The following is a 110,135-nucleotide window of genomic DNA, read 5'->3' as shown; positions in this document are numbered from 1 at the left end:
TGCGCCACCACCTGGATGGCGACGAGATGTTCCTCGCCAACTACGCCGACGTGCTCACCGACGCCCCGCTGCCGGAGATGATCGACCGGTTCGCCCGGCGTGACGCCGGGGCGTCGATGATGGTGGTGCCGCCGCAGTCGTCGTTCCACTGCGTGGATTTGGGCGAGGACGGTCTGGTGGGGGGCATCACCCCGGTGAGCGAACTGCCGCTGTGGGAGAACGGCGGCTACTTCGTGCTCCGCCAGGAGGTCTTCGACCACATACCGGAGAACGGCGACCTGGTCGCCGACGGATGCGCCCAACTGGCCAAGCGGGGGCGGCTGGTGGCGCATCAGCACCGCGGCTTCTGGAAGCCGACCGACACCGTGAAGGAGCGGGCCTCGCTGGACGACGCGTACGCGCGGGGCGACCGGCCGTGGGCCGTGTGGGAGCGGGCCGGCGCCGGAGTGGGGGCGTGATCCGGCTCGGGGCCGGGCGCCTGGACCGGCTCGTCGCGGTGGGGGCGCACTGCGACGACATCGCCATCGGCGCCGGCGGCACGCTGCTGACCCTGTGCCGTGCGCGGCCGGGTGTCCGGATCGACGCGCTGGTGCTCACCGGCGGCGGCACCGAGCGGGAGGCGGAGGAGCAGGCCGCGCTCGCCGCCTTCTGCCCGGGCGCCGACCTGCGGCTGACCGTCCTCAAGCTGCCGGACGGCCGGATGCCTGTGCACTGGGACGAGGCCAAGGCCGCGGTCGAGGAGTTGCGCGCGCAGACCGAACCGGATCTGATCCTGGCCCCGCGTACCGACGACGCGCACCAGGATCACCGCGGCCTGGCGAAGCTGATACCCACCGCCTTCCGCGACCACCTCGTGCTCGGCTACGAGATCGTCAAGTGGGACGGCGATCTCGGCCGTCCCACGGCGTACCAGCCGCTGTCGCCGGAGACCGCCGAACAGAAGGTGCGGCTGCTGCAGGAGCACTATCCCTCGCAGCGGCACCGGCCCTGGTACGACCGGGAGGCCTTCGTCGGCCTCGCACGGATCCGCGGCATCGAATGCCACGAGCGATACGCCGAGGCGTTCGCCGTCACCAAACTCACGCTCAACCTGGGGGGTTGAACCTTGCGCGTACTACTGACCGGACACCAGGGCTACCTGGGCACCGTGATGGCCCCGGTCCTCACGGCCGCCGGGCACGAGGTCGTCGGGCTCGACTCCGGCCTGTTCGCCGACTGCGTCCTGGGCCCGGCGCCCACGGATCCGCGGGGGCACCGGGTGGACCTGCGCGATGTCACGGCCGACCACGTGGCCGGGGTGGACGCCGTGATCCACCTGGCCGCGCTCTCCAACGACCCGCTGGGATCGCTGGCGCCGGAGCTCACCTACGACATCAACCACCACGCCTCCGTACGCCTTGCCCGGCTGGCCCGCGACGCCGGAGCGCGGCGCTTCCTGTACGCGTCGACCTGCTCGGTCTACGGCGCCGCCGGCGGTGACGGCCTGGTGGGCGAGGACGCCCCGCTGCGCCCGGTGACGCCGTACGCGGAGTCCAAGGTGCGGGTGGAGGACGACCTGCACGCGCTGGCCGACGGCGACTTCAGCCCGGTGTTCATGCGCAACGCCACCGCCTTCGGACACTCGCCCCGGCTCCGCGCCGACATCGTGCTGAACAACCTGGTGGGCCACGCGCTCCTGTCGGGCGAGGTACTGGTGCTCTCCGACGGCACCCCCTGGCGCCCGCTGGTGCACGCCGCCGACATCGCACGGGCCTTCACGGCCGCGCTGACCGCGCCACGGGAAGCCGTGCACGACCGGGCGTTCAACATCGGCGGCGAAAGCAACAACGTCACGGTCGCCGAGATCGCCGAGCAGGTCGCCGAGGCGGTGTCCGGCGCGAAGGTGGTGATCACCGGAGAGACCGGTGCCGATCCGCGGTCGTACCGCGTGGACTTCTCCCGGTTCCGCGCCGCGGTACCCGGCTTCGACTGCGAGTGGACGGTGAAGCAGGGCGCTCTCGAACTCGCCGACGCCTACCGGACGTTCGGGCTCACCCGGGAGGACTTCGAGCGGCGCTTCACCCGGCTTGCCGTGCTGCGCGCGGCGTCCGACGCCGGCGCGGTCGACGACACCCTGCGGTGGCGCCGGTGACCGCGGCCGGCTTCGGCGAGGAGATGTACGCGCTGGTGGAGCGGTTGTACCCGCTGTGCCGGAGCATCACCGGGGACGGTGTGCGCGCCACCCTGGACATCGTCGGCGAGTACCTCCCGCTCCAGGTGCACGAGGTGCCGACCGGGACGCAGGTGCTCGACTGGACGGTGCCGCAGGAGTGGAACATCCGGGACGCGTACGTCGCCGACAGCACCGGCCGGCGGGTCGTCGACTTCGCCGCGTCCAGCCTGCACGTGCTCGGCTACAGCGTGCCGGTGTCGCGGACCATGCCGCTGTCCGAGCTCCGCGCCCACCTGCACACCCTGCCGGAGCAGCCGGCATTGGTGCCGTACCGCACCAGCTACTACACGCCGGAATGGGGGTTCTGCCTGGCCCAGGAGACCCTGGACGCGCTGCCGGACGGCGAGTACGAGGTGGTCGTCGACTCCACACTCGCGGACGGCCATCTCACCTACGCCGAGCATGTGGTCCCCGGGCAGGTCCCGGACGAGGTGATCGTCTCCTGCCATGTCTGCCACCCGTCGCTGGCCAACGACAACCTGGCCGGGGTCGCGGTGGCGACGTTCCTGGCCAGGGCGCTGGCACAGCAGACGCCGTACTACACCTACCGGTTCCTCTTCGCGCCCGGCACCATCGGGGCGATCACCTGGCTGGCCCGTAACGCGGAGCGGATCGAGCGGGTCAAGCACGGCCTGGTGCTGGCCTGCGCCGGCGACTCGGGCCGGCTGACGTACAAGCGGAGCAGGCGCGGCGACGCGGAGATCGACCGGGTGTTGCGGCACGTGCTCGCCGCCTCCGGACGCCCGCACCGCGTCGTCGAGTTCACTCCGTACGGCTACGACGAGCGGCAGTTCTGCTCGCCCGGGTTCGATCTCGGCGTGGGCTCGCTCAGCCGGACCCCGTACGCCGGCTACCCCGAGTACCACACCTCGGCCGACAACCTGGACTTCGTCTCCCCGGAGGCGATGGCGGACACGCTGGCCGTCTGCCGCGAGGCGTTCGCCGTCCTCGACCGCAACCGGCTGTACGTCAACCTCAGCCCGTACGGCGAGCCACAGCTGGGCCGGCGCGGGCTGTACGACTCGCTCGGCGGCCGCAGCGACGCGAAGCAGGCCCAGATGGCCATGCTCTGGGTGCTCAGCCTCTCCGACGGGGAGCACAGTCTGCTGGACGTGGCCGAGCGGTCCGGGCTGCCGTTCGACACCGTCGCCGGCGCGGCAGGCGCCCTGCACGGCGCCGGGCTGATCAAGGAATGACGCCGATGGCCACCGAGGGGGCGAGGACAAGGCCGAAGGCGGCGACCGCCAGGCGGGCCGTCGTCGGCCGGCTGTCCTGGGGCCTGGCCGACCAGGCGGCCTCCAGCATGACCAACTTCGCGGTGGGCATCTTCGTGGCACGCTCGCTGGGGCCGGCCGCGTTCGGCGTGTTCAGCCTGGCCTGGCTGACCTACGGTGTGGTGCTCAACGTCGCCCGAGGGCTGGCCACCGACCCGCTCGTGGTGCGCTTCAGCGGCGTGCCGGACACATCCTGGCGCGCGGCGGCGGCCCGGGCGTCGGGTACGGCCCTCGGCGTCGGCGCCACCGTCGGCGCGGTGTGTGTGCTGGTCGGGCTCGGCCTCGGCGGCCGGCTGGGGCCCGCGTTCGCCTGCCTCGGCGTCGCACTCCCGGCGCTGCTGCTCCAGGACGCCTGGCGGTTCGCGTTCTTCGCCGCCGGCACCGGGCGGAAGGCGTTCGTCAACGACGTCGTGTGGGGGGTCGCCCTCGTCCCGGCCATGGTGGTGGCGGCCCGCGTGGGCAGCGTGGCCGCGTATCTGCTCGCCTGGGGCGCGGCCGCCGCGGTGGCCGCGATGTACGGCTGCTTCCAGTCCGGCATCCTGCCCCGGCCGGCCGGAGCGCGGACATGGCTTCGCGACCACCGCGACCTCGGCCACCGGTACCTGATCGAGAACGTCAGCCTCAGCGGCGCGAGCCAGCTGCGGGCGTACGGGCTGGGCGCGCTCGTCGGGGTCGGCGCGGTGGGTGCGGTCCGGGGCGCGGAGCTCCTGCTCGGCCCGTTCCTCGCCGTGCTGATGGGGCTGTCGCTGGTCACCGTCGCGGAGGCGGCGCGTGTGCTGCGGCAGGCCCCGCACCGGCTTGCCAGGTTCTGCCTCCTGCTGGGCGGCGGGCAGGCCGTCGCCGCGCTGCTCTGGGGCGCGGCGCTGCTGCTGGTGCCGGACCGGGCCGGCGAGATGGTGCTCGGCGGCGTCTGGGCTTCCGCCTCGGAGCTCATCGTGCCGGCCACGCTCGGCGTCGCGGGCGCCGGCCTCGGCACCGGCGCGGCGGCTGGACTGCGCGCTCTCGGCGCGGCCCGGCGCAGTCTGCGCAGCCAGCTGTTCGCCTCCACCTGTTACGTCACCGGCGGGCTCGGCGGGGCGGCCGCGGCCGGCGCGGTCGGCTCGGCCTGGGGCGTCGCCGCCGCGACGTCGGTCAGCTCGGCCGTGTGGTGGCTGCAGCTGCGGTCCGCCCTGGGCGAGCGCCGACAGAACCCCATCTCCGAAGTGAGGACCTCATGACCGCGCATCCCAGGCTGAGCATCGGCCTGCCCGTGTACAACGGCGAGGAGTACCTCGCCGAGTCGCTCGACGCCCTGCTCGGCCAGACCTACGAGGACTTCGAGCTGGTCGTCTCCGACAACGCCTCGACCGACGGGACCCGGGACATCTGCCGCCGGTACGCGGCTCGGGACTCCCGGATCCGGTACCTCCGGCTGCCCAGGAACATCGGCGCCGCGCCGAACCACAACCACGTGTTCACCGAGTGCCGCGGCGAGCTGTTCAAGTGGGCCTCGCACGACGACCTGTACGCCCGAAGTCTGCTGGAGCGCTGTGTGGAGGCGCTGGACGAGCGGCCGGAGGTGATTCTCGCGCACAGCGGGCAGGCGGTCATCGACGGCGACGGCCAGGTGAAGGTCCCGTACGAGTACGGGCTCGCCACCGACTCGCCGCACCCGCCGGAACGCTTCCGCAGTCTGCTGTTCGAGCCCGGTGGCGACGACTTCTACGGGGTGATGCGGGCCGACGTGCTGCGCCGGGTGAAGCCGCACGACAGCTACCACCACGCGGACCGCACGTTCGTCGCCGAGATCACCCTGCACGGGCCCTTCCACCAGGTGCCGGAGCTGCTGTACTTCCGCCGCGACCACCCCACCCGCGCCGAGCGGGCGAACCCTTCCAAGCGCTCCCGCTGCGTCAACCTGGACCCGCGCCGGGCGGGCCCGCTGCACCCGACGCCCCGGCTGCTCGCCGAGTACGTCTGGGGTTTCGCCTCGGCGGTGCGGCGGGCGCCGCTGTCCGCGGCCGACCGGCGCGCGTGCCACCGCCACCTGGTCGCGTGGCTGGCCGGCCGGATCCGGCCGGGCGCCGGCGAGCGCGTCGAGGACCGCGCCCCGGTCGGCCCGGACCGGCTCGCCGTGTCCGTCGACGCGCTCGTCGCCGGCCGTGATGGGCGGCAGGCGTGACGCGGGTGCGGGTGGGGGTGTTCGGCCTGCTCGGCTCCGGCAACCTCGGCAACGACGGGTCGCTGGAGGCCGTGCTCGGCCACCTCCGCGCCGAGCACCCGGAGGCGGTCGTGGACGCGCTGTGCGCAGGACCCGAGGCCGTCACGGCCCGGTACGGGATCCCCGCGACGCGGCTGCACTGGTACCGCGGTGAATACCGGACGGCGTCGCGGGCGGGCGCGATCGCGGCGAAGGGTCTGGGCAAACTCGTGGACGCCGTCCGTACCGCTGCCTGGGTGCGCCGGCACGATGTGGTGATCGTGCCGGGCATGGGGGTGCTGGAGGCCACGCTGCCGCTGCGGCCGTGGGGCTTCCCGTACGCGCTGTTCCTGCTCTGCGCGACCGGCCGGCTGTTCGGTACCCGGGTCGCGCTGGTCGGCGTCGGCGCCGGCCCGATCGGCGACCGGCCGACCCGGGCCCTGGTGCGCTGGTCGGCGCGGCTCGCCGCGTACCGGTCGTACCGGGACGCCCTGTCCCGCGACGCGATGCGGGCGATGGGCGTGGACACCGCGCGCGACGAGGTGTATCCGGACCTCGCGTTCGCCCTGCCGACGCCGCAGGCGAGTGCGCCGACAGGCGGCAGGGTCTGCGTGGGCGTCATGGACTTCCACGGCGGCAACGACGACCGGGCGCGGGCCGAGGAGATCCACCGGCGCTATCTCGACGGGACGATCCGGTTCGTCCGCGCGCTGGCCGAGGACGGCAGGCCGGTGCGGCTGCTCACCGGCGACGAGTGCGACGCGCCGGTGGTCGCCGCCATCCTCGACGCGGTGGACTCAGCCCTGGTCACCGCCGCCCAAGTGCCCTCGCTGACCGGTCTGATGAAGGAGATGGCAGCTGCCGACACCGTGGTGGCGACCCGGTACCACAACCTGATCTGCGCCCTGAAGGCCGGCACGCCGACGCTCGCGCTCAGCTATGCGGCGAAGAGCGACGCGCTCATGGACCGGATGGGTCTGGGCGCGTACTGCCACCCGGCTCGCGAGGTCGACGCCGACGCGCTGCTCGAACAGTTCCGGCAGCTGGAGAAGCGATCGGCGGAGCTGCGGCGGACCCTCGCCGAGCGGAACGAGATCGCCACACGGCGTCTTGAAGACCAATTCACCGCCCTGACCAAGGTGCTGATTCCGGCAACCGTCCACGCCCCGCGGGAGGCTCCATGAAAGCGACCGAAGTCCCGGCGATCGCCGGCGCGTACCTGTTCGAGCCGACGCCGTACGCCGACGAGCGTGGCTTCTTCTGCCGCACCTTCGACGCCGACGTGGTCCGCTCGGTGGGGCTCGACCCGGACGCCTTCGTCCAGGACAGCGTGTCCCGCTCGGTCCGGGGCGTGCTGCGCGGCCTGCACCTGCGCTCCGGTGCCGGCGAGGCCAAGCTCGTGCGGTGCTCGTACGGGAAGGTCTTCGACGCCGTCGTGGACCTGCGGCCCGGCTCGCCGACCTACCTGGGCCAGGCCTTCTTCGACCTGTCCGGCGAGACGCAAGCGACCCTGTACGTCCCGGCGGGGTGCGCGCACGGCTTCCAGGCGCTGACCGGAACCGCCGACGTCTCGTACCGGATCGACCGCCCGCACGATCCGGCCGAGGACGTGACGATCGCCTTCGACGACCCGGAACTCGCCATCCCCTGGCCGCTGCCGGTCGTGTCGATGTCCCGGCGGGACCGGGAGGCACCGAGCCTCGCCGAGGTCCTGAAGCAGAAGGAGAGCTGAAGTCAGCGTGGATGCCGAAGAGTTCAACCTGCCCCGGTCGCGGACGGCGAACGAGCGGCTGCACGCCCTGATCCCCGGGGGCGCGCACACCTACGCCAAGGGTGACGACCAGTACCCCGAGAACCTGGCCCCGGTCATCAGCCACGGCCACGGGGCCCACGTGTGGGACGTCGACGGCAACCGCTACATCGAGTACGGCTCCGGCCTGCGGTCGGTCAGCCTCGGCCACGCCCACCCACGCGTGCTCGAGGCGGTGCGGCGGGAACTCGACCGCGGCGGCAACTTCGTCCGGCCGTCCGTCGTGGAGGCCGACGCCGCGGAACGCTTCCTGGCCACGGTGCCGACCGCCGAGATGGTGAAGTTCGCGAAGAACGGATCCGATGTCACCACCGCCGCGGTGCGCCTCGCCCGCGCCGTCACGGGGCGCCCGCGGGTGGCCATCTGCGGCGATCACCCGTTCTTCTCCGTCGACGACTGGTTCATCGGCACCACGCCGATGTCCGCCGGTGTTCCGGCGGCGACCACCGAGCTCACCGTGGCGTTCCCCTACGGGGACCTGGCCGCCACCGAGGAGCTGCTCGCCCGGTACCAGGACGAGGTTGCCTGCCTGATCCTCGAACCCGCCGGCCATGCCGAGCCGCCGCCCGGGTACCTCGCCGGCCTGCGTGAGCTGGCCGACCGGCACGGCTGCGTACTGATCTTCGACGAGATGATCACCGGCTTCCGCTGGTCCGAGGCGGGCGCCCAGGGCCTGTACGGCGTCGTCCCCGACCTCTCCACCTTCGGCAAGGCGCTGGGCAACGGCTTCGCCGTCTCCGCGCTGGCCGGGCGCCGCGACCTGATGGAGCGGGGCGGGCTGCGGCACTCCGGGGACCGGGTGTTCCTGCTGTCCACAACGCACGGTGCGGAGACGCACTCACTGGCCGCCGCGATGGCCGTGCAGACCACCTATGCCGAGGAGGGTGTCACCGCGCGGCTGCACGCCCTCGGCGAGCGGCTGGCCGCCGGTGTCCGCGAGGCCGCGGCCGGCATGGGCGTCGGCGACCACGTCGTCGTCCGGGGCCGGGCCAGCAACCTGGTCTTCGCCACCCTCGACGAGAACCGGCGGCCGTCGCAGGAGTACCGCACCCTGTTCCTGCGCCGGCTCCTCACGGGCGGAGTGCTGGCACCGTCGTTCGTGGTGAGCAGCGCGCTCGACGACGCCGACCTCGACCGTACGGTCGAGGTGGTGGCACAGGCATGTGCGGTGTACCGGAAGGCACTGGACGCCACCGACCCCACCCCCTGGCTGGGCGGGCGGCCGGTGAAGCCCGTGTTCCGCCGCCTCGCATGACGAGACGTCAGCGGCAGTCCCGGCGACCGGCGTCGGCCGTACGGTCGACCAGCCAGGCGGTCGCCGGTACCACCGCCAGCGCGGTGCACCAGCCGCCGAGGGCGTCGGTCGGGTAGTGCGCGCCCAGGGCGACCTGCGCCCAGCCCATGGCGGCGCCCGCGACCAGCGCGGCGGCGAGCACGAGGAGCGTGCCGGCCGTCCTGCCGAGGCCACACCGGCCGGTCACGAGCAGCGCCAGCACGAGGGCGAGCGCGGTGAGGAAGGCGGTGTGCCCGCTCGGGTAGGACAGGTACCCGCCGTTGATGGTGCGCCCCACCAGGGGCTTGAGCAGCGTCGTGGTTCCCACGGTCAGGCCGGTGCCGGCAACGACGAGCACCGCCGCGCGCGGACGCCGAAGCAGCAGGCAGCCCGTCACGGCGGCCACCACCAGCGTCGTCGCTCCGGCGGGCTCCCCCAAGAAGTCCGTGACGAGGGCGGTTTGCCGCCACGGCGGCGGGCGCACACCGTCCACCACGGCCCCGATCCACGCGTCCACCGTGCCGGGCCTGCTGTCATCGGCGTGCAGGACCCCGAGGACGACGACCGCCGACGCGGCGAGGGCCGCGATCATTCCGAACCACACGCGCAGCGTCGGGGCCAGCACCGGGGGCGCCGGCCGGCCGGCTTCCCGATCCGCTGCGGCCAGGCGATCCACGCCTGTCACCCTAACCATCGATCCGGTCGCGGCACACCCCCGCCCGTACCCGGGCCGCACGCCGGCGGGGCCGGAGACCCGGCCCCGCCGGCGTGCCCGTACGACGGCTCAGGGCACGATCTCGAACTCGGGTGGTTCGAGGCTCTTCAGGCATTCGGTCTTCGGCTCGTCCGGGGTCTCGAAGAAGGAGACGGCGATCTCCTGGGCGCACTTCGAGGTGGCGAACACGACGTGCGGCTCGTAGGGAACCGTGACGACCTTCGCCTTGCTCAGCGTCCGGGCGACGTACGGCCCGTTGTCCGCCCCGGTCTGGGCGTCGAAGCTGCCCGACAGGGCCAGGGTGGGCATGTCGCCGCGGGTGACGTCGCGGATCGAGCGCGGCGCGGGCGGAACGTCCCAGGCCTCGCAGTCCGGACGGAGGAAGGTGAGCTGCGGGGCCTGTGCCTGTACCGATTCAGGGAACGACGGGAACGCCTCCTGGCCGCCCTTGAGTGCCTGTTCCTGGCTCTCGTAGGGCGTCCACTCGCTGCAGAAGACGCCGTAGACGAGACCGTGCGCCACCCTTCCCATGGCCTGCGGGCTGAGTTTGCCCCCCGCCCACTGCTGGGCGACCCGCTGCGGCTTGCCGTTGGCCAGCTCGTCAAGGGCGGCGGGTACCTGCTCCGCCACGTGGGTGGCCGAGGTCAGCCAGGTCACCAGGGCTCCGCCGTCCAGCACGACCTTCACCGGCTTGTCGTTGCCGGGGAGCTTGACGGTGGTGGTGACCGGCTTGGCTTCGAGGTCGCTGACGAGCTTCTCGAAGGTGGCCTTCAGGTTGGGGTAGCGCTTGTTGCAGGCCGGCTGGTCCGCGCAGGCCTTGAACAGGCCGTCGAAGCCCTGCCGGGCGCTGCTCCAGGTCATGGCCGACCCTCCCCTGGACGGCGGCAGTATCCCGTCGAGGCCCACCGAGCGGAGCCCGTCGGGGTGCAGGCGCATGTAGACCAGGGCCAGGTGGGTGCCGTAGGAGATGGCGTACAGGTTCCACTGCTTGAGGCCCAGCGCGGCGCGCAGGTCCTCGTAGTCGGCGGCGCTCTCGATGTCGTTGTAGGCGCTGAGGTCGATCCCGCGGCCCGCCAGCTGGTCGCGGCAGGCCTTCGTGGCCTCGACGTGCAGGCGCTCGGTGGACGGCGCGTCGTAGACGAGGCCGACCGCGCGGGCGTTGAACTGGTCGATGTTGGGGCAGAGGACGTTCGGGTCGGCCGAGTAGGTGCCGCGCTGGGACATGAGGATGACGTCGCGGTCCCGGTTCAGGTGGCCGTCGATCGCCATCTTCGCTTCCCCGACCGCGTCGTCACCGGGTCCGCCCGCGAGCCACACGATGGGGTCGGGTTTCGGTGTCCCGGCCGCGGCGGGCACGATGGCGACACCGAGTTCGATCGTCCGGCCGTTCGGCTTGGCGCGGTTCTCGGGCACGGTGAGCGTTCCGCAGCGGGCCCCTTCGAGTTCCTTGATCGGTTCCGGTGTCTTCGGGCAGGGGCCGGGTTTGTAGCTGGCCTTGCCTACCGTCCGGGCGGCCGTGCCGATCGGCGCTCCGGTGTCGGTGGGGGTCGGCTGGGCCTGAGCGGGCCCCGCGAGCAGACCGGTGACGAGGAGACCCGTCACCATGCCGGCCGAGGTGGCCCGGAGTCGTCGTACGGTGCTCCGACGACGGAGCGCGTGGTGGACAGTCATCTTGCCCTCCCGGTCATCTCGGAATGATCGTGAACGGTTCGGGCTCGAGGTCGTCCACGCAACTGGTGTCGGGAGCGGTCGGGCGAGCGAAGAACGACGCCAGCACGTCCTGCGCGCAGGGCGACTGCGGGACCACCCAGTGGCCGATTCCGGGGACCACCACGGAGGTCGAGTTGGACAGGTTCTCGGCCACGCCCTTCGCCCAACTCGCGCCGGTCTTCACGTCGAACGTGCCGGACACGACGAGCGCCGGTACGGAACTGACGGTAGCGACCCGCTGGATCTCGGCGCGGTCCGGAACGTTCCAGGTCTCGCACACCGGGTACTGGAAGGGCAGCTGCGGCGGCTGGGCCAGGACCGAGTCCGGCCAGCCGGGGAAGGTCTTCCGGCCCGCCTTCAGCACGTCGGATTCCGAGTACCCCGGCGCCCATTCGCCGCACGCTATCGAGTTCGTCAGGCCGTGCGCGAACGCGCCGACGTTCTGGACCGAGCCGGCCGCGCGGGCCTGGGCGAAGCGCTGCGGGTTGCCCCGGCTGAGTTCATCGAGCGCCGCCGGGAGGTCCTTCGGCCGGGGGGTGAAGGCGACGATGAGGTTGAGCAGCGCGCCCCCGTCGAGCACGGTCTTGACCGGCTTGTCCCCGCCCTGCGGCGTGACGTTCAGCGTCAGGGGCTTCGCCTCCAGCTTGCGCACCTGTTCCGTCAGGAGCCGGGGGAGGTCCGGGTACCGGTCCTTGCAGGCGGGCTGCGCCGCGCACGCCTCGAAGATGTTGCGGATGCCCTCGGCGGTGCTGCCCCAGGTCCACGGCAGGGTCACGAACTGGGACGGCGCGACCGAGTCGATCGCCACCGAGCGGATTCCCTCGGGGTGCAGGCGCAGGTACGTCAGCCCCAGGTTGGTGCCGTAGGAGTAGCCGTAGACGTTCCACTGAGGGATCTTCAGCGCTTTGCGCAGGTCGGCGAAGTCCGCGGCGTTCTCGGTGGTGTTGTAGGCGCTCAGGTCGGCGCCGTCGGCCACGAGGCGGGCCCGGCAGTCCGTCACCGCCTTCAGCATGATCTTCTCCGCCTGCTCCGAGTCGTAGCCCAGGCCCACGGCCTGGGCGTTGAACCGGTCGACCTCGGGGCAGGCGAGGTTCGGTTGGTCGTAGAGGTTGCCGCGCTGGCCCATGACGATCAGATCGCGGTCCTTGTTCAGGCCGGAGTCGACGAGGAACGGGATGTCGTCGAACGTGTCGGCGCCCGGGCCTCCCGCCAGGAACACCACCGGGTCGGGCGCGGGCTTCTTCGCAGCGGCCGGAATGACCGCCACGGCCAGTTTGATCGTGCGGCCGCCGGGGCGGGAACGGTTCTCGGGGACCTCGAGGAAGCCGCACCGTGCGCCGCTCAGCGCTTCGATGGGCTCAGGGGGTTTTGGACAGGGTCCTGGCACGAATCGCGGCGAGCCTGCCGGGCTGGGTTGCCCGGCGGGCTGCGCGGAGGCTGAAGCGGCGCTGCTCGGTACGGGGCCGAACGCTGCCAGGCAGGCCAGAGCCGCCGCGGCAGCCACCGCGTGGATGCTGTGCTTCGGCATGTGATCTCGTTCCTCTGCCGGCGTCGGCGGCGGCCCTGCCGGGCCAGGCCGCAGCGGTTTGGGCGGAACACACCTTTTTGACGCTACCTGGTCGTGCGGACGGGCGCACGCGGGCGGATCAACAGCCAGTGCCGAGAAGTTGAAGCGCACACGACCTCGCCCGCCGCGGCCGGCGGCGGGCGAGGTCGTGTGCTGCAGGGCGGGTGCGGTTCAGATGCGGCCGCCGGTGAGCCGGGAGAGCGGGCCGCGGGAGCGCAGCCCCGCCCGGCGTCCCAGGGCGTACGCGATGACCGCGGCCGAGGCGCCGGCGGCGGTGCCGCCGGCGACCGCCTTACGGTCGCGCACGCTGGTCCACAGCAGTTCGCCGGTGCCGCGGACCGCCTGGGCGGCCGCGAGGGTCTTCTCGGCGAGAGGAGCGGGAAGCGCGGTCAGAGTCCCGGTGGCCGCGTTTCCGGTCTTCTCCGCCGCCTGTACGGGCTTCTTCGCCGCGTCGGAAGCGCGGCTCGTACGGCTTCGCGTTCCGGCGCCGTTGGAGGCCGTACGCGAACTGTTCCGGCGGGTCGGGTTCTCGTTGCTCTTCTCCGATGCACTCATAGTTCTCGTGTAGCCGGACCGTTCCGAACAAAACCCCTTCACAGGAGTTTGCCGAGCGGGCCGAGGTCGATGTTCAGATCCTCCGGCTCCAGACCGAAGCGGTCGCGCAGCAGCCCCATCCGGTCCTCCAGGAGCATGAGGGTGAGGCCGAGCCGCTCCTCCTGCTCCTCGGTGAGATCTCCCGCCTCGACCCTGCGCAGGGCCTGCCCTTCCATCAGCCGGCGCAGCAGCTCGACGACGGTCAGGACCAGACGGGCCAGGTCGCGTTCGACGGTGTCGGGATCGAGCTCCACGCGCCGCGGCCGGGTCGTCATGGTGTCACCTGCTTCCACGGGGAGGGCACGGCGTCGCCGACGGAACTGATGAGGGCCTTCAGGTCGACGCGTACGAGGTCGACGTCGGCGATCCGCAGGGTGATGTCCCCGGCGATGACCACACCGCCGGCCAGGAGCCGGTCGAGCAGGTCGACCAGGGCGATCTCCCGCTGATCGGTCATCGGTCGGTCTCCTCCCCGGGCGCGGTCCGCGTGAACGAGTAGGGCACCCAGGGGCCGGTGAGCACCACGCGCAGGCCGTTGTGGACGTCTTCGCTCGGGGGCAGCGTGTCAAGGAACTTCCGCCGGCTCTCGTCGGGAACGAGGTACGCGGCGTTGAGGACGTTCCGGCCGGGGGCCCGGGACAGGGTCGCCTGCTGGGGCGGGTGGAGGACCGCGTCGGCCGCGGTGCGGGCGAGCGCCTCGTGCAGGTGGCGTGCGGTACGGGCGGCCGCGTCGTCGGCGTCCTGACGGGCCCGCTGCTCCCCCAGCCGGCGGCGCAGATAGTCGCGTCCGGAGCCGCCTTGGGCCGTCCCGCTCCCGGCGTGCTCCGGTACGGGCCTCGCGGCCGGCTCGTCGACGTACAGCTTGACTCCCCACTCATGGGCACCGGTCAGCCGGTCGAGCGCCTCGGAGAGGCTGTGCTCGCCTTCTTCGAGCAGTCGGCGTACGCCCGGCTCACCGCGGCAGACGGTCGCGAGCCGCAGCGGGACGACGGTGGAGTGCCGGCCCGCCTCGGCCACCACGCCGTGGTGGGCGCGGGCCACCCGCGCGAGCCAGTCGAGGTCCTCCAGCCTTGCGCGCAGGGGCGCTTCCTCGAACTCGGCCGCCGGGACCGGTTCGACGAGAGCGGTCAGGCCCCGGTGGTCGACGGCGGCGAGGCCGGTGCCCAGGGTGGCCCCGAAGAGCGGGTCCACGGTGCCGGGGGACCGGACGACGGCGTACACGTACAACAGCGGTTCGTCCTTCATGAGTCCTGCCCTCCTGCGTCACTCCTGCCTCGCCTCCTGGCTCGCCCGTGCCTCACTGCTGTCTCGCCTCAGCGCTCGCCTCAAGCTCGGAGATACGGCGGCGCAGCTCTTCGTTCTCCCGGCCGAGTTCGCCGCGGCGGGCTTTGGAGGACAGGGCGGGGTCCTGCTCCCACCAGTCGATGCCCATCTCCTTGGCGCGCTCGACCGACGCCACGACGAGGCGCAGCTTGATGGTGAGGAGCTCGATGTCGAGGAGGTTGATACGGATGTCCCCGGCGATCACCACACCCTTGTCGAGGACGCGCTCCAGGATGTCGGCGAGGTTGGCGGGCTGTTCGTCGTAGGGACGCGGAAGTCCCGACGGCATCGTCATTCCTTCTTCTCCTCCTCGTCGTCGTCACGCGCCGCGGCCGGTCGCCCGCGCCGCCCGGTGAGGTGGCGCAGGCGCTCGGCGGCGGAGGCGACGGCGGCGTGCAGGGCGCCGCTGGCGTGGCCGGCCCCTCTGGCGGCCGCCAGGGTCAGCGATGCCAGACGCCGGCCGCGCGGCGCGTGTCCACGGCGGGCCGCGCCGGCCGGACGGTGTCCGGTCACAGGCCTCCCCTCGCCTCCAGGCGGGCCAGGAGCTCATCCTCCCGGCGGTCGAACTCCTCCTCGTCGATCTCACCGGCCTCGAACGCCGCGACCAGTGCGGACAGTTCGCGCTGGACGACGCCCGGGTCGTAGTACTCCCGCTCCGCCACCTCGACGACCCGCCGCAGCACCCAGGCGGTGCCCCGCACGGGCGCGGCAGGCAGCAGGAGGACCTCCGTGAGCAGTCCCATGGCTCAGCCCGTCCCGACGAAGCTGTACGGGGGCAGCGGTCCCGTCACCTGCTCCCGGAGGTGCGCGTTCTCCTGCCGCAGGGCGCGCACGGCCTCCAGGAACTCCTCCCGCCGCTCACGCTCCACGAGGAACGACAGATTGGCGAGCCGGCCGGTGTCCTCCGGTCCGCGCACCGCCGCCGCGGCGTACGGTGCGAGGGTCCGCTCGACGAGCGCGGCGTCGGTCCTCTCCTGCTCGGCCACCGCGCGGGCGACCCGCTCACCGAAGGCGATCTTCTCCTCGTGGGTCCCGCCGCCCGCGGCGCGCTGGGCGGCGTGCCGGTCCCTCAGGTCGGGATCTGCGGCGACGACCAGGTGCAGCACGGCCTCTTCGTCGTGGTGCACCTTGACGTTGAACTCGTCCTTGCCTTCCAGCGCCGTCAGCCGTTCCAGGTAGCTGTCATGGTGCTCCGCCAGCATCGCGGCGACGGTCGCGTCGTCGGGGGCGACGCCGCCGAACCTCAAGGGCAGGACCGGGCCGGCCGCGCCCGCCGTGATCACGACGTGCTGGTGCGCGAGCAGGTCGCGGCGCTTGGCCTTGGGTTCCGCGGGCGCGTCGCTGCACAGGGCCACCAGATCGCCGCTGCGTACGGTGCGTACCGGCCGCGGCGGGTCGCCGATGCCCTCGATGGGCTCCGGAAGCGTCCGGTCGGCGGGGGCGATGCCGTAGACGTATGTGCTCATTCCTTCTCCTCCCGACGGGTCGAGGTGCGCCGACGCGTACTGCTGCCGCTCTTCTCCTCCGCCGCCTCGTCGTGTGCCTGGGTGAAGGCGTCGGAGATGGTCTGGGCCGCCCCGCTGAGGGCGCCCTTGGTCTTGGCGCGGGCACCGGACTCGGTCATGTCGCCCACGAGGTCGGGCAGGCCGGGGTTCTTGCGCGGACCGGCTTCCAGGTCCAGGCGGTTGCACGCCTCGGCGAACCGCAGATAGGTGTCGACGCTCGCCACGACGACGCGGACGTCGATCTTCAGGATTTCGATGCCTACCAGGGAGACGCGCACGAACGCGTCGATCACCAGACCTCGGTCCAGCACCAGTTCGAGCACGTCGTACAGACCGCTGGAGCCACCTCCGGAGGCGGCCGGAGCGGTCTGGGCGGGAACGACAGTCATCCTTCTCGGTCTCCCTCTCGTCTTGGGACGGACGGGTACGGAGAGGCGCAGGGCTGTCGCCCGGGGCTCAGCGGCGGTCCGCCCGCCCTCTCTCGTAGCGGCGGGTGCGCCGATAGCCGAGGAGCTGGCCGTCGTGATCGGCATCCACCTCGTACGACGCGAGCAGGCTCATGGTGTCCGGCACGCGCCGCAGTTCAAGGACTTCGACCGACAGACGCCAGTCGCCGTTCTCGATCCGCTCGCAGGAACTGACGGCCTCCGCCGGCTGGTTCAGCAGCTGTGCGAGCTGCTCCGTCGCCGTCCTGATCACCGTGGCGACCGGCACGGGCCGCTCCTGCTCCGCCTGCTCCGCCTGCTCCGCCTGCTCCGCCTTGCTGTCCGACCCGTCTTTCGATGAATGGGCCATAGCTTTCTCCTTTCTCGCGTTGCCGGGTCCCTTCGCCCTAAACCCGTTGGTATGAACCGGCCTTGCCGGGAGCGCCTACCCCTATGAGTCCGCGTTCTTCCTCACGCCGCCCGGGAGGAGCTCGGTCAGCAGCCGGCCGAGAGCGGTGGCGATCTCTTCGTCGCAGTGCTCCTCGGCGGGCCGGGTCCTGACGACGAAGTCACGCACGGGGACCGATGCCATCCTGACGAGACACCGGGCCCGTCCTGAGATGAGCTCGACGTCCGTCGCGTCCTGCCCGTGCGGACGGACGCGCACATCGCCCTCGCCCGAAGGGCGGGTGAGGCCGGTGGCGAGCAGGTCCCGGGCGAACACCCAGGTGGCGACGGGTGGCTCGGACTCGGCCACGAGGAAGTCCAGCCGAACGGCCAGCGGGTCGTGCGGCACGTACCGCAGGCGTACCAGCAGTTCATGCCATTCGCCGATCACCGACCGCAGTGTCGCGTCGATCGTCTTCTCCAGGGGACGGCTCATGTCGGTTCCTCTCGCCACCACGTCGCGCGTCTTACGGGACGGCGGCGAGCCTTCCCCGACACGCGCTCTTGACGCCGGTTGAATCCCGACGACTCCCGAACCGACGGTCCCCGGCGAAGATCAGGGCTAACATGCTGCGCAGTACTGACCTGGTCAACTCGTCCCCAATACAGTTGACTTGACGGACCGTCAGAGAGGCGTCGCGCGTGTATATGAGTGTGCCCTTCGAGAATGGCGAGACCATGGTCGTCGAACTGGGCGAAGGGCAAGGTTCCGGAGTCCTCCGGGCCAGCCGCGGCGAAGGGCTTTTCGAGTCCTCGGCGGACACCTTCGAAGCCGGGATGGCCCGCGTCAGACGCGTCGCCGAGGCACTGCTGGAGCGGCTGACGGACCTGCCGCGGAGCCCCGACCACATCCGGGCCGAGTTCGGCATCCGGGTCACGGCCGAGGCCGGGTTCGTCGTGGCCAAGGGGTCGGGCGACGCGCACATCACGCTGCAACTGGAGTGGAGTCGCCCCGAGGGCGACGGGTGAGCTCGCCGGGCGGGCCGGGCCTGGCGTGGGAGCGCGGGACGGCGCGAGTCCTGCACGAAGGACGGCCGGTCGGCGTCGCGTTCCTGATCCCCGGCCGGCTGCTGCTGACGTGCGCGCACGTCATCTCCTCCCTCGCCGGCCTCCCGGACGACCAGCCGCTGCCCGCCCGCTTCCCCGTGACCGTCGACTTCCCCCTGCTGCCGGGCCACCCCAAGGCGGCGGCCACCGTGCACTTCAGTGTGCCGGTGGCCGCCGACAACAGCGGTGACGTCGCCGTGCTGCGGTTGACCGACGACCTGCCGACGGGCGCCGTGGCGATGCGGATCCTGGAGGCGGACGACCTCGCCGGACACCGCTGGCGCGCCTTCGGCTTCCCGAGGTACCCCGGGGCCGGCGGCAGCAAGGATGCCGGCGTCTGGACCCGCGGCACCGTCGAGGGCCGGGAGGGAACCGGCTGGTGGCAGCTGACCTGCGACGAGCAGGCCGGTTTCCCGCTGGCAGGCGGCTTCAGCGGGGCACCGGTGTGGGACGAGGAGTACCAGGGCGTCATCGGAGTCGTCGTCGCCGTCGAAGGGGACCAGCGGCGCCGGACCGGCTATGCGCTCACCGTGGAGTCGCTCGCCCGGGAGTGGCCGCAGTTACGCTCCCGGCTGCTCGACGACAGTCCGTTCCGTGAGCTTCTGCCCTTCACCGAGCACGACAGCGCGGTGTTCCACGGACGTACCGAAGAAACGCGCCGGCTGCTCGAACTGCTCGGCGAACAACAGGTACCGATCCTGCCGGTCCTCGGCGCCTCCGGCGTCGGCAAGTCCTCGCTGACCGGCGCCGGCCTGCTGGCCCGTGTCGACCAGGACCGCCATCTGATCGCCCGTCTCCCCCACGGGCTGCGGCTGACCGCCGAGGAACTGCTCGCCTGGGCGCTCGCGTCCGCGGGCGACGCGGACACGAGGACGGCCGACTGGCACGACCACTGGTCCGCCCTCGCCCGCCGGCTGGCGGACGAGGAGGGGCTGCGCACCGCAGTCGAGCAGACCTTGGCCCGCCACCACGAACGGTCCAAGCTCCTGCTCGTACTCGACCAGTTCGAAACCCTGCTGGCGGACGCGCCGGAAACCGCGCGCAAGCTCGACGCGATGCTGGGCGTCGTCACCATGCGCCGCACCGACGGCAGCCGGCCGGCCCAGGCGGTGGTCGTCAGCCGCATCGACTTCCTGCCGCAGATCGAGCAGCTCCCCCACCTCCGTGCCGCCTGGGAAGCGACCCATGTGGTGGTGCCGCCGATGACCCGGGACCAGTTGTGCGCCGCCATCACCCGTCCGCTGGCCGGGCACGCCGGCATCCGCTTCGCCGACGGTCTGGTCGAGCGGCTGCTGCACGACACCCCGCACGGTGCGGCCGCGCTGCCCATGCTGGAGTACACCCTCAGCCAGCTGTGGGCACGCCAGGAGCGCGGGGTACTCACGGCCGGCGCCTACCAGGAGCTCGGCGGGGTCGAAGGAGCACTGGTCGGCAACGCGGAACGCACCCTGTGGGAGTGGGCGGACAGTACCGAGCACGAGGCGCTGGAGAGGATCTTCATCCAGCTGGTCCGCCCCGCCGAGCGGCTGGACGTCGGCGAACGCGGCCCCGACACACGCAGGGTCGCCGATCGGTCGGAGTTCTCCGAGCACGACTGGTCGCTGATCCACCGCCTGGCCAGCACGCGGCTGGTCGTCGTGACCCGCCGCCCGACGGGGCTCGACACGGCCGAACTGGCGCACCAGGCACTGGTGGAGAGCTGGCCACGACTGCAGAGCTGGGTCGAGCGCAACCGCGACTTCCGCAGCTGGCAGGAGGAGCTGCGGCGCACCGTGCGGGCCTGGCAGGAACGGGGCCGGCCGCGAGAACTCACCCTCGACCGGCACCGGGCCGACGAGGCGAAGCGGTGGCTCGGCGCGCGTGCGGCCGAGATCTCCGCGGAGGAAGCGGAGTTCGTCGAGGCCAGCATCCAGGTCCAGCGCCGCACCGCCCGCCGGCGCCGCCTCGTCCTGGCCGGCTTCGCCCTCCTGGCCGTCCTCGTCCTCGTCGTGTCCAGTCTGGCTTCCCGCAACGCCCGGACCAGCAGCGAGCAACGGGATCTGGCCGCCGTCGAGCGGTTGACCACACAGAGCCAGCTCCACGCCTTGAGCGATCCCGCCCTGGCGGCTCGCCTCGCGCTGGCCGCACAGCGCATCCACCCCACCGCCGACACCCGCACCCGGCTCCTCACCACGCTCAGCTCACCCTTGCGCGCCACGTTGACCGGCCACAGCCGCTCGGTGAACTCGGTGGCCGTCAGTCCGGACGGCGGCACCCTCGCCACCGGCGGTGTCGATCGGACGGTACGGCTGTGGGACGTGCGGGCACGCCGCCAGATCGCCACGCTCACCGGCCACACTCAGCAGGTGAACTCAGTGGCCTTCAGCCCGGACGGAAGGATCCTGGCGACCGCCGGCGACGGGCGGCAGGCACGGCTGTGGGACGTACGGACCCACCGCGAGCTGGCCACCTTCACCGGCCACACCGATTGGGTGCAGTCGGTGGCCTTCACCCCGGACGGAAACACCCTCGCCACCAGCGCCAGAGACACCACGGCACGGCTGTGGGGCGTACGCACCCACCGTGAGCTCGCCACCCTCACCGGCCACACCGCCACCGTGTTGTCGGCGGCCATCAGCCCGGACGGGCAGACCGTGGCCACCGGCGGCGAAGACCGGACGGTGCGGCTGTGGGACGTACGGACCCACCGGCAGCTGGCCATCCTCACCGGCCACACCGGCACCGTGTGGTGGGTGGACTTCGGCCCGGACGGGAAGACCCTGGCCACCAGCAGCAACGACGCGACGGCGCGGCTGTGGGACACCGACCTGTTCAACGATCTCGGCACCCTCGTCGACAGGGCCTGCGCGGCCGCGGGCCGGTCCATGACCGAGCGGGAATGGCACCGGTACGTACCTGCCGGAGTGACGTACCGCCGGATCTGTCCATGACGTCCCGTCAGCGCAGGACCGAGCGTGGCAGCGTACGGACGGCCTGCAGCGCCGCGTACAACTCCGCCGTGTCGACAGGGTCGGTGACAGTACGTCCGGTAAGCCGGCGGATCCGGCGCAGTCGCTGGCGGACGGTGTTGGCGTGGCAGTGCAGGGATTGCGCGGCATCCTCCATGGAGCCGGCGGCCGCGTACCACGCGGTGAGTGTGCCGATCAGCATCGTGCGCTGCTCGGCCGGGAGATCGAGCAGCGCGCCGAGGACCGAGCGGGCCATCCGGGCGGCGACGTCCGGGGAGTCCACCACGAGACCGGCGAGCGGGCCGTCGTCGAAGCTGGCGACCGGTGGGCCGGCCGGGTCGGCCGTGGCCAGGGCGAGCCGGGCCAGCCGCAGGCCGGTGGCGCAGTCGGCGAGGCCGGCGAAGGCCGGGCTCACCCCGTAGCGGAGGGTGGCCGAACGCTGGAGCACGAGCAGGAGCCGATCCAGGGTGCGGCGGTCGCGGACCGAGACCAGCCCCGCCAGCAGGCCGGCGGTGCGGCTCCAGGCGGAGGCGATGCCGTGGGCGGCGAGCCGGTTGCCGAGCTCGGGCGCCGGTCCGGGCGGCGGATCGGCGACCAGCACCACGAACAGCCCGTCGTACGGCAGGCGCAGGGTGTCCGCCGCCCGCCAGAGCGCCTCTGTGCTGCGGGCGGTGCCGTCGAAGAGGCCGGCCAGGGCCGGGGAGCCCGCCTGGTCGGCGGCGGCCGACGCCGCGTGCTGGTAGGCGGCGGTGATCTCGTTGGCGCCGGTCTCGATCAGACCGAGCAGGCGGGCCGCGCCGTCGGGCAGCGCCTCAAGGCCGCCATGGCCGGCGTTGCGCGCCTCGGCGGTCAGTTCCTCCAGCAGCATCCGCCCGCCCGCGTGATAGGCGGCGATCACGGCGGACTGCGGGACGCCCTGGCCGGCCCGGCGGAGCGCGGTGGCGGTGGCCGGGGCTGCGCTGTGACGGCCCGTCAGGGCGCTGAGCGTGAAGGTGAGATGGGCCTGACAGGAGCCGCGCAGCTCCTCGGTGGGGACCAGGCGGCGGTAGGCGACGGTGCCGGCGGGGGCGAGGATCCGGTCGACGGCGCGTTTGCTCAGTTCGGGCAGCCGCCCGTTCAAGGCGGTGGCCAGTAAGCCGATTCGTCGATCCGTCGGGTGGGTGGTGACGAGGCTGTCGGGCATGGCCGCATCTTAACGAGCCGTACGGCATTGCCGAACGACAGATGTCATTGTCGTTGCTCACATGATCAGGCTTCACATTCTGTCCGACGCTCCATCACTGGATGCTCACATCCGGTCGATCATCGGTGCACAGCCTCGTAACCCTCACTTCCCCAGGGACCCTCATGAGATTCCTGCGCACCGCCGTGCCCACATTCGTCGCGCTGCTGGCCACCCTGATGGCGACCGCCACTCCGGCCACCGCCGTCGAGAGCGGCGACCTCCGCGACGACTTCTACACCCCACCGGCCGGTGAACTCAGCGCCGGGCCCGGCGAGGTGATCCAGTCCCGGGCCGCCGAATTCCGTATCGAGCCCACCGGCCTTGTCGACCAGCGCGTCCGCTCCTGGCAGTTGCTCTACGGTTCCACCGACACCGACGGCCGCCGGATCGCCGTCTCGGGAACCGTCCTCGTCCCCGAGGCCCCGTACGACGGACCGGGCCCCCGCCCCGTGGTCGCACACGCCATCGGCACCCACGGCCTGGGCGACAGGTGCGCCCCCTCGCGGGCGCTGGCCGAGGGCAGCCAGTACGAGAGCATCGTGATCAAGGCGATGCTCGACCGCGGCTGGGCCGTGGTCGCCACCGACTACCAGGGGCTCGGCACCCCCGGCGGGCACAGCTACGTCAACGGGCGCGCCGAGGGCCAGGCCGTACTGGACTCGGTGCGCGCGGCCCAGCGACTGCCCGGGACGGGCATCGTCCCCGACGCCCCGGTCCTCATCGCCGGCTACTCGCAGGGCGGTCAGGCGGCGAGCTGGGCGGCCGAGCTGCAGCCCTCCTACGCACCGGAGCTGAACCTGCGCGGCGCCTCGGTCGGGGCGCCCGCCGCCGATCTTCTGCTGGTCGCGCAGGGGGTGGACGGCAGCCCGGCCTTCGGCTTCGGCCTGACCGCCGCCGTCGGCCTCAAGCACGCCTACCCCGAACTCCCGCTGGAGGAGCTGTTCACCGACCACGGCCGCGAACTGCTGGCCGACATAGCCGACGACTGCACGCTGGAGATCGCCACCAAGTACGGCATGCACAGCTGGGACCGGCTGACCACCGAGGACCCCTTCACGCGGGCCGACTGGCGCGGCCGCCTCACCGAGCAGCAGGCCGGACGCCACCGACCGGCGGTGCCGGTGCAGCTGTACCACTCGCGCCTGGACGACGTGATCCCGTACCGGGCGGGCACCGAGCTCAAGGACCGGCTGTGCGGGCTCGGCGCGTCCGTCGACTGGGACACGTACGTGGTCCCCACCCATATCGCCACCTTCTACGCCGCCGCCCCGTCGACCGTCAGGTGGCTGGCGGACCGCATCGAAGGCCGGCCGGTGGAGAACGACTGCTGACCTCGGAAGTCGGTCCGAGGCCTGCGCCGTGGGGTCACAGCACGCGCCGCGCGACCGCGTCGTGCGGCGCCCGGGGTCCAAGAACTCCAGCACCGCTTGTTCGTACGCCCATGTGTCGGGCGCAGGATTCGAGACCGGCTCGTCAGCCGACACCGGTGACCACCGAGGCCAAGGACAGGAGCAACGCGCCCAGCGCCCCTACGGCGCCGTAATGCCTCAGCTCACGCCGGCCGTCGTGTCGGCGGACGTAGCGCGTGGCGGCCGCGGCGAAGGCCAGACCACCGGCGATGAACCACGGCCCCCACAGGTAGAGGTACCAGCGGGTCAACCCGGCCAGGTCGGGTGCGACGGCGCGCGCCCCGGTCTCGACCAGCACTCCGTGGACGACGAACAGACATCCGTGCCAGACGAGCAGCACGGTCGCGCCGCCGCCGCAGAACACCATGAACCGGCCCGTCCACTTGCCGCGACGGCGGGTCAGGCCGATACCGACCAGAGCCCCGAAGAGCTTCAGGAAACCGGTCACCCACAAGACGGCCAGGAACCACGGCACCCGGTCGTGAGCAAGCTTCATCAGCGCGGGAGCCACCGTCGACCGCGCACCGAAGGTGCCACCCAGCGCCCAGACGAAACTGGGTACCGCGAAGAGGATCCCCCATGCCGCGACGGCGAACCCGGGCCACATGCCCGGACGGAGGCGGAGGGCCAAGGCCGGGGCCGGACGCACGGCGGCGTCCGAAGAATGCTTGATCGTCACAACGCCACCGTCGCCGAACCCGGGCGCCAGGGCGTCGTCCGCGCGGACGATCACGCTCCCCCGCGCGGGGGAGCCACCTGTGATCGCGCCCGGGGCTGGACGGCCTTCAGGCGCCGGCCTTGGGCAGGGTCACCTCGAAACGGCAGCCGGCGGCCACGTTGCGTACGCTGGCGCGGCCCGCGTGGGCCTCGACGATGCCGCGGACGATGGCCAGGCCGAGACCCGCGCCGCCCGGGGGCGTGCGTGACTCGGTGCCGCGCCAGCCGGTGTCGAAGACCCGGGGCAGATCCTGCTCGCGGATCCCGCCGCACTCGTCGGTCACCGAGAGCACCACCGTGTCGTCCTCCCCGGACTCCGCGGCGATGGCGACCGTGCCGTCGGGCGGCGTCCGGTGGAGTGCGTTGCTGAGCAGGTTGCACAGGACGCGTGTCATCTCCCTGCCGTCGACCTCGATGGGGACCGGCGCGACCCGCTCTCCGACGAGCCGGACGCCGCGCTGCCGGGCGAGCGCCTCGACGCCGGCCATCGCGTCGCCGACCAGGTCGTACGTCGAGATGCGCGTCGGCATCAGGGCGAGGGCGCCCGCGTGGATGCGGGAGAGTTCGAAGAGGTCGCCGACCATGGTGTTCAGCCGCTCCGCCTCCGCCCGGATCTGGCGGAAGTACCGCTCGGGGTCGGCGGCCATACCGTCCTCAAGGGCTTCCGCCATGGCCCGCACCCCGGCCAGGGGCGTCCGCAGGTCGTGGGAGATCCATGCGACGAGCTCACGCCGAGAGGCCTCCAGCGCCCGCTCGCGTTCACGCGACTCGTTCAACTTGGCACTGGTGGAGGCCAGTTCGCGGCTCAGCGCGTCCAGTTCCGCGGTCCCGGCCTTCTCCGGCGCGGAGAACGAGCCGCCGTCACCGAAGGACCGCGCCGCCAGGGCCAGCGCCTCGCTGCGGGCGACCACCCATCGGCCCAGTACGAGCGCCAGCGTGAAGGAGACGACGGCCGCCATGGCGACGACCGTGGTGACCACGGTCAGGTCGTGTCGCGACAGGAACATGGCCCAGGCGACGGCGAGCGTCCCGGCGAGCATCGTGGTCACGGAGGCGGCCGCGACGACCGCCAGCGAGACCGCGGCCGACCGGTGCCGTACCGCGCGGAGGACCACGGCCCCGAGCGCACCGGCCGCGGCGGCGCCGCCCAGGGCGTAGCCGGCGATGAGGACGATGTCCTGCTCCCGCATCGTGGTCAGCCCTTCTCCGCGGAGGAGTCGAATCGGTAACCCACGCCCCAGACGGTCTGGATGAGCCGGGGGTTCGCCGGGTCCTCCTCGATCTTGGTTCGCAGCCGTCGCGCGTGGACGGTCACGGTGGACAGATCGCCGAACTCCCAGTCCCATACGTCCCGCAGGAGCTGCTCGCGGCTGACGGCCCGCCCCGGATTGCGCATCAGGTACACGAGCAGATCGAACTCGCGCAGGGTGAGGGCGAGTTCCTTCCCTCCCTGGAGGGCTCGGCGGGCGGCCGGGTCGACGACGAGGTCCGCGGCTCTCAGGAAGGTTCCGCTTCCGGCCTCGACGGCGACGGCCACGGCGTCCCGGCGGCGCAGTACGGACTGCACCCTGAGCACGAGTTCGCGGGGGCTGAAGGGCTTGGTGACGTAGTCGTCGGCGCCGACCTCCAGGCCGAGGATGCGGTCTTCCTCGTCTCCTCGCGCCGTGAGCATGATGACCGCGGGTGCCGGTGTGTGGTGGCGCAGGGCGCGGCACACGTCGATGCCGTCCAGTCCGGGCAGCATCAGGTCGAGGACGACGAGATCGGGATGCCCGCTCGTGGCGCTCGCCAAGGCTTCGTGTCCGTCGGCGGCGGTGTCGACGGTGAAGCCGGCGTTCTTCAGGTAGCCGGTGACTACCTCGGAGACCGTGGGGTCGTCGTCGACGACAAGGATCCGACGGGATGGTTCAGGGCGCATGCCGTCAGCCTCGCACGCCGCTCCGGACCCCGTCACGGCCGGGCCGTGGCCCGCGGTCCCCGGGCCTCAGGTGTTGATCTTCCCGCCGCCGGACCGGATGATCAACAGAATCGGCGACGAGCGGGAGAAGAGTGAAGACCGTACGACAGACCCTGGCAGACATCCTGGACGCGGCGGCGAACGGGCAGTTCCCAGCACCTGACGGCAGCACCACCGTGGTGCCCGCCCCGAGCCGGCGTGACACCGGAGTGATCGCCTTCACCGCGCACTCGGTCGTGTTCACCGACGAGGACCCCGGATGGGTCCGCGCGACTCTCGCCGCGCTGGACTGCGACGAGCTGGCCGCCACCATGAACCCGCGCTTTCTGAACGCGTTCCTCGACCGGACCGGACGCCGCACCGACACGATCGACCTCCTGACCGTCGCGCACTCCCTCCCCGGCCGCACCGCCCTGGACCTGCGGGAGATCACCGACCCGGTCCATCCCCGAGTGGTCCGCGCGCGCTGGCGCCGCGACGGCGTACGGGTATGGGTCGCCGACGGCGGAATCCTTGTCCTCGGCCGCGGGGTGGCAGGCCGCTGGGAAGCGGCGATCGAGGTGGACGAGGACGCGCGCCACCGTGGACTCGGCCGGGAACTGGCCGTCGCCGCCCGCCACCTCGTGCCCCCGGGCGAGCCGGTCTGGTCGCAGCAGGCGGCCGGCAATGCCCGCAGCATCCGCGCCTTCCAGGCGGCGGGGTACCGCCCCGTGGGCGCCGAGGCGCTGCTCCTGCCCGCATAGGTCGTTCAGGCCACCGCCCCCTGCCGGATCAGGGCGGCCCGGTCGACCTTGCCGTTCACGGTGCGGGGGAACGCGGCGAGGACGGTGATCCGCTCGGGGACCATGGGTTCGGGGAGGAGGTCGGTCAGCCGGTCGCGCAGCTCCACCGCATCGGGCTGGTCGGGGCCGGGGACGAGGGCGAAGGCGAGCAGTCCGGTGCTCGCGGAGTTGGGCACGACCACCGCCTCGCGGACGCCGGGGAGCGACGCCAGGTGGGCCTCCACGGCGCCGAGTTCGACCCGGTGCCCGCGGATCTTGACCTGGTGGTCCCGGCGGCCCACGAAGTCCAGCGTGCCCTGCGTGTTCCAGCGGACGAGGTCGCCCGTGCGGTACATCCGCGCGGGCGTGCCGTCGGGTCCGGCGTCGGCGAAGGGGTCGGGGAGGAAGACCCGTTCGGTGGCCTCGGGGCGGCCGTGGTAGCCGCGGGAGACCCCGGCGCCGCCGATGTGGAGCTCGCCGGTGACGCCCACGGGTACGGGCCGCCGCTCCTCGTCGAGGACGTACAGCCGCGTCCCGGGCACCGGGCCGCCGATGGTGACGGGCGCGGGAGCGTCGAAGCGCGCGTAGCTCGCCCAGACGGTGGCCTCGGTCGGGCCGTACTCGTTGAACAGCGTCACGGCGTCGCCGTGGACGGCGAAGTGCCGTTCCATGAGCGGCTCGGGCAGCGGCTCACCGGCGACGGTCACCGTCCTGAGGGTGGCCGTGGCCGCGGGGCCGGTCAGTTCCACGGCGTCGAGCAGGACGGCGTAGAGGGAGGGCACGCACAGCAGATGGGTGACCCCGTGCCGGGTGATCAGCCGGGCCAGCAGGGCCGGGTCGCGTACTTCCTGGGCGGTGGCGACCACGAGGTGGCCGCCCGCGGTGAGGGTGCCCCACAGGCCGGCCACGGAGGAGTCGAAGGCCAGGGGGGAGACCAGCAGGAAGACCGGCTCGCCGGGGTAGACCGTGCGGCGGGCCAGGGTCGAGGCCGCCAGCTCGCCGTGGCCGACGAGGACGCCCTTGGGTTCGCCCGTGCTGCCCGAGGTGTAGATCAGGTACGCGATGTCGTCGCCGCCCACGCCCACGGCCTCGGCCTCCGGGGTGGCGGTCTCGTCCACCAAGAGAGAGGGGTCGGCGCACACGCGGGGCAGTCCGGCGGCGACTGCCCGGGTGTCGGTGGCCGGTGTCACCGTCAGCGCCGCGACGCCCGCGTCGGACAGGACGGTGTCGATCCGCCGGTCGGGGTGGGCGGTGTCCACGGGGACGTACGCGGCACCGCACCGGAGGATGGCGAGGACCGCGGCCACCATCGCCGCGGAGGCTTCCGCCAGCACGCCGACCCGGGATTCCGGTGTGACACCGGCGGCGGTCAGCTCGCCGGCGAGGCGCGCGGCCCATGCGTCGAGCCGGCCGTAGGTGAGGGTGAGGTCGCCGCTGCTGACGGCCGGTCGCTCCGGGTGGGCCCTCATGTGGAGGGCGATCTGCTCATGGACGGGCATCCGCCGCTCGTCGGGCAGGGCTGGGCCACGGCCGAGTTCCAGCACGTCGTCGGTGCCCGGCGTGGCAGGGGCCGCCGAAGCGGGCCGCGCGCGGCGGGATGCGGGGGCGGGTGGAGCGGCGGGCCGGTCGACCGTCGCGTCCAGTTCCACCAGGGCGCTCTCGATGGCCAGCAGGGTCGGCTCGTGGCGCAGCATCTCCCGGTGGGTGACCGGGACGTCGTACGCACGGAAGTCGCGCAGGCCGAGTTCGGGCCAGTCGCGGTCCTCGCCGGTCAGGAGAGCCACGTCCTGCGGGTGGTACCGGTCCTGCGTGGCGAAGAGCCGTACGGGCAGGTCCTGAGGCTCGGGCCGGTGACCGGTCACCGCCGTCCAGAGGGACCCGAACACCTTGAGCCGGGCCTCGAACGAGGCGAGATCTCCTTCGAGGATGTCGACGCCCCGCGACCGCAACGCGTCGAAGACCTGTGCGGTGTCGAGGGTGTCTGGGCACCACGGTCGGCGCCGTCGGGACCTCCGTCACGCTTCTCGTCTATCCGCTGCTCGCGCTTTCCCTGACCGGCTCACCGCTTCTCGCCGGGCTGCTCGCCGCCACCCAGTCGGCGATCGCGGTCGTTCTCGGAATTCCCGCGGGCGCTCTGGCCGACCATGTGAGCAGACGGCGTCTCCTGCTGGTTTCGGAAGCGCTGAGAACGGCGGCGACCGCATGCGTACTCGCGGCCGTGCTGCTGGACCGGATCGACATCGGCGGACTTTTCGCGGCGGCCGTCGTCCTGGGTGTGTCGGGCGCGATCGGGATGCCCGTGCGGCGGCTCGCCCTGCGCTCGATCGTGCCCGACGAGCAGCTCCGGCAGGCGTTGAGCCAGGACGAGATCCGGGTCAACATCGCCATGCTGACCGGCCCTCCCGCGGCCGGTGTGCTGTTCGCATGGGGCCATGCGCACCCCTTCGTGGCCGTCCTGGCGTGCTACTGCGCCTCCATGGCGTCCGCGTTCCTGACCAGGCTTCCGGCGAACGGGCAGGGCAGCGGCCGGCTCTCGGCCCGTGCGCTGGTCGCCGGCTCTGCGGTCGGGCCGCGCGTGCTGTGGAAGGACCCGGTCCTGCGCTCGGTCACCGGTCTCATGGCGCTGGAGAATTTCATCTTCGCCGCGCTCAACATCATTCTGATCAATTACTTCCAGAGCAAGGGTGTCGATGCGAAGACGATCGGCCTCGCCCTTTCCGGGGAAGCGATCGGATATCTGACCGGCGCGGCGCTGGTGACCCGGCAGGAGCATGCCGGGGCGGAAACCCGACGCCGTGCGGGGGCGGGTGATCTCCGGCAGCTTCACCATCCTCGCCGCGGGCGGTCCGCTCGGCAGCGCCGCGGCCGGTGTGCTGCTGGGACACCTGACGCCGCACACCGCCATCGGACTGCTGTGTCTGATCCTCGTCCTGCCGCTCGGCGCGGCGACCGTCTTCCGCAGACTCCGCACCGCCACCTGGCCTGCCTGATCCACCTCCCCCCAAGGACTCACGTGATCACGAACCAGCGTCATGAGCACGCCCCCGCCGACCTCGACCACGGACACCTCCAGGACCTGGTGTGCGCACAGGCCACGGCGGTCCTCGGAGGCCCGGTCGCCGCCTCGGACAACTTCTTCGCCCTGGGGGGCGATTCCCTGAGAGCAGGACGGTTCGTCATGCGGCTCACCCGCGCCCTGGAGGGCCGTGGTGGCATCGAGCTCCAGGACGTGTTCGATGCGGAGGACTTCGCCGCCCTCACCGCCCGGGTGGGGGAACGCCTCGCCGGATCCGGCGACGGGCCGGGCGAGCCGACGGTGCCGGCGCCCCGGACCGCTCCCCCACCCACCCGTGAACCCGCGCCGGGCGACGTACCACTGACGTACGGTCAGCTCCGGCGGCTCCAGCGGGACGCCGAATCCGTAGGGCAGCGGATCCCCCACCATGTCTCCCGCGTCTTCCATCTGACCGGCCTCCTCGACCTGGTGAGCCTGGAGGCCGCGTGCCACGACCTGCTGGCACGTCACGCGTCACTGCGCACGTGCTTCGCGCCGGATCCGGCCGGCGAGGCCCATCGGGCGTTCCGCCTCGACACCGGTGAGCTGAACGTCGACCGGCTGTTCCGCGTCCGTCCCCTGCCCGCCGGTGCGACGGTGGAGGACGAGGCGGAGGCGGAGCAGACAGCCCTCTTCGATCTGGCCACCGAGGCGAAGCTGCGCGTCCTGGTGCTCACCACGGGCGCGGGGACGGCCACCGTCGTCATCACCACGGAACATCTCGTCTGCGACGGCGACTCCTTCACGGTCCTGGTCCGCGACCTGTCCGCGCTGTACAACCGGCGTACCGGCGCGGCGGCCGACGAGGCCGGCCCGCTCCCGGAGATCGAGGCCCGGTGCTGGGCGGAGGAGGAGTCGGGCCGGCAGCACGCGGCCCTTGAGGAGCGCCTGGCCCACTGGCGCACCCGGCTGGATCCGCTGGAGGCGCTGCCCGAGGTGCGGCTGCCCGGGATGCGCGACCCCGCGGTCTGGCCGACGACGGCCGCCCAGTGCCACGGGCACCTGAGCGCGCAGGCCGTGGAGCGGCTGCGCGCCGCCTGCGCGGCCGAGTCGGCGACGCTGTTCTGCGGCTTCGTCGCCGCGCTCGGCCTCGCGGTCCTGGACGACGCCGGGCACACGGTGGCGGGCATGGTGAGTCCGTCGTCCGGCCGTCCGCCCGGGTGGGAGCACCATGTCGACTGGTTCGCCACCTCCGTCATCAACCGGTTCAGGATCAACGCGCAGTTGCCGGTCCGTGAGGTGACCCGTTCCGCGAAGCACTCGGTGGCGACGGGACTCGCGAACGCCGTTCCGCTGCCGCTGCTGCTCGAGCACCTGCAGTACAACCGCGACGTGGAGCAGAGGTGGCGTCCCTGGCTCTACCTGGCGCTCGACACGTACGAGGACACGCCGCTGAAGCTGCACGGCGTGCGCGTCGAGCCCGCGGCCGCGGACGTACAACTCGCGCTGCGGGCCGGGCTGACGCTGCGGATCGAGACACGGCCGGACGCGAGCGCGTCCGTCCTTCTGCAGTACGAGCGGGAGGTGTGGTCCGCGGAGCGGGCCGAGGAGTTCATGGCGACGTTCCTCCGCATGGTGGACCTGGTCTCCGACCATTCCGAGGGCGCCGGTGTGGCCGCCCTGCTCGCCGTGCACCGGGCCTCGGCCGCCGACGGCCCGCGCCCGTAAAAGGGACGCGCGCGCCGACCCCCGCCCCCCACTCCCCACGAATCAGGAACAGCAGCATGGTGCACCCATCCGGACCGCCGACGACCACGACCACGATCCCGTCCCCGGTCGAGCCCACAGGGCAGCCGGTGGTCCTCGTCCTCGACTACCCCGGTCACCGGCCCGAGGAGAAACTGACCGGTCTCCGGCTCGAAGCCGCCGGCTTCGACGTCCGCTACGTACTGACCAGGCCGCTGCCCCGGGACCTGTCCGCCGACGCGTACGCCCGACGCGCGCTGCAGGCAGCCGGTGAGCTGCCGCACGGCGTGCACGCGGTGCTCGCCTACTGCATGTCGGCCTCCCTCGCCCAGCACGTCGCCGTGCTCACCTCGGCGTCGCATCTGCTCCTCCTCGACGCCGAGCGGTCGACGCCCGCCGTGATCGCGAAGGAACTGCTGTCCGTGCTGCGGTCGTTCACGCCGGGCGCCGAGCTGCCCGCGTGGTGGAGCGAGGAGGCCGTCAGTCACCGGCCGGAGGAGGTCATGGAGCGGGTCGAGGGCCATCTCCACTCGGTGATCGCGGCCGCTCTGGCGGAGGACGACTCCGGCGACGATCTCCCGGGCGCTCAGCCCGACCCGGCCGTGCTCCAGGTGGCCCGGACGATGGCCGGCACCTACCTCGACTGGCTGGCACATCTGATGGCCGCTCACCGTGGCGCCCTTCCGGCGTTCGCCGGACGCTCCGCCCACCTCGTGTCGGCGGACCACCGCCTGCCCGGCTCGTGGGACGGGATCGCCACGCTCGACCACCACCGGGTGGCGTGCGCCCGCGAGAGCCTCGCGGTCGACGAGGAGACCCGCCGGATCACCCTGGAACTCCTGGGAGCACAGCCACACTTCAGCAGTCCGTACGGGGGAAACAGTTATGCCGAGTCCGCTTGAGCAAGCACTGCCGGCCGCGCAGCGGAGGTCGGCGACGGTGGCCACGCTCGGGCCCGTGGGCACGGACGCGCACGCCGAGGCGGAGCGGCACTTCGGCCGTGTCCTGCTCGCCGACTCCTTCAACGCCGCCATGGACCTCGGGCTGGCCGAGGGAGTGCTCGTGCTCGTCGCGGCCGGGTTCGTCGAGCGCGACGAGCAGCGGGTGGTGGACAGTTGGGTGGACATGCACTTCCGGAACCTCGACCTGATGCGGCTGGTCGCCACCTGGGAGAGCCCCACCAAACCCATGTGCGTCGCCGTCAACCCGGCGCGGGTGGCGGGGGTCGAGGAGATGCGCTCGGTGGCCATCCATCCGGCGACGGCGGCCTTCGCCCGCAGATACGCGCCGCACGCCGTGCCCACCTACGTCAACGCGAAGCCGATCGCCGTGCGGTGGGCGTCCGAGGGGCGGGTCGACGGATGCATCGGCTCGCTGGACGTCGTGCAGGACAGTGCGGGTCTCGAGGTCCGGCACGTGTGGCAGCCGACGATGGTGTGGTGCCTCTACGAACCGAAGGCCGGCCGCGGCCGGGCCACCGTGCCGTCGGCGCCCGGTTCGTCCACCGGCGGCGCACATACTTGACCCGCCTCATCCCATCGGACAGATCACAGGACCATCCATGAAGATCCTCATCGCCGGCGGCGCCGGCTTCATCGGCAGCACGGTCGCCTCCGCATGTCTCGACGCCGGCATCGAACCCGTCGTACTCGACAATCTGGTCACCGGCCGCAGGGAGTTCACGGCCGGGCGGACCTTCTACGAAGGCGACATCGCCGACGGCCGCCTGATCGACGAGATCTTCGCCGCGCACCCGGACATCGAAGCCGTCATCGACTGCGCCGCGCTGATCGTCGTACCCGAATCGGTGGCGCAGCCGCTGCGCTACTACACGGAGAACGTCGCCAAGGGCATCACCTTCCTGGGCCACCTGGCCCGTAACGGCTGCCGGCGCTTCATCTTCAGCTCGTCGGCGTCCATCTACGCCACCGCCGACGACTTCTCCGTCGACGAGACGTCGGAGCTGGCACCGCTGAGCCCGTACGCCCGCACCAAGGCGCTGTTCGAGACGGCCTTGGAGGACATCAGCTCCACGGGCGAGATCCGTGTCGTCTCGCTGCGCTACTTCAACCCCATCGGCGCGGACCCGAAGATGCGTTCAGGGCTTCAGGTGCGCCGCCCCACGCACGCTCTGGGCAAGATGATCGAGGCCCACCGCCTCGGCGAGACCTTCCAGATCACCGGGGTCGACTGGCCCACCCGGGACGGCTCCGGCATCCGCGACTACGTGCACGTGTGGGACCTCGCCGAGGCCCACGTCCAGGCGCTGCGCCGCTTCGATTCCGTCTTCGAGGCCGAGGCCGGGGCCGGCAGCTCGTACCAGGTCGTCAACCTCGGTACGGGGACGGGCACGACGGTCCGCGAACTGCTCGACGCGTTCGCCAACGTGACCGGCAAGCCCCTGCCGGCCGTGGAGACGGACCGGCGACCCGGTGACAACGCCGGCGCCTACTCCCGCGGGGAACGCGCCGCCTCCCTGCTCGACTGGCGGCCGCGGTACTCCCTCGAAGAGGGGATCCGGGATTCCCTCACCTGGTTCGAAAAGCGCGATTCCATCATCGATACCGACGCATAGGCACAAGGTGACATGAGCCTCGACCACCCACCGCCCCTCGACCTGGCGGCCCTCTCCGGCGGACTGCCGTCGACGGACGGTCCGCAGCCGCTGTTGTCCGCCAAGTATCCGAGCGCCATCGGCGCGTGGGTGGCCGAAATGGCCTACGCCGTGGCCCGGCCGATCCACACCGCTCTGGAACGGGAGATGGGAGCCGGGACCCTCGGCTACAACGACCCCGTCAGCATCGGCCGGGCCCGCGAATCCGTCGTCCGCCGGATGGGCGACACCTACGGCTGGACCGTACGCCCCGAATCCATCGGGTTCGTCAGCGACATAGTGACCGGCTTCGGCGCCGTGCTCCGTCACTTCCTCCCGCAGGCCAGCACGATCGTCGTCCCCACGCCCGCGTACACGCCCTTCCTGACCGTGCCGCGGCTCTTCGGCCACCAGGTGGCGGAGGTTCCCGGGCTGATCGGCGAGACGGGCCACCGCATGGACCTGGCGGGCATCGAGGCGGCCCTGAGCCGGGGCGCGCGGATGGTGGTCCTGTGCAATCCGCACAACCCGACGGGCCGGGTCTTCTCCGCGGAGGAGCTCTCCGACCTGGTCGCGCTCGTGGACGCGTACGGCGCGCGGGTCTTCAGCGACGAGGTCCACGCGCCGCTGACCCTCACCGATGCTCCGCACCTGCCCTACGCGGGGCTCGGTGAGATCGCGGCCGGGCACACCATCACGGCCACCTCCGCCTCCAAGGGGTGGAACACCGCCGGCCTCAAGTGCGCTCAGCTGATCTTCTCGGCCCCGGCGGACCTCCGTCTGTGGCAGGGCATCGCCGACTTCTACCTGCGCTCCGTCTCCCGGCTGGGGGTGGCCGCGCTGTGCGCCGCGTACGACGAGCCGGAATCACAGCAGTGGCTCACGACCGTGCGCGACCGGCTCGCCCGCAACAACGCGCTGGTGGGAGAGACCCTCGCGGAGCGACTGCCGCAGGTCCTCCCCTACCCCGCCGAGGCGACGTACCTGGCCTGGCTGGACTGCCGCCGGCTGGGCGTCGACGAACCCGCCGCCTTCTTCCGCGAGCACGCGGGGCTCGCCATGTCCGACGGGACGGAGTTCTCGGCGCCGGGTCACCTCCGGCTCAACTTCGCCCTCCCCGAGGGGGTGCTGCACCGCGCCCTCTCCGCGCTCGTCCGCGGTGCCGACCTCCTCCAGTCCGGAAAGCGATGACACACATGACCAAGGTCCTGGTGGCCGGCTACGGCGTCATGACCCGCGGCATCCTCCCCCACCTCCTCAAGAGCGGCGAGATGTCGGTCCTCCTCCACAGCCGTCATCTCGACGCCTCTCCGCACCCCGAGGTCCGGCTCGTCGGGGAAGAGGACATCTCGTCGTGCCGGCCCGACGTCGTGATCGGGTGTTTCGAGGACGACGCGCGCAGCCGGGAGTTCTGGACGTCGCCGGGCACGACCGCGGCGCTCACCGGGCGCCGGGCGGTCTGCGTCGAGCTGTCCACGCTCAGTCCCGGGTGGATCGACGCCTGGCATCGTTACGTGGGGAGCCTGGGCGCGGTCTCCGTGGAGTGTCCCGTCACGGGCAGCCGTCCCGGTGCGGGCAGCGGCACGCTGTCGGCGTTCCTCCACAGCAGCGCGGACGACCCCCGGGTGGACCAGGTGCTGGGGTCGTTCACGAGCCGGCGGTACGTCTTCGGACGGCGGGCCATCCCACCCGCTTCAAGCTCGTCTACAACGCCTGGGGCGCGGCGCTGCTGCACTCCCTCACCGCGTTCGTGCCCACCCTCAGGCAGGTGCTCGGCGACGACTTCGACGTGGCGGGCGACATCATCACCGGCGACGGCTGGATGTCCCTCGTCTGCGCCAGCAAGCTCGACCGCATGGTCGAGGAGCGCTTCGACGACCCGGACTTCGCACTACGCCACATGATCAAGGATCTGGGATACGCCCAGGAGGTCCTCGGCCCCTCCCACGAGCTCCTCGACCTGGTCCACCGGTCCTTCGCGCAGGCAGCGTCCGTCTACGGCGGCGACGCCGACTACACGGCCGTGACCGGGGTGGTGCGCCGATGAAGGCATCGGACATCGCGAGCCTGCCGGCGTATCTGGCGGGGGCCTTCGCCGACGTGACCGCGGCCTCCGTGGCGCTCTCGGGTTCCCTCTCGCGCGGGGACGCCCGGATCGCCGGCGGCCGGGTCCTCTCGGACCTCGACCTGATACCCGTCGTCGACTCCGCCGACGACGTCACCCTCGCGCGCAAGCAGCTGGAACCGGTCCTGCGGGACCTGGCCGACCACTACGCCGTCACCTGCACCGCGGCGATCACCCTTCGGGAGAACTTCCTCCGCGCCAGGCACGCCGGCTACGTCACCAGCATGCGCACCCGGCCCTTCCTCTGCGACCCGCTCGGCCTGCAGGAACAGCTGGACTCCCGCGCCGACGTGGCCGGCGGGGGCGACGAGCTCCTGCCGTGGCTGGCCCAGCCGGTGACGTACTACCTCGCCAAGGCGGGCGCGACCCGCCCGGGGGAGAACCTCGCCAAGGCCGCCCTCGCCGCCCGTCGGCTGGTGGGAGCCGCGGCCCCCGGACGGGAGGCCGAGCTGCTCGGGCCCGAGCACGGGGAGCCGCGGGCCGAGGTGTGCCTGCGTGCCCTCCGCGCGGTCGCCGTGACGCACCGGCTGACCCTGCTGCCCTCCTCGCGGGAGTTCCTCGCCCGGAGGTCCGGGACCCACGACCCCGAAGAAACGTTTCACGCGGTTCGTGACCGCGCGTTCCTCGAAAACCAGGGCCTGCCTTTCGCACAGTCCGCGATGGCGGCACGGCCCTCCGCCTGAGAGATCCCGAGAAGAGCCCCCCATGACCCTTCGCCTGCCCAACTCCTTTTCCTGTACGTCCCGTACGGCCGTCCTCGAGAGCGAGGACCCCATCGACTTCCGGCCCCTGGCTCAGCCCGGGCTGCCGGAGCGGATCGCCGCCCGGCTCGTGACGCGACGCTTCCTGGTGACGCGCTCCCACGTCCGTTCCACGGTGTCCGGGGACCACACCATCGACTTCAGCGAGACCCTGGTGAAGATCCCCGTCAGGGTGGGAGAGCGCAGCCATCTCTTCCCCGTGGTCACCTACGTCGACCACGAGTACTCCCTGATCCGCGGGTACCTGCTCGGCTTCCACAAGCTGCTGGCCCCACCGGCCGGTGACGGCGACCGGTGGACGACGCGGATGCCCGGCTTCGACGTCGACCTGCGGGCCGAAGGCGACCTGCCGGGTGGTGAGGCCGATCTGCCGCCCGAGCAGTCCCACCCCTTCCTGCTGTGGACGGACTACGCGGTGGGCGAGGCTCACTCGCACGGTCTGCGCACCCTGACCGTCGAGCGGTACGAGCGCCAGCGCGTCGGCTTCCTCCGCCCGGCCCGGCCCGAGAAGCAGACGGCGGCGAACGGCACGGCGCGCGTCGCCTCGCTGTACGAGATCGCCGACCGCTTCGACCTCACGGGCGTCAAAGCGGTCGACGGCTGAACCTCACGGCCCGTCCGGGCCTGGAGCTCGGCGGGCTCAGCCCGCGAGGCGGGCCATCCACGCCTCGACGTCGTCGGCGGACCTCGGCAGGCCCGCCGACAGGTTCTCGTGGCCGTCCTCGGTGACGAGCAGGTCGTCCTCGATCCGGACGCCGATGCCGCGCCACTCCTCGGGCACGGTGAGGTCGTCCGGCTGGAAGTACAGGCCGGGCTCGACGGTGAGCACCATGCCCGGCTCCAGCACGCCGTCGACGTACTCCTCGTTCCGCGCCGCCGCACAGTCGTGGACGTCCAGGCCGAGCATGTGGCCGGTGCCGGCCATGGTGAAGCGGCGCTGGAGGCCGAGCTCGTACGCGCGGTCGGCCGGGCCTTCGATGAAGCCCCACTCGACGAGCCGGGCCGCGAGGTGGCGCTGCGCCGCCTCGTGGAAGTCGCGGTAGGCGGCGCCCGGCTTGACGGCGGCCATGCCGGCCTCCTGGGCCTCGTACACCGCGTCGTATATCTCGCGCTGCAGCGGCGTGAAGGTGCCGCTGATGGGGAGGGTGCGGGTGACGTCGGCGGTGTAGAGGGTGTGCGTCTCCACCCCGGCGTCGAGCAGGAGCAGGTCGCCGGGGCGCACGGGGCCGTCGTTGTCGGTCCAGTGCATGATCGTGGCGTGGTCGCCTGCGGCGCAGATCGAGCCGTAGCCGACCGCGTTGCCCTCAAGCCGTGCGCGGCGGAAGAACGTGCCCTCGATCCACCGCTCGGACGACGCGATCGCCCGGGAGAGCTCCTCGATCACGTCCGTGAATCCGCGCACGGTGGAGTCGACGGCCTTGCGGAGTTCGGCCACCTCCCAGTCGTCCTTGACGAGGCGGAGGTCGCCGAGCGCCTCTTCGAGTTCGGCGTCGCGCTCCTCGTCGGTGGTGACGGCGGCTTCGAGGGCGGGGGCGATGCCCCGGACGATCCGGGTCGGCGCGCCGGAGGAGGCGGCCAGGTCCTGGACCGCCGTGCGGACGTCGCGGCAGGGCAGGCCGAGGACGAGCTCGGACTCGGCGAGGGAGCGGCGCCGGCCGGTCCACAGCTCCGCCGTGGCGCCGGTCCAGAATTCGTCGTTGTCCCTGCTGTCGCGCGGCAGCTGGTAGCAGTAGGCGTCGTGGCCGCCGTCGGCGCGGGGTTCGAGGACGAGCGCGCCGTCGCGGGCCTTGTCCCCGGTCATGTGCACATAGCCGGAGTACGGCCGGAAGGGGTAGAGGTCGTCGTTGGACCGGACCTTGAGACCCCCCGAGGGGATCACGAGGCGTTCGCCGGGGAAGCGCTCCGAGAGCGCGGCGCGGCGGCGGGCCGCGTACGGGGCCTGCTCGTCGAGCCGCAGGTCGCGCCGCTCGGTGTCCGCCCAGCCGGTCCGCATCAGGGCGGAGAGCTCTTCGGAGATGGAGGAGTAGAGACCGTTCTTTCGGCCTTTCGCCACGTCGTACACCTTCTTCTGGGTGGGTTCCACAAGCCGGACTCGCCACCGGCGGGGGCCGGCGGCTCCCGGACGGTATCCCGCACCGCGCGCACCGGGTGCCCAGAAGTGCCACTGGCACAGATCGGCCACAGCGACCGCGGAGGGCCCGCCGCGGCCGTCCATAATGCGGGCTGTGACGAACGAGAAACTCGGTGAGGCCCTTCGGCTTCTGGGCATCGGCCAGGCGGCGAGCAAGGTCTATCTGGGGCTGCTGGAACAGGCGCCCGCGCCGCTGAGCGCGATCGGCGCCGCGGCCGGTCTGGACGACGCGGAACTCGCCGCGGGGTACACCGCGCTGGTCGACGCCGGGCTGGCCAGCGCGGCCGAGGAGGGCGCGGACGTGGTGGCTCCGGTTCCGCCCGCGGCGGGCCTGGAGATCCTCGCCCGGCACCGGGCGGCCGAGGTGGAAGAGTCGCGGATCACCGTCGGGGGCGCGTTCGAGTCGTTCCGGCGCCAGCGGCTGGCGGCGTACAACGGCAATCTCGTGGAGGTGGTCACCGGTGACGCCATCGGTCCCCGGATCCGTCATGCCTGGGCGAGCGCCCGCGAGCAGATCCGGCAGTTCGAGTCCCCGCCCTACTTCCCCCTGCCCGGGGCCACCGACGACGCGCTGGCCACGCTGGCCCGCGGGGTGACGCAGCGCGTCGTGTACTCGCGGGCGTCCCTGGAGCATCCCGGGCATCTGAAGGACGTCATCGAGCCGTGCATCAAGGCCGGGGAACAGGCCAGGGTGCTGCCGTCGGTGCCGGTCAAGCTGGTGATCATCGACGAGGCGTATGCACTGGTGTCGTTGTCGATCAAGGAGGCCGACGTGCACAACACGATGCTGGTCGTGCAGCCGTGCGGTCTGCTCTCCGCGCTCGTGGCGCTGTTCGAGCAGTCCTGGCAGAACGCCCTGCCGTTCCACGGCCGCACCACTCGCCCGGGCGGCCTGTCCCCCGCCGACCGCCGCCTGCTGTGGCTGCTCGCGGGCGGGGCGAGCGACGACGTCATCGCCCGTGAGATGGGCATCAGCCGCCGGACGCTCTTTCGCCGTGTGCAGATACTGATGGCCCAGCTAGGCGCCGCGAGCCGCTTCCAGATGGCTCTGCAGGCCCAGCGCTGCGGCTGGTTGTGACCGGCGCGGTGGGGGTCGTCAGGCCGGGGATCTGCCGTTGCCGGGGTGTCTGAGGCAGGAGGCGACGACCAGGAAGGGCCACAGCGACTGCATGCAGGTCACCAGGCGTTCGGCGACGCCGGGGGCGCCTTGCCCCTGCATCTCCCACACGAACCAGCCCGCGCCGAGCGCCATCGCGGCCGTCGCCATGAGAGAGGGCGCGGGCCGAAGCGCCCATGGTGCGGCGTCGCCGCGGACGGCCGCCAGCACCGGCCACACCGCCAGCAGGGTGAACCCGACCGCCGCGACCGACCCGTGGCGCAGCGAACCCCCGCTGCTCGGCGCCGGAACCAGCACCACTCCCAGCGCCGCGAGCCCGCCCCCGCCCAGCGCGAGCCGTCCGGCGAGCGCGGCCGGCCGCAGCCCCAGGGCGGTCAGCAGATGGCAGGCGCCAAGACCGAGCAGCGCCCCGGTCATCACCCAGAACCCGGCGGCCCCGTACGCCGCCAGGACGCTGATCGTCTGAGTGGCCGGATCGTAAGTGGGCCCCTCAAGCACCGCCGCGACCGTCCATCCTCCGGCCAGCAGGAGAGGGGCACACCCCGACGACACCAGGGCCCACCTGGGAACAGCTCGCATCGGCCCACCGTAGAACGCACCCTCGGCCCCCCCGCCGCGCACACGCGGACAGGCCGAATCCGAATGGGTGACCGACCGGTCCCGGGTCACCGTGCGGGGGTCGGGCGGTCCGCCCGGTAGATGTAGTGGGCGCGGTCGTCGACGGGGTTGTCCGGTTCCAGCGAGGCCTCGGCGACGCGGCGCAGGCCCGCTTTCTCCAGGACGCGCCAGGACGCGCGGTTGGCGGCGTGCACGGGGACGATGACGGCGGTGGCGTCCAGGTGGTCGGTCCAGGTGGCCGCGACCACGGCCCGGATCATGCGGGCGCCGAGTCCCCGGCCGGTCAGGCGCGGATCGCCGATGAGGTAGTCGAGGGTGACGGCTCCGTCGGGTACGTCGACCTCGGCGGCCAACTCCGCGAGGTACTCGGGGTAGTCGGTGAGGCGGCAGCGTTGTACGAGGCCGATCGGTTCGCCGTCGAGCATGACGAGCAGGTCCTCGGACGGCTCCTGGCCGCGGGCGGCGGGGCCGAAGTCGCGGTCGACGCCTTCGGGGGACGTGTCGTGGTTCCACCAGCGTGCGACGTGCGGCTGGGCGAGCCATCTGCCGAGGAGGGGGAAGTCTCCTTCGCCGATCCGGCGCCAAGTGATCACGGGCATGTCTCTTCTCGGGGTCAGCCGGGCTCGACGAGACCGTGGCGGTAGGCCAGGGCGACGAGTTGGGCCCGGTCGCGGGCGCCCAGTATGGTCAGGGCGCGGCTGATGTGGGTCTTGGCCGTGGCCGGGCTGATGACCGGCCGGGCGGTGATCTCGTCGTTGCTGAGCCCCTGGGCGGCGAGCGCGACGACCTCGCGCTCCCGTGTGGTGAGCTGCGCGAACACGTCGCCGTTCGCGGCGGCGGGCTGGGTCGTCCGGGCGATGAGCCGTCGGGTGAGCCCGGGCGAGAGGAGTTCCTCGCCGCCGGCGACGACCCGGGACCAGGACAAGGGCTTGATGGGCCAGTTCGTGATAGTCCCGCCCGGCACCGAGGACCACACCCCGCGCACCCTGCCCGGCACCGGCCCGGGCCACCATCACTGACCCGTGGCCCACCCCTGTCCACCGACCACAATCGGACAATCGCGAAAGGCGCTCTGTCGTGGCGTGAAGAGCCGCATCTACGCTGATGGACGCAGTCGGTTCGTGCCGCCGGGTCCGGTGGCGCGTCGTAAGAGGGAACCCGGTGCGATTCCGGGACTGTCCCGCAGCGGTGAGTGGGAACGAACGCCGTCAGAGGCACTGGGCTCCATCCGGGGGCCCGGGAAGCGACGGCCGGTAGATGTGCGCCGGAAATCCGGTGGACGCGCCCACGAGTCCGAAGACCTGCCAACTGCGCACGTGCGGAGCGCGCGTGCTGTTCACGGTGACCTCGAGGGCTGGGTCGGCGGTGCGGGCGGATCGGCACGCGTGGGCGCGTGGCCGTCACCTCGCTGTCCGGGCACCCTCGGGGCCGGGACGGCGAGGGAGGACATGCACGTGATCACGGCGCCAGGCGGCGGCGCGGACCGTCGGCCCGTCCATGTGCGGCCGCCGCACGGCGTTCGATGCTGACGCTCGCGGGACGGGCCCCTGCCCAGGTCTTCTCCGGTGTCTGCCACGGCACCCTGGGCGAGCTCTACCAGGGACCGCTGCGGGCCGGCGGCGCTGTGGACATCGCCCTGGTGTCGTTCCCCGTGGACCGGCACTCCTGGGTGTACTTCACCCCCGGCGCGCGGCCGCCGGACCCGTCGCCGCTCGGGGAGAAGGCGGCGACAGCCGTCCGCCTCTTCCTGGACCGCTTCGGGCTGACGCTGCCCCCCGGTCGCTGGAGCGTCCACAGCGACCTGCGTGTCGGGGTGGGCATGGCAAGTTCGACGGCCGACATCGTCGCCACGCTGCGCTGCCTCTTCCGGGTCTTCGGTGTGCCGTACGACGTCGACACGGTCATCGCCGTCCTGGCCGCGATCGAACGTGCCGACAGCGTCTTCCTCGACGAGTTCGCGCTCCACCTGAGCGGCCGGCACCGGGTCGTACGACGCCTGGGCACCGCCGTCGGCTTCCACACGGCGTTCGTCGCGGAGCCCGGGACCGTGGACACGGCCGCCGTGACCCCCGTCCTGCTGCGGCACTACCGGCGGCGCGCGGAGGAGTACGGGCGGTGCCTGACCGATCTGCTCAAGGGCTTCTCCGCCGCCGACCCCGCCGCGGTGGCCCGGGCGGCGACCACCAGCGCCGTGCTGTCCCAGGAGGCCCTGCCGAAGCGGAGCTTCGACGCCGTGCTCGCGCACCGCGAGGAGTTCGACGCCGACGGGGTCTTCGTCGCCCACACCGGTTCCCTGATCGGTTACCTCTTCACCGGCCGGCCCGCCCCCTCCGCCAAGGACGAACTGTCCGCGTTCTTCCACTCGCTCGGCCACCAGTGCTCTTTCGCCCAAGGAGGCTATGGGTGATCCACCCCCACATCGCCGACGCCCTGAAGACCCCCGACCTGGTCCGACTGACCGACTCGACCGTGCTGCTCCGGTTCGAGTCGATGAAGATCTATTCGGCGCTCGCCGCCGTCCGCCATCTGCTCGAACGGGGCACCGTCCGGCCGGGGCAGACCCTCGTGGACAGCTCCAGCGGCATCTACGCCTACGCCCTGGCGCTGGCCTGCCACCGCTACGGCATGCGCTGCCACATCGTGGCGTCCACCACCGTGGACGCCACCACGCTCGCCCAGCTGGAGATCCTCGGCGCCACGGTCGAACAGGTCAGGCCGTCGGAGAACCTCAGGCTGGACCAGGAGTTACGGGTGCGGCGCGTCGGTGAGTTCCTCGCCGAGCGGCCCGACGCCCACTGGATGCGCCAGTACCACGACGACATCCACTACCTCGGCTACCGCGAGGTGGCGGACCTCGTGGCGGCCTCCGTGCCCGCTCACCGTGGTCGGCGGCGTCGGCTCCGGGGCGTCGACCGGCGGACTCGTGGAGCACCTGCGCCGCCGCGACCCGTCCGTCCGGCTGGTCGGCGTCCAGCCGTTCGGCAGCGTCACCTTCGGCAGCCAGGACCACCACGACCCGGAGGCGATCATCGCCGGGATCGGTTCGTCGATCGTCTTCGACAACGTACGCCACCATCTCTACGACGCCCTGCACTGGACGGACTTCACCCACGCCATGGCGGGCACGGTCGGCCTGCTGCGCGACCATGCCGTCTTCGCCGGTCTGTCCACCGGCGCCGCTTACCTGGCCGCCCTGTACGAGGCGCGCCGCCACCCCGACCAGCTCCATCTGGTGATCGGCGCGGACACCGGTCACCGCTATGTCGAACGCGTCCACGCCCGGCACGCGCAGGCCCCGGACCCGGCGGCGCTGAAACCGGTCGAGGTGACCTCCATCGACCAGATGCGGATGCCCTGGTCGACGATGGCGTGGAACCGGACCCCCTGCCCGGCACAGTGGAAGGAATCGGCGGCATGACCCTGGTCTGCCTGGAATCGCTCACCTTCGGCCTTGGGCACCTGGTGCGCGCCGCCGAGGCGCACGGTGAACGGCTGCGGCTGCTGACCGGCGATCCGTCCTGGTACTCCTACGAGCTGTCACGGCTTCCCGGTGACGCCCTCGACGTGGTGGAGACCGACACCTTCGACCCGGAGCAGGTGGCGGACCAGCTGTCCCGTACGCCGGAGCTGCACGGTCTGATCAGCTCCACCGACACCTGGACCCTCGTCGGCGCCGAGCTGACCGAGCGGTTCGGCCTGCCCGGCCTGGACCCGGCCGTCCTGCGGCTGACCCGGGACAAGGCCGCCGTGCGCGACCGGCTGTACGAGAAGGGGCTGACCCGGGCGCGCGCCGTGTCCGCCGACGGCGCTCACCTGGCGGCGCTCGTCCGCGCGGAGGTGGGGTTGCCGGCGATCCTCAAGGACAGCGCGGGCACGGGCAGCCAGAACGTCTGGCTCGTCCGGGACGAGGAGGAGCTGGCCGGGGCCCTGCGGCAGGCCGCCGGGCGTCCGCTGAAGGGCAGGCTGTTCGCCGAGCCGCACTTCTCCGGCCCGGTCTACAGCGCCGAGACCCTGACCTGGGCGGGGCGGACGCGGCTGCTCGGCGTCTCCAGCCGGCTGATGTCGCCCGAGCCGCGGTTCCGTGAGGAGATCACGGCGTTCCCCGTCGCGTTCCCCGAGCCGCGCCGGGCGTCGCTCGAGCGGTGGCTCGACGAGCTCCTGGCCGTCGTGGGCTACACCGACCGCTTCGCCCATGTGGAGTTCGCCCTCACCGCGTCCGGCCCCGAGCTGGTGGAGATCAACCCGCGGATCGGGGGCGCGCTCGTCGGCGAGGGCATGTGCCGGGCCCTGGGCGTCAACGTGTACGAGGCGATGGTGGAGGCGGCCCTCGGCCGCAGGCCCCGACTCATGGACGCGGAGCTGCCAGGAGGGCCGGCCGTGGCGTTCGTGCTCGGTTACCCGGACCGGCCCGGGGTGTTCACCGGGGTCGGCGGGCTCGACCGGCTGACGGGCATGCCCGGCTCCCCCGCGTGGTACCCGATCAAGCGGATCGGCGACCTCGTCGAGCACCTGGACGACAGCCGGGGTTACGCGGGCATCGTCTACGCGGAGGGCGAGACGGCCGAGCTGGCCACGCACTGCGCGGTGGCCGCCGCCAACGCCGTACGGGTGGTCACGGAGCCCTTCCCGCAGCAGCGAGGAGCCCACCGGCTGTCGGAGCGGACAGCCGGTGGCTGAACAGTCCTCCGGGGCGGTCACGTTGCGCGGCGCGCTGGGCACGCTGACCGGCCCGCTGCGGTTCCTGCTGCTCAGCTCGTTCCTCATCCCGCTCGGCAGCTTCATGGTGCTGCCGTTCATGTCGGTGTTCCTGCACGAACGGCTCGGCATGGGGCTGGGGTCGGTCGGGGTCGTGCTGGCGCTGGCCTCCCTGGTGCAGTTCTCGGGGGGTGTCGTCGGAGGGGCGCTCGCCGACCGGTTCGGGCTGCGGCGGATCATGGTGTGGGCGCTGGTGATCCGCACGGCGGGGTTCGTCGGCCTGGTCGCGGCGCTGCGCTGGCCGCCGCTCGCGGTGGGGGCGCTGATCCTGACCTGCTGCGGCGCCGCGCTCTACCTCCCCGCCAACAAGGCGTACCTCGTACACGGGGTGGACGAGGTACGGCGACCGGCCTTCCTGTCCGCGGGCAACGCGGCGCTGAACGCGGGCATGGCGGTCGGTCCGCTGATCGCCGGGCCGTTCGTGCTCTCCTCCCCCGGCCCGCTGTTCGTCGCCGTCACCGCGCTGTTCGCGGTGGTCGCCGTGGGCCACGCCCGGCTTCCCGCGGCCGGAGACGTGCCGCGGGACGCAGGGACCGGGCCCTCCGGGCTGCTCTCCGGGATCGCGGTCCTGCCCTTCGCCGCCAACGCGCTGGCGTTCTACCTGTACTTCCACTTCCAGCACTATCTCGCCGTGTACGCCGTGGAGCGCGCCTCCAGCGAGTTCTACAGCGTGGTCCTGCTCGTCTGCTTCGTGCTGGTCATCGTCGTCCAGCCGCCCGCGTCCGGCCTGATCCGGCGGGCGCCGTACGCCCTGGCCCTGGCGGTCGGGTTCACGGCGCTCGCCGGCGGGCTCGCGGTGCTGGCGATCGGTACCAGGCCGGCCCTGCTGGCCGGCGGCGCGCTCATCACGCTCGGCGACGTCGTGCTGTTCCTGAAGAACGACCTGGAGGCGCTGCGCCGCGGCCCCCGGTCCGACGCCGTGGTCTTCGGCCAGCAGCGGCTGGCCGCCGGGCTGGGCGCCTGCGCCAGCGGGGTCGTCGGCGGACAGCTGTACGGCGTGGGCGAACGCGCCGGAGACACCGGATGGTTCTGGCTGCTGGCCGCCGCGCAGTGCCTGCTCCTGCCCCCACTGCTGCTCATGCTGCGGCGCCCGGCGATCGCGGCGCCCGGCGGCCACGACGACAAGACGAAAGGGACGACGCCCGATGACGCACACCGGCGGATTCCAGGACGATGACTTCTGGACCGAATTCCACGACTTCCTCTTCTCCGAGCAGCGGTACTCCCAGGCCGAGGAGCTGCTCGACACCTCTCCCCTGCTGTCCTTCCCCGCCGGGGCCCGGGTGCTGGACCTGTGCTGCGGTCCGGGGGTGTTCACCGTGCCGCTGGCCCGCCGCGGCTGCGAGGTGACCGGGGTGGACCGCAGCGGGGCGATGCTGGACCGGGCACGGAAGCTGGCCGCGGAGGCGGGGGTCGGTCCGCGGTACGTACAGGCAGACGTGCTGGAGTACGCCGATCCCGGCGCCTTCGACGCCGTCCTCAACATGTTCACGTCGTTCGGCTACTTCGAGGATCCCGCCGACAACGCGCGCGTGCTGCGTCAGATGCGCACCAGCCTGGTACCGGGCGGCACGATGCTCCTGGACGTGGCGGGCAAGGAGCTGCTGGCCCGCAAGGTCGTACCGCCGAAGGTCGTCCAGCGGGGGGACGACCTGCTCGTGCAGACCGACACGGTCCTGGACGACTGGGCCCGGCTGCGCAGTGACTGGGTGCTGGTCCGGGGCGAGCGCGTCACGCGGGCGAGCCTGGTGTGGTTCGTCTACAGCGCGGTGGAACTGCGGCGGATGGCGCTGGAGGCCGGGTTCGTGGACGTCGAGGTCTTCGGCGGGTTCGACGGCCGCCCGTACGACCAGGACGCCGAGCGGCTGATCCTTCGCGCCGCCCGCCCGAGGTAGGGCCACCCGCTTCCAGGGGCGCACGGCCGAGGCCGTGCGCCCTTTGCGCCACCGGGGCGGAACCGTAGTATCACCTGGTCATCACCGCGACGGGAGACAGGAAGCCGGTGCGATTCCGGCACGGTCCCGCCACTGTGACCGGGGAGTGCACCCTTCGACACGCCACCGCGCACCGCGGGAGGCCTGGGGACACGTCGATCCGGGAGTCAGGACACTGGCCTGTCGCGGGCCCGGTCCGAGGAGCGCGGACTCCCCAGGAGGCTTTCTTGCACCCCAGCACGCCCCGCATGCCCTTTTTCCGTAAGCCCCGCACGCCTTCTTCCCGCCCGCGCCGCCGGGGAGCGCGCGCCGCGGCCGTGGCGGTCACCCTCTCCGCGACGCTGCTCACCGGCTGTGGAACCACCTCCGACCAGGCCGGCTCGAAGTCCGCCGCGGCCCCGGCGAAGGGATTCCCGGTCACCGTCGAGAACTGCGGCACCCGCACCACGTACGAAAAGCCTCCCGCCAAGGTGGTGACCATCCACCAGCACCCCGCCGAACTGATGCTGGCGCTCGGCCTCAAGGGCCGGATGGTCGGCACGGCGTTCCCCGACTCGGCCGTCCTGCCCGCCTTCCGGAAGGACTTCGCGGCCATCCCCGAACTGGCGAAGAAGGAACCCTCCTTCGAAGCCGTACTCGACGCCGAACCGGACTTCGTGTACGGCGGCTACAAGAGCGCGTTCGCCGACAACGAGGGCCGCTCCCGCAAGGCGTTCGCCGACGCCGGCATCGACACGTACCTCAACCGCGAGTACTGCGGCAAGAAGCAGGTGTCCATGCAGGACACGTACGCCGAGATCCGCACCATCGGCACGGTGTTCGGCGTGCCGGAGCGCGCCGACCGGCTCGTCGCGGACCTCCAGGGACGCATCGCGAAGACGACCGAGGCGGTGAAGGGCGCGCCCGCCGTCCCCGTGTTCGTGTACGACAGCGGCGACAAGTCGGCGTTCACCGCGGGCGGCAAGAGCCTGGGCACCGAGATCATCAGGCTCGCCGGCGGCGCCAACGTCTTCGCCGACCTCGACGACGTCTTCGGAGACGTCTCCTGGGAACAGGTCGTGGCGCGCAAGCCGGAGGTCATCGCCATCTACGACTACGCGGGCGCGGGAAGCGTGGAGCAGAAGAAGAAGTTCCTGCTCTCCCAGCCGGCCCTCGCCGACGTGCCCGCGGTGAAGAACAAGCGCTTCGTGGTGCTGCCGCTCACCGCGACCCTGGTCGGCGTCCGCCCGCCGTACGCGGTCGAGGACCTGGCACGCGGCCTGCACCCCGAGCGGTTCCGGTGACCGCCCCGGCGACAGCCACCCCCACCGCCCGACGGCCCACGGCCCCGCCCGAACAGCCACGCGCGCGGACGTTCGCGCTGACGCTGGTGGTCCTCGCGGTCCTGCTCGTGGCCTCCATGACGGCGGGCATGGCCGTCGGCTCGGTGCGGGTGCCGCCGGGCGAGGTGTGGGGCATCGTGACCCACGCGCTCGGCGGCGACTGGTCGGAACCCACCTGGTCCCGGGCGCGCGAGACGATCGTGCTCGACGTGCGCGCGCCACGGGTGCTGCTGGGAGCGGTGACGGGCGCCGGGCTCGCGGTGGTGGGGACCGCCATGCAGGCGCTGGTGCGCAATCCGCTCGCGGAGCCGTACCTCCTCGGCGTCTCCTCGGGGGCCTCCCTGGGCGCCGTGGCGGTGATCGTCTTCGGCGTGAGCCTCTTCGGTCCACTGTCGCTGTCGGTCGCCGCCTTCGCGGGCGCCCTGCTGACCCTGCTGCTGGTGTACACCACGGCCCGGTCCGGTGGCCGGATCACGTCGGTGCGTCTGGTGCTCTCGGGGGTGGCGTTCGCCTCCGTCCTCACCGCCGTCATGGACGTCCTGCTGCTGACCAGCGACCGCGGCAACGAGGCCCGGGCGGTTCTCGCCTGGACGCTCGGCGGGCTCGGCGGCGTCCAGTGGGCCACGCTATGGCTGCCGGGCGCGGCGCTCGCGCTGGGCATCGGCGTCCTGCTGGTCCAGGCCCGCTCGCTGAACCTGCTCGTCGCCGGTGAGGAGGCGGCCACGACCATGGGGCTCGACGTGGCCCGCTTCCGGGCCCGGACCTTCGTCCTGCTGTCGCTGGTCACCGGCGTCCTGGTGGCCGCGGCCGGTCCCATCGGGTTCGTCGGCCTGATGCTCCCGCACATCGTGCGCCTCTTCGTCGGCGGCGACCACCGCCGGGTGCTGCCGACGGCCGCGCTCGGCGGAGCGGTGTTCCTGATCTGGGCCGACATCGCGGCCCGTACGGTCGCCGCGCCGATGGAGATCCCGGTGGGCGTGCTCACCGCGCTGTGCGGCGGGCCGTTCTTCCTGTGGCTCATGCGCCGGGACGCCCGCCGCAAGACCGACCGAGGAGTGGCATGACCGGCACCGAACTCGCCGTCGAGGGCGTCACGCTCACCGCCGGCGCGCACCGGCTCGTACGGGACGTCTCCCTCACCGCGCGGCCCGGAGAGATGATCGGCCTCGTCGGCCCCAACGGCAGCGGCAAGTCGAGTCTGCTGCGCGCCGTCTACCGCGTCCTGCGCCCCGAGGCCGGGCAGGTACGGGTGGACGGCGCCGACGCCTGGTCGATGCCTGTACGCCACCTCGCCCGCACCGTGGCCGCCGTGGTCCAGGAGGCGGGCGCCGACTTCGACCTGACCGTGCGCGAGGTCGTCGCGATGGGCCGCACCCCGCACAAGCGGCTGCTCGACGGCGACACCGCCGAGGACCGCCTCCTCATCGAGTCCGCCCTGACGTCGGTGGACGCGGCCGAGCTGGCCGACCGCCCCTTCGACCGCCTCTCGGGCGGCGAACGCCAACGCGTGCTCATCGCGCGCGCCCTGGCCCAGCGGCCCGCACTCCTGGTCCTCGACGAGCCGACCAACCACCTCGACATCCGGCACCAGTTGGACGTCCTGGGCATCCTGCGCCGGATGCCGGCCACGGTCCTGGTCGCCCTGCACGACCTGAACCTCGCCGCCCACTACTGCGACCGGCTCTACGTCCTGTGTGACGGGGAGGTCGTCGCCGCGGGCCCGCCCGCCGAGGTGCTCACGCCCGCGCTGCTGAACGACGTGTACGGCGTGACGGCCGAGGTCACCGTCCACGCGCGCACGGGAGCGCCCCAGGTGACCTTCCTCCCCGACGAAGCCGCGCGGCCCGCCCTGGCCTGACCCGATCACCGCCTGACCCGATCGCTGCCTGGTCGGATCACTCCGGCTCGTGGTCGTGCGGAGCCGTCGCGGGCGGCTCCGCAGGCCGGGGCCGGCCGCCGTCGTGGCCGGACACGACCACGGCCAGCAGCCCGACGACCACGGCGGCCGCGGCGATCCGGCCCGCAGCCCGTACGACCAGGCCTGGCCGGGACACCGTGGCCGCGGGCCGGTCCAGTCGCTCGGCCCGCCGGGCGGGCCGCAGCAACCGGACCAGGAGCAGGACGGCCACGGGCACCTGCAACAGCCACAGCGCGGTACGCGGCCAGCCGTCGTACCAGACGTTGGTGCCGTACAGCAGGGTGTGCCACACACTCAGCACATAGACGACGATCACGAACCGGTGCAGCCGGCGCCAGGTGTTCGCGCCGATGCGGTGCCGGACGTAGAAGAGCAGGCCCAGGGGAACGGCGAGATACAGCGCGCCCAGGCCGATCGGGATGGCCAGTCGGCCGGTTCCCGAGTCGTACCAGCCGGGGACGAAACTGTCCGCGAACGCCCCCACAGCCGGGGCAGCCAGGCCGTGCCCGCGTCGTAGCGCACGAGCTCCGCCGCGAACATCAGCGCGTGCGCGGCCATCAGGGCCATGGTGGTCAGGCTGGAGGTGCGGTGCCAGCGCTCCAGCACACTCCGCGGGATCCGTGGCCGACCGGCCCCGGGGCCCGAGCGCAGCAGCCCGAGCATGACGGTCCCCCATGCCCACAGCAGGCCGGACCAGCCGAACGCCTGGCTGAGGAGGTACATCCAGAAGGTGTCCGGGTCGGCCATGAAGGGCATCACCGCGACCGTCGCGGACGTGCCCGAGCGCATACGGGCGTAGAGGAGGAGAAACACCGCGACGGTGACCCCCACCGCGGCACCGGCTTCGGGCAGCGCGGCCCGCAGGTCGCCCCGCAGCGTGGCCCGTCCGCCGGAGCGGGAGGTGGGCGGGGGTGCCTGGTCCGGGGCGTCGGGCTCCTGCTCCGATGTGACGTCCGGCTGCAATGCGAGGGCCTTTCTCGGCGGGATCGCTGGCGTCGCTGTGCACAGCACACCAAGTGTGGGCGCGGGAGCGGACCTTGCCGGGGCGGAACGGCGGTGGATGTCCGATTCCCGCCGCATCCCGGCGACCGGCGGCGGCCGGGATGCGGGATACGGGGTGATCCTGCGCAATGCGGGTAGGCGCGGACTCGACCTGCCGCACGAGACCCGTTGAACGAGACTCGATGAGACTCGTAGAACGAGACCCGGCGACAGCGACCTGGTGAAAGCAGCCGGGTGAACGACTAGGGAAGGACGGCCGCCATGGGCACTCCTCCGGACGATCCGGCGCCTCCCAACCCCACTCCGGCGCCGGGGCCCGCACCGGACCCCGGGCCGCTGCCCGGGCCGGTCCCGGCTCCTGGGCCGGACCCGGCGCCCCCCGCACCCCCGCAGCCGGAGCCCGATCCGGAGCCGCCGCCGGCCCCCGGCCCCGAGCCGCGGCCTCAGCCGGGGCCGCTGCCCGGTCCGGTGCCGGCTCCGGAACCCGTCACCCGGTGTCCAGGGTGAACAGGCCGCCGTCCGGATCCCGGATCGTCACGTAGGGTCCGCCGCCCTCTTCCGGGCCGTCGGCCGTGCTGCCTCCGTTCTCCAGCGCGACCGCGACCGCCGCGTCGAGGTCCGGGACCTTGAAGTGGACGAGCCAGCGGGGCCGCAGCTGCGGATTGGGGGCCGCCTCCTCCACGGGACCGCTGTTCAGCCGGGCCACGGGCGTTCCGTGGTGGCGGAGCACGACGCGGTCCTCCTCGAAGGAGACGTCACAGGCGCCCTCGGTCTCGCCCCCCTTGCCCCACTCCAGTACTTCGCCGTAGAAGATCGCCGCGTCGAAGGCGTTCACCGTGTGGAGCTCCAGCCAGGCGGGCGACCGCTCGCCGACGCTCCACTCGGCCAGGACGCCGCCGTCCCACACCCCGAACGTGGCCCCCTCCCGGTCGGCCACCAGAGCGGCCCGGCCGCCCGGCGGGAAGGAGACGGGCCCCACCCCGACGGTGCCTCCCCGCTCGCGTACCCGCGAGACCGCCGTGTCCGCGTCGTCTACGGCGAAGTACGGCGTCCACGCCACCGGTACGGCGAGTTCCCCGGCCAGGGCCCCGATCCCGGCCACCGGCACACCGTCCACCTCCGCCACCGAGAAGGCCCGTCCGAAGCTGCCTTGCCGGAACGACCAACCGAGCACCGCACCGTAGAAGCGCTCCGCCTGTAGCCGGTCGCGTGCCGTGAGGCTCAGCCAGCAGGGAGCCCCGATCACGTCGGCTGCCATCAGCACCACGGTCTTCCTCCCTCCGCGCCGCGTGGAGATCCCGTGGGGCCCGCCAGGTCCACCGGGCCCGCGGTCCATCCGGGTCTATCCCGGCAGGTGCCCCTCCTGGCCGGTCCCATGCGGGCCCGGGGCACTCGGCGTGAGGGGGCTGTCAGCCGCCGCTCGTCAGGGCGGCGAGGCGCCGGCGGGCGGGGTCGAGGGACCGGCCGCGGGGCGCGCCGTGCCAGGGGTTGTCCTTGAGCAGCTGGTCGACGGTGGACAGGGTCCACCGCCGCGCGGTCAGGTCGGGATCTTCGATGTCGTCCCAGGCCAGCGGCGCGGCGACGGGCGCGCCGGGGCGGGCGCGTACGGCGTAGGGGGTGACGGCCGTCTGGGCGTAGGCGTTGCGCTGGACGTCGAGGTAGAGGCGGCCGCCGCGCGCCTGTTTACGGGGCGCGGTGGTGAGCTCTTCCGGGTGGCGGGCGGCGAGCAGCTCGGCGACGTCGCGGGCGAAGGCCCGGACGCCGTCGAACGCTTCCCTCCCGTCGAGGGGCACCAGGACGTGCAGGCCGCGGGAGCCGGTCGTCATGAGCAGGGAGGGCAGCCTCAGCTCGTCGTGCAGGAGCTCCCGCAGGGCCTGGGCTGTCCGCCGGACCAGGTCGAAGTCGTCTCCCGGCGGATCGAGGTCGAAGACGAGCCGGTCCGGGTGGTCGGCCCGGTCGGCCGTGGAGAGGAAGCGGTGGGGGGTGATGCACGCCTGGCCCACGAGGTGCAGGAGGGTGGCGGTGTCGTCGCAGAGGGCGTACGTGACGGTGCCGCCCTCCTTGGGCAGCTCGACCCTGTGGATCCAGTCCGGGAAGTGGTCGGGGACCTCCTTCTGCATGAACGCCGGGCCCTCGATGCCGTCCGGGTGGCGTTCGAGCATCAGCGGTCGGTGTCGCAGGTGGGGCAGCATGCGCCGGGCGACGCGGCGGTAGTAGTCGGCGAGGTCGGCCTTGGTGATGCCGTCCTGGGGAAACAATTCCTTGTCCGGACGGCTCAGTTCCACCGTCCGCCCGCCGACTCGGATGCTCATGGTCTCCGCACCCATCCGTCCCGCCTCCGCCCTCGGTCGGGGCCGGTCCCCGATACGTCTGCGCGGCTACCCGGCGCTCGGGCTTTCACCCCTTCCGGCGGGCAGCGCACGCCGTACGGCTCGCGGCTCGTACGCTCAATCGCCCCCAGTGGCTCCGAGCCGGATCACGTCTCCCGCCGCGCCGCCCGCGAGGACGTCGATGCGTGTGCCGGTCGCGGGATCGGTGAAGGACTGGCCGGGAGTGTAGGCGCCCATGTCCAGGGGCGTGCAGCCGGTGGGCGGGGTCGCGGCCGGGTTGCCGTTCATGATCCGGACGGGGCCCTCGCCGGTCGCGGTGGCCGAGTCGATCCGGTAGATGAGGACACCGGTCGAGCAGGCCGACCCGTCGACGCCCCGGGCACGGCGGGACTCGGCGACGTACGCGGTGGTGCGGCCGGTGCGGATGACCGCGATCTTGGTGCCGCCGGGGCGTTCGACCGGGCTGAGCCGTACCGTGCGCTCACCGGCGGCCGGCAGGCAGGCGACCTGGCGATCACGGATCCAGCCGAGCTTCCAGGAGTGCCAGCCGAGGAACTGCGGGGCGGCGCCGGCGATGTTGCCCATGACGTCCCAGCCACCGGCGAAGCGGTGGGTCTCACCGGTGAAGGCGTACAGGTCGGGCAGGCCGAAGGTGTGGCCGGTCTCGTGGGCGACGACCTTGTGGCCCCAGCGCCACATGTCCTGGCCGAAGGTGACCGCCCACTTCAGGCGGGTGCCGTCGGCGGTGACCCCGGGGCCGCTCGGGTCGTAGAGGTAGGTCGGCGAGAAGGGGATCGCGGTCGCCTCCCTGGCGGGGACGACGTAGACCATGTCGTAGCCGGAGAAGTCCACATGGGGATCGGCCGCGGTGATGGCGTCGCGGACGTACCGCTCGTGGGTCTCGAAGGTGAGGCCGCGTTCGAAGCCGTAGGAGGTGGAGGTCTGGGGCATGCGGATCCAGCGGCGCAGCGGGGTGACGTCCAGCCGCAGGTGTCCGTAGCTGGCGGTACGCATCCACCGGGCGGCGGGGGCGAGTTGGGCCGCGTAGGCGTCGGTGGGTTCGGTGGCCCGCGCGTCGGCGAAGTCGACGAACAGTGTGAGCACCCGGCGGGTGCCGGTGGACGGCTGGAACTGGACGGGGTCGGTGTCGTGCCCCTCGTCGGTCCAGCCGGTCGCGCCCGGCAGGGCGCAGGCGGCGGCCGGGGCGCCGGAGCCGGCCGGGTGAGGGGGTGGGGCCGCGTGGGCCGGGGTGACGGCGGCCGTGCCGGCCATCAGAAGGGTCAGTGCGGCGGCGAAGGGCCGCGTCCGGCGGGGCAGTCTGGGCATGTGTCTCCCTCGGGGCGTGGAGGTGGGGTCGGGGTGGGCGGCTACGCGCGGCCGCGCGCGAGGTCCATCAGGCGGGCGAGGACGCGGCCGCCGGAGGCGGAGACGCCGTCGTGCTCCCATTCGTTGGTGACCCAGGCCTTGGCGGCGCCGACCTGGCGCACAGTGCTCAGGGAGAGTCCGGCGTCCACGTACATGTCGTCGTGGTAGACGATCGCGGCCAGCGGGATCTTGTTGGCGGCGAGGCGGCGGGGGTCGTACAGCGGCGGCCAGTCGGTGCGTGCGGCGAGGAGGTCGGCGGCCTCGGCGAAGGGGCGCAGTCCTCTGATCTCGCGGAACATCCAGGGGTAGATCATCTCGCCGGTCAGCAGGAGGGGGTCGGCGTCCTCGGCGAACTCGGGGAAGCCGGCCTGGGCGCGGGCCGCCGCCCAGGCCGTGGGGCCCGCGCCCTGTCCGTAGATCGTCTCCTGCGCCACGGCGAAGAGCGGGTTGTCGGTGAAGCCGGTCAGAGTCATCACCTGGTGCAGGAAGGTGGCGGTCAACCCGCCCTCGGTGTCGAGGGCTTCGTCGAGCAGCCAGTGGAGCCGTTCGAAGCCGTCGCCCATGCCGAGTACGAGGCCGAGCGAGCGCAGGCGGTGGGGGGTCAGGCGGTCGCCGTCGGGCAGGCGGACGTCGGTGGCGGCGAGGAGGTCGGCGATCCGGCGAAGACGGGGGGCGTCGTCGGGGTAGCGGGCGTAGAAGTCGAGGACGCGGTCCCGTACGCGGGGGTAGGTGCGGGCGTAGACGTCGTCGGCCGTGGCGGTGAGGCCGGGCAGCCCGCCGGTGACGTAGCAGGCGCGCAGCCCTTCGGGGGCCTGGGAGAGATAGGTCAGCGTGATGAAGCCGCCGTAACTCTGACCGAGGGTCTCCCAGGGTTGCTCGCCACAGAGTTGACGGCGTATCAGTTCCGCGTCGGCGACGATGGCGTCGGCCCGGAAGTGGCTCAGGTGCTCGGCGAGCCGGGCCGGGGAGGAGAAGCGGGCCGCGGCCCTGGCCGTGACCGGGGTGGAGCGGCCGGTGCCGCGCTGGTCGAGGAGGAGGACGCGGTGCGTCTTGAGCGCGTGGTTCAGCCAGCCGGGCGAACCGCTCGACGGGCGGGGCGACTTGCCGCCCGGGCCGCCTTGCAGAAACAGCAGCCAGGGCAGTTCGTCACCGGCGCGGGCCGGGTCGGCGACCTCGCGGGCGAAGACCTCGATGGCCGGACCCTGGGGGTCCTGGTGGTCGAGGGGGACGGTGAAGGTATGGTCGGTGGTGGCGTACGCGGGGTTCATGAATCCCTTTCGCGGCCCATGGGCACGTGATGAAGTGTGACATTGCACAGGCGACCAAGGGCTGCCCGCGGATCCTCAGGGGTGGCCCGCCGGGGTCAAGGGGCCACCCCCGCGGGCCGGACCTTCGCCGTCAGCCCTTCGACTCGCTCTTCGCCCACAGCGAGCGGACATGACCCAGGTGCCGGGCCATGCACTTCTCCGCCCCCTTGGCGTCGCCGGCCAGCATCAGGTCGAGCAGTTCCAGGTGCTCCTCGGCCGAGGGGATCAGCTCGCCCCGCTCGTCCAGCGCGGCCAGGCCGTACAGCCGGGACCGCTTGCGCAGATCGCCGACGGTCTCGACGAGCCGTTCGTTGCCGGTGAGGGACAGCAGCGAGAGGTGGAAGCGGCGGTCCGCCTCCAGGTAGCCGATGAGGTCGTGGTCGCGGGCGGCCCGCACGATCTCCTCGGCGACCGGGCGCAGCGCCTCCAGCTCGTCGCGGGTGGCGCTGCGGGCGACCCGCCCGACCGAGGGGACCTCGATGAGGGCCCGGATCTCGGTGTACTGGTCGAGGTCGCGCTCGTCGACCTCGGTGACCCGGAAGCCCTTGTTGCGGACGGGCTCGACGAGACCTTCGCGGGCGAGGTCGAGCATGGCCTCACGGACGGGGGTCGCCGAGATCCCGAAGTCCTCGGCGAGCGTCGGCGCCGAGTACACCACCCCCGGCCGCAGCTCGCCGGAGATGAGGGCGGCCCTCAGGGCATGGGCCACCTGGTCGCGCAGCCGCTCACGGGTGGCGTTGAGATCGCGCTGCTTCAGGTGCCCCATGGTGTTCCCTTCGTGCCTGCCGAGATCACCAGAGTACAATGTCACGTTGTTTTCGCAGGTGACAGGGTGTAGGTCCGGCCGGCGGTGTAGAACTCCAGGGCCGCGCGGCCCTGTTCCCGTGGGCCATGGCTGGATGCCTTGGCGCCGCCGAACGGCAGATGGAAGTCGACACCGGTGGAGGGGGCGTTGACCCTGATCATTCCCGTGTCGAGCCGGTCGAGGCCGGTGAGGGCCGCGTCCAGGTCGGTGGTGTGCACCGAGGTGACGAGCCCGTACGGCACCGCGTTGGTCAGGCGCACCGCGTGGGCGAGGTCGTCGGCGGGCAGCAGTGCCGCGACCGGCCCGAAGACCTCCTCCCTCAGCAGCCGGTGCCCTTCGGACACCTTCTCCACCAGGGTCGGCGTCGCGTACCAGCCGGCCCGGTCGGGGAGCGTGCCGCCGGTGAGCACGGGCGTGCCGTGCCAGGCGTCGCAGACCTGGTCGCGGGCGTGTTCGCTGATGAGCGGTCCGCAGACGGTGGCCGGGTCGGCCGGATCGCCGACCGGCACGGCGCGTAGCGCCTCGGACAGGGCTTCGCGCAGGGGCTCGAGGGCGACGCCGACCGCGATGACCCGGCTGGTGGCCGTGCACTTCTGCCCGGCGTAGCCGGCGATGGCGGCGGCGAGATGGGCCGCCGCCTGCTCGATGCAGGCGTCCGGCAGGACGATCGCGGCGTTCAGGCCGCCCATCTCGGCCTGGACCGGGACTCCCCGGGCCGTCGCGGCGCGGACGACGGCCTGCCCCACGACCGTCGAGCCGGTGAAGGAGACGACATCGGCGGCGGCGACCAGCGCGCCGCCCTCCGCCGCTCCCCCGGGCAGGACGGTGAAGACCCCTGGCGGGAGCTCCCGTTGGACGATCTCGGCCAGGCGCTGGGCGCAGGCGGTCGCCTCGGGCGCGGGCTTGAGGACGACCGCGTTGCCGACGGCGAGCGCCGGTGCCGCCTTCCAGCTCGGGATGGCGAAGGGGAAGTTCCAGGGGGTGATCAGTCCCGCCACGCCGTGGGGGCGGCGGCGGGTCATCAGCAGCCCGGCGCCGGCGGCCGTCTCGTGGACGCTGCCGACGGGTTCGTAGGGGGCCTGGGCGTAGTAGCGCCAGATGGCCGCCGTCCGGGCCACCTCGGCGCGCGCCTCGGTGAGCGGCTTGCCCACTTCGCGTACGGCGAGCGCGGCCAGCTCCTCGGCCGCGGCCTCGATGGCGGCCGCGACCGCGGCGAGCGCCGTGGAGCGGGCGGAAGCGCCGCCGGAGAGCCACTCCGGCTGGGCGGCGCGGGCCCGCTCCACGGTGTCGGCGGTGGCGAAGGCGCCGGGGGCGGGGACCTGGACGACGATGTCGGACGGGTCGGACGGGTTACGGGAGATGACGGGAGACGGGCTCGTGGTCACAGGAGGAACCCTCCGGGGAAGGGATCGGTGGGGTCGAGGAAGTACTGGGCGGTTCCGGTGATCCAGGCCCGCCCGGTGATGGCCGGGACGACGGCCGGGCGCCCGCCGACCTCGGTCTCGGCGACGAGCCGCCCGGTGAACCGCGTACCGATGAAGGACTCGTTCACGAAGTCGCGGTCGAGGGGGAGTTCGCCGCGGGCGTGCAGCTGCGCCATCCGGGCCGAGGTGCCGGTGCCGCAGGGCGAGCGGTCGAACCAGCCGGGGTGGATGGCCATCGCGTGCCGGGAACGGACGGCGTCGGAGCCGGGGGCTTCGAGGTAGACGTGCTTGACCCCGGCGATCTCGGCCCGCTCCGGGTGGACCGGCCGGTCGGGCGAGGCGTTGATCGCTTCCATCACGGCCAGGCCCGCGGACAGCAGGTCGTCCTTGCGGGCGCGGTCGAAGGGCAGCTTCAGATCGGCCAGGCGGACGAAGGCGTAGAAGTTCCCGCCGTACGCGAGGTCGTAGCTCACCGTCCCGTAGCCGGGAACGTCGACGGCGAGGTCCAGGCCGGCGCAGAACGCGGGGACGTTGGTGAGCGTCACCGACGTGGCCGCGCCGTCCTCCACCCGTACGTCCACGGAGACGAGGCCGGCCGGGGTGTCGAGGCGGACCGTGGTGACCGGTTCGGTGACCGGCACCATGCCCGTCTCGACGAGCACGGTGGCCACCCCGATGGTGCCGTGCCCGCACATCGGCAGCAGGCCCGAGACCTCGATGAACAGGACACCGTAGTCGGCGTCGGGCCGGGTGGGCGGCTGGAGGATGGCGCCGCTCATCGCCGCGTGACCCCGGGGCTCGTACATCAGCAGGGTGCGGATGTGGTCGAGGTGTTCGATGAAGTGCAGGCGCCGCTCGGCCATCGTGGCGCCGGGGATGGTCCCGACGCCCCCGGTGATCACCCGGGTGGGCATTCCTTCGGTGTGCGAGTCAACGGCGTGGTAGACGTGACGGGTGCGCATGGCGGTGTCCCCTCGGGTGGCGGCTACTTGTGGCCCTCGGCGACGGCCTTCTCGGTCGCCTCACGCACAGCGGCCTCGACGGCGCCGTCGAGCGGCCGGCGCGGCGGCCGGACCGGGCCGCCGTGGCGTCCGGCGATGTCCATGGACAGCTTGATGGCCTGCACGAACTCGGTCTTGGAGTCCCAGCGCAGCAGCGAGTGCAGGGACCGGTAGAGCGGCAGCGCCGTGGCCACGTCCCCGGAGACCGCCGCGTGGTAGAGGGCGGAGCAGGTGGTGGGCAGGGCGTTGGGGTAGCCGGCGATCCAGCCGACCGCTCCGGCCAGCGCCAGTTCGAGCAGGACGTCGTCGGCGCCGATCAGCAGGTCGAGCCCGGGGGCGAGTTCGGCGATCTCGTAGGCCCGGCGGACGTCGCCGCTGAACTCCTTGACGGCCACGATGCTGCCCTCGCCATGAAGCTGGGCGAGGAGCGCGGGGGTCAGGTCGACCTTGGTGTCGATGGGGTTGTTGTACGCGACGACGGGCACCCCGGCCTTGGCGACCTCGGCGTAGTGGGCGCGTACGGACTGCTCGTCGGCGCGGTAGGCGTTGGGCGGCAGCAGCAGCACGGAGCCGGCGCCGGCCTCGGCGGCCTGCTCGGCCCAGCGCCGGGACTCGGCGCTGCCGTAGGCGGCCACCCCGGGCATCACGCGGGCTCCGTCGCCCGCGGCGTCGACGGCGGTACGGACGACTCGGGCCCGCTCCTCGTCGGTCAGCGTCTGGTACTCGCCGAGCGAGCCGTTCGGTACGACGCCGTCGCAGCCGTTCTCGATCAGCCACGCCACATGCTCGGCGTAGGCGTCGTGGTCGACGGACAGGTCCTCGCGCAGCGGCAGCGTGGTGGCGACCATGACGCCGCGCCAGGGCTGGGCGGGGTTCCAGGAGTTGGCAGTCATCGAGACAGACCCTTCTTCGGTATGTGACATGTCACGGTGGATGGTGCGGCGCGGGGAGGAGCGCCGCGGGTGCAGGCGGCTGAGGTCAGCCACCGTCGGTGGAGTCCGATCCGGTGGGCTCGGGGGTGGTGTTCGGTTCGGCCAGGGAGGCGAGCGCCGCGAGGGTGACGGGGACGGCGAGCGGGCGCCGCTCCGCCGACGGCGGCACGTCGCCGCCCGTGGCCGCGAGGCAGGCCACGGCCGCGCCGCACATACGGCCCTGGCACCAGCCCATCCCCGCTCGGGTGAGCAGTTTGACCGTACGCGCGTCGCGTGCGCCCAGGTCGGTGACCGCCTCGCGGATGCGTCCCGCGGTCACCTCCTCGCAACGGCACACGTCCGTGTCGTCGTCCAGCCAGCGGGTCCAGCCGGGGCCGGGCCGGTGGGCGGCGGCCATGACGTCGGCGAAGGCGCGCATCCGGTCCCGGCGGCGGCGCAACGAGCGAACGTGTCCGCCGGCGGTGGCGGCAGGCCGCCCGGACAGCCGGGCCGCAATGGAGATGGCCGCCAATTCGCCTTCGGCGATGGCCAGTTGGGCTCCGCCCACGCCGCCGGTCTCCCCGGCCGCCCATACGCCGGGCACTGAGGTCCGCTGGAGGGCGTCGAGGGCGAGCGCGGAGGTTCCGTCCTTCGCGGGGCGTGTGGCGCAGCCCAGTGCGGTGGCGAGTTCGATCTGGGGCGCCAGTCCGAAGCCCACGGCAAGTGCGTCGCACTCGACGCGGCGGCCCGTGCCCGCCACGGGCCGCCAGTCGCGGTCGAGCCGGGAGACGGTCACCGCCTCCACCCGGTCGCGGCCGTGGACGGCGGTGACCGCGCTGCGGGTGCGCACCCGCACGCCGTGGCGCAGCAGGGCGGCGCCGTGGACCGCCGCCTCGGCGAGTTTGTGGGGGTTGGCGGCCAGGGTGCGCATGTGACGGGCGTATCCCAGGTAGCCGGACGCCTCCACCACGGCGGGGACGCGTGCTCCGGCGTGCGCGAGCGAGGAGGCGACGGCGAGCAGCAGCGGGCCGCTGCCCGCCACGACGACCCGCCGGCCGGGGAGGACGAGCCCGGACTTGAGCATCGCCTGGGCGCCGCCGGCGCCGACCACACCCGGCAGGGTCCAGCCGGGGAAGGGAAGCTGGCGCTCGTACGCCCCGGTGGCGAGGAGGAGCGCCCGGGCCCGTACCCGTACGGGCCGTTCGCCGTCGCCGTCGGCCCCGGTCACGGCGTGGACCGTCCAGGCGTCCGCGTTGTCCGCGTCGTCCCGGGTCACGGCCCAGACGTGGTGCCCGGCCAGGCGGGTGACGCCGCTCGACTCCACCGACTCAAGGCGCCGGTGCAGGGAGCGGAAGGCGGACCAGTCGTGGTGCAGGGCTTCGGGGCGTACGGCGCCGAGCGCGGGTTCCGGGTGCCGGTAGAACTGGCCGCCGACCTGGGCGGAGGTGTCCAGCAGGGCGACGGAGAGACCGAGTTCGGCGGCGGTGACGGCGCCGGAGAGACCGGCGGAGCCCGCGCCGACGATCGCGACGTCGTAGAGGTCAGACGCTGAGCTCGGCATGGCCGTTTCCCTCCTGGGTGGTGACGGCGTCGCCGGGGCGGGCCGGGACCAGACAGGCCCTTCGGTTGGGTGTTCCGTTGATCGTGGCGAGGCAGTCGTAGCACTGTCCGATCCCGCAGAAGGCGCCGCGGGGGCGGCCCGTGCCCCGGGTGGTGCGCCATGCGAGGATGCCTGCTCCCCACAGGGCCGCGGCGACGGACTGGCCGGGCAGGGCGGTGATCGTGCGGTCGTCGAAAGTGATCTCGAACGGCGGCTCGGGCCGCGCGCCGACCAGTTCGGCGGGGGTGCGGGCCATGGCGGGTCCTTCTTTCCGTGCGGCTCGTGGTGGACTTCGGATCGCCTCGCGCAGGCGGTTCAGGGAGCGTTCAGGGGAGCGGTTCAGGGGACGGGATCGAACCGTTCAGGCCGGAACGGCTCGGTGTTCATGGGGAGTTGGCCGTGTATCAGCCAGCGGGCGATGAGGAGTCCGGTCGCCGGTGCCAGGCCGATTCCGGCGCCTTCGTGGCCGCAGGCGTGCAGCAGCCCGGGGACGCGCGGGTCGGGGCCGATCGCGGGCAGGTGGTCGGGGAGGTAGGGGCGGAAGCCCGCGTATGTTCGCATCACGCGGACTCCGGCGAGGACGGGGAAGAGCGCCGTGGCCCCGGCCGCGAGGCGCCGGAGCGCTTCGGTGGACAGCGTACGGTCGAATCCGACCCGTTCCCGGCTGGCGCCGATCAGGACCGGCCCCGCCGGTGTGCCCTCGACCACCGGCGAGGTCTGCAGCGCGGCGGACCCGCTGGCGACGTCGGCGATGTAGTCGGCGGCGTACACCTTGTGCCGTACGACGCGCGGGAGGGGTTCGGTGACGAGCACGAACCCCCTGCGGGGCAGGACGGGCAGCTCGACTCCGGCGCGACGGGCGAGTTCGCCGCCCCACGTGCCGGCGGCGTTCACCACGTACGGGGCGTGGAACTCGCCGTTCACCGTGCGTACGCCGCGTACCTCCCCGCTCGCTCCGGTGATCACCTCCGTGACCTCTTCGCCCAGGTGGGGACGGATGCGCCCGCCGCCCGAGCGCAGCAGGTGGGCGGCGGCGAGTGCGGGCATGACCTGGGCGTCCTGGGGGTAGTGGAAGCCTCCGGCCAGGCCGGAGGTGAGGTGGGGCTCCAGGTCGTGCAGCCGGTCCGCCGGGATCTCGTGGGCGGTCACCCCCGCCCCGCCCTGCCGGGTGGCGAAGTCGCGCAGCGCGGCCAGTCCCGCCTGGTCGGAGGCGATGACGAGGCCGCCCTTGGGTTCGTACTCGATCCGATCCGGCAGGCCGTCGGCCAGCTCGCGCCACAGCTCCAGGGAGAGCAGCGCCAGTTCGAGTTCGGGACCCGGCTCCTTGTCGGAGACGAGGAGGTTGCCCTCCCCCGCTCCTGTGGTGCCGCCGGCGACCGGCCCGCGGTCGAGCACGGTGACGGTGAGGCCGGCGCGGGCGGCGTAGTAGGCACAGGCCGCGCCGACCACGCCGGCTCCGACGACGATGACGTCCGAGGTGTTTCTCGTGAGCACGTCAGTAATATTTCACATTGCACTCCGGCTGCCAAGAGGGGCGCCACTGAGGGTTCACCCGACCCTGCAAGGGATCCGCCCCGAGCGGCAGCGCCGGACACAAGCGGATAACGGCTGAGCCGACGGCTTGTCAGTGCAATTTCACATTACTATGTTACAGGTCACATTCCAGCCAGGTAGCTGGCCGACCGCGTTCCCCGGAGTGACCTCTGATGAACAAGCGCACCTCTATATCCCTCGCCGCCGCTCTCATGGCGACCCTCACCCTTGCCGTCTCCGGCTGCTCCGGCGGCTCCGGTTCGACCGGGCAGGACCGCAACGGCGGCCGGAACCCGGCGACCGGCACCAACGGCACGACCGTAGGCGGTACGCCCACGAAGGGCGGCACGCTGACCGTCCTGTCGAACCAGGACTTCACCCACCTCGACCCGGCCCGCAACTGGGTCATGGGCGACATGGGCTTCGGCGTCCGGATGCTCTACCGCACCCTCGTCACGTACAAGGCCCAGCCGGGCGCGCAGGGCGGCGAGCTGATCCCCGACCTCGCCGAGGACCTCGGCGTCTCCTCCAACGGCGCCAAGACGTGGACCTTCAAGCTCAAGAAGGGCCTGAAGTACGAGGACGGAACCCCGATCACCGCGGCGGACGTCAAGTACAACGTCGAGCGGTCCTTCTCGCCGGACCTGCCCGGCGGTCCCGACTACGCCGCCCGCTACCTCGCCGGCGCCGAGGGCTACCAGGGCCCCGCCCAGGGCAAGCACCTCGACTCGATCAAGACCCCGGACGACCACACGATCGTCTTCGAGCTGCGCAGGCCCTTCGCCGAGTTCCCGTACGCCACGGTGCTGCCGACCTTCGCCCCGGTGCCCAAGGCGCGGGACAAGGGCCCCCAGTACGACAACCGCCCGTTCTCCTCGGGCCCGTACAAGATCGAGCGGTACGACCGGGACAAGCAGCTCGTCCTCGTCCGCAACCCGCACTGGGACGCGAAGACGGACAGCGTCCGCAAGGCGTACCCCGACAAGGTGGTCGTCACGATGGGCCTCAAGGCCAACCAGATCGACGACCGGCTCGTCGCCTCCTCGGGCACCGACGCCTCCTCCGTCCCCTGGGCCAAGCTGCGCACGGAGTCGACCCCCAAGGTGCTCACCAAGGCCGACGTCAGGGCGCGGCTGCTCGCCGAGTCGAGCAACTGCGTCGAGATGGTGCAGATGCACACCGGCCGCGCGCCGTTCGACAACGTGAAGGTGCGCCAGGCCGTGCAGTACGCGCTCGACCGCGAGGCGGTGATGACCGCCTCCGGCGGCCCGGCCCTCAACGAACTGGCCTCGGCCCTCATGCCCGGCACGCTCTTCGGCGGCAAGCAGCCTGACACCCTCAAGATCCCGGCGACCGGCGACCCGGCCAAGGCCAAGCAGCTCCTCAAGGAGGCGGGCAAGCCGGACGGCTTCGCCACCAGCATCACCGTCTCCAACGGCGACAAGGGCGTCGGCGAGGCGATCCAGCAGTCCCTCGGCCGGGCGGGAATCAAGGTCACCATCGAGACGGTCGACGCGTCCGCCTTCTACGACACCATCGGCGACACCAAGAACCGCACCGACCTCGTCTACACCGGCTGGTGCCCGGACTACCCCTCCGGCTCCACGTTCCTGCCCTTCGTCTTCGACGGCCGCTACATCAAGGAGAAGGGCAACTCCGGCAACCACTCCCTCTTCCGCGACCAGCCGACCATGAAGCGGATGGACGAGATCGCCGCCATGACCGACGCGCAGCAGGCCAACGAGGCCTGGCGGCAGCTGGACGGGCAGATCCTCGCCCAGGCCCCGACGGCGCCGACCGTCGTCGAGCGCATGCCGCTGCTGGTCGGCACCAACATCGCCGGGGCGTACGGTCACACCTCCTTCGGAGGCCAGATCGACTACGCCACGGTGGGTCTCAAGGACCCGGCCAAGAGCGGCCGTTGAGGAAGCCCCGGATCATGGCCACCACCTCCCCGGCCGTCTCCGCGGGCAGCGGGCCCTGGCAGCTCGCCCGCGCGGAACTGCGCCGCCGCACCTCCGTCAAGATCTCCCTCGCCGTGGTCGCGCTCTTCGCGCTCATGGCCCTGGCCGCCCCGCTGCTCAGCGCGCTGGGCGGCTGGGGCCCGGAGGAGTTCGACAAGTCCGCCGTCGATCCCTACCTGGGCGGCCAGCCGATCGGCCCGCTCGGCGGGATCTCCGCCGAGCACTGGCTCGGCGTCGAACCCGTCACCGGACGCGACCTGTTCGCCCGTGTCGTCCACGGCGCCCAGGTCTCCCTGCTCATCGCCTTCGCCGCCACCGCGATCGTCGTCGTCGCCGGGGTCGCCGCCGGGATCGCGGCCGGCTACTTCGGCGGCCGCACCGACACCGCGCTGTCCCGGCTGATGGACCTCACCATGTCCTTCCCCTCCCTCATCTTCATGATCGCGATGATGTCGGTGGCCCGGGACGTCAACCGGATCCTCCTGATGACCGCCGTCATCGGCCTCTTCGGCTGGCCCGGCATCGCGCGCGTGGTGCGCGGCCAGACCCTCTCGCTCAAGCACCGCGAGTACGTCGACGCCTCCCGGGTCGGCGGCTCGGGCCCCTGGCGGATCCTCACCCGCGACATCCTGCCGGGCGTCGCCGGGCCCGTCATCGCGTACACCACCCTGATCATCCCCGGCATGATCGCCACCGAGGCGGCCCTGAGCTATCTGGGCGTCGGTGTCCGGCCGCCCACCCCCTCCTGGGGACAGATGATCGCCGAGGGCGTCAACTTCTACGACACGGATCCCATGTACTTCGTCATCCCGAGCGTCTGCCTCTTCCTGACGGTGCTCGCGTTCACGCTGCTCGGCGACGCCCTGCGGGACATCCTCGACCCGAGGGGCAGCCGCACATGATCCTCTACCTCGGCCGCCGGCTCCTCGGGGTCGTCGGCGTCCTGATCGCCATCGCCGCCGTCACCTTCACCATCTTCTACGTACTGCCCTCCGACCCGGCCGCCGCGGCCTGCGGCAAGTCGTGCAGCGCCGAACGTCTGGAGGCGATCCGCGCCCACATGGGCCTGGACCAGCCGCTGTGGCGCCAGTTCGGCGACTTCGTCACCGGCATCTTCACCGGCCGCACCATGGGCAGCGGCCCGTACGCCCTGCACTGCGGCTTCCCGTGCCTGGGCTACTCGTACGAGAACAGCCAGGGCGTGTGGGACCTGCTGATGGACCGGCTGCCGGTCTCCGCCTCGCTCGCCCTGGGCGCCGCGGTGATCTGGCTGCTGCTCGGCCTCTCGGCAGGTGTCGTGGCCGCCCTGCGCAAGGACAGCCTCACCGACCGCGCGCTGATGATCGGCGCCGTCGCCGCCGCCTCGCTGCCCGTCTACTTCACCTCCGTGATGCTGATCTACGGGCTGATCAGGGTGGCGGGGCTGCTGCCGTATCCGCAGTACGTGCCGCTCGGCTCCGATCCGCTCTCCTGGGCCTCGAACCTGCTGCTGCCCTGGCTGGCGCTCGCGATCCTCTACGCGGCCATGTACGCGCGCCAGAGCCGCAGTTCGATGATCGAGACGATGGCGGAGCCGTACATCCGCACCGCCCGCGCCAAGGGCCTGCCGCGCCGCACGGTCGTCGTCAAGCACGGTCTGCGGGCGGGCATGACGCCGATCCTGACCATTTTCGGCATGGACCTGGGCGGGCTGCTTGCCGGGGCGGTGATCACGGAGTCGATCTTCGGGCTGCCGGGCATCGGCCGGCTCTTCTACGGCGCCCTGTCCACCGGCGACCAGCCGGTCATCCTCGGCGTCACGCTGCTCGCCGCCACCTTCATCGTCGTCGCCAACCTGGCCGTCGACCTGCTGTACGCCGTAGTCGACCCACGGGTGAGGTACTGATGACAGACACCCAACCCCTGCTGTCGGTCCGCGACCTGACCGTCACCTTTCCGACGAAGCGCGGGCCCGTACGCGCCGTGGACTCCCTCGCCTTCGAGGTACGGCCGGGCCGGACCCTCGGCATCGTCGGCGAGTCGGGCTCCGGCAAGTCCGTCACCTCCCTGGCCGTGATGGGCCTGCACAGCGGCGCCGAGGTCGGCGGATCCATCGTCTTCGACGGGCAGGAGCTGGTCGGTCTGGGCGAACGCGCCCTGAACCGGCTGCGCGGCCGCAGAATGGCGATGATCTTCCAGGACCCGCTCTCCAGTCTCCACCCGTACTACACCGTCGGTGAGCAGATAGCCGAGCACCACCGGGTCCACTTCGGCTCGGGCCGTGCCGTCGCACGGCGGCGGGCGGTCGACGCCCTTGCCGAGGTCGGCATCCCCGAACCGGAGCGCCGGGCGGGCGAGTACCCGCACCAGTTCTCCGGCGGCATGCGCCAGCGGGTGATGATCGCGATGGCGCTGGCCTGCGAGCCCGATCTCCTGATCGCGGACGAGCCGACCACCGCCCTCGACGTCACCGTCCAGGCCCAGATCCTGGAGCTGATCGCACGGCTCCAGGAGGAGCGCGGCCTCGCTGTCATCATGATCACGCACGATCTGGGCGTGGTCGCCCGCGTGGCCCACGAGGTCCTGGTGATGTACGGCGGCCGGGCAGCCGAACAGGCCGCGGTGGACGACCTGTTCGCGCGGCCGTCCCACCCCTACACCCGCGGCCTGCTCGACTCCCTGCCCCGCCTCGACGACAGCGACGACGAACCGCTGCGGGCGATCCCCGGCAGCCCTCCGTCCCTGCTCACACCCTCTCCCGGCTGCGCCTTCGCCGCGCGCTGCGCGGTCGCGGCCGCCGGTTCCGACGAGGAACGGGCGCGGTGCGAGACCGAGCGGCCCCCGCTCGACGGCCCGGCCGGACACCCCGTCGCCTGCCACTTCCCCGCGTACGAAGGCATCGCCTCATGACCACGACACCCCAACCCCTGCTCCGCGTACGGGACCTGGCGATGAGCTTCCCCGGGCGCCGGGCCCGCTCGGCCCCGGTCCGGGCCGTCGACGGCGTCAGCTTCGACGTGGCGGCGGGCGAGACGCTCGGCCTGGTCGGCGAGTCCGGCTGCGGCAAGTCCACCACCGGCCGCATGATCGTCCGCCTCCTCGAGCCGACCGCGGGCTCGGTCACGTACGACGGACGCGACATCAGCCATCTCTCGCAGCGCGAACTGAAGCCGCTCCGCAAGGAGCTCCAGATGGTCTTCCAGGACCCGCACTCCTCCCTCAACCCCCGCCAGACGGTGGCCCGGATCATCTCCGACCCCCTGATGGTGCAGGGGAGTTCGGCGGCCGACGCGCGCAAGCGGACGGCCGAGCTGATGGAGCTGGTCGGCCTGATCCCGGAGCACATCGACCGGTATCCGCACGAGTTCTCCGGAGGCCAGGCCCAGCGCATCGGCATCGCCCGCTCGCTGGCCACCGGCCCCCGGCTCGTCGTGGCCGACGAACCCGTCTCCGCCCTCGACGTCTCCGTCCAGGCCCAGATCGTCAACCTGATGGGCCGCCTCCAGCAGGAGCTGGGCCTGGCGTACCTCTTCATCGCGCACGACCTGTCGGTGGTCAAGCGGGTCTGCGACCGGGTGGCGGTGATGTACCTGGGGCGGATCGTCGAGATCGGCCCGAAGGAGCGGGTGTACGCGGCCCCGGCCCACCCCTACACCCGCGCGCTGCTGTCCGCCGTGCCGCTGCCCGACCCGGCCGCCGAGCGGGCCCGGGAGCGGATCACTCTCCTCGGCGACCCGCCGAGCCCCGCCGCTCCCCCGCCCGGCTGCTCCTTCCATCCGCGCTGTCCCAAGGCGCAAGCGATCTGCCGGACGGAGGCGCCGCCGTTGCGGGTCGCCACCCCTGGCGAGACGCGTCAGGTCGCCTGCCACTTCCCCGAAGCGGCCTGAACGCGACGGCGCCCGGGGCCTCTTGAGGCCCGGGGCGCCGTCGCGTGCGTACCCGCTGGGGTTCCGCGTACCGCTACGACTTGGTGACGCGGACCGTCTCGCCGTACCCGTCCGCGCTCAGCACCTCGATGCGGACCCCGGCCGCGGCATCCGTGAACGACTGCCCGGCCCAGAACGGTGCGTCGTCAAGGGGGCGGCAGCCGGCGGCCGGGGCGGCGGTGGGCTTGGCGTCCATCACCCGGACCGGTCCCTGGCCGGTCACGACCGAGGTGTCGATCTTGTAGATGAGCGCGCCGGTCGAGCAGAGGCGGCTGTCCGCCTGGATCGCCCGCCGTGATTCGACGACGTACGCGGTGGTCGGGCCGGTGCGGACGACAGCCATCTTGGTGCCGCTGCCGTACTCGACGGCGGTCAGGTACACGGTGTCGCTGCCCTTCGAGGCGCGGCACACCACCTGGCTGTCGGCGGTCCAGCCGAGCTTCCAGGAGTGCCAGGCGAAGTACTGCGGGCCGGCGCCGCCGACCAGGCCCATGACGTCCCAGCCGCCGACGAATCGGTGTGCGTCGGCACCCGCGTCGAAGGCGTACAGGTCGGGCAGTCCGAAGGTGTGCGCGGTCTCGTGGCCGACCAGGGCAGGCCCCCAGTGCCACATGTCCTGGCCGAAGGTCACCGCCCACTCGAGCCGGTTGCCGTCGGCCACCACCCCTGCGGTGCCCGGGTCGTACACATAGGCGGGGGTGAAGGAGATCGCCGCCGCGTTCCGGGTCGGCACGACGTAGACCATGTCGTACGCCGAGAAGTTCACCCACGGGTCGGCCGCGGCCACCGCGTCCTTGATGTACGCCTCGTGCGTCTCGTGGGTCAGGCCGCGCGCGAAGCCGTACTCGGTGGACTTGCGGGGCATGCGTGCCCACTTCTGGTGCTGGGTGATCGCGAGCCACGTCTTGCCGTACGAGGCCTTCCAGAGCCAGTCGGCGCCGGGGGTGATCCGGGCCGCGTCGGAGGCCGGGGTCTCGGTGGCGGGCGCGTCGGAGAAGTCGACGAAGATCATGGCGACTCTGATCGTGCCGCGGGCACGCTGGAACACCGAGTGGTCGATGTCGTGCCCCTCGTCGGTCCGGCCGGTGGTGCCGCGCAGGGCGCAGGACGACACGCTGTCCGCGGTCGGCCTGGCCGTGGCGGTGGACGCGCCGGGCAGCAGCAGGAGCAGGGTGGCGATCAGGCCGGAAAATACCGTGCAGCGTATCGCCGACGGGGTGCGGAATCGTCTCATGGCCTCACTACCTCCAGGTGTATGCCGTGTGACATTTCACATAAGGCTGAAGGTCTTCGGCCACTGTCCAAAAGCTGTCGTCTCTCCATAACATCCGCGCCATGGATCTGGAGGTACGGCACCTGCGGGTGGTGTGCGCGATCGCCGAGGCCAAAAGCCTCACCCGCGCCGCCGCCTCGTTGTCCCTGACGCAGCCCGGGCTGAGCGCCCAACTCCGCCGGATCGAGAACATGCTGGGCGGATCGCTCTTCGACCGCGCGCGGGGCGGCGCCGTTCCCACGGCCTTCGGCGAGCTCGTCCTCGCCCGGGCGCGGGCCATCCTGCCGGGCGTCGACGCACTCCTGGCCGACACCGCCCGGCAGCAGAGTGACCCCGGCCGCGTCCGGGTCGGTTCGGTCGGCGCTCCCCTTCTCGGCCACCTCGTCCTGGCGATACGCGAGGTGCTGCCGGACGCCGAGGTGACCGCGAGGTGCCGGTACTCCTCCGTCCCTCTGCTGGAGGACCTTGCGGCCGGGCGGCTGGAAGCGGCGGTGCTCGGCGACCATCCCGAGCGGGAACTCCCGCCCACCGGCGGGGTGGTGCTCACTCCGCTGGCCACCGAACCGGTCTTCGCCCTGCTGCCCTCGGCCCACCCGCTCGCGGCGCAGGAGGAGGTGGGCCTGGAGCAGCTCGCGCGGGAGGACTGGGCGGTGCCCAGGCCGGACGGCGACGGCACCCGCGAGTACTGGTCCTCCGCATGCGCCCTGGCCGACCACCGCCCCTCGACGCCGTACGAAGCCGAAGGCCGCCCCCTGCTCGAACTCGTCCGCGCCGGCCTGGCGGTCAGCCTCTGCCAGGCGACCTTCACCGAGGTGCCCGGGGTCGCCGTCCGCCCCCTGGCGGGAACCCCGCTGCGGTACCGGCACGTCCTGGCCTGGCGCTCGGACGGCCCACTGGCCGCGCACGGCGAGGAGGTCCTGCGGCGGACTCTCGCCGGCTACCTCGACAGCTGCGCCGCCAGCCCGGCGTATGCCGCCTGGCGGCGGCGGAATCCCGCACCCTGCGGGTGAGGGTCTCCTCGCGGCCTGGACTCGCCACCGCGGAGAGTCCACGATTTCCGGAAGGGAGCAGGGCGACGAAGGGGAGATGGCATGGGGTCGGTGCGGTCGGACAGCCGGACACACTCGCTGAATCCGCTGGAGGCTCTGACGCTGGACGAGCTGCGACGGCGTACGAGCGAGAAGTGGCACGCGAACGAGCCGGACGTGCTGCCTCTGGGGGTGGCGGAGATGGACGTACCGCTCGCTACGCCTGTGGTCCAGGCGCTGACGCAAGCCCTGGAGGCGGGCAACACCGGCTACACCGGTCCCACCTCGACGCCGCGCTACGCCCAGGCCTTCGACCACTTCGCACGAGCACGCTGGGGCTGGACCGGGATCCGGGAGCCGCTGACCTGCCTGGTCCCGGCGGTCATGCGCGGCCTGGCAGGTCTGGTCCGCGGCCTTACGCGTCCGGGTGACACGGTGGTGACCGACGCGCCGTTCTATCCCCCGTTCAAGGAGCTCGTGGAAGCGTGCGGACGGCGCTTCGTGGCGGTGCCGCTCGGCCCGGGTCACCGGCTGGACATGGACCGGCTCGACTCGGTGTTCGCGGCCGCCGCGCGCGACAGCCGCCAGGCGCTCTACCTGCTGTGCAGTCCGCAGAATCCGACCGGGACGGTCCACACCGCCGAAGTGCTGGGCCGCATCGCGGACATGACCGCGCGGCACGGAGTACGGGTCGTCGCAGACGAGTCCCACGCCCCGCTGGTCGCGGGCGGGGTCCGGTTCGTTCCGTACCTGAGTGTGCCAGGAACGCAGAGCGCTCTGTCGGTCCTGTCCGCGGCCAAGGCGTTCAACCTGGGCGGGCTCAAGGCCGCTGTGGTGGTCGCCGGCTCCGGCGCCGCGGACGACCTGGGCCGGCTGGAGACGGAGGAGGAGTACGGCCGGAGCCACCTCGCGGTGATCGCCCACTGCGCCGCACTGTACGACGGCGGCCCGTGGCTGGATTCCCTGCTGGCCGGTCTCGACCGCAACCGGCGCCTGGCGCGGGAGCTCCTCGGCCACCATCTGCCGAAGGTGCCGTACGAGCCGGCGGACGGCACGTACTTCGCGTGGCTCGACTGCCGGACTCTCGGACTGGACTCCGACCCGGCGTCCTCCTTCCTGGAGCACGGCAGGGTCGCCCTGACTCCTGGCGGCATCTTCGGTACCGGCGGCGCGGGCCACGCCCGGCTCAACCTGGCGACGACACCCGCGATCCTCGAAGAGGGCATCGAGCGTATGGCCATGGCCACCGGCGGCTGAATCAGGGGGAAAGCGGTCTTATTCGGGGGGCGGGAGCAGCCGGCCCAGTGGGCCGAGATCGAGGTTCAGGTCCTCCAGGGTCAGGCCGTGTTCCTCGCACAGGCGGACCATGGCCTCGTGCAGGGCGAGGAGTATGGCTCCGAGTTCTTCCTCCTGCTCGTCGGTGAGGTCGCCGGCGTCGACGCGCCGCAGCGCCTGGCGTTCCATCAGCTGGCGCAGGAGTTCGACCACGGTGAGGACCAGCCGGAGGGGGTCCCGTTCGACGTTCTCGCGGTCCGTCCGCAGCCGGGGCACGGGCTGCCGGCCCGGCTGGTACACGCCCTCCTGTGTGCGGGGCGCCGCCGCGAGCAGTCGGAAGGCCCGCGTGGCCGCGTCCGACACCTCGTCCAGCCGGCCGCCTCCGGGCGGCCTCCGCCGCTCGTGCCCCTCCCGCTGCTCCCGCATCTCCTCATCGCCCGTCCTCATCGCCCGTCGTCGTCGCCGGGGGCGTCCAGGGGCAGGGGCGCGAAGGGGTCGCCGGCCGTGCCGACGGACGCCACGAGGGCCCGCAGGGAGACACGTACGAGGTCGACACCGGCCACGGAGAGGACGACGTCCCCCGCGATCACCACGCCTCCGCTCAGCAGCCGGTCGAGGAGGTCGATCAGGGCCACCTGGCGCTGTGCCAACGGCTCCCCCGACGTGCGCTCGTTCATCGCTCCGGCTCCGTGCGGCGCGGGGCGCGTGGTGCGCTGGGCTGCTCGGGAGGCATCGCGAACGAGTACGGCGCCCAGGGGCCGGTCACCTCCACGCGGATGCCCTCCTCGGCCGTCACCGCGGCCACCTCGGCGGCGAACGCCTCGGCCGACTCGTCCGGTACGAGGTAGGCGTCGTTGACCACGTTCGCGCCGAGCCCCGGTGCGACCAGCGGGCCCTGCTGGAGGGGATGGCGCACCCGCGGCAGGGCGAAGCCGTCCGCGACCCCTGCGATACGGTCGGCGACCTCGGCGGCCTTCCGCTGCCGGGTCTCGCGCAGGCCGTGCTGCGCGCGGCGCCGGCGCAGACAGGCCTTGCCGGGGCTGAGGCCGGAGCCTTGCCCGGCGGGCTGCCGGGTGTCCTCGGCCGGCCGTAGGACCGCGTCCTCGCCGGAGTCGTCCGCCGCTTCGGACACGTACACCTTCACGCCGTACTCGGCCTGGCCCGCCAGCAGCGCCAGCCGGGCGTCCAGCCCGTCCCGCCGCGCGGTAAGGGCCGCACGGGCCCGCTCGCGGTCGCGGTACACGGTCGCAAGGCGCAAGGGCAGTACGCCCGTACACGCGGCCAGCGACTCGACCACGGCGTGGTGGGCGCGGGCGACGTCCGCCAGCCAGTCGAGGTCCTCGAAGCGCTCCTTGAGGGCCTCCTCACCGAAGTCGCGGGCCGGGACGAGGGAGACGGCGAACGCCACGGCCGGGGCGTCATCCTGGGCGGGGGCGCCGGTGGCGCCCTCCGCGACGCTTTCCAGAAGCTCCACCCCCGCGCCGGCCACACCGGTGAGGACGCGGACGGTGTCGCCGAGGCCCTGCCCGGGGCGGACCGCGGCGTACACGTACACGAGACCAGGGCCTGGGTCGGGGTCTGTGGCGGTCATGCCGGGCGCCTCCGTCCTCTGCTCGGCCGCTCGGCGCCGCGGCTCTCCTCCGGCTCGGCGCCCGCCGGCTCCTCTTCCCCCTCGGTGGCAGCGTCGAGCGCCCCGACCCGCTCCCGCAGGGCGTCCAGCTCCGCGCGGAGCCGCCGGTTCTCCACGGCGAGCGGCTCGCCGCTCCGGCCATTCCCGGACGACAGCGCCGGATCGTGCTCCCACCAGTCGATGCCCATCTCCTTCGCCTTGTCGACGGAGGCGACGATGAGCCGGAGTTTGATCGTCTGAAGTTCGATGTCGAGAAGGTTGATCCGGATGTCGCCGGCGATCACGATGCCCTTGTCCAGTACGCGTTCGAGGATGTCGGCGAGGCTCGCCGACGAGCCACGCTCGAAGGGCGGGACTGCCCGTGAAGGAACGCCTCCGAGCCGGTTCGCCAGCGGATCGCTCACCGTCTCCGCCTCCTCTGCTGCCCTGCTGTGGCTACTGTCCTCGCGCGGCCTCGAACGCGGCGATCTCGTCGAGCCGGTCCAGCAGCTCGTCCTCCCGCCGGTCGAAGGTCTCCTCGTCGATCTCACCGGCCTGCAGCTGTCTCTCCAGCTCGCGCAGCGCCGCCCAGACGGGGGCCGGGTCGTAGTATTCCGCCTCCGCCGCCGCGGTGACCTGCTCCACCACCCACACCACGCCCCGTACGGGCGCGAGGGGCAGCGTCAGCAGCTGGGTGAAAAGCCCCATGATTCGCTCGCTCCTCTCGGCCGGCCGAAGAAGCCGCTAGACGAAGCTGTACGGAGGCAGGGGGCCTGTGAGGCGGAACTCCACGCCGTCGTCGGCCGCCGCCGCGAGCTCGGCCTCCTTGGCGAGGAACGCCTCGCGCTCCGCCTCCGCCACCAGGAACGACACACTGAGGAGGTCGTCGCCGCTCGGCGTGAGCACCTCGTGCTCACGCGCCGAGGGTGCCAGCGCGTTCACGACGGCCTCGGCGCGCGCGGTCCGGCGGCTCGCCACCTCCTGCGCGACGAACTCGCCGAGAGCCAGCTTGGCGCGCGGATCGGGATCGCCGTGGATGATCGCGTCGTTGAGCTCCCGTGCCTCGCGGGACTCCTCCAGGATCTCCCGGAGCAGAGACTCCTCCGCCTGCGCGACCCGGAGGTGGAATTCCGCGGAGCCGTCGAGCCGCTCCAAGATGGCGAGGTACTCCTGTCCGCGGTCCTCCAGTACGGCGCGGACCGCGTCGTCGTCGGGGGCCGTGTAGCCGAACCGCAGGGGCAGGGCGGTACCGTCGGCCATCAGCCGGTCCTGGACCTCCTGGTGGGCGGTGAGGTCGCGCCGCTTGGGCCGCGGTTCCTCCCGTACGTCGCTGACCACCGCGCGCAGCGCGTCGGCGGTCACGGTGCGTACACCGGAGGGGTCGGCGCCCACACCGCTCAGGCCGTCGAGACGGCAGGGATGGCCGGCGCCGGTGATCGCGTAGACATAGACGGTCATCGCTCACTCACGCTCCCGGCGCGCCTGACGGCGGGCGGTGGTGCGGCGCCGCCGCGGGGCGGCTTCCAGCTCTTCCTCGGGCTCCTCCTCGTACTCCTCTCGCCCTCGACCATGTCGCCGACGGCCTCCGGCAGCTGTGCGGGCGCCTTGCGGCCGGCTTCCAGATCCAGCCGGTTGCGGGCCACCGTCACCTCCTGCGCGGCCACGCACAGCTCCGCGGTCGTACGAGATGCAAGGCGCATTCCCTACCAAAGTGGTCGTAATCATTCCGGCCCGCGCCGCACCGTGTGGGCGTCAGCCACCGACGTAGGCCGCGAGGTGCTCGCCGGTGAGGGTGGGGCGGTCGGCGACCAGGGCCGCGGGGGTGCCCTCGAAGACGATCCTGCCGCCGTCGTGACCGGCCCCCGGGCCGAGGTCGACGATCCAGTCGGCGTGGGCCATGACCGCCTGGTGGTGTTCGACGACGATGACCGACTTCCCGGAGTCGACGAGCCGGTCGAGCAGGCCGAGGAGCTGCTCGACGTCGGCGAGGTGGAGGCCGGCGGTCGGCTCGTCGAGGATGTAGACGCCGCCCTTCTCCGCCATGTGGGTGGCCAGCTTCAGCCGCTGCCGCTCGCCGCCGGAGAGCGTGGTGAGCGGCTGGCCGAGGGTGAGGTAGCCGAGCCCGACGTCGGCGAGCCGGTCGAGGATCTTGTGTGCGGCCGGCGTGCGCGCCTCTCCGGCGCCGAAGAACTCCTCGGCCTCCGCCACCGACATCGCGAGCACCTCGCTGATGTCGCGGCCGCCGAGGCGGTACTCCAGGACCGCCGGCTGGAACCGCTTCCCCTCGCAGTCCTCGCAGGTGGTGGCCACCCCGGCCATCATCGCCAGGTCGGTGTAGATGACACCGGCGCCGTTGCAGGTGGGGCAGGCGCCCTCGGAGTTGGCGCTGAACAGCGCCGGCTTCACGCCGTTGGCCTTGGCGAACGCCTTGCGGATCGGGTCGAGCAGTCCGGTGTACGTCGCCGGGTTGCTGCGCCGGGAGCCGCGGATCGGTCCCTGGTCGATCGACACCACCCCGTCGCCCGTCGGGATCGACCCGTGCACGAGCGAGCTCTTGCCGGAGCCGGCGACGCCGGTGACGACGGTGAGGACCCCGAGCGGGATGTCGACGTCGACGCCTCGCAGGTTGTGTGTGGTGGCGCCGCGGATCTCCAGCGCACCGGTGGGCTCGCGCACCGTCTCCTTGAGGGAGGCCCGGTCGTCGAAGTGGCGGCCGGTGATGGTGCCGCCGGAGCGCAGTCCGTCGACGGTGCCCTCGAAACAGACGGTGCCGCCCGCCGTACCGGCTCCGGGTCCGAGGTCGACGACGTGGTCGGCGATGGCGATCACCTCCGGCTTGTGCTCCACCACGAGCACGGTGTTGCCCTTGTCCCGCAGTCGCAGCAGGAGGCGGTTCATCCGCTGGATGTCGTGCGGGTGCAGGCCGGTGGTGGGCTCGTCGAAGACGTAGGTGACGTCGGTGAGCGAGGAGCCGAGGTGGCGGATCATCTTGACGCGCTGCGCCTCGCCACCCGAGAGCGTGCCGGCCGGGCGGTCGAGCGAGAGGTAGCCGAGTCCGATCTCCACGAACGAGTCGAGGGTCTGCAGCAGCGCGGCGAGCAGCGGCGCCACCGAGGGCTCCTTGAGGCCCCGGATCCACTCCGCGAGGTCGCTGATCTGCATCGCGCAGGCGTCGGCGATGCTGACCTTCTTGATCTTGGAGGTCCGGGCGCCCTCGCTCAGTCTGGTGCCGTCGCACTCGGGGCAGACGGTGAAGGTCGTCGCCCGCTCCACGAAGGCGCGGATGTGCGGCTGCATCGCGTCGACGTCCTTGGACAGGAACGACTTCTGGATCGTCGGGATGAGACCGGCGTACGTGAGGTTGATGCCCTCGACCTTGATCTTGGTCGGTTCCCGGTGGAGGAGGTCGTGGAGCTCCTTCTTGGTGTACTTGCGGATCGGCTTGTCCGGGTCGAAGAAGCCACAGCCCCGGAAAATGCGGCCGTACCAGCCGTCCATGCTGTAGCCGGGGATCGTGAGCGCGCCCTCGTTGAGCGACTTGCTGTCGTCGTAGAGCTGGGTGAGGTCGATGTCGGAGACCGTGCCGCGGCCCTCGCAGTGGGGGCACATGCCGCCGGTGCGGCTGAAGGTCGCCTTCACGGCCTTCCTGGCGCCGCGCTCGACGGTGATCGCGCCGCTCGCCCGGACCGAGGGGACGTTGAAGGCGTACGCGCTGGGCGGTCCGATGTGCGGCTTCCCGAGCCGGCTGAAGAGGATGCGCAGCATGGCGTTGACGTCGGTGGCGGTGCCGACCGTGGAGCGGGGGTCGGCGCCCATCCGCTGCTGGTCGACGCTGATCACGGTGGTCAGGCCTTCGAGTACGTCGACCTCGGGCCGTGCCAGGGTGGGCATGAAGCCCTGGACGAAGGCGCTGTAGGTCTCGTTGATCAGCCGCTGCGACTCGGCGGCGATCGTGCTGAACACCAGCGAGCTCTTGCCCGAGCCGGAGACGCCGGTGAACACCGTCAGCCGGCGCTTCGGGATCTCGATGCTGACGTCCTTGAGGTTGTTCACGCGCGCGCCGTGGACGCGGATCAGGTCGTGACTGTCGGCAAGGTGCGGCGCGGGCGACCGCGTGTCCGTCCTCGTGGCCATGCTCGGTGTGTCTCCATCTGTCTGTGCCGGGGGCCTTGCGGGAGGGGCGGGTGGCCCCGATCTCGTTACCTGCGGGGCTGGTTGAAGCGCAGCATGTTGCCCGCGGGGTCGCGGAAGGCACAGTCGCGCACACCGTACGGCTGGTCGACCGGCTCCTGGAGCACTTCGCCGCCCGCGGCGCGGATCCGCTCGAAGGTGGCGTCGCAGTCCTCGGTCTGGAAGATGACTCCGCGCAGCAGGCCCTTGGCCAGCAGCTGCGCCATGGCGTCGCGGTCGGCGGGCGAGGCGTTGGGATCGGCGAGCGGCGGTTCGAGGACGATGTTCACATCGGGCTGCGACGGCGCGCCGACGGTCACCCAGCGCATGCCCTCGAACCCTACGTCGTTGCGTACTTCGAGGCCGAGGATGTCGCGGTAGAAGCCGAGCGCCTTGTCGTGGTCGTCGACGGCGATGAAGCAGGTGGAAAGCGTGATGTCCATGCGATTCACGCTACGGGCGGGGTGCGGGTTTCGCTTCTCCGTTCCTGACCGGTCGCGTGTAGATCTTGGCGTAGCAGGCCGGGATGGCGGCGCCCTCCGAGTGGTCGCGCGCCCGGTACGCGCTGGGGCTCTCGCCGACCAGCTCGGTGAAGCGCGAGCTGAACGAGCCCAGGGACGTACAGCCGACGGCGAAGCAGACGTCCGTCACCGACATGTCGCCCCGCCGAAGCAGCGCCTTGGCGCGCTCGATCCGCCGTGTCATCAGGTAGCTGTACGGCGTCTCGCCGAAGGCGGCGCGGAAGCTGCGGGAGAAATGGCCCGCGGACATCAGGGCGACGCGCGCCAGCGCCGGGACGTCGAGCGGCTTGGCGTACTCGCGGTCCATCAGGTCACGGGCCCGGCGCAGCCGGACGAGGTCCTCCAAGGTCACCTCACCACCATCCCACAGCGGGCCGCGCCACGGCTCAGGCGCAGGAGGGGCACAGTCCGCGGTAGACGACCTCGGCGTCGGACACCGTGAAGCCGAACCGCTCCTCCGCCGGCAGGTCGGCGAGGGGGTCGCCGGTCGGGTGGACGTCGCGGATGGTGCCGCAGCTGGAGCAGACCAGGTGCTGGTGCGGGCGGTGGGCGTTGGGGTCGTAGCGCTTGGCGCGGCCTTCGGTGACGACCTCGACGACCTCGCCGAGCAGGACCAGCTCGCCGAGGGCGTTGTAGACGGTCGCCCGGGAGATCTCGGGCAGCCGCTCGGCGGCGCGGGCGTGCACCTCGTCGGCGGTGAGATGCACATGGTCGCCGTCGAGGACCTCGGCGACGACACGTCGCTGCGAGGTCATCCGCCAGCCCCGCTCCCGCAGCCGCTCCAGCAGGTCGCTCATATCGCTCCACCTGTTCATGTTCAGCGGATCAGAGTCAGTGGATCAGATGAAATTCACCCGTGATCGTCCGAGTTCTGATTGGATACGGGGTTGATGAACTTATTGACTTGGATTCTGTCCATCGTAGGATCGGTTCCGGCAATTGGCCAAGGGGTTCCCCGACCGTTCCACCGCACCGAGTCTCCCAGCACCGTCCGCCTGGTCCGGAAGGATTCCCATGTCTGAGAACCATGACGCCATCGTCACCGACGCGAAGACGGAGGGCACCGGGGGCTGCCCCGTCGCGCACGGTCGCGCCCCACACCCCACGCAGGGTGGTGGCAACCGCCAGTGGTGGCCGGAGCGGCTCAACCTGAAGATCCTTGCCAAGAACCCCGCCGTGGCCAACCCCCTCGGCGAGGAGTTCGACTATGCCGAGGCGCATCTGAGCCTCGATCTGCCCGCGGTGAAGCGGGACATCGCGGAGGTGCTGACCACCTCGCAGGACTGGTGGCCCGCCGACTTCGGCCACTACGGCCCGTTCATGATCCGGATGGCGTGGCACAGCGCGGGCACGTACCGCATCAGCGACGGCCGTGGCGGCGCCGGAGCGGGCCAGCAGCGCTTCGCTCCCCTCAACAGCTGGCCGGACAACGGCAACCTGGACAAGGCCCGCCGCCTGCTGTGGCCGGTCAAGAAGAAGTACGGCCAGAACCTCTCCTGGGCCGACCTCATGATTCTCGCCGGCAATGTCGCCCTGGAGTCGATGGGCTTCGAGACCTTCGGCTTCGGCGGCGGCCGGGCGGACGTGTGGGAGCCCGACGAGGACGTCTACTGGGGCCCCGAGACCACCTGGCTCGGCGACGAGCGCTACACCGGCGACCGGGATCTGGAAAACCCCCTCGGCGCGGTCCAGATGGGCCTCATCTACGTCAACCCGGAGGGCCCCAACGGCAACCCGGACCCGCTCGCCGCGGCCCGCGACATCCGTGAGACGTTCCGCCGGATGGCGATGAACGACGAGGAGACGGTCGCCCTGATCGCCGGCGGCCACACCTTCGGCAAGACCCACGGCGCGGGCCCGGCGGAGAACGTCGGCCCCGACCCCGAGGCCGCGCCGCTGGAGGAGCAGGGCCTGGGCTGGCGGAACTCCTTCGGCACCGGCAAGGGCGGCGACGCCATCACCAGCGGTCTCGAAGGCATCTGGACGAACACCCCGATCACCTGGGACAACAGCTTCTTCGAGATCCTTTTCGGTTACGAGTGGGAGCTGTTCAAGAGCCCCGCCGGCGCGCACCAGTGGCGGCCGAAGGACGGCGCCGGGGCGGGCACCGTGCCCGACGCCCACGACGCGTCGAAGAGCCACGCGCCCACGATGCTGACGACCGACCTCTCGCTCCGGTTCGACCCGGCGTACGAGCAGATCTCGCGGCGCTTCCTGGAGAACCCCGACGAGTTCGCGGACGCCTTCGCCCGCGCCTGGTTCAAGCTGACCCACCGTGACATGGGTCCGGTCGTGCGCTACCTCGGCCCCGAGGTCCCCAGTGAGACGCTGCTGTGGCAGGACCCGCTGCCCGAGGTGACGCACGAGCTCATCGGCGCCGAGGACGTCGCCGCGCTCAAGGCCCAGGTCCTCGACTCCGGCCTCTCGGTGTCCCAGCTCGTCTCCGCGGCATGGGCGTCGGCCGCCTCCTTCCGCGGCAGCGACAAGCGCGGCGGCGCCAACGGCGCGCGGGTGCGCCTCCAGCCCCAGATCGGCTGGGAGGTCAACGACCCCGACCAGCTGGCGACGGTGCTGCGTACCCTGGAGGGCATCCAGCAGTCCTTCAACTCCGCGCACACCGGCGGCAAGCAGGTCTCGCTCGCCGACCTGATCGTGCTCGCCGGCGGCGCGGCGGTCGAGAAGGCCGCCAAGGACGCCGGGGTCGACGTGGAGGTCTCCTTCACGCCGGGCCGGGTGGACGCCTCGCAGGAGCAGACGGACGTGGAGTCGTTCGCCGCGCTCGAGCCGACCGCCGACGGGTTCCGCAACTACCTCGGCAAGGGCAACCGGCTGCCGGCCGAGTACCTCCTGATCGACCGGGCGAACCTGCTGAACCTGAGCGCCCCCGAGATGACCGTCCTCGTCGGTGGCCTGCGCGTCCTGGGCGCCAACCACCAGCAGGCGTCGCACGGCGTGTTCACCACGACCCCGGGCGCGCTGACCAACGACTTCTTCGTCAACCTGCTCGACCTGGGTACGACGTGGAAGGCGACGTCCGAGGACGCGTACACCTTCGAGGGCCGCGACGCCGCCACGGGCGAGGTCAAGTGGACGGGTACCCGTGCCGACCTCGTCTTCGGCTCGAACTCCGAGCTGCGCGCGCTCGCCGAGGTGTACGCGAGCGACGGCGCCAAGGAGAAGTTCGTGGCCGACTTCGCCGCGGCATGGACGAAGGTCATGGAGCTCGACCGGTTCGACCTCGTCTGACGGACGACGGCGCCCGGGCCGGCCCTCGGGCCGGCCCGGGCGTCCTCCCCTCGGCCGCACGCGGGCGTACCCGGTCCGCGTGCGTAGCCCAGCGGCGGGCGGGCAGGCGCCTGGCAGAGACCAGGACCACCGAGGGAAGTAGAGCATCATGACCACCGCACGCGACATCATGACGCCGGACGTCACCTGCATCGGCGCCCAGGAGACCGTCCTGGAGGCCGCGAAGAAGATGACGGAGCTCGGTGTCGGCGCCCTGCCGATCTGCGGCACGGACAACAAGCTCAAGGGCATGCTCACCGACCGCGACATCGTCGTGAAGGTCCTCGGGCAGGGCAAGGACCCGGCCGAGGTGAAGGCCGGCGATCTCGCCCAGGGCGAGGCCGTCACCATCGGCGCCGACGACAGCGCGGAGGAGATCCTGCGCACGATGAGCGAGCACAAGGTCCGCCGCCTGCCCGTCATCGACGGACACACGCTGGTCGGCATCGTCGCCCAGGCCGACGTGGCTCGCGCGCTGCCCGACCCCAAGGTCGGCGACCTCCTGGAAGCCATCTCCGCCTGAGCGTTCCGCGAGCCGGGGAGGAGTGGGTCGGCCCCTCCCCACCTCCCGCTTCGTCCTGTCCCGCCCTGTGACCGGCCGACCGCATGAGACCGACCGGCCACGCCATGCGTGCTGTCCGCGCGCCCCTTGTGCGCCCCCGCACCCCATTCATCCCCTTTCCAGATATTCATCCGAATATGGCGTCCGGGCGGGGTGAAACCGGCGCTGCGGGGTATCCGCAATGATCACGAGGGCGATCACAGAGGGCCCGTCGAGACGCGGAGGTGGCTGTGGCCGGTACCACGACCCGACCAGTAGCTCGTGGACGTCGTCTGATCTCGCTGCCCGGCGTCTATCGCCCGCAGGCGGACACACTCCTCCTGCAGACCGCACTGGCCGGGGAGGACATAGGACCCGGCCACCACGCCCTCGACATCGGCACGGGAACGGGCGCGGTGGCGCTGCGGGCCGCCGCGACCGGGGCCACCGTCACCGCCGTCGACACCTCCTGGCCGGCCGTGCTGGCGGCCCGACTGAACGCCGTGCGCCTGCGCCTCCCGCTGACCGTGGTGCACGGCGACTTCGACGCCGCGGCGGCCGGCCGCCGCTACGACCTCGTCACGGCCAACCCGCCGTACGTACCCTCCCCCGACCGGGAACTGCCCACCCGGGGGGCGAACCGGGCCTGGGACGCCGGCGCCGACGGCCGGGGCGTCATCGACCCCATCTGCGCGTCCGCCCCGGCGCTGCTGCGGCCCGGCGGCGTGCTGCTGATGGTCCACTCCGCGATGTGCGACAGCGACCGCACGGTGGACCTGCTGGAGCGCGGCGGTCTCGACGCCCGGGTCGTCGCCCGGCGGGACGTGCCCTGGGGACCCGTACTGCGCTCCCGGCGGGCGTGGCTGCAGGAGCGCGGGTTCGCCGCCCCCGGCGAACAATGGGAGGAACTGGTGGTCATCCGTGGCCGGTACACCTGAGACGCCCCGGGCGCCGCGCCGGGTACGGATCGACCCCACGGGCCCCCTGCTCGTGGACGGGCCCGTGGAGGTCCTGATGGAGGACGGCACCACGGCGGTTTCGGACCGTTTCGTCGTGGCGCTGTGCACCTGCCGTCGGACCCGTACGCCCCCGTGGTGCGACACCAGCCACCGCACGCGGCGCCGGGACGACAGCGGCCACCGGCCCCCGGACACCGGGACGGACGAAGCCCGCGAACCCGCCCCCGATTCCGACCCCGACCCCGATCCCGCAGGCGAGGAGAGCGCTGGATGAACCCGACCGCCCCGGCCACCGACCGCCCGCGCACCGCCACCGGACCGCTGCTGCCCGCCGGGCGCGGCCCGCTGTCCGCCGCGGTGCTCATGGCGCTCCGGGCCCCCGCGCCCGCGCCGGAGCTCGCCTCCCCCGCCGTGGCGCACGCGGCCGGAGCGGCCGACCCCTGGGGCGAGGACCTCCAGCTGGCCCTGTACGTCCTGTACGAACTGCACTATCGAGGGTTCGCCGACATCCAGGGCGAGCGCGAGTGGGACCCCGACCTGCTGCGCCTGCGCGGCCTGCTGGAAGCCAGGATGCTGGACGCGCTTGTGGACGAGCTCACCGGAGCCCCCACGACCGTGGACGAAGCCTTCGGCCCGTTGCTGGAGGAGCCGGTCGACCTCTCCGGCAGCCTGTCGCGCTTCCTGGAGACCCACGGCGAACTCTGGCAGCTGCGCGAGTACGCGGCCCTGCGCTCCCTCTACCACCTCAAGGAGGCCGACCCGCACGCGTGGGTGATCCCCCGGCTGACGGGGCGGGCCAAGGCCGCGATGGTCGCTATCGAGTACGACGAGTTCGGCGCGGGCCGGGCGGAGCGCGTGCACGCCCGCCTGTTCGCCGATCTGATGACGGACCTGGGGCTCGACCCGTCCTACGGCCGGTACCTGGAGTGCGCCCCCGCGCCGCTGCTCGCGACCGTGAACCTGATGTCCCTCCTCGGGCTGCACCGGGCGCGGCGCGGCGCGCTGGTGGGGCACTTCGCCTGGGTGGAGGTCACCTCCTCGCCGGGCTCCCGGCGGCTCGCCCGGGCGATGCGCCGCTGCGGGGCCGGTCCGGCCGCGGAGCACTTCTACGCCGAGCACGTCGAGGCGGACGCCGTGCACGAACAGGTCGTCCGGCACGAGGTGATCGGGGGCCTGCTGGCCGCCGAGCCCGGCCTGGAGGCCGACATCGCCTTCGGCTGCGCCGCCACCGACCTCCTTGAGGACCGGCTGGGGGCGTACCTGCGGACGCGGTGGACGGCGGGACGCTCGGCGCTGCGGGCGCGGCTCCCCGAGGGGTGAGAGGACTGCGCGGGAGCCCGGAGGGCGCCATGGCCGGCGACGGCGAGGGCCTGCCCACCCTCGGGGTGGAGGAGGAGTACTTCCTGGTGGACCCGGTCACCCAACGGGTCCGGCCCGCCGGGGACGAGGTCGTCGCCGCGGCCGCGGCGGCCGGCCACGGCTCCACCGTGACCGGGGAGTTCACCCTCTACCAGGTCGAGGGCCGCACCCGGCCGTGCACCGGCCTCGCCGAGCTGCGCGCGGACCTCGCCGCCGTCCGCCGGGCGGCCGCCGAAGCGGCCCGCGCCGCCGGCGTACGGCTGTGCGCGTCGGGCACCCCGGTCCTGGGGCGGGCCGCCCCGGACGCGGTGGGCGACCATCCCCGCTACCGGGCGGGCCAGGCACAGTACCGCGGGATGATCGAGGACTTCGGAATCTGCGCCCAGCACGTGCACGTCCACTGCTCGGACCGGGAGCAGGCGGTGCTGGTCGGCAACCACCTGCGCCCCTGGCTGCCGACTCTGGTCGCGCTGAGCGCCAACTCGCCGTACCACCAGGGGCGGAGTACGGGGTACGCCAGCTGGCGGTCGGTGATGCGGCTGCGCTTCCCCTGCCTGGGCCCGCCGCCCTACGCGGCTTCCCTGGCGGAGTGGGAACGGACGGCGCGGGTGATCGCGGCGGCGGAGGCGATGCTGGACCCCGCGATGCCCTTCTGGGACGTACGCCCCAACCCGAAGCTGCCGACGGTGGAGATCCGGTGCATGGACGTGGTCGCCGAGCTCGACGACGCGGTGGCCCTGGCGGCGCTGGTACGGGCGCTGGTGCGGGTGTCCGTCCAGGCGGTGCGGGGCGGCGACCCGGGGCCGCCGGTCGCGGCGGAGGAGGTGCGCGCCGCGTACTGGAAGGCCGCCCGGGACGGGGTCGCCGGCACCGGCGTGGACCTGCGCGACGGCCGGGTCCGAACGGCGGGGGAACTGGCCTTCCAGCTTCTTGAGCATGCGCGGGAGCCGCTGGAGGAGGCGGGTGAACTGGGGTTCGTACGGGCTCGGATCGCCGGGATCGTGGGCGCGGCCGGGGCCCCGGCGGCAGGCATCCCCGGCCGGGGCGGCGCGGAGGCGCAGCGCCTGGCCGCGGCCGGCCCGGACGGCCTGAAGGGGGCGGTGCGGTGGCTGGTCGAGACGACGCGGCGGCCGGGCGGGGAGGAGGCGGGAGAGGCGGGGGCCTCTCCCGTCACCGAGCGCCTCACCGATCGGCGAAGGTGATGACCAGCACGTCGCGGTGGGCGGGCCGTGCCGGGTCGCGCGGGGTCACGGGCGAGACGCCGTGCAGGGTCCGCCGGTCGTCGCCGAGGAGCAGGGTGCCGGGCTCCTCGAGGACGGTGCTCAGGATGGGCGCGCCGTCGAGGTCGTAGACGGTGGACTCGCCGCCGTCGGCGTTGCCCCGGGCGACGAGGAGCGAGGAGACGAGGGTGACTCCGTCGCGGTGGACGCCTTCGGGCGTGGGCTGTCCGGCCTGGCCGCTGGTCGCCACGACCCTGAAGGGATGGACCTTCACGGTCCATTCGGGCGGGTCGGCGAGGACGGACGCCGCTTCGGCGAGCAGATCCAGCAGCGCGGCGAGCAGGGGGTCCTGGGCGAAGGCGTCGGTCAGCGGCTCGAAGTGACGCTCCTGGCCGATGTAGAGCGGGTTGCTGTCCTCGGGCTGCAGGAAGCCGTCATGGCTGCGGACGGTGAGTTCCCCGGTGGGTTTGCGCCCGAAGTGGCCGTAGCGCCGCAGGCGCCGCATGCCGGCTTCCTGCACGTAGGGGTCGGGGGCGAGTTCGTCCCAGTGCAGGTCGAACTCCGCCCACTGCCGGCCGTCCACTCCGAGGCGGCGGCCGATCTCGTCGGGCTTCATCAGGCAGTAGCCGGGCTCGGACAGCGCCTGCAGGGTGTGCGAATCGGACATGCGGGGCGTGTTCCCGCCCGGGGGCCTCCCATACCCGGGGAACGCCCATACGGACCCTTCCGTACCCGAAGTCCGGCGCGGCCCGGTGTCAGGTCGGGCTCGCGGGGCAGGCGCGGGGAAAGACGAACGTCCGGCAAAGGAGTTGAGGCATGACCGACGACATGTGGACCTACCGATCCGGCATCGTCCACCCGAGCGGCGAAGACCTCGTGGGCTTCCGTGTGGAGGCACTCGACGGCCACATCGGGAAGGTCGACAAACATTCCCACGATGTCTCCGACGCCTACCTCGTCGTCGACACCGGTGTGTGGATCTTCGGCAAGGAGGTCCTGATCCCGGCGGGGACGGTCATCCGCGTGGACCGGGACAGCAGGACGGTGCACGTGGAGGCCACCAAGGACCAGATCAAGGCGGCTCCGGAGTTCCACCGCGACAACCACCTTCGCGACCCGAACTACCGCTTCGAGATCAGCAAGTACTACGACGGCATGGGCCCGTTCGGCGGCCCGCGCATCTGACGCACGGCCTTTCCCGCGCCCTCGCGGCCCCACCCCGGTGCGGCCGCGGGGGCGCGCGTCGTACCGGCGGCCTACGGTGGGCGTATGCGGCTGCTGCTGACCTCCGACACGCACGTACCCGCCCGCGCGAAGAGCCTGCCGGAGGCGCTGCTGGCGGGCGTCGGCGAGGCGGACGCCGTGATCCACGCCGGAGACTGGACCGACGAGGCGACGCTCGACCTCCTGCGGTCCGCGGCCCGCCGCCTGATCGGCGTGTACGGCAACAACGACGGCCCGGTCCTGCGCCGGAGGCTGCCCGAGGTCGCCCACGTGGAGTTGGCCGGAGTGCGGTTCGGGGTCGTGCACGAGACCGGAGCGGCCGCGGGGCGGGAGCGCCGCTGCGCCGAGCGCTTCCCGGACCTGGACGTCCTCGTGTTCGGCCACAGCCACATCCCGTGGGACTCCACCGCCCCCGGCGGTCTGCGCCTGCTCAACCCCGGCTCCCCCACGGACCGCAGACGCCAGCCCTTCTGCACGTTCATGACCCTGACGGTCGCGGACGGCGGGCTGGAGGACGTCACCCTGCACCGGCTCCCGCCGAGGGGCGGTCACTGACCCGGGCGTTGCCGTGCTCCTGGCCGCCGAGGCGGGTGCCGCTGCGGCCGGTGATGTGGGGTGGTGCGGGGATGCCGTCCGTGAGCGCCGGGTCGGGTTCGGGCGCTCCGAAGGACGTGGCCAGGGGGAGGACTCCGGCCCAGAGGCCGAGTTCCGCGTCGGGTCCGTCGCCGTCGTCGGGGGCGCCGGTGCGGATCTTGACGGAGGCCTCGTCCAGGGGGAGGGCGAGCAGCGCGGTGGCCGCGAGTTCCTTGCGGTTGGGCCGGCGTGCGTAGTCCCACTGACCGGGCGTGGCGTGCTCGGTGAGGCAGCGCAGTCCGGCGAGTTTCTCCTCCGGGTCGGTGAGGAGGCGGGGCGTGCCGTAGATCATCGCGCTGCGGTAGTTCACGCCGTGCTCGAACACCGACCGGGCGAGGACCAGCCCGTCCACGTGCGTGACGGTGACACACACCGTCGTGTCCGGCGCGGCGACGAGGCTCCGGCTCGCCACCGAGCCGTGGAAGTACAGGTTCTGGCCGTCGCTGCCGTAGACGGTCGGAACCACCATGGGGTGCCCGTCGACCACCACACCGACGTGGCAGAGGAAGCCGGCGTCGAGGATCGCCTCCAGGGCCGCCCGGTCGACGGTCCCGCGCTCGCGCATGCGGCGGTGGCGCGTACGGTCGGTCTCGGGCAGCGTGGGCGGCAGCGGGCGGTGGTTCACGCGGACTCTCCCAACATCCGTGGTGACGAGCATGTTCGGCTCAACATCGCACGCTACCGATATCGCGTCAGCCTGGCCAGCAAACTGCGAAATCAGTTGCCGATAAGCGCACACGCAACCGTATCCATCGACAGCCGGGCGGTCAGGCGCTGGTCGCAACACCCGCGTTACGGAGGATCTCACGCGCCGGCAGGGCAACGCTCTCAGCCGCGGTCAGGCCCGACGCCGCCAGATGCGCGTCCACGATCCGAAGGCCGACGGCGTATCCGGCGAGATCCGGCAGCCCCACGGGCCGCAGCCCCATCAGTTCGGCGGTGGCGTCCCCGAAGACGTACGGGGGCAGGTTCCGCATCCCGGCCACGTCGATCCCGGCCGTGATCTTCTCGTACGCACGGTCCAGCTCGGCGCCGGTCAGCCCCTGCGACCAGGGGCCCATGGCCTGCTCGCCGGCCAACTCCCGTACGAACGCCTCGGCCAGCCCCTCGGCGACGACCTGCTCGCCGACGGTGACGGCCGCCGGGTCCCAGACCACGTTGGCATAGCGGACGTTGTGGTGGAGTTCGTGTGCGGCCGCGTGGTCGATCTTCCACAGAGCCGTCTCGGTGGGCCACATCACCAGCTGGATCGCGCCCGGGAACCCGCCGAGTCCGAAGTAGCCGCCGCTGCGGACCGTCAGGTGCTCGTCGTCGGGGTTGCCGAGCACCACCACGACATGGACCGTCTCCGCGTGCTTGATGCCGGGCACCGCACCGCTGATCCGCTGCCAGGCGGTGGCGAGCGATTCCTCGATCCGGTTCCACACGTCCGCGTCCCTCATCCGCAGCAGGGCGGCCTCGTTACGCGCATCGTCACGGTCGAGCCGGAACCCGCTGCCCATCCGGTGCATCTGGACCGGATCCACCTCACCCATCACGGAGAGCCCGTTCATGAGTGGGCTGTATATGTCGCGCAGGGCGTCGGACCGCTCCTCGACGGGACGCTTGAGGAGGTCGAGCAGGGTGGACGCCGTGTCATGAACAACGATCTTCATGGCTCAGGACCGTAGGACCTCCCGCTACGTGAGGATCAAGTCGTGGGGCGGGCCGGTCCGATGCCGACCCCCGGCAGCCGGGAGGCGATCCCGTCTCGCCGGACCTCTTGACGCTCCCCCGCCACCCTCGGATACTGGCGGCCAAATCGATTTGGCCAAATCGATTTGGCTCTCCGTCCAGGGCCGGATCGCGGCTGATACCCGACGCATGCAGCGACGCCCGAACGGAGCCCGAGCATGTCCAGTCCCCGCCAGACCCTGCCCCCTGCGGAAGAAGCGGCACCCGCGCCAACGCCCGCGCCCGCGGCGCCTCACCCCGTCGACGAGTCCCGGCCGCTGGGCCGGATCCTTCTCTTCGGGATCCAGCACGTCCTCGTCATGGCCGCCACGCCCATCTCGGCGATCTTCCTGATGAGCGCGACCCTCAAGCTCGACCCCGGCCTGACCGTCAACCTCCTCTCCGCGGCCTTCGTGCTCTCCGGAGTCGGATCACTGATCCAGTCGCTCGGCCCCTGGAAGTTCGGGCCCCGGCTGCCGTTCGTGATGCTGCCCGGCGGCGCGCCGCTCATCCTCTTCCTCGCGATCGCCGAGCAGCACGGCCTGCCCACCGCCACCGGCGCGGTGCTCCTCACCGCCGCGTTCTACTTCGTCGTACTGCCCGTCTTCTCGCGGCTGCTCGCCTTCTTCCCGGCCCTCGTCATCGGCACGATGATCGTCATCGTGGGCGTCAACCTGGTGAAGGTCGGCGCGGTCCTCGTCACCGGCCGCCCGGGCCAGCCCGGCTTCGCCGACCCCACCGCCCTCGGTCTGGGCATGGCCACCATCGGCTTCACCGTCGTCTTCTACCTGATCTTCAGCGGCATCCTGCGCCAGCTCGCCGTGATGCTCGGGCTCCTCGCCGGCACCGGGCTCGCGGCGCTCCTCGGCGCCATGGACCTCGGCCGCGCCGGCGACGGCGGTCTGTTCACCGTGCCGCAGCTGATGCCGTTCGGCTCGCCGGAGTTCAACCTGGTCGCCGCGCTGCCGCTGATGCTCTACAGCCTCGCCTCCATGGCGGAGGCCACCGGCCAGACCGTGATCAACGCCGAGGCCGTCGGCAAGGACATCGACCAGCGCACCGACGTCCCCAAGACCGTCCGCGGCGACGCGCTCACCTCACTCTTCGGCGGATTCTTCGGACTGCCGCTCATGGTCACCAGCGGCGAGAACATCGGCATCGTCCGCGTCACGGGCGTACGGAGCCGGTACGTGACCGCCGCGGCCGGCGTCGTCCTCGTCGCGATCGGCTTCCTCGCGCCCGTCACCCGCGCGGTCAGCGTCATCCCGTCCGCGGTCGTCGGCGGCACCGCGATGGTCGTCTTCGCCGTGATCACCGTCCTCGGCGTGCAGATGCTCGGCCGCTCCGACCTCGACAAGCACACCAGCACCTTCATCTGCGCCGTCGCCCTCGCGCTCGGCCTGCTGCCCATCCTCGTTCCCGGCGTGTACGGCGGCTTTCCGCCCAACGTCCGCATCCTCCTCGAAAGCGGCGTCGCCGTCGGGGCGGTCGTCGCCGCGGTCCTCAACATCCTCTTCCACCACGTCAGGCCGGGCGTCGTCGCCCGCCTGGCCACCGCCCGCACGGAAAGCGACCGATGACCCAGCTCACCCCCGATCTTCTCGACGGCCCGAGCCCCTTCCTCCTCGTACCCGACGCCGTCCTGCTGCCCGAAGGCCCCGCCGACGGCCACGCGGTCGTCGTCTCCGGCGGCTCCTTCGACGCCGTGGGACCCGCCGAGGAGCTGATACGGACCCATCCGCATCTCGACCCCGTACGTCTGCCCGGCCACCTCCTGATGCCCGGCTTCGTCGACGCCCACCACCACCTCACGCAGAGCTTCGGTTCCGCGCTCGCCTTCGGGGAGCCGTCGGAGATCTTCCGGCGGGTGTGGGTGCCGCTGGAAGGCGCGCTGGACGAGGAATCGGCGTACGTGGCGGCGAAGTTGGCCGCGTTCGAGGCCCTGCGCGGCGGTTTCACCACCGTCACGGACGCCGGGACCCGCGCCGGTGTCGACGTCGAGGTGGTGGCGTCCGCCGCGCGCGACGCGGGCATCCGCTGCGTCCTCGGCCTCGTCTGCAACGACGCCGACGGGGAGAACCCGTCCGTCATGGACAGCGCCGAGAAGCATCTCGCGCGCTACGGCGACGACCCGCTCATCCACCCCTCCCTCGCCGTCTCCGTCCCCGAAGCGGCCACCGAGGCGACCCTCACGGACACGGCCCGCCTCGCCGCCGAGGCCGGTGCCGTCGTCCAGATCCACCTGAACGAACACCTCGCCGGTGTCGAACGCTCCCTCGTACGTCACGGACTGCGGCCCCTGGAACACCTGCACACCATCGGCGCGCTCGGCCCCCAGCTGCTCGCGGCCCACGCCACCCTCCTCACGCCGCGCGAGCTCACCCTGCTCGCCGACACCGGGACCGCGGTCAGCTACAACCCGGTCGCCAGCGCCTGGAAGGGCAACGCCGTCGCCCCCGCCATCACCATGGCCGAGCGGGGCGTCCGCTTCGGGCTCGGCACCGACGGGACCCGGGGCGACGGGTTCCGGCTCGCCGACGCGGCGGAGTTCGCCCAGCGCCTCGCCTACGGGCTCGCCACCGGCGACTCGTCCTGCGGCGCCGGCTGGACCTGGCTGGAGCACGCCACACGCGGCGGTGCGGACGCGGTCGGCCTCGGCGCGCGGACCGGCACCATCGCCGAGGGTCTGGCCGCCGACTTCCTCCTCGTCGACATCACCCACCCCGAGGTCGCGCTCTCCTGGGACCTGCCCTGGGAGCTGGTACGGCGAGGCAACCGCGACCAGATCGCGGCCGTGTTCGTCGGCGGGCGCCTGCGCCTGTGGTCAGGGCGGCCCGTCGGCTGGGACGGTCAGGCGCTGGTGCGGCGGGCGGCCGAACTGTCCCGAAGCACCGTGGGGCGGGCCGCCATCACCCGCGTTCACCCCACCTCGACGGCGGCACGGGAACGGAGCACAACGCCGTGACCTGGCAGACGCTGGCGGTGCTCGCCGTCACGGTGACCGCCGCCGCCTTCGTCCAGGGCAGCAGCGGACTGGGCTTCGCCCTGATCGTCGCGCCGGTGGCCGGCCTCCTCGATCCGGGTCTGCTCCCGGTGTTCGTCCTGGCGGTGATGATCCCCCTCAACATGTACGTGGCCTGGCGCGAACGGGCCTCGCTCGATGTGCGGGGCGCGGGCTGGATCACCGTCGCGCGGCTCGCCGCCACACCCGGCGGCCTGGCGCTGCTCTGGCTGATCCCGGACCGGGCTCTGGGCCTGTTCGTGGGCATCGCCACGGTGCTCGCGGCGGTCGTGAGCCTGGCCGCGCCCGCGTTCACCCCGGGCAAGGTGGCCTACGTGGGAGCGGGCGCGGTCACCGGCCTGACGGAGACAGCGACCGGCGTGGGCGGCCCGCCGCTGGCACTGGTCTACCAGCACCGGCCCCCCGCCGAGCTGCGATCCACCGTCGCCGCGTGCTTCCTCGTCGGTGAAATCGCCTCCCTGCTACTGCTGTTCGCCACCGGCGAGGGCGACCCGGCGGACCTCGGGTGGGCACTCGCGCTGATACCCGCGATCGCCGTGGGGGCGTGGCTCAGCCGCCTGGTACACCAGCGGCTGGACGCCCGGCGGATGCGGCTGTTCGTGCTCGTCTTCGCCCTCGTCTCGGGGCTGCTGCTGATGGTCGGGGTCTGACCGTACGAGCGGGGGGCGGCGGTCTCGTGACCCCGCCCCCCGCTCAGGCCGTGCCCCGTACCGACGACGCCCGGGCGATCACGTGCGGCTCGGGCGCCGTTGTCACCCTCGGCGTGGCGGTGTCACCGCGCAGGCGGGCCAGCAGCAGGTCCACCGCGTCGGCGGCCGCGCGGTCCAGGTGGAGGTCGACGGCGGTCAGTGGGGGCTCGCAGGTGCGGGCGCGCAGGCCGTCGTAGCGGGTGACGACCATGACGTCGTCCGGGACAGCGCGGCCGCTGTCCTTGATCGCGCGGACCGCTCCCACCGCGAAGGCGTCCACCAGTGCGCAGACCGCGTCGATCCCGGGGTGCTGGGCGAGCAGGGCGGCGCACCGTTCGTATCCGGCCTGTTCGCCGCCCGCCTCGGGGGCGGTCGCCACGATCGGGGTCCAGCCGCGCTCGACCGCGACCCGTTCGAACGCGGCGCGCGCGTCGACCGAGGAGTGCCGCGCGCCGGAACCGACGATCAGGGCGGGCTGCCGGGCCCCCTGCTCATGGAGATGGGCCAGCAGCAGCTCGGTTACGAGGCCCGCGCGCAGATCGACGTACGGCACCTCGTCCTCCTCCGGGGACAGGGGCCTGCCGAGCGCCACGTACGGCAGGCCGCGCTCCTTCAGGCGGGCCACCGCCGCGTCGTCCACGTCGGGCTCCACGACGATCGCCCCGTCGATGTCGACGGAGTACAGCGCGGACCCGGACTGCACGGGCGGCACCAGCACGAGCGCGTAGTCGTGAGCGAGGGCGCTCTCGGCGGCAGCGGCGGCGACCTCCATGTAGAACCCGAGCCGGGACGGCCCGCCCGCGACGGCGAACGGCATGGACGAGGCAAGCGCGATGGCCTTCGCCTCCCCGCGCCGCAACCGCTGGGCCCGCAGGTTGGGCCGGTAGCCCAGCTCGGCGGCGACCTGCTTGATGCGCTCCCGGGTCCGGGGGTCGACCTTGCCGAGACCGTTGAGGGCGTGCGAGACCGTCGTACGGGACACGCCGGCGACCCGCGCGACATCGGCGATCGTGGGCGGTCTCGGGCCGGAACCGGAACCGGAACTGGTCATCTGCGCGAAAGCTCCTCGGGTACGGCGGGCGGGTGATCCCATCATCTCCCCTGCCGGGCGGCGACCACCGCCCGGCGGTCACTGCGGGCGGCTACTGCGGGGCGGCGAGGCCGAGCTCGTGCCGGTCGACGGCCTCGCGTACGGCGCCGACGAAGCCGTTCCAGAAGTGGGCCTGGTGGGCGGTCCCGACGCCGGCGGTCTGCCGGCGCTCGGCCGCACCGGCGAAGGTGCCGAACATGGCCCGGCGGAGCTCGGTGGATATCTCCAGCTGGGCGCCGGCTCCGGTCCGGGTGCGGTTGACGATGTTGGCCGGGTCGTCACCGTTCAGGGGCGAGTCGACGCCGGCGATGACCACCTGTACGGCCAGGGCGGGATCGGTGGTGTCGGTGGTGAGGCCGTGCTTGGCGAACGCCCACCCCAGGTTCCGCATCAGCCGCTGGTCCCGGCCGCCGATGAGGATCTGCTTGGCGGGGCCGGTGTCCGGGCTGAAGCCGTGCAGGGAGACGGCGTAAAGGTTGTTGCCGCAGACGGCCAGGGCGGCGGGGTCGTCGCAGTGGGTCGAGGTGACGTGGAGGTCCTTGTGGGAGGTGATCGCCTCGAACATCCAGTAGTCGCGCTGGGGCACGCCTTCCACCGGGGCGGGGTGGGTGCTGCCGGCCCCGGCCAGGGTGTAGCCGGCGATGGCGAGGCACAGCTCGCTGGTGCCCGCCTCTATGCCGCCGCCGTGCGGGGCGATGACCGCCGTACTGCGCACGGCCGTGCTCGTGTTGTTGTCGTTGTCGAGCAGCCCGCCCGGAGTCCCGCAGCGGAACCGCCGCATCCAGTTGGTGCCTTCCTTGAAGTCCCCGCTGCTGTACAGCGCGGTGTTCGTGGCGAACCGTTCCGCCGTTTCGGCGGCGACGGCCGTACGGCCGTTCCCCGCGAGGTCGTTGAGCAGGGGCAGGCCCGCGGCTGCCACGGCGACGGAGGACAGGACGGCGCGTCGGCTGGTGAGGTTCATGGGGTGATCATCCCCGATGGACCCCTTCCGTACGACAAGATCACACATACCGGTGCGGGGGCGCCGGAGTGTCTGACGCCTGACATGCTGCCCCATGACGTCGAACGCACGCTCAGCCGCCTGGAGATGGGGAGAGTGATGGCCGACCACGACCTGGCCGGATACGAGAAGAGCACGTTCACGCACGGAGGGACCGAGCGGCGGATCCTGCGGCGGGGCACAGGTCCCGCCGTGATCGTGATGGCCGAGATTCCGGGCATCACGCCCAAGGTGCTGGAGTTCGCGGACCGCGTCGCGGAGATCGGGTGCACGGCCGTCCTTCCGGTGCTGTTCGGCGAGCCAGGGCGCGATCCGCGGCCCGAGGCGCACGGGCGGCTGGCGGCCGGGCGGTATGCGGCCTCGTCGCTTCTGAAGGTGTGTGTGAGCCGGGAGTTCACCCTCCTTGCCACGGGCCGAAGTTCCCGGGTCGTGACATGGCTGCGCGCCCTGGCGGCGTACGAGCACGAACGCTGCGGCGGTCCGGGCGTCGGGGCCGTCGGCATGTGCCTGACCGGAGGGTTCGCGCTGGCGATGGCCACCGACGCGCGGCTGATCGCGCCGGTGCTGTCGCAGCCGTCGCTGCCGGTGGCCGTGTCGGCGGGCCGCGCGGGGACGATCGACATCGGGCCCGAGGAGCTGGCCGTCGTACGGGGACGGTGCGAGCGGGAAGGGCTCCAGGTCATGGGGCTGCGGTTCCGGGGCGACCGGCTCGTGCCCGGGGACCGGTTCGCGTTCCTCCGGCGTGAGCTCGGCGACGCGTTCGTCGCGGTCGAGCTCGACGACGGCGCGGCGAATCCGGAGGCCCTGCTCGCCCCGCACTCCGTGCTCACCGAGCATCTGATCGACGCGCCGGGAGAGCCGACCCGGGCCGCGCTGGACCAGGTCCTCGGCCTGTTCCGCGCGCGGCTGCTCGAAGAGACGCCCGCCGACCGTCCATAGGTCAGCGCGTACGGGCCGAGTGGCGATGTCCGCGGCGCCTCTGCCGCTCGGTGAAGATGACGGGGGATCACATGACAACCGGTTGCACGCACGGACAGCGGGACGGTGCGGGCCGTGGCGTGGTCCGGGCCCTCGCCGACCGCCGGCCGACCTGGCTCGCGCTCGCCCTCGTGGTCGTCACGTTCGTCGACGGCGCGCCGCCGGCGGGTCTCCTCGCGGCGCTCCTGGCCTTCATGCCCCTGTGCTACCTGGCCTTCGGCGCGGTACGCGGAGAGCTGCGCCGGCCGGGCGTCCTCGCGCTCCAGGCCGCCGGGCTGCCGGCCTTCGGGGCGCTGGCGCTGGTGGCGCTCGCCGTGGACCAGAAGGCGGGGCTGTACGTCCTGGCGGGCGGCTGGCTGGCCCACGGGGTCTGGGACTTCGCCCACCTCCGCGCGGGCAGGGTGGTTCCCCGGGCCTGGTCGGAGTGGTGCGGTGTGGTCGACCTGTTCGGCGCGGCGGCGATCCTGGTCTGGGCCTGACCCGGCGGCCGGGTCAGGTTCTCGCGGCGCGCCCGTGGTCGTGGGCGTAACGGTCGAGTACGTGCCGTGTCGTGCCGCCGGTGTGGAGGAAGCGTTCGTCGAGGGTGACCGCGAGGTCGTCCAGACAGACGCGCAGGAGCGCGCGGGCGAGGGCGGCCTGGGGCTCGGCGGGGTGCGGCGTGCGCTCGGCGAGGTCGGCGAGGTACGGGATGGTGGCGGCGAGGGAGGTGGGTTCGTCGCCGTCGTGGAAGTAGTACGACTCCGCGTACTGGCGGAAGTCCACGCAGACATGCGCCAGGTCGGCGGCCAGCCCTTGCAGCACGGCGGCGGCCTGGGGCGTGGACAGGGTCCGCTCGTCCAGGCCGCAGCGGCGGAGCTGGTGGATGCGCAGGGCGACGGCGCGACGGCGGGTGAGAGCGGGGTAGATGCCCAGAACCCATGTCACGGTGGCCGTCAGCAGGGCGAAGCCGACGACGGCCTCGATGGGGCCGAGGACGCGGAGCCAGCCGTCGGCCGGTGCGATGTCTCCGAGCCCCAGCGTGGCCATGGTGACGATGGAGAGGTAGACGGCGTCGACGAAGCCCGTATAGTCCGCCGGTGACAGCCCCGCGGCGAACGAGAAGCCCCCGGGCATGTGCGGCCAGTACATCAGGGCCCAGCCGAGGATGACGGTGACCGCCCAGAGGACAACGACGGTGACCATGCCGAGGGGGCCCGCCAGGCCGACCGCGCGCCGTCGGCCGAAGCTGGAGGAGAGGTACCAGGCGAGGGTCATGACCCGTCGGCTGAGTCCGCCGTGGCGGGTGGGGTGCCAGAGGGTGTGGAAGACGTCCCGGAGGGCGAGCATCGCGAGAGCGGCTCCGCCGAGCGTCATCAGCCAGTTCGCCACCGCACGTCCTCATGGGTCGCCACGTGCTCATGGGTTGCCATGTGCCGCGCACCAGCCTAGTGAGGCCGGGGGGCGTGCGGTGGTCCACCGCCGTCCGCTCGGCGGGTCGCAGAGGCCGATGCCCCAGGCGGTGTCACCGGTGCGATGGCACAGGTGCTATGTCACAGGGCGATGTCATACAGCGTTGACACAGGACATGTGTGCGGGGCGCCCGGCCTGGGGAGGGCCGTGATCATGACAGAGCCTCAGGTCCGCACCCAGGCGCCCGTCCCCGGCCGGCGCCCCGCCCGGCAGCTGCTCGCCGCCTCGGTGGGCAACGCCGTCGAGTGGTACGACTGGTACGCCTACACCTTCCTCGCCACCTACATCGCCGGGCAGGTCTTCCCGGCGGGAGCCGGGAACTCCCTCGTCCCCCTCCTGGCCACCTTCGCCGTCTTCGCCGTCGGATTCTTCATGCGCCCCGTCGGCGGGCTGCTGATGGGCGCCCTCGCCGACCGGCGGGGCCGGCGGGCCGCGCTCACCGTCACCATCCTGCTGATGGGCGGCAGCAGCCTGCTCGTCGGGCTCACCCCGACGTACGCGGCCGCCGGCGTCCTCGCGCCGGTGATCCTCGTCGCCGCCCGGCTCCTCCAAGGCCTCTCGGTCGGCGGCGAGTTCGCCGCCTCCACCACCTTCCTCGTCGAGTCCGCGGGCCCCGGCCGGCGCGGTCTCTTCTCCAGTTTCCAGTACGTCTCCACCACCATCGGCCAGCTCGCGGCCTCCGGGATCACCGCGGCGCTGATCGCCGCTCTGGGCCAGGGGACGATGGAGGGCTGGGGCTGGCGTGTCCCGTTCCTCGTGGGGGCGGCTCTGAGCCTGGTCGGATTCTGGATCCGGCGCGGCGCGGAGGAGACGCTCACCCCCGTCGACGACTCCCCCGGGCAGCGGCCCGGACTGTTCGACGCCCTGCGCCGGCACCCGCGCCAATCCCTGCTGATCTGCGGCATCACCGCCGGCGGCACCCTCGCCTACTACACGTGGACCGCCTACCTCCCCACCTACGCCGAGCTCAACGAAGGCATAGGGAAGGCCGACGCCCTCCTCGCCGGCACCCTCGCGCTGGCCTTCTTCGCCCTCCTCCAGCCGGTCGGCGGTCTGCTCTCCGACCGCTACGGCCGCAAGCCCCTGCTGCTCTTCTTCGGTGTGGGCTTCGCCCTGCTGAGCGTGCCTCTGCTGCGGGCGATCAACGGCTCCTTCGTCTCCCTGCTGCTCGTGCAGTGCGCCGGGATGGTGCTCCTGACCGGGTTCACGTCCATCTCGGCGGCCGTCAACGCGGAGATCTTCCCCGCCAGGGTGCGGGCGGCCGGCATCGGTTTCCCGTACTCCCTCACCGTCGCCCTCTTCGGCGGCACGGCGCCCTATGTGGGCACGCTCTTCAAGGAGATCGACCGGCCCGGCCTCTTCCCCTGGTACGTCTCCGTGCTGTGCCTCGTCTCGGCCGCCGTCTATCTGCGGCTGCCGGAGAGCGCCCACAAGGAGCTCGAACGCTGACCCGTCCCCGTCCCCGTCCCGGCACCGCCTCCGTCCCCGGGGCGGGGGCCCACTGCCTCATCCGAGTGCAAAACTTCCCCCCAACGAGGATTCGTGCTGCTCACAAGGGGTGAAAGACCCGCGTGGCTCGTTCCCTGCCCCGGAGTGAGGGCCGTTGATGAGCATGTGAGTACCTCAAGCACCCGCCCGATACTGGCCAGTTCCACCCCGCACAACAGCGGCGCGGACAACGCGCCGAGCGACATAGTCGTCCACTCCTGCACCAGCCTCGGTGAGACGACCCTGGTCATCCATCTGACCGGCCAGATCGACCATTACAGCGCCGCTCCGCTACGGGCGATGCTCACGTCCGCGGCCGCCGACGGCTACACCGTCCTCGTCCTGGAGGCCTCCCGCGTCACCTTCTGCGACTCGGGACTGCTCAACGCCCTGCAATGGTGGGAACGGCGGGGACATCTGCTCCACTTCACTGCCCGGTCGTCCTGCGTGCAGCGGCTCCTGAACGCCGCGGACGCCACGGCCGGGCGTCCTTGGGGCCCGGGTCCGAAGGCCCGGGCGGACGGGCCGGCTTCGGGTGTGGCCCAGGTCGGTACGCCTCGTGGCGAACCGAAGCTCCGGCCGGACGCGCTGACGGGGTGAAGGGGGTGGGGTGCCCGGCCCCCGGCGCGTGGTGGGCTCAGGCCATCCGGTCGCTGTGGCCGCAGACCCAGGCCAGGGCGCCGTGCACGCCGTTGAGGTAGTCACGGCCGCCCGCCTGGGTGGTGGGGTCCTCCAGCTGGACGACCGTCGCGTCGACCTCGGCGGTCAGCACCTGCAGATCGGGGCGGCCGGGGACGTCGGCGCCGGTGACCGGCGCGCGGTCGCTGCGTCCCAGGGCCCACTGCAGGGCGGCCGCCTCGCCCGCCGAGAACTGCGCACTGCCCTCCGTCCGTTCCACCAGGCCGCTGAGCGCCCCATCGACGTCCCCGTACGTCCGGACGCCGATCCGCTGCCCGCCTTGCCTCTTGCTCATGGTCACTTGTCCGTCATCCCTTCCGCCGGCGTGCCGGCGTCATGCCTTCGCCTCCGGTGGGCGCCCCGCGGGCCGCCCGCCGGGGCCTTCACCAGGGCAGTAAAGCGTGGATCTCCTGCCTGCGCGGATCACGCGACACGCTGACGTGACGCGACAGCGAGCGGACGATCTGCCGGCCGAGTCCGTCCACGTGACGCGTGGGCCGGGGCAGTGCGGGGCGGGTGCCTTCCACCGCCACGTGCACCCCGTCCAACGTACGGCGCAGCCGCACGGTGAACGGTCCGGGCGCGCGGCGCACGGCGGCGGCGGCGAGCTCCGTGATCACCAGCAGGATGTCGCCGCGGCTCTCCGGGCTCGCCGGTGGGTCGTGGTGCGCGAGGCTGTCGAGGCAGAGCCCGGCCGCCAGGCGTGCGTCGGTGACATCGCCGAGGTCTCCCTCGAATTGAGCGATGAGCCCCTGTGTCGCCTCGGGGCAGAGCCAGTTGCCGTTCTCGCTGAGCGGCCCGGTCGTCATGACACCCTCCTCGCCTCTTCTCCCGGCGCCTCACGGCTGCCCCGTTCGGCAACGTGGTGCGCCTTCCCTGTCGTGGGAGGACTACGCACCGTGGGGCTACGGCCAGAGAGGGCTGAACCGGGGAGAGGTCAGGCACGGCCCGCGGCCTTCTGGGTCCGGCGGGAGAGCGAGTCGACGACGACCGCGGCGAGCAGCACCGATCCGGTGATCATGAACTGGACGGCGTTGCTGACGCCCATGATGTTCATGCCGGACTGGATGGAGCCGATCACCAGGGCGCCGAGCAGCGCGGACCAGACCGAGCCGCGCCCGCCGAAGAGGCTCGTGCCGCCGATGACGGCGGCGGCGATGACGTTCATGAGGAGGTTGCCGCCGCCGGAGGTCTGGCTCGCGGACTGGATCTGTCCGGCGAGGAAGATGCCGCCGGCCGCGGCCATGGTGCCGGCGACCATGAAGACGGTCATCCGGATGAACGGCACGCTGATACCGGCCCGGCGCGCGCCCTCGATGTTGCCGCCGACGGCGAAGATCTGCCGGCCGTAGGTGGTGCGGCGCAGCACGAAGTCCAGCACCACCAGCAGGATCAGGAAGATCAGGAGCGCCAGGGGCAGGCCGCGGTACTGGTTGAGGATGTACGCGGCGGCGAAGGCGATCGCGGCGATGACGACCGTACGCAGCACGATCTCGGCGACCGGCCGGAACGGCACCCGGGCCGCCCGGCGGCGCCTGGCGTCGAGGAGTGAGGCGGCCAGGAAGAGGCCGACCCCGACGGCGGCGGTCACATAGGCGGCGGCAGGGCTGTGGAAGATGGTCGAGTACAGCTTGGAGACGATGCTCTCGCCGGGGATGTTGACTGTGCCGCTGGTGCCGAGGACCTGGAGCATGAGGCCGTTCCAGGCGAGGTTGCCGGCCAGGGTGACGACGAACGCGGGCACGCCGACCTTGGCGAAGAAGAAGCCGTGGATCAGTCCGACGGCGGCTCCGCCCGCCAGCGCGACCAGCAGCGCCAGCCATTCGTTCATGCCGTTGAGGACGTTGAGCACGGCGAAGAGGGCGGCGCACAGGCCGCTGACCGATCCGACGGAGAGGTCGATCTCGCCGAGCAGCAGGACGAAGACGATCCCGACGGCGATCATGCCGGTGCCGACGATCTGCTGGCTGAGGTCGGAGAGGTTCTGGGCCGAGAGGAAGGTGCTGTCCAGGCTGCCGAAGACCGTCCAGATGATGATGACGGCGATGACGACGGGCAGGGATCCCAGTTCGCCGCTGCGCATCTTGCGCCGGAACTCCGTGAGGTACCCCTTCAGGCCCTCCTCGCGGACGAGCAGCCGGGTGTCGACGGCGGGTACGGCGTCGGGTGCCGGTTCCTGGGCGGAGGCGTCCGGGCCTCGGTCTCGGCTCATCGCTCCTCCTCCCGCTTGCGGGCCTGGCGGCGGGTGACGGCGCTCTCGGTGGCGCCGGTGATGGCGGAGATGATCTCCTCGGTGGTGGTGGCGCGTTTGTCGAAGAAGCCGTTGTTCCGGCCGAGGCGCATGACCGCGATCCGGTCCGCGACCGCCATCACGTCCACCATGTTGTGGCTGATCAGGATGGTGCCGAGGCCGCGGTCGCGGAGCCGCTCGACCAGGTCGAGGACTTCGGCGGTCTGCTCCACCCCGAGGGCGGCCGTGGGTTCGTCCAGGATGACGACCTTCGGTTCGCCGATCAGCGAGCGGGCGATGGCCACGGTCTGGCGCTGGCCGCCGGAGAGGGAGGCCACGGGGATGCGGACGCTGGGGATGCGGATGGACAGGGTGTCGAGCAGCTGGCGCGAGCGCTTGTCCATCCGGACCTCGTCGAGCACGCCGAACCGGCGCAGTTCGCGGCCGAGGAAGAGGTTGGCGACCACGTCCAGGTTGTCGCAGAGCGCGAGGTCCTGGTAGACGGTGGCGATGCCGAGGTTCTGGGCGTCGTGGGGCCGGTTGATGCTGACCGGGCGGCCCTCCCATTCGATGACGCCCTCGTCCGGCGGGTTCACCCCGGCGATCGCCTTGACGGCGGTGGACTTGCCGGCGCCGTTGTCCCCGACGAGTGCGACGACCTCGCCCGAGTGGACCTCGAGGTCGAAGCCGGACAGCGCCTGGACCGCGCCGAACCGCTTGGAGATCCCCCGCAGGGTGAGCACAGGTGTTTCCGGCAACGAGACCGCCTCCTGACGCTCGGCCGCGCGCGGCTACTGGAGACCGGCCTCCTTGCAGGCACTGGCGTACGTGGGAGTGCAGATCTCCTCGACCGTGTACAGACCGTCCTTGACGACCGTGTCCTTGATGTTGTCCTTGTTGACGACGACCGGGGTCAGCAGCGTGGCGGGGACCTTCTGGCCGCTGCCGCTGGTGACGGTGGTGGGCGTCAGGGAGTCGGGCAGTTCCTTGCCCTCGGCGAGGTTGACGGCCATCTCGGCCGCGATGTCGGCCTCCGGCTTGTACGGCTTCTCGACCGTGATCGTCTGGGTGCCGAGGAGGATCCGCTGGATCGCGTCGAGCTGGGCGTCCTGGCCGGTCAGCGGCACGTTCATGCCGGCGGCCTTGAGAGCGGTGGCGATGCCGGCGGCCAGGCCGTCGTTGGCCGAGTAGACGCCGACGATGTTGTCCTTGCCCAGGGAGCTGATGGCGCCCGACATCTGCTGGTTGGCGTTGTTCGGGTCCCAGTTCGGGGTGTCGTACTCCTTGCCGATCTTCACCTTGCCGTCGAGGACGGAGTGGGCACCGGCCTTGAACTCGGCGGCGTTGGGGTCGGTCGGGGAGCCGTTGTGCATCACGATCTGGCCGCTCTCGGCCCTGTCGCCGAGCGCGTCGAGCAGGGCCTGGCCCTGCAACTCGCCGACCTTGCGGTTGTCGTACGAGACGTAGGCGTCGACGGGGCCCTGCGCGAGCCGGTCGTAGGCCACGACCTTCACACCCGCGTCATGGGCCTTCTGCACGGAGGACTGGATCGACTTGGCGTCCACGGCGTCCAGGATGAGCACCTTGTCGCCCTTGGCGAGGGCGGTGTTGACCTGCTGTTGCTGGGTGGTGGGGCTCTCGGCGGCGTTGTAGTAGTCGATCTGCGCCTCGGGCGCGAGTTCCTTGATCTTCTGCTCGATGTACGGCCGGTCGAACTTCTCGTACCGCGTGGTCTTGCTCTCCGGCAGCAGCAGTCCGATCCGGATCTCGTTCTGGGCCGCCTGCGCCGTGGAGCCCGGGGCCGCGCCACTGGTTGCCACAGCTCCCAGGCACAAGGCCGCGGCTCCGGCCAGGGCGGTCACGCCCCGCACTGTACGGGTCATGGGAGGCTCCTTCCGTACGCCTCCTTCCCTTCACCGGGACTGCGCGGGAACGAGGATGCACATTTGGCCTATATACGACATTAACCTCACGGGGCCGACGGGCAAGCGCTCGCCCGGTGACACGACCACAAAAGGCGCCTGACCTGGACTTTCGTCCGGGTCAGGCGCCTTCGGTGCAGCTAGGTCCGACTCGCCGGATCAGGCAAGCGGGGCCGGGTAGGTCGGGTACTCCACGCCGGAGACGTGCTGGACGACCCGGATGACCTGGCACGAGTAGCCGAACTCGTTGTCGTACCAGAGGTAGAGGATGGCGTTGTCGCCGTCGACCTTGGTGGCGCCCGCGTCGACGATCGAGGCGTGGCGCGAGCCGACGAAGTCCATGGAGACGGCGTCGGGAGCGGTGGTGAAGTCGATCTGGCGCTTCAGCGGCGAGTGCAGCGAGACGTCGCGGAGGTAGTCGAGGACCTCCTCGCGGGTGGTCTCACGGCCGAGGCGCAGGCTGAGGATCGCGATCGAGACGTCCGGGACGGGGACGCGGATCGAGCTGCCGGTGATCGGCGCCTTCAGGTCGGGCAGCGCCTTGGCGACGGCCGAGGCGGCGCCGGTCTCGGTGATGACCATGTTGAGCGGCGCGGAGCGGCCGCGGCGGTCGGCCTTGTGGTAGTTGTCCAGCAGGTTCTGGTCGTTGGTGAACGAGTGGACGGTCTCCACGTGGCCGCGCAGGACGCCGTACTCGTCGTCCATCGCCTTCAGCGGCGGCACGATCGCGTTCGTGGTGCAGGACGCGCAGGACAGGATCTGCTCGTCCGGCTTGATCGTGTCGTGGTTGACGCCGTGCACGATGTTGGGAACGTCGCCCTTGCCGGGGGCGGTCAGGACGACCTTGTCGATGCCCGGGCGCAGGTGCTTCGACAGCCCCTCGCGGTCGCGCCACTTGCCCGTGTTGTCGATGAGGATGGCGTCCTTGATGCCGTACGCCGTGTAGTCGACCTCGGACGGGTCGTTGGCGTAGATCACCTTGATCGCGTTGCCGTTGGCGAAGATCGTGCTGGTCGCCTCGTCCACGGTGATCGTGCCCTGGAACTGGCCGTGGATGGAGTCGCGCCGCAGCAGCGAGGCGCGCTTGACGAGGTCCTGGTCGCCGCCGCCGCGGACGACGATGGCGCGCAGGCGCAGGCCGTTGCCGGAGCCGGCCTTCTCGATCAGCAGACGGGCGACGAGGCGGCCGATGCGGCCGAAGCCGTAGAGGACGACGTCGCGGGCCTGGCGGCGCTCGATCTTGTTGGCACCCGTGGCGCCGGCGACGGCCTCGGCGGTGAACTCCTCCACCGTCAGACCACGGTCGTCGGCCTTGTACGTGGCGGCCAGCATGCCGATGTCGATCTGGGAAGGACCGAGATCGAGGGTGGTGAGGGCCTTCAGGAACGGCATCGTCTCGGTGACCGAGAGCTCCTCGCCGGCGATCTGGCGGGCGAAGCGGTGGGTCTTGAGGATGCTGACGACCGACTTGTTCACCATGGAGCGGCTGTGCAGCAGGACCGTGACGTCCAGCTCCCGGTGCAGCTTCCCGATGATCGGGATCATCGACTCCGCGATCTCTTCGCGGTTCTTCCAGTTTGTGAACGAGTCCTCGTTGACAGTCACAGGTTCCACTTTCGAGCTAGGCGGTGCTCATATGCTAACCCGACCCTATTTTGATCATTCGAGCGCCCCCTCCGGGGTATGACGAGCGACGACGGGGTCCGGCCGAGCAGGTCACGGGCGGCGCGCGCCAGATGGGCCTGGTCGGCGAAGCCCGCCGTGGCCGCGGCGGACGCCACGGACCCCTGGGCCAGGGCGGCGACGGCGCCGCGCAGCCGGCCCCACTGCCGCAGCCGTACGAGCGGGACGCCCACCGACGCGCGGACCAGGGCGCGCAGGCGCACCGGTGACAGGCCCACCTCGGCGGCGACGGCCGCCGGCGCGGTGTCGTGACCGGGGCGGCCGATCTCCCGGAGGGCGTGGGCCACACGGGCGTCGAGCGCGGGGGCGGCGGGGGCGAGGGTGACCAGCTCGGCCCGGGCGGCGGCCAGATCGGCCCCGTCTGCGCCGGCCGGTCCGAGGGCGGCGCGCAGACGCCGGCGCCGGGCCGGGCTGCTGGTCGCGGCCGGCGGGGCGGCCGAGATCGTGATCGCAGTGCTGGTGCTGATTCCCGCCTGCCGCGCGGCCGGGGCCTGGCCGGCCGCCGGTCTCGTCTGCGGGTACCAGCTCTGCCACCTCGACGCCCTGCGCCATGCCCGCCGCGACCATCCCAGTGTGCTGGGGCGGCCGTTCGGCGCGGTCTTGAGGGTGGTGGTCAACCTCGGATACACCGGCTGGGCGGTCGCGGTCGCGCTTACGGCCTGATGGGGCGTGACGCGGTGAGTCTCTTGTGATCGTTCTCATTCCTGATGTGGCGAGATCAAATGATCTCTTCCGACACTTCGGCCTATGGTCTAACCATGAGTGACACAAGTGGCATGCATGGCAACGGTGTTGTGGGTGGCGTCGCCGACGGCGAGGGCCGGTCCCGGCGCGGGATGCTGCGGGCGGCCGTCGCGGGGGCGGGCGCCGTGGCCGTCGGCGGCGCCGGAGCGGGCGTGGCGCACGCCGACGGGCGGCGGCGATCCGCGCCGACCTTCGTCATCGTGCACGGCTCGAGCGGCAACTCCTACGGCTACGCACCGCTGCTGGCGGAGCTCGGCCTGCGCGGCCACCGTGCGGTCGCGGTCGATCTGCCCGGGCACGGCGCGGGGGCCTACCTCCCGGTGTCGTACCAGACGCAGGACCTGGAGGCGCTGAAGTCGGAGCCGTCTCCCCTCTCCGAGGTGACGCTGACGGACTTCGTCGCGCATGTGACGGCGGTCGTGCGACGGGCCCACCGCGTGGGGCCGGTCGTCCTGGTGGGGCAGAGCATGGGCGGGGCGACCCTCAACCGCGTCGCCGACGAGGTCCCGGAGCTCATCTCCCACCTCGTGTACGCCTCCGCGTACTGCCCCACGCCCAAGCACAGCACGCTCATGTCCCTGATGATGACGCAGGAGGGCCTGACCAGCGCACTCTTCAAAATTCCCCCGGTGCGGACCGTCCCCGGCCTCGGCGTCAACCGGGTCAACTGGCGCTCCGGCGACCCGGCGCTGTTCGCGGCGGCCAAGGAGGCCCTCGCCGCCGACTGGCCGGACGCGGAGGTGCGTATGCAGCTCAACCTGATGGAGCCGGACGAGTCGGCCGCGCTCCCGACCAGCGACGCGAGCGCGCGACCGGAGCGCTGGGGGCGGATTCCCCGGACGTACCTGCGCTTCACCGAGGACCGGGCGATCCCGCCGGCGCTCCAGGACCTGATGATCCGCGAGGCCGACGAACTGACTCCGCGCAACCGCTTCCGGGTGCGGTCGCTGGCCGCCACGCACCTCGGTCCCCGCGACCCGCGGGAGTTCGCCGACGAGCTGGAGCTCGTGGCGCGGCTCTGCCGCTGAGGTACTGCGCCACGGGCCGGGCGGCGGGGTTCGCCGCCCGGCCTGCCCGGCCCACCCGGCCCGTGGCGGCGATCAGTCCTCGATCCGGTCCAGCACCCGGCCCAGGTCGACGAACTTGAAGCCGGTGGCGCCGCGTTCACCGTCGTGCGGGGTGTCGTGGCCGTCCTGGACGACGAGCAGCCCGCGCGGGTAGTCCGGGCCCAGCGGCTGGTTGAGCGCCGCGGCGCCGTCGCACTCCTCGGAGCCGTCGGGACCACCGGTGCGGGCCGTGATGCGCAGGCCAGCCTCGTACTCGTTGGCGTCGCCGGTCTCGCGGTCGTAGAAGGCGAAGGTGTCGTCACCCTGACTGGAGGCCATGAGGTAGCCGTCGCCGTCGGGCTCCTCGATCAGCGTCAGGCCCTCCACGTCGGCCGAGAGCCGGCGGCCCCCGAAGCCCGGGTCGGCGCCCGCGGCGCACTCCTCGGTCTGCTCGTCGTACACCGCCGGTACGCCGTACTCACGGACCTTGTCGATCAGCGTCGGCCGGGAGGTGAGGTCGGCGCGCACCCGCCAGATGCCGACGTCCTCCTGGCCCGCGTAGAGCATGCCGTTGGCCGGGTCGACGACCATTCCCTCGACCTGGGGCAGTTCGCCCGGCTCGGCGCACGGCGTCCAGGAGGTGCCGTCGGGGAGCCGGAAGGACGACGGCAGGGTGAGGGTGCGGACCGTGCGGTAGCCGACCGTGCCGCCGGCCCCGGCGGTCAGTTCGAGCAGCGCGACGGAGGTGTCGTGGCGGCGGCTGACCAGCGCGTAGGAGCGGCGCGTGGCACGGTCGGTCCAGGTGGCCAGGCCGTAGGCGGTGCGCTGCTCGTTGATCTCGGCCTGGTTCTTGGAGAAGACGGGCGGGGCGGCCGGGTCGGTGACGTCGGTGAGCGGCCCCCGCGGCCGGTCGCGGTCGATGCGGTAGAACCGCAGGCGGTCGTTGCCGCGGTCGGTGACGACCGCGATGTCGGCACGTCCGCCGGACAGGGCCATACGCGGCACGAGGTCGACGTTGTTGAAGCGCCCCGGGGCGTCGTCGGGAC

General features: G+C 72.2%; 114 protein-coding genes, 5 pseudogenes and 2 riboswitches (2 of these 121 only partly in view). Of the genes and pseudogenes, 57 read left to right on the top strand and 62 right to left on the bottom strand.

What is annotated here, in order from left to right; genetic code table 11:
• The 9 genes in view from IEZ01_RS03185 to IEZ01_RS03145 are tightly spaced (at most 7 nt apart) and all read left to right on the top strand, a layout consistent with a single transcriptional unit that may run on beyond the window.
• A protein-coding gene (locus tag IEZ01_RS03185; RefSeq protein WP_019891354.1) for a glycosyltransferase family protein crosses the window boundary here: on the top strand, positions 1–458 show its 3' portion. The gene continues 337 nt to the left of window position 1, outside the view; only the last 458 of its 795 coding nucleotides appear in the window; the start codon falls outside the window, past its left edge; its stop codon occupies positions 456–458.
• The gene (locus tag IEZ01_RS03180) at positions 455–1,102 is read left to right on the top strand and encodes a PIG-L deacetylase family protein (RefSeq protein ID WP_019891353.1); all 648 of its coding nucleotides are present in this window, start codon (positions 455–457) and stop codon (positions 1,100–1,102) included. The genes IEZ01_RS03185 and IEZ01_RS03180 overlap by 4 nt, the downstream gene beginning before the upstream one ends.
• A 3-nt stretch (positions 1,103–1,105) precedes the next feature.
• A complete protein-coding gene (locus IEZ01_RS03175; protein ID WP_189199689.1) occupies positions 1,106–2,131 on the top strand; it encodes an NAD-dependent epimerase/dehydratase family protein in 1,026 nt (341 codons plus the stop codon).
• Positions 2,119–3,408 carry a DUF4910 domain-containing protein gene (locus IEZ01_RS03170; protein WP_189199687.1) on the top strand — a complete coding sequence of 430 codons (1,290 nt, stop codon included), beginning with the start codon at positions 2,119–2,121 and terminating at the stop codon, positions 3,406–3,408. Before IEZ01_RS03175 ends, IEZ01_RS03170 begins: the two co-directional genes overlap by 13 nt.
• 5 nt (positions 3,409–3,413) lie before the next feature.
• A complete protein-coding gene (locus IEZ01_RS03165; protein ID WP_373287552.1) occupies positions 3,414–4,703 on the top strand; it encodes an MATE family efflux transporter in 1,290 nt (429 codons plus the stop codon).
• Positions 4,700–5,647: a glycosyltransferase family 2 protein gene (locus IEZ01_RS03160; RefSeq protein WP_189199683.1), complete on the top strand. Its 948-nt coding sequence runs from the start codon at positions 4,700–4,702 to the stop codon at positions 5,645–5,647. Before IEZ01_RS03165 ends, IEZ01_RS03160 begins: the two co-directional genes overlap by 4 nt.
• On the top strand, positions 5,644–6,849 hold the full coding sequence (locus tag IEZ01_RS03155; protein WP_019891347.1) for a polysaccharide pyruvyl transferase family protein: 1,206 nt from the start codon (positions 5,644–5,646) through the stop codon (positions 6,847–6,849). Before IEZ01_RS03160 ends, IEZ01_RS03155 begins: the two co-directional genes overlap by 4 nt.
• On the top strand, positions 6,846–7,397 hold the full coding sequence (locus tag IEZ01_RS03150) for a dTDP-4-dehydrorhamnose 3,5-epimerase family protein (RefSeq protein ID WP_019891346.1): 552 nt from the start codon (positions 6,846–6,848) through the stop codon (positions 7,395–7,397). The genes IEZ01_RS03155 and IEZ01_RS03150 overlap by 4 nt, the downstream gene beginning before the upstream one ends.
• Before the next feature lie 7 nt (positions 7,398–7,404).
• Entirely contained in the window at positions 7,405–8,730 is a 1,326-nt protein-coding gene (locus IEZ01_RS03145; RefSeq protein ID WP_019891345.1) for a glutamate-1-semialdehyde 2,1-aminomutase, read from the top strand.
• A gap of 7 nt (positions 8,731–8,737) precedes the next feature.
• Here the strand turns inward: IEZ01_RS03145 and IEZ01_RS03140 are convergent, their stop codons facing one another.
• The 14 genes from IEZ01_RS03140 to IEZ01_RS03075 form a co-directional block, all read right to left on the bottom strand.
• The gene (locus tag IEZ01_RS03140; protein WP_373287558.1) at positions 8,738–9,340 is read right to left on the bottom strand and encodes a phosphatase PAP2 family protein; all 603 of its coding nucleotides are present in this window, start codon (positions 9,338–9,340) and stop codon (positions 8,738–8,740) included.
• Between the two features lie 192 nt (positions 9,341–9,532).
• Positions 9,533–11,134, bottom strand: a complete 1,602-nt coding sequence (locus IEZ01_RS03135) for an alpha/beta fold hydrolase (RefSeq protein WP_028798250.1) — start codon at positions 11,132–11,134, stop codon at positions 9,533–9,535.
• A 13-nt stretch (positions 11,135–11,147) separates the two neighbouring features.
• The gene (locus tag IEZ01_RS03130; protein WP_028798249.1) at positions 11,148–12,701 is read right to left on the bottom strand and encodes an alpha/beta fold hydrolase; all 1,554 of its coding nucleotides are present in this window, start codon (positions 12,699–12,701) and stop codon (positions 11,148–11,150) included.
• Between the two features lie 210 nt (positions 12,702–12,911).
• Positions 12,912–13,295: a hypothetical protein gene (locus IEZ01_RS03125; protein ID WP_019891337.1), complete on the bottom strand. Its 384-nt coding sequence runs from the start codon at positions 13,293–13,295 to the stop codon at positions 12,912–12,914.
• A 38-nt stretch (positions 13,296–13,333) separates the two neighbouring features.
• On the bottom strand, positions 13,334–13,609 hold the full coding sequence (locus IEZ01_RS03120; RefSeq protein ID WP_019891335.1) for a gas vesicle protein K: 276 nt from the start codon (positions 13,607–13,609) through the stop codon (positions 13,334–13,336).
• The gene (locus tag IEZ01_RS03115) at positions 13,606–13,791 is read right to left on the bottom strand and encodes a gas vesicle protein (protein WP_019891333.1); all 186 of its coding nucleotides are present in this window, start codon (positions 13,789–13,791) and stop codon (positions 13,606–13,608) included. Before IEZ01_RS03115 ends, IEZ01_RS03120 begins: the two co-directional genes overlap by 4 nt.
• Complete coding sequence (locus tag IEZ01_RS03110) at positions 13,788–14,579, bottom strand: GvpL/GvpF family gas vesicle protein (RefSeq protein WP_019891332.1); 792 nt, start codon at positions 14,577–14,579, stop codon at positions 13,788–13,790. Before IEZ01_RS03110 ends, IEZ01_RS03115 begins: the two co-directional genes overlap by 4 nt.
• Positions 14,580–14,631: 52 nt before the next feature.
• Positions 14,632–14,952 carry a gas vesicle protein gene (locus IEZ01_RS03105; RefSeq protein WP_019891330.1) on the bottom strand — a complete coding sequence of 107 codons (321 nt, stop codon included), beginning with the start codon at positions 14,950–14,952 and terminating at the stop codon, positions 14,632–14,634.
• Positions 14,949–15,170 (bottom strand): hypothetical protein, encoded by a 222-nt coding sequence (locus IEZ01_RS03100; RefSeq protein WP_019891329.1) that lies wholly within the window; start codon positions 15,168–15,170, stop codon positions 14,949–14,951. Before IEZ01_RS03100 ends, IEZ01_RS03105 begins: the two co-directional genes overlap by 4 nt.
• A complete protein-coding gene (locus tag IEZ01_RS03095; RefSeq protein WP_019891328.1) occupies positions 15,167–15,400 on the bottom strand; it encodes a gas vesicle protein GvpG in 234 nt (77 codons plus the stop codon). The genes IEZ01_RS03100 and IEZ01_RS03095 overlap by 4 nt, the downstream gene beginning before the upstream one ends.
• A gap of 3 nt (positions 15,401–15,403) precedes the next feature.
• Positions 15,404–16,123 (bottom strand): GvpL/GvpF family gas vesicle protein, encoded by a 720-nt coding sequence (locus tag IEZ01_RS03090; RefSeq protein WP_019891327.1) that lies wholly within the window; start codon positions 16,121–16,123, stop codon positions 15,404–15,406.
• Positions 16,120–16,551, bottom strand: coding sequence for a gas vesicle structural protein GvpA (locus IEZ01_RS03085; protein ID WP_019891326.1), 432 nt, complete (start codon positions 16,549–16,551; stop codon positions 16,120–16,122). Before IEZ01_RS03085 ends, IEZ01_RS03090 begins: the two co-directional genes overlap by 4 nt.
• A 67-nt stretch (positions 16,552–16,618) precedes the next feature.
• Positions 16,619–16,957 (bottom strand): gas vesicle protein GvpO, encoded by a 339-nt coding sequence (gvpO, locus tag IEZ01_RS03080; protein ID WP_019891324.1) that lies wholly within the window; start codon positions 16,955–16,957, stop codon positions 16,619–16,621.
• Positions 16,958–17,038: 81 nt separating this feature from the next.
• Positions 17,039–17,470 carry an SsgA family sporulation/cell division regulator gene (locus IEZ01_RS03075; protein WP_019891322.1) on the bottom strand — a complete coding sequence of 144 codons (432 nt, stop codon included), beginning with the start codon at positions 17,468–17,470 and terminating at the stop codon, positions 17,039–17,041.
• A gap of 212 nt (positions 17,471–17,682) precedes the next feature.
• Here IEZ01_RS03075 and IEZ01_RS03070 point away from each other — a divergent pair, with 212 nt between their 5' ends.
• Both IEZ01_RS03070 and IEZ01_RS03065 read left to right on the top strand, forming a co-directional pair.
• Entirely contained in the window at positions 17,683–18,003 is a 321-nt protein-coding gene (locus tag IEZ01_RS03070; RefSeq protein ID WP_040875240.1) for a CU044_2847 family protein, read from the top strand.
• Entirely contained in the window at positions 18,000–21,011 is a 3,012-nt protein-coding gene (locus tag IEZ01_RS03065) for an nSTAND1 domain-containing NTPase (protein WP_189199681.1), read from the top strand. The genes IEZ01_RS03070 and IEZ01_RS03065 overlap by 4 nt, the downstream gene beginning before the upstream one ends.
• A 7-nt stretch (positions 21,012–21,018) precedes the next feature.
• Here the strand turns inward: IEZ01_RS03065 and IEZ01_RS03060 are convergent, their stop codons facing one another.
• Entirely contained in the window at positions 21,019–22,212 is a 1,194-nt protein-coding gene (locus IEZ01_RS03060) for a helix-turn-helix domain-containing protein (protein WP_189199679.1), read from the bottom strand.
• 164 nt (positions 22,213–22,376) lie between these two features.
• On the opposite strand from IEZ01_RS03060, the gene IEZ01_RS03055 reads away from it, so the two are divergent.
• On the top strand, positions 22,377–23,585 hold the full coding sequence (locus IEZ01_RS03055) for a lipase family protein (protein WP_019891316.1): 1,209 nt from the start codon (positions 22,377–22,379) through the stop codon (positions 23,583–23,585).
• Positions 23,586–23,727: 142 nt separating this feature from the next.
• On the opposite strand, the gene IEZ01_RS03050 is transcribed toward IEZ01_RS03055, so the two are convergent.
• The 3 genes from IEZ01_RS03050 to IEZ01_RS03040 all read right to left on the bottom strand — a co-directional run bounded on the left by IEZ01_RS03050 (position 23,728) and on the right by IEZ01_RS03040 (position 26,298).
• Complete coding sequence (locus IEZ01_RS03050) at positions 23,728–24,342, bottom strand: DUF3995 domain-containing protein (RefSeq protein ID WP_229832627.1); 615 nt, start codon at positions 24,340–24,342, stop codon at positions 23,728–23,730.
• Between the two features lie 106 nt (positions 24,343–24,448).
• Complete coding sequence (locus IEZ01_RS03045) at positions 24,449–25,570, bottom strand: sensor histidine kinase (RefSeq protein ID WP_019891313.1); 1,122 nt, start codon at positions 25,568–25,570, stop codon at positions 24,449–24,451.
• 5 nt (positions 25,571–25,575) lie between these two features.
• Complete coding sequence (locus IEZ01_RS03040; protein ID WP_019891312.1) at positions 25,576–26,298, bottom strand: response regulator transcription factor; 723 nt, start codon at positions 26,296–26,298, stop codon at positions 25,576–25,578.
• 131 nt (positions 26,299–26,429) lie between these two features.
• Here IEZ01_RS03040 and IEZ01_RS03035 point away from each other — a divergent pair, with 131 nt between their 5' ends.
• Complete coding sequence (locus IEZ01_RS03035; protein ID WP_189199675.1) at positions 26,430–27,080, top strand: GNAT family N-acetyltransferase; 651 nt, start codon at positions 26,430–26,432, stop codon at positions 27,078–27,080.
• Positions 27,081–27,085: 5 nt separating this feature from the next.
• Here the strand turns inward: IEZ01_RS03035 and IEZ01_RS03030 are convergent, their stop codons facing one another.
• Positions 27,086–29,047, bottom strand: a complete 1,962-nt coding sequence (locus tag IEZ01_RS03030; protein WP_189199673.1) for an amino acid adenylation domain-containing protein — start codon at positions 29,045–29,047, stop codon at positions 27,086–27,088.
• 14 nt (positions 29,048–29,061) lie between these two features.
• Here IEZ01_RS03030 and IEZ01_RS35970 point away from each other — a divergent pair.
• The 8 genes and pseudogenes from IEZ01_RS35970 to IEZ01_RS35965 all read left to right on the top strand — a co-directional run.
• Positions 29,062–29,802: pseudogene (locus IEZ01_RS35970) on the top strand (MFS transporter); the annotation flags it as partial.
• A 67-nt stretch (positions 29,803–29,869) separates the two neighbouring features.
• Positions 29,870–30,088: a hypothetical protein gene (locus tag IEZ01_RS34630; RefSeq protein WP_229832625.1), complete on the top strand. Its 219-nt coding sequence runs from the start codon at positions 29,870–29,872 to the stop codon at positions 30,086–30,088.
• A 23-nt stretch (positions 30,089–30,111) separates the two neighbouring features.
• Positions 30,112–31,821 carry a condensation domain-containing protein gene (locus IEZ01_RS34625; RefSeq protein WP_229832624.1) on the top strand — a complete coding sequence of 570 codons (1,710 nt, stop codon included), beginning with the start codon at positions 30,112–30,114 and terminating at the stop codon, positions 31,819–31,821.
• A 56-nt stretch (positions 31,822–31,877) separates the two neighbouring features.
• The gene (locus IEZ01_RS03020) at positions 31,878–32,741 is read left to right on the top strand and encodes a hypothetical protein (protein ID WP_189199669.1); all 864 of its coding nucleotides are present in this window, start codon (positions 31,878–31,880) and stop codon (positions 32,739–32,741) included.
• 55 nt (positions 32,742–32,796) lie between these two features.
• Complete coding sequence (locus IEZ01_RS03015; protein ID WP_189199667.1) at positions 32,797–33,363, top strand: hypothetical protein; 567 nt, start codon at positions 32,797–32,799, stop codon at positions 33,361–33,363.
• A 37-nt stretch (positions 33,364–33,400) separates the two neighbouring features.
• Positions 33,401–34,414, top strand: coding sequence for a UDP-glucose 4-epimerase GalE (gene galE / locus IEZ01_RS03010; protein ID WP_189199665.1), 1,014 nt, complete (start codon positions 33,401–33,403; stop codon positions 34,412–34,414).
• Between the two features lie 12 nt (positions 34,415–34,426).
• A complete protein-coding gene (locus IEZ01_RS03005; RefSeq protein ID WP_189199663.1) occupies positions 34,427–35,623 on the top strand; it encodes a MalY/PatB family protein in 1,197 nt (398 codons plus the stop codon).
• Positions 35,620–35,988, top strand: a pseudogene (locus tag IEZ01_RS35965) (NAD(P)-binding domain-containing protein); the annotation flags it as partial. The gene IEZ01_RS03005 and the pseudogene IEZ01_RS35965, both read left to right, overlap by 4 nt.
• Here IEZ01_RS35965 and IEZ01_RS34620 read toward each other — a convergent pair.
• The gene (locus tag IEZ01_RS34620) at positions 35,943–36,083 is read right to left on the bottom strand and encodes a hypothetical protein (RefSeq protein ID WP_229832622.1); all 141 of its coding nucleotides are present in this window, start codon (positions 36,081–36,083) and stop codon (positions 35,943–35,945) included. The pseudogene IEZ01_RS35965 and the gene IEZ01_RS34620 overlap by 46 nt on opposite strands.
• Before the next feature lie 99 nt (positions 36,084–36,182).
• Between IEZ01_RS34620 and IEZ01_RS02995 the strand changes: the two genes are divergently transcribed.
• From IEZ01_RS02995 to IEZ01_RS02985, 3 genes are read left to right on the top strand one after another with little or no spacing between them, the layout of a single operon-like run.
• Positions 36,183–36,479: an NAD-binding protein gene (locus IEZ01_RS02995; protein ID WP_229832620.1), complete on the top strand. Its 297-nt coding sequence runs from the start codon at positions 36,183–36,185 to the stop codon at positions 36,477–36,479.
• The gene (locus IEZ01_RS02990; RefSeq protein WP_189199657.1) at positions 36,476–37,240 is read left to right on the top strand and encodes a hypothetical protein; all 765 of its coding nucleotides are present in this window, start codon (positions 36,476–36,478) and stop codon (positions 37,238–37,240) included. The genes IEZ01_RS02995 and IEZ01_RS02990 overlap by 4 nt, the downstream gene beginning before the upstream one ends.
• 22 nt (positions 37,241–37,262) lie before the next feature.
• Positions 37,263–37,922 carry a hypothetical protein gene (locus IEZ01_RS02985; RefSeq protein ID WP_189199655.1) on the top strand — a complete coding sequence of 220 codons (660 nt, stop codon included), beginning with the start codon at positions 37,263–37,265 and terminating at the stop codon, positions 37,920–37,922.
• A gap of 36 nt (positions 37,923–37,958) precedes the next feature.
• Here the strand turns inward: IEZ01_RS02985 and IEZ01_RS02980 are convergent, their stop codons facing one another.
• The gene (locus IEZ01_RS02980; RefSeq protein WP_028798248.1) at positions 37,959–39,371 is read right to left on the bottom strand and encodes an aminopeptidase P family protein; all 1,413 of its coding nucleotides are present in this window, start codon (positions 39,369–39,371) and stop codon (positions 37,959–37,961) included.
• 163 nt (positions 39,372–39,534) lie between these two features.
• Between IEZ01_RS02980 and IEZ01_RS02975 the strand changes: the two genes are divergently transcribed.
• Positions 39,535–40,527: a helix-turn-helix domain-containing protein gene (locus IEZ01_RS02975; protein WP_040875239.1), complete on the top strand. Its 993-nt coding sequence runs from the start codon at positions 39,535–39,537 to the stop codon at positions 40,525–40,527.
• An 18-nt stretch (positions 40,528–40,545) separates the two neighbouring features.
• Here IEZ01_RS02975 and IEZ01_RS02970 read toward each other — a convergent pair whose 3' ends face one another.
• The 3 genes and pseudogenes from IEZ01_RS02970 to IEZ01_RS02960 all read right to left on the bottom strand — a co-directional run.
• Positions 40,546–41,145 (bottom strand): DUF998 domain-containing protein, encoded by a 600-nt coding sequence (locus tag IEZ01_RS02970; RefSeq protein ID WP_028798247.1) that lies wholly within the window; start codon positions 41,143–41,145, stop codon positions 40,546–40,548.
• Positions 41,146–41,231: 86 nt separating this feature from the next.
• Complete coding sequence (locus tag IEZ01_RS02965) at positions 41,232–41,777, bottom strand: GNAT family N-acetyltransferase (protein ID WP_189199848.1); 546 nt, start codon at positions 41,775–41,777, stop codon at positions 41,232–41,234.
• 20 nt (positions 41,778–41,797) lie between these two features.
• Positions 41,798–42,097, bottom strand: a pseudogene (locus IEZ01_RS02960) (helix-turn-helix domain-containing protein); the annotation flags it as partial.
• A 185-nt stretch (positions 42,098–42,282) separates the two neighbouring features.
• Positions 42,283–42,507: riboswitch (cobalamin riboswitch) on the top strand.
• A gap of 199 nt (positions 42,508–42,706) precedes the next feature.
• Here IEZ01_RS02960 and IEZ01_RS02955 point away from each other — a divergent pair.
• From IEZ01_RS02955 to IEZ01_RS02920, 8 genes and pseudogenes are all read left to right on the top strand, one after another.
• Positions 42,707–43,591 carry a GHMP family kinase ATP-binding protein gene (locus tag IEZ01_RS02955; RefSeq protein WP_189199653.1) on the top strand — a complete coding sequence of 295 codons (885 nt, stop codon included), beginning with the start codon at positions 42,707–42,709 and terminating at the stop codon, positions 43,589–43,591.
• Positions 43,588–44,602, top strand: a pseudogene (locus IEZ01_RS02950) (cysteine synthase family protein). The gene IEZ01_RS02955 and the pseudogene IEZ01_RS02950 overlap by 4 nt, the downstream one beginning before the upstream one ends.
• Positions 44,599–45,861, top strand: a complete 1,263-nt coding sequence (locus IEZ01_RS02945; protein ID WP_189199651.1) for an ATP-grasp domain-containing protein — start codon at positions 44,599–44,601, stop codon at positions 45,859–45,861. The pseudogene IEZ01_RS02950 and the gene IEZ01_RS02945 overlap by 4 nt, the downstream one beginning before the upstream one ends.
• On the top strand, positions 45,854–47,116 hold the full coding sequence (locus IEZ01_RS02940; RefSeq protein ID WP_019891289.1) for an MFS transporter: 1,263 nt from the start codon (positions 45,854–45,856) through the stop codon (positions 47,114–47,116). The genes IEZ01_RS02945 and IEZ01_RS02940 overlap by 8 nt, the downstream gene beginning before the upstream one ends.
• Positions 47,085–47,834, top strand: a complete 750-nt coding sequence (locus IEZ01_RS02935; RefSeq protein WP_019891288.1) for a class I SAM-dependent methyltransferase — start codon at positions 47,085–47,087, stop codon at positions 47,832–47,834. The genes IEZ01_RS02940 and IEZ01_RS02935 overlap by 32 nt, the downstream gene beginning before the upstream one ends.
• A gap of 58 nt (positions 47,835–47,892) precedes the next feature.
• A riboswitch (cobalamin riboswitch) is annotated at positions 47,893–48,071 on the top strand.
• A 29-nt stretch (positions 48,072–48,100) separates the two neighbouring features.
• Entirely contained in the window at positions 48,101–49,156 is a 1,056-nt protein-coding gene (locus IEZ01_RS02930) for an ABC transporter substrate-binding protein (protein ID WP_373287551.1), read from the top strand.
• Positions 49,153–50,259, top strand: a complete 1,107-nt coding sequence (locus IEZ01_RS02925) for a FecCD family ABC transporter permease (protein WP_189199647.1) — start codon at positions 49,153–49,155, stop codon at positions 50,257–50,259. The genes IEZ01_RS02930 and IEZ01_RS02925 overlap by 4 nt, the downstream gene beginning before the upstream one ends.
• Entirely contained in the window at positions 50,256–51,053 is a 798-nt protein-coding gene (locus IEZ01_RS02920; protein WP_019891285.1) for an ABC transporter ATP-binding protein, read from the top strand. Before IEZ01_RS02925 ends, IEZ01_RS02920 begins: the two co-directional genes overlap by 4 nt.
• Positions 51,054–51,090: 37 nt before the next feature.
• On the opposite strand, the pseudogene IEZ01_RS02915 reads toward IEZ01_RS02920, so the two are convergent.
• From IEZ01_RS02915 to IEZ01_RS02860, 12 genes and pseudogenes are all read right to left on the bottom strand, one after another.
• A pseudogene (locus IEZ01_RS02915) lies at positions 51,091–52,076 on the bottom strand (ferric reductase-like transmembrane domain-containing protein).
• A gap of 526 nt (positions 52,077–52,602) precedes the next feature.
• A complete protein-coding gene (locus IEZ01_RS02910; RefSeq protein WP_052185850.1) occupies positions 52,603–53,373 on the bottom strand; it encodes a VOC family protein in 771 nt (256 codons plus the stop codon).
• Between the two features lie 151 nt (positions 53,374–53,524).
• Complete coding sequence (gene ligD / locus IEZ01_RS02905) at positions 53,525–54,427, bottom strand: non-homologous end-joining DNA ligase (RefSeq protein ID WP_229832618.1); 903 nt, start codon at positions 54,425–54,427, stop codon at positions 53,525–53,527.
• A 135-nt stretch (positions 54,428–54,562) separates the two neighbouring features.
• On the bottom strand, positions 54,563–55,771 hold the full coding sequence (locus IEZ01_RS02900) for a M6 family metalloprotease domain-containing protein (protein ID WP_189199643.1): 1,209 nt from the start codon (positions 55,769–55,771) through the stop codon (positions 54,563–54,565).
• A gap of 41 nt (positions 55,772–55,812) precedes the next feature.
• The gene (locus IEZ01_RS02895; RefSeq protein WP_019891278.1) at positions 55,813–57,078 is read right to left on the bottom strand and encodes an alpha/beta fold hydrolase; all 1,266 of its coding nucleotides are present in this window, start codon (positions 57,076–57,078) and stop codon (positions 55,813–55,815) included.
• Positions 57,079–57,208: 130 nt separating this feature from the next.
• Entirely contained in the window at positions 57,209–57,883 is a 675-nt protein-coding gene (locus IEZ01_RS02890; protein ID WP_019891277.1) for a GntR family transcriptional regulator, read from the bottom strand.
• Between the two features lie 41 nt (positions 57,884–57,924).
• Complete coding sequence (locus IEZ01_RS02885; protein ID WP_019891276.1) at positions 57,925–59,307, bottom strand: aldehyde dehydrogenase family protein; 1,383 nt, start codon at positions 59,305–59,307, stop codon at positions 57,925–57,927.
• Positions 59,304–60,308, bottom strand: a complete 1,005-nt coding sequence (locus IEZ01_RS02880; protein ID WP_019891275.1) for a proline racemase family protein — start codon at positions 60,306–60,308, stop codon at positions 59,304–59,306. Before IEZ01_RS02880 ends, IEZ01_RS02885 begins: the two co-directional genes overlap by 4 nt.
• A 23-nt stretch (positions 60,309–60,331) precedes the next feature.
• Complete coding sequence (locus tag IEZ01_RS02875; RefSeq protein ID WP_019891274.1) at positions 60,332–61,240, bottom strand: dihydrodipicolinate synthase family protein; 909 nt, start codon at positions 61,238–61,240, stop codon at positions 60,332–60,334.
• An 85-nt stretch (positions 61,241–61,325) separates the two neighbouring features.
• Positions 61,326–62,819 carry an FAD-dependent oxidoreductase gene (locus IEZ01_RS02870; RefSeq protein ID WP_189199641.1) on the bottom strand — a complete coding sequence of 498 codons (1,494 nt, stop codon included), beginning with the start codon at positions 62,817–62,819 and terminating at the stop codon, positions 61,326–61,328.
• Positions 62,800–63,114 (bottom strand): (2Fe-2S)-binding protein, encoded by a 315-nt coding sequence (locus IEZ01_RS02865; RefSeq protein WP_189199639.1) that lies wholly within the window; start codon positions 63,112–63,114, stop codon positions 62,800–62,802. Before IEZ01_RS02865 ends, IEZ01_RS02870 begins: the two co-directional genes overlap by 20 nt.
• Positions 63,115–63,197: 83 nt before the next feature.
• A complete protein-coding gene (locus tag IEZ01_RS02860; protein ID WP_189199637.1) occupies positions 63,198–64,352 on the bottom strand; it encodes an NAD(P)/FAD-dependent oxidoreductase in 1,155 nt (384 codons plus the stop codon).
• A gap of 212 nt (positions 64,353–64,564) precedes the next feature.
• On the opposite strand from IEZ01_RS02860, the gene IEZ01_RS02855 reads away from it, so the two are divergent.
• The 5 genes from IEZ01_RS02855 to IEZ01_RS02835 are packed head-to-tail and all read left to right on the top strand — an operon-like array spanning position 64,565 to position 70,221.
• Positions 64,565–66,316: an ABC transporter substrate-binding protein gene (locus tag IEZ01_RS02855; RefSeq protein WP_019891270.1), complete on the top strand. Its 1,752-nt coding sequence runs from the start codon at positions 64,565–64,567 to the stop codon at positions 66,314–66,316.
• A gap of 14 nt (positions 66,317–66,330) precedes the next feature.
• Complete coding sequence (locus IEZ01_RS02850) at positions 66,331–67,257, top strand: ABC transporter permease (protein WP_019891268.1); 927 nt, start codon at positions 66,331–66,333, stop codon at positions 67,255–67,257.
• Positions 67,254–68,240 carry an ABC transporter permease gene (locus IEZ01_RS02845; RefSeq protein WP_189199635.1) on the top strand — a complete coding sequence of 329 codons (987 nt, stop codon included), beginning with the start codon at positions 67,254–67,256 and terminating at the stop codon, positions 68,238–68,240. Before IEZ01_RS02850 ends, IEZ01_RS02845 begins: the two co-directional genes overlap by 4 nt.
• Complete coding sequence (locus IEZ01_RS02840; protein WP_019891265.1) at positions 68,240–69,244, top strand: ABC transporter ATP-binding protein; 1,005 nt, start codon at positions 68,240–68,242, stop codon at positions 69,242–69,244. The genes IEZ01_RS02845 and IEZ01_RS02840 overlap by 1 nt, the downstream gene beginning before the upstream one ends.
• Positions 69,241–70,221, top strand: coding sequence for an ABC transporter ATP-binding protein (locus IEZ01_RS02835; RefSeq protein ID WP_189199633.1), 981 nt, complete (start codon positions 69,241–69,243; stop codon positions 70,219–70,221). Before IEZ01_RS02840 ends, IEZ01_RS02835 begins: the two co-directional genes overlap by 4 nt.
• A 73-nt stretch (positions 70,222–70,294) precedes the next feature.
• Here IEZ01_RS02835 and IEZ01_RS02830 read toward each other — a convergent pair whose 3' ends face one another.
• On the bottom strand, positions 70,295–71,494 hold the full coding sequence (locus tag IEZ01_RS02830) for a M6 family metalloprotease domain-containing protein (RefSeq protein ID WP_189199631.1): 1,200 nt from the start codon (positions 71,492–71,494) through the stop codon (positions 70,295–70,297).
• A gap of 101 nt (positions 71,495–71,595) precedes the next feature.
• On the opposite strand from IEZ01_RS02830, the gene IEZ01_RS02825 reads away from it, so the two are divergent.
• Together IEZ01_RS02825 and IEZ01_RS02820 are read left to right on the top strand one after the other, a co-directional pair.
• Positions 71,596–72,543, top strand: coding sequence for a LysR family transcriptional regulator (locus IEZ01_RS02825; protein WP_189199629.1), 948 nt, complete (start codon positions 71,596–71,598; stop codon positions 72,541–72,543).
• An 81-nt stretch (positions 72,544–72,624) separates the two neighbouring features.
• Positions 72,625–73,818 (top strand): MalY/PatB family protein, encoded by a 1,194-nt coding sequence (locus IEZ01_RS02820; RefSeq protein ID WP_189199628.1) that lies wholly within the window; start codon positions 72,625–72,627, stop codon positions 73,816–73,818.
• An 18-nt stretch (positions 73,819–73,836) separates the two neighbouring features.
• On the opposite strand, the gene IEZ01_RS02815 is transcribed toward IEZ01_RS02820, so the two are convergent.
• From IEZ01_RS02815 to IEZ01_RS02765, 11 genes are all read right to left on the bottom strand, one after another.
• Complete coding sequence (locus IEZ01_RS02815) at positions 73,837–74,262, bottom strand: gas vesicle protein K (protein ID WP_189199846.1); 426 nt, start codon at positions 74,260–74,262, stop codon at positions 73,837–73,839.
• Between the two features lie 17 nt (positions 74,263–74,279).
• Positions 74,280–74,513: a gas vesicle protein gene (locus IEZ01_RS02810; RefSeq protein ID WP_189199626.1), complete on the bottom strand. Its 234-nt coding sequence runs from the start codon at positions 74,511–74,513 to the stop codon at positions 74,280–74,282.
• Positions 74,510–75,427: a GvpL/GvpF family gas vesicle protein gene (locus IEZ01_RS02805; protein ID WP_189199624.1), complete on the bottom strand. Its 918-nt coding sequence runs from the start codon at positions 75,425–75,427 to the stop codon at positions 74,510–74,512. Before IEZ01_RS02805 ends, IEZ01_RS02810 begins: the two co-directional genes overlap by 4 nt.
• On the bottom strand, positions 75,424–75,870 hold the full coding sequence (locus IEZ01_RS02800) for a gas vesicle protein (protein ID WP_189199622.1): 447 nt from the start codon (positions 75,868–75,870) through the stop codon (positions 75,424–75,426). The genes IEZ01_RS02805 and IEZ01_RS02800 overlap by 4 nt, the downstream gene beginning before the upstream one ends.
• Before the next feature lie 31 nt (positions 75,871–75,901).
• Positions 75,902–76,153 (bottom strand): gas vesicle protein GvpG, encoded by a 252-nt coding sequence (locus tag IEZ01_RS02795; protein WP_189199619.1) that lies wholly within the window; start codon positions 76,151–76,153, stop codon positions 75,902–75,904.
• 36 nt (positions 76,154–76,189) lie between these two features.
• Positions 76,190–76,903, bottom strand: a complete 714-nt coding sequence (locus IEZ01_RS02790) for a GvpL/GvpF family gas vesicle protein (protein WP_189199617.1) — start codon at positions 76,901–76,903, stop codon at positions 76,190–76,192.
• Complete coding sequence (locus IEZ01_RS02785) at positions 76,900–77,145, bottom strand: hypothetical protein (RefSeq protein ID WP_229832616.1); 246 nt, start codon at positions 77,143–77,145, stop codon at positions 76,900–76,902. Before IEZ01_RS02785 ends, IEZ01_RS02790 begins: the two co-directional genes overlap by 4 nt.
• A 52-nt stretch (positions 77,146–77,197) precedes the next feature.
• On the bottom strand, positions 77,198–79,579 hold the full coding sequence (locus IEZ01_RS02780) for an ATP-binding cassette domain-containing protein (protein ID WP_189199615.1): 2,382 nt from the start codon (positions 79,577–79,579) through the stop codon (positions 77,198–77,200).
• A 65-nt stretch (positions 79,580–79,644) separates the two neighbouring features.
• Positions 79,645–80,058, bottom strand: coding sequence for a VOC family protein (locus IEZ01_RS02775; protein WP_019891255.1), 414 nt, complete (start codon positions 80,056–80,058; stop codon positions 79,645–79,647).
• A gap of 10 nt (positions 80,059–80,068) precedes the next feature.
• The gene (locus IEZ01_RS02770; protein WP_019891254.1) at positions 80,069–80,488 is read right to left on the bottom strand and encodes a helix-turn-helix domain-containing protein; all 420 of its coding nucleotides are present in this window, start codon (positions 80,486–80,488) and stop codon (positions 80,069–80,071) included.
• A 34-nt stretch (positions 80,489–80,522) separates the two neighbouring features.
• A complete protein-coding gene (locus tag IEZ01_RS02765) occupies positions 80,523–80,933 on the bottom strand; it encodes a Fur family transcriptional regulator (RefSeq protein WP_019891253.1) in 411 nt (136 codons plus the stop codon).
• Positions 80,934–81,150: 217 nt separating this feature from the next.
• Here IEZ01_RS02765 and katG point away from each other — a divergent pair, with 217 nt between their 5' ends.
• The 6 genes from katG to IEZ01_RS02735 all read left to right on the top strand — a co-directional run bounded on the left by katG (position 81,151) and on the right by IEZ01_RS02735 (position 87,482).
• Positions 81,151–83,382, top strand: a complete 2,232-nt coding sequence (gene katG, locus IEZ01_RS02760; RefSeq protein WP_019891252.1) for a catalase/peroxidase HPI — start codon at positions 81,151–81,153, stop codon at positions 83,380–83,382.
• A 148-nt stretch (positions 83,383–83,530) separates the two neighbouring features.
• On the top strand, positions 83,531–83,944 hold the full coding sequence (locus IEZ01_RS02755) for a CBS domain-containing protein (RefSeq protein WP_028798243.1): 414 nt from the start codon (positions 83,531–83,533) through the stop codon (positions 83,942–83,944).
• A gap of 269 nt (positions 83,945–84,213) precedes the next feature.
• On the top strand, positions 84,214–84,900 hold the full coding sequence (locus IEZ01_RS02750; RefSeq protein WP_052185710.1) for a HemK2/MTQ2 family protein methyltransferase: 687 nt from the start codon (positions 84,214–84,216) through the stop codon (positions 84,898–84,900).
• Positions 84,884–85,195 (top strand): CDGSH iron-sulfur domain-containing protein, encoded by a 312-nt coding sequence (locus IEZ01_RS02745; RefSeq protein ID WP_019891248.1) that lies wholly within the window; start codon positions 84,884–84,886, stop codon positions 85,193–85,195. The genes IEZ01_RS02750 and IEZ01_RS02745 overlap by 17 nt, the downstream gene beginning before the upstream one ends.
• Entirely contained in the window at positions 85,192–86,241 is a 1,050-nt protein-coding gene (locus IEZ01_RS02740; protein ID WP_189199613.1) for an iron-containing redox enzyme family protein, read from the top strand. Before IEZ01_RS02745 ends, IEZ01_RS02740 begins: the two co-directional genes overlap by 4 nt.
• 29 nt (positions 86,242–86,270) lie before the next feature.
• A complete protein-coding gene (locus IEZ01_RS02735; protein ID WP_189199611.1) occupies positions 86,271–87,482 on the top strand; it encodes a carboxylate-amine ligase in 1,212 nt (403 codons plus the stop codon).
• Here the strand turns inward: IEZ01_RS02735 and IEZ01_RS02730 are convergent.
• A complete protein-coding gene (locus IEZ01_RS02730; protein WP_019891245.1) occupies positions 87,463–88,167 on the bottom strand; it encodes a 2OG-Fe dioxygenase family protein in 705 nt (234 codons plus the stop codon). The two genes, IEZ01_RS02735 and IEZ01_RS02730, sit on opposite strands and share 20 nt — an antisense overlap.
• Before the next feature lie 149 nt (positions 88,168–88,316).
• On the opposite strand from IEZ01_RS02730, the gene IEZ01_RS02725 reads away from it, so the two are divergent.
• Both IEZ01_RS02725 and IEZ01_RS02720 read left to right on the top strand, forming a co-directional pair.
• The gene (locus IEZ01_RS02725) at positions 88,317–88,685 is read left to right on the top strand and encodes a PRC-barrel domain-containing protein (protein ID WP_019891244.1); all 369 of its coding nucleotides are present in this window, start codon (positions 88,317–88,319) and stop codon (positions 88,683–88,685) included.
• A gap of 84 nt (positions 88,686–88,769) precedes the next feature.
• Positions 88,770–89,279 (top strand): metallophosphoesterase family protein, encoded by a 510-nt coding sequence (locus IEZ01_RS02720; protein WP_019891243.1) that lies wholly within the window; start codon positions 88,770–88,772, stop codon positions 89,277–89,279.
• On the opposite strand, the gene IEZ01_RS02715 is transcribed toward IEZ01_RS02720, so the two are convergent.
• Together IEZ01_RS02715 and IEZ01_RS02710 are read right to left on the bottom strand one after the other, a co-directional pair.
• Entirely contained in the window at positions 89,242–90,015 is a 774-nt protein-coding gene (locus IEZ01_RS02715; protein ID WP_078513467.1) for a pyridoxamine 5'-phosphate oxidase family protein, read from the bottom strand. The genes IEZ01_RS02720 and IEZ01_RS02715 overlap by 38 nt on opposite strands.
• A 109-nt stretch (positions 90,016–90,124) precedes the next feature.
• Positions 90,125–91,012, bottom strand: coding sequence for a DUF2268 domain-containing putative Zn-dependent protease (locus IEZ01_RS02710; protein ID WP_189199609.1), 888 nt, complete (start codon positions 91,010–91,012; stop codon positions 90,125–90,127).
• 237 nt (positions 91,013–91,249) lie between these two features.
• On the opposite strand from IEZ01_RS02710, the gene IEZ01_RS02705 reads away from it, so the two are divergent.
• From IEZ01_RS02705 to IEZ01_RS02695, 3 genes are read left to right on the top strand one after another with little or no spacing between them, the layout of a single operon-like run.
• On the top strand, positions 91,250–92,650 hold the full coding sequence (locus IEZ01_RS02705; protein WP_189199607.1) for a uracil-xanthine permease family protein: 1,401 nt from the start codon (positions 91,250–91,252) through the stop codon (positions 92,648–92,650).
• Entirely contained in the window at positions 92,647–94,035 is a 1,389-nt protein-coding gene (locus IEZ01_RS02700) for an amidohydrolase family protein (RefSeq protein WP_189199605.1), read from the top strand. Before IEZ01_RS02705 ends, IEZ01_RS02700 begins: the two co-directional genes overlap by 4 nt.
• Positions 94,032–94,742, top strand: coding sequence for a sulfite exporter TauE/SafE family protein (locus tag IEZ01_RS02695; RefSeq protein ID WP_019891237.1), 711 nt, complete (start codon positions 94,032–94,034; stop codon positions 94,740–94,742). Before IEZ01_RS02700 ends, IEZ01_RS02695 begins: the two co-directional genes overlap by 4 nt.
• 43 nt (positions 94,743–94,785) lie before the next feature.
• On the opposite strand, the gene IEZ01_RS02690 is transcribed toward IEZ01_RS02695, so the two are convergent.
• On the bottom strand, positions 94,786–95,832 hold the full coding sequence (locus IEZ01_RS02690; RefSeq protein ID WP_189199603.1) for a LacI family DNA-binding transcriptional regulator: 1,047 nt from the start codon (positions 95,830–95,832) through the stop codon (positions 94,786–94,788).
• Between the two features lie 91 nt (positions 95,833–95,923).
• Positions 95,924–96,832 carry a poly-gamma-glutamate hydrolase family protein gene (locus tag IEZ01_RS02685; RefSeq protein WP_189199601.1) on the bottom strand — a complete coding sequence of 303 codons (909 nt, stop codon included), beginning with the start codon at positions 96,830–96,832 and terminating at the stop codon, positions 95,924–95,926.
• Positions 96,833–96,970: 138 nt separating this feature from the next.
• Here IEZ01_RS02685 and IEZ01_RS02680 point away from each other — a divergent pair, with 138 nt between their 5' ends.
• Together IEZ01_RS02680 and IEZ01_RS02675 are read left to right on the top strand one after the other, a co-directional pair.
• Positions 96,971–97,810 (top strand): dienelactone hydrolase family protein, encoded by an 840-nt coding sequence (locus tag IEZ01_RS02680; RefSeq protein ID WP_028798241.1) that lies wholly within the window; start codon positions 96,971–96,973, stop codon positions 97,808–97,810.
• A gap of 71 nt (positions 97,811–97,881) precedes the next feature.
• Entirely contained in the window at positions 97,882–98,328 is a 447-nt protein-coding gene (locus IEZ01_RS02675) for a hypothetical protein (protein ID WP_229832615.1), read from the top strand.
• Between the two features lie 13 nt (positions 98,329–98,341).
• Here IEZ01_RS02675 and IEZ01_RS02670 read toward each other — a convergent pair whose 3' ends face one another.
• A complete protein-coding gene (locus tag IEZ01_RS02670) occupies positions 98,342–99,217 on the bottom strand; it encodes a potassium channel family protein (RefSeq protein ID WP_019891232.1) in 876 nt (291 codons plus the stop codon).
• A gap of 234 nt (positions 99,218–99,451) precedes the next feature.
• Here IEZ01_RS02670 and IEZ01_RS02665 point away from each other — a divergent pair, with 234 nt between their 5' ends.
• Positions 99,452–100,747 carry an MFS transporter gene (locus tag IEZ01_RS02665; RefSeq protein WP_189199599.1) on the top strand — a complete coding sequence of 432 codons (1,296 nt, stop codon included), beginning with the start codon at positions 99,452–99,454 and terminating at the stop codon, positions 100,745–100,747.
• 165 nt (positions 100,748–100,912) lie between these two features.
• On the top strand, positions 100,913–101,386 hold the full coding sequence (locus IEZ01_RS02660; RefSeq protein ID WP_019891230.1) for an STAS domain-containing protein: 474 nt from the start codon (positions 100,913–100,915) through the stop codon (positions 101,384–101,386).
• Positions 101,387–101,423: 37 nt separating this feature from the next.
• On the opposite strand, the gene IEZ01_RS02655 is transcribed toward IEZ01_RS02660, so the two are convergent.
• The 7 genes from IEZ01_RS02655 to IEZ01_RS36255 form a co-directional block, all read right to left on the bottom strand.
• Positions 101,424–101,759 (bottom strand): hypothetical protein, encoded by a 336-nt coding sequence (locus IEZ01_RS02655; RefSeq protein WP_040875828.1) that lies wholly within the window; start codon positions 101,757–101,759, stop codon positions 101,424–101,426.
• Between the two features lie 88 nt (positions 101,760–101,847).
• Entirely contained in the window at positions 101,848–102,273 is a 426-nt protein-coding gene (locus tag IEZ01_RS02650; protein WP_019891228.1) for an ATP-binding protein, read from the bottom strand.
• Positions 102,274–102,401: 128 nt separating this feature from the next.
• Positions 102,402–103,676 carry a sugar ABC transporter permease gene (locus IEZ01_RS02645; protein ID WP_019891227.1) on the bottom strand — a complete coding sequence of 425 codons (1,275 nt, stop codon included), beginning with the start codon at positions 103,674–103,676 and terminating at the stop codon, positions 102,402–102,404.
• The gene (locus IEZ01_RS02640; RefSeq protein WP_040875236.1) at positions 103,673–104,452 is read right to left on the bottom strand and encodes an ATP-binding cassette domain-containing protein; all 780 of its coding nucleotides are present in this window, start codon (positions 104,450–104,452) and stop codon (positions 103,673–103,675) included. Before IEZ01_RS02640 ends, IEZ01_RS02645 begins: the two co-directional genes overlap by 4 nt.
• Before the next feature lie 33 nt (positions 104,453–104,485).
• Complete coding sequence (locus tag IEZ01_RS02635) at positions 104,486–105,577, bottom strand: sugar ABC transporter substrate-binding protein (RefSeq protein WP_019891224.1); 1,092 nt, start codon at positions 105,575–105,577, stop codon at positions 104,486–104,488.
• 198 nt (positions 105,578–105,775) lie between these two features.
• Entirely contained in the window at positions 105,776–107,221 is a 1,446-nt protein-coding gene (locus IEZ01_RS02630; protein ID WP_019891223.1) for a glyceraldehyde-3-phosphate dehydrogenase, read from the bottom strand.
• On the bottom strand, positions 107,218–107,517 hold the full coding sequence (locus IEZ01_RS36255) for a helix-turn-helix domain-containing protein (protein WP_506417157.1): 300 nt from the start codon (positions 107,515–107,517) through the stop codon (positions 107,218–107,220). Before IEZ01_RS36255 ends, IEZ01_RS02630 begins: the two co-directional genes overlap by 4 nt.
• A 103-nt stretch (positions 107,518–107,620) precedes the next feature.
• Between IEZ01_RS36255 and IEZ01_RS36250 the strand changes: the two genes are divergently transcribed.
• The gene (locus IEZ01_RS36250) at positions 107,621–107,962 is read left to right on the top strand and encodes a DoxX-related protein (protein WP_506417155.1); all 342 of its coding nucleotides are present in this window, start codon (positions 107,621–107,623) and stop codon (positions 107,960–107,962) included.
• A 95-nt stretch (positions 107,963–108,057) separates the two neighbouring features.
• Entirely contained in the window at positions 108,058–109,071 is a 1,014-nt protein-coding gene (locus IEZ01_RS02620) for an alpha/beta hydrolase (RefSeq protein WP_229832610.1), read from the top strand.
• A 72-nt stretch (positions 109,072–109,143) separates the two neighbouring features.
• Here IEZ01_RS02620 and IEZ01_RS02615 read toward each other — a convergent pair whose 3' ends face one another.
• Positions 109,144–110,135, bottom strand: the 3' portion of a protein-coding gene (locus IEZ01_RS02615) for a phytase (RefSeq protein ID WP_189199597.1). Its footprint extends 322 nt past the window's final position; 992 of the gene's 1,314 nt are visible here — the last part of the coding sequence; its start codon lies off the right edge, out of view; the stop codon is at positions 109,144–109,146.

Origin of the sequence: Streptomyces purpureus (assembly GCF_014648195.1) — a bacterium.
GTDB classification, from domain to species: Bacteria; Actinomycetota; Actinomycetes; order Streptomycetales; family Streptomycetaceae; genus Streptomyces; species Streptomyces purpureus.
The sequence above is the reverse complement of the archived record's forward strand: the minus strand, read 5'-3'. Positions and strand labels throughout refer to the sequence as shown.

Excerpts from the sequence above, each read along its gene's own strand:
- IEZ01_RS03165 (WP_373287552.1), top strand. The coding sequence starts at position 3,414 with ATGGCCACCGAGGGGGCGAGGACAAGGCCGAAGGCGGCGACCGCCAGG.
- IEZ01_RS03160 (WP_189199683.1), top strand. The coding sequence starts at position 4,700 with ATGACCGCGCATCCCAGGCTGAGCATCGGCCTGCCCGTGTACAACGGC.
- IEZ01_RS03150 (WP_019891346.1), top strand. The coding sequence starts at position 6,846 with ATGAAAGCGACCGAAGTCCCGGCGATCGCCGGCGCGTACCTGTTCGAG.
- IEZ01_RS03140 (WP_373287558.1), bottom strand. The coding sequence starts at position 9,340 with ATGATCGCGGCCCTCGCCGCGTCGGCGGTCGTCGTCCTCGGGGTCCTG.
- IEZ01_RS03135 (WP_028798250.1), bottom strand. The coding sequence starts at position 11,134 with ATGACTGTCCACCACGCGCTCCGTCGTCGGAGCACCGTACGACGACTC.
- IEZ01_RS03130 (WP_028798249.1), bottom strand. The coding sequence starts at position 12,701 with ATGCCGAAGCACAGCATCCACGCGGTGGCTGCCGCGGCGGCTCTGGCC.
- IEZ01_RS03125 (WP_019891337.1), bottom strand. The coding sequence starts at position 13,295 with ATGAGTGCATCGGAGAAGAGCAACGAGAACCCGACCCGCCGGAACAGT.
- IEZ01_RS03120 (WP_019891335.1), bottom strand. The coding sequence starts at position 13,609 with ATGACGACCCGGCCGCGGCGCGTGGAGCTCGATCCCGACACCGTCGAA.
- IEZ01_RS03115 (WP_019891333.1), bottom strand. The coding sequence starts at position 13,791 with ATGACCGATCAGCGGGAGATCGCCCTGGTCGACCTGCTCGACCGGCTC.
- IEZ01_RS03110 (WP_019891332.1), bottom strand. The coding sequence starts at position 14,579 with ATGAAGGACGAACCGCTGTTGTACGTGTACGCCGTCGTCCGGTCCCCC.
- IEZ01_RS03105 (WP_019891330.1), bottom strand. The coding sequence starts at position 14,952 with ATGACGATGCCGTCGGGACTTCCGCGTCCCTACGACGAACAGCCCGCC.
- IEZ01_RS03095 (WP_019891328.1), bottom strand. The coding sequence starts at position 15,400 with ATGGGACTGCTCACGGAGGTCCTCCTGCTGCCTGCCGCGCCCGTGCGG.
- IEZ01_RS03090 (WP_019891327.1), bottom strand. The coding sequence starts at position 16,123 with ATGAGCACATACGTCTACGGCATCGCCCCCGCCGACCGGACGCTTCCG.
- IEZ01_RS03085 (WP_019891326.1), bottom strand. The coding sequence starts at position 16,551 with ATGACTGTCGTTCCCGCCCAGACCGCTCCGGCCGCCTCCGGAGGTGGC.
- gvpO (WP_019891324.1), bottom strand. The coding sequence starts at position 16,957 with ATGGCCCATTCATCGAAAGACGGGTCGGACAGCAAGGCGGAGCAGGCG.
- IEZ01_RS03075 (WP_019891322.1), bottom strand. The coding sequence starts at position 17,470 with ATGAGCCGTCCCCTGGAGAAGACGATCGACGCGACACTGCGGTCGGTG.
- IEZ01_RS03070 (WP_040875240.1), top strand. The coding sequence starts at position 17,683 with ATGAGTGTGCCCTTCGAGAATGGCGAGACCATGGTCGTCGAACTGGGC.
- IEZ01_RS03060 (WP_189199679.1), bottom strand. The coding sequence starts at position 22,212 with ATGCCCGACAGCCTCGTCACCACCCACCCGACGGATCGACGAATCGGC.
- IEZ01_RS03055 (WP_019891316.1), top strand. The coding sequence starts at position 22,377 with ATGAGATTCCTGCGCACCGCCGTGCCCACATTCGTCGCGCTGCTGGCC.
- IEZ01_RS03045 (WP_019891313.1), bottom strand. The coding sequence starts at position 25,570 with ATGCGGGAGCAGGACATCGTCCTCATCGCCGGCTACGCCCTGGGCGGC.
- IEZ01_RS03040 (WP_019891312.1), bottom strand. The coding sequence starts at position 26,298 with ATGCGCCCTGAACCATCCCGTCGGATCCTTGTCGTCGACGACGACCCC.
- IEZ01_RS34630 (WP_229832625.1), top strand. The coding sequence starts at position 29,870 with ATGCCGGGGCGGAAACCCGACGCCGTGCGGGGGCGGGTGATCTCCGGC.
- IEZ01_RS03020 (WP_189199669.1), top strand. The coding sequence starts at position 31,878 with ATGGTGCACCCATCCGGACCGCCGACGACCACGACCACGATCCCGTCC.
- galE (WP_189199665.1), top strand. The coding sequence starts at position 33,401 with ATGAAGATCCTCATCGCCGGCGGCGCCGGCTTCATCGGCAGCACGGTC.
- IEZ01_RS03005 (WP_189199663.1), top strand. The coding sequence starts at position 34,427 with ATGAGCCTCGACCACCCACCGCCCCTCGACCTGGCGGCCCTCTCCGGC.
- IEZ01_RS02990 (WP_189199657.1), top strand. The coding sequence starts at position 36,476 with ATGAAGGCATCGGACATCGCGAGCCTGCCGGCGTATCTGGCGGGGGCC.
- IEZ01_RS02985 (WP_189199655.1), top strand. The coding sequence starts at position 37,263 with ATGACCCTTCGCCTGCCCAACTCCTTTTCCTGTACGTCCCGTACGGCC.
- IEZ01_RS02975 (WP_040875239.1), top strand. The coding sequence starts at position 39,535 with ATGCGGGCTGTGACGAACGAGAAACTCGGTGAGGCCCTTCGGCTTCTG.
- IEZ01_RS02970 (WP_028798247.1), bottom strand. The coding sequence starts at position 41,145 with ATGCGAGCTGTTCCCAGGTGGGCCCTGGTGTCGTCGGGGTGTGCCCCT.
- IEZ01_RS02955 (WP_189199653.1), top strand. The coding sequence starts at position 42,707 with ATGCTGACGCTCGCGGGACGGGCCCCTGCCCAGGTCTTCTCCGGTGTC.
- IEZ01_RS02945 (WP_189199651.1), top strand. The coding sequence starts at position 44,599 with ATGACCCTGGTCTGCCTGGAATCGCTCACCTTCGGCCTTGGGCACCTG.
- IEZ01_RS02935 (WP_019891288.1), top strand. The coding sequence starts at position 47,085 with ATGACGCACACCGGCGGATTCCAGGACGATGACTTCTGGACCGAATTC.
- IEZ01_RS02920 (WP_019891285.1), top strand. The coding sequence starts at position 50,256 with ATGACCGGCACCGAACTCGCCGTCGAGGGCGTCACGCTCACCGCCGGC.
- IEZ01_RS02910 (WP_052185850.1), bottom strand. The coding sequence starts at position 53,373 with ATGGCAGCCGACGTGATCGGGGCTCCCTGCTGGCTGAGCCTCACGGCA.
- ligD (WP_229832618.1), bottom strand. The coding sequence starts at position 54,427 with ATGAGCATCCGAGTCGGCGGGCGGACGGTGGAACTGAGCCGTCCGGAC.
- IEZ01_RS02900 (WP_189199643.1), bottom strand. The coding sequence starts at position 55,771 with ATGCCCAGACTGCCCCGCCGGACGCGGCCCTTCGCCGCCGCACTGACC.
- IEZ01_RS02895 (WP_019891278.1), bottom strand. The coding sequence starts at position 57,078 with ATGAACCCCGCGTACGCCACCACCGACCATACCTTCACCGTCCCCCTC.
- IEZ01_RS02890 (WP_019891277.1), bottom strand. The coding sequence starts at position 57,883 with ATGGGGCACCTGAAGCAGCGCGATCTCAACGCCACCCGTGAGCGGCTG.
- IEZ01_RS02880 (WP_019891275.1), bottom strand. The coding sequence starts at position 60,308 with ATGCGCACCCGTCACGTCTACCACGCCGTTGACTCGCACACCGAAGGA.
- IEZ01_RS02875 (WP_019891274.1), bottom strand. The coding sequence starts at position 61,240 with ATGACTGCCAACTCCTGGAACCCCGCCCAGCCCTGGCGCGGCGTCATG.
- IEZ01_RS02870 (WP_189199641.1), bottom strand. The coding sequence starts at position 62,819 with ATGCCGAGCTCAGCGTCTGACCTCTACGACGTCGCGATCGTCGGCGCG.
- IEZ01_RS02865 (WP_189199639.1), bottom strand. The coding sequence starts at position 63,114 with ATGGCCCGCACCCCCGCCGAACTGGTCGGCGCGCGGCCCGAGCCGCCG.
- IEZ01_RS02855 (WP_019891270.1), top strand. The coding sequence starts at position 64,565 with ATGAACAAGCGCACCTCTATATCCCTCGCCGCCGCTCTCATGGCGACC.
- IEZ01_RS02850 (WP_019891268.1), top strand. The coding sequence starts at position 66,331 with ATGGCCACCACCTCCCCGGCCGTCTCCGCGGGCAGCGGGCCCTGGCAG.
- IEZ01_RS02845 (WP_189199635.1), top strand. The coding sequence starts at position 67,254 with ATGATCCTCTACCTCGGCCGCCGGCTCCTCGGGGTCGTCGGCGTCCTG.
- IEZ01_RS02840 (WP_019891265.1), top strand. The coding sequence starts at position 68,240 with ATGACAGACACCCAACCCCTGCTGTCGGTCCGCGACCTGACCGTCACC.
- IEZ01_RS02835 (WP_189199633.1), top strand. The coding sequence starts at position 69,241 with ATGACCACGACACCCCAACCCCTGCTCCGCGTACGGGACCTGGCGATG.
- IEZ01_RS02830 (WP_189199631.1), bottom strand. The coding sequence starts at position 71,494 with ATGAGACGATTCCGCACCCCGTCGGCGATACGCTGCACGGTATTTTCC.
- IEZ01_RS02825 (WP_189199629.1), top strand. The coding sequence starts at position 71,596 with ATGGATCTGGAGGTACGGCACCTGCGGGTGGTGTGCGCGATCGCCGAG.
- IEZ01_RS02820 (WP_189199628.1), top strand. The coding sequence starts at position 72,625 with ATGGGGTCGGTGCGGTCGGACAGCCGGACACACTCGCTGAATCCGCTG.
- IEZ01_RS02815 (WP_189199846.1), bottom strand. The coding sequence starts at position 74,262 with ATGCGGGAGCAGCGGGAGGGGCACGAGCGGCGGAGGCCGCCCGGAGGC.
- IEZ01_RS02810 (WP_189199626.1), bottom strand. The coding sequence starts at position 74,513 with ATGAACGAGCGCACGTCGGGGGAGCCGTTGGCACAGCGCCAGGTGGCC.
- IEZ01_RS02805 (WP_189199624.1), bottom strand. The coding sequence starts at position 75,427 with ATGACCGCCACAGACCCCGACCCAGGCCCTGGTCTCGTGTACGTGTAC.
- IEZ01_RS02795 (WP_189199619.1), bottom strand. The coding sequence starts at position 76,153 with ATGGGGCTTTTCACCCAGCTGCTGACGCTGCCCCTCGCGCCCGTACGG.
- IEZ01_RS02790 (WP_189199617.1), bottom strand. The coding sequence starts at position 76,903 with ATGACCGTCTATGTCTACGCGATCACCGGCGCCGGCCATCCCTGCCGT.
- IEZ01_RS02785 (WP_229832616.1), bottom strand. The coding sequence starts at position 77,145 with ATGCGCCTTGCATCTCGTACGACCGCGGAGCTGTGCGTGGCCGCGCAG.
- IEZ01_RS02780 (WP_189199615.1), bottom strand. The coding sequence starts at position 79,579 with ATGGCCACGAGGACGGACACGCGGTCGCCCGCGCCGCACCTTGCCGAC.
- IEZ01_RS02775 (WP_019891255.1), bottom strand. The coding sequence starts at position 80,058 with ATGGACATCACGCTTTCCACCTGCTTCATCGCCGTCGACGACCACGAC.
- IEZ01_RS02765 (WP_019891253.1), bottom strand. The coding sequence starts at position 80,933 with ATGAGCGACCTGCTGGAGCGGCTGCGGGAGCGGGGCTGGCGGATGACC.
- katG (WP_019891252.1), top strand. The coding sequence starts at position 81,151 with ATGTCTGAGAACCATGACGCCATCGTCACCGACGCGAAGACGGAGGGC.
- IEZ01_RS02755 (WP_028798243.1), top strand. The coding sequence starts at position 83,531 with ATGACCACCGCACGCGACATCATGACGCCGGACGTCACCTGCATCGGC.
- IEZ01_RS02740 (WP_189199613.1), top strand. The coding sequence starts at position 85,192 with ATGAACCCGACCGCCCCGGCCACCGACCGCCCGCGCACCGCCACCGGA.
- IEZ01_RS02735 (WP_189199611.1), top strand. The coding sequence starts at position 86,271 with ATGGCCGGCGACGGCGAGGGCCTGCCCACCCTCGGGGTGGAGGAGGAG.
- IEZ01_RS02730 (WP_019891245.1), bottom strand. The coding sequence starts at position 88,167 with ATGTCCGATTCGCACACCCTGCAGGCGCTGTCCGAGCCCGGCTACTGC.
- IEZ01_RS02725 (WP_019891244.1), top strand. The coding sequence starts at position 88,317 with ATGACCGACGACATGTGGACCTACCGATCCGGCATCGTCCACCCGAGC.
- IEZ01_RS02720 (WP_019891243.1), top strand. The coding sequence starts at position 88,770 with ATGCGGCTGCTGCTGACCTCCGACACGCACGTACCCGCCCGCGCGAAG.
- IEZ01_RS02715 (WP_078513467.1), bottom strand. The coding sequence starts at position 90,015 with ATGCTCGTCACCACGGATGTTGGGAGAGTCCGCGTGAACCACCGCCCG.
- IEZ01_RS02710 (WP_189199609.1), bottom strand. The coding sequence starts at position 91,012 with ATGAAGATCGTTGTTCATGACACGGCGTCCACCCTGCTCGACCTCCTC.
- IEZ01_RS02705 (WP_189199607.1), top strand. The coding sequence starts at position 91,250 with ATGTCCAGTCCCCGCCAGACCCTGCCCCCTGCGGAAGAAGCGGCACCC.
- IEZ01_RS02700 (WP_189199605.1), top strand. The coding sequence starts at position 92,647 with ATGACCCAGCTCACCCCCGATCTTCTCGACGGCCCGAGCCCCTTCCTC.
- IEZ01_RS02690 (WP_189199603.1), bottom strand. The coding sequence starts at position 95,832 with ATGACCAGTTCCGGTTCCGGTTCCGGCCCGAGACCGCCCACGATCGCC.
- IEZ01_RS02685 (WP_189199601.1), bottom strand. The coding sequence starts at position 96,832 with ATGAACCTCACCAGCCGACGCGCCGTCCTGTCCTCCGTCGCCGTGGCA.
- IEZ01_RS02680 (WP_028798241.1), top strand. The coding sequence starts at position 96,971 with ATGGCCGACCACGACCTGGCCGGATACGAGAAGAGCACGTTCACGCAC.
- IEZ01_RS02675 (WP_229832615.1), top strand. The coding sequence starts at position 97,882 with ATGACAACCGGTTGCACGCACGGACAGCGGGACGGTGCGGGCCGTGGC.
- IEZ01_RS02665 (WP_189199599.1), top strand. The coding sequence starts at position 99,452 with ATGACAGAGCCTCAGGTCCGCACCCAGGCGCCCGTCCCCGGCCGGCGC.
- IEZ01_RS02655 (WP_040875828.1), bottom strand. The coding sequence starts at position 101,759 with ATGAGCAAGAGGCAAGGCGGGCAGCGGATCGGCGTCCGGACGTACGGG.
- IEZ01_RS02650 (WP_019891228.1), bottom strand. The coding sequence starts at position 102,273 with ATGACGACCGGGCCGCTCAGCGAGAACGGCAACTGGCTCTGCCCCGAG.
- IEZ01_RS02645 (WP_019891227.1), bottom strand. The coding sequence starts at position 103,676 with ATGAGCCGAGACCGAGGCCCGGACGCCTCCGCCCAGGAACCGGCACCC.
- IEZ01_RS02635 (WP_019891224.1), bottom strand. The coding sequence starts at position 105,577 with ATGACCCGTACAGTGCGGGGCGTGACCGCCCTGGCCGGAGCCGCGGCC.
- IEZ01_RS02620 (WP_229832610.1), top strand. The coding sequence starts at position 108,058 with ATGAGTGACACAAGTGGCATGCATGGCAACGGTGTTGTGGGTGGCGTC.